Source organism: Nitrospira tepida (assembly GCF_947241125.1).
In the GTDB taxonomy this organism is placed as follows: Bacteria; Nitrospirota; Nitrospiria; order Nitrospirales; family Nitrospiraceae; genus Nitrospira_G; species Nitrospira_G tepida.
The window spans coordinates 793,243-908,585 of sequence record NZ_OX365700.1 but is presented as its reverse complement, the minus strand read 5'-3'; the positions used below and the strand labels follow the sequence as shown (position 1 = coordinate 908,585).

Below are 115,343 nucleotides of genomic sequence, written 5' to 3'. Positions count from 1 at the left end.
CAATCACCTTCGCGCGGGGCACCAACCTGTTCGCCTGCGTGTCGGACTTCAACCTGAGCGCGAGGCAGTTCTACAAGAAACATGGCTACCAGGAGGTCGGCGCCATCAAAGATTTTCTGATTCCGGGCAGCGCGGAAATCCTGGTGCGCAAGACGGTGGGACCGGCGCGGACAGCCACGTAATGCGTCAACCGTCATGCGTCAAACGTGAGGATGGGGCATCGAGGCGCGTTGATCTTCTTGCGATTGACGGCTGACGAGTGACGAATGACGGCATGGAGACAGCGCGATGAAGGTTAAGAAGCTATTACACACCCGCATGCGGGTGAGCGACATGGACGAAACCATTTCGTTTTATACCAAGGTCCTGGGCCTGGAGGTGATGGAGCGCAAGGTCTCGCCCCGCGGGTCTCACCTGGCCTTCTTGAAGGTTCCCAACAGCGAGGAATTGATCGAACTCTGCAGCTTCCCTCCGAGCGGACCGGTGACCGTGCAGGAGGACCTGGTCCATCTGGCCTTCCAGGTCGAAAACCTTGACGACACGATCGCCTCGCTCAATGCCATGGGCATTCCCATCACCGACGGGCCGACGCGCACCTCCTCCGGAAGCCGCTTCATCTTCATCAATGCGCCGGACGGCTATGAGGTCGAGTTGATCGAGCGGCCGCCGGGCGTCGCGCTGGTGTAACGCCTCGTCAAGCGTCAGCCGTCACTCGTCATTCGTGAAGCGTCATTCGCTATCAGTCAAGCGTCGGCTTAACAGCAATTCCCCAGATTGATAGGGTTGCCATCCTTACCATCAACGCGGTACCTTCTCCACTCGATTGACGATTGACCTTTGACGATTGACGCCTTCCCCCGTTACGATCTCCTCCTTTCCCAAGTACTTTCTCTCCTCCGATTGACGGGTGACGCTTGACGATTGACGCTTTTTGACAAGGAGCGGACAGATGAAGAACGGCTTTTTCCGTGGTCATGGGTTGGGCAACGACTATCTGGTGATGGATCCCAAGGAACTCGGCTTTAAGCTGACGCCGAAGGCCATCCGCGCCATCTGCGACCGGCATTGGGGACTCGGCAGCGACGGCATCCTGGTGCTGGCCCCGTCGAAGAAAGCCGATTTCGGCCTAAGGATTTTCAATCCGGACGGCAGCGAAGCTGAAAAATCCGGCAATGGCCTCCGCATTTTCGCCCGGTACCTCCACGCCACGCAGAAGACACGCAAGACTCGATTCACGGTCGAAACCATCGGCGGCCTGGTGACCTGTACCCTGCACGTGGACCGGAACGGCGATGCCGCCTCCGTCACCGTCGAGATGGGCCGGGCGACCTTCGCGCCCGGCGCCCTTCCCTGCTCGTTGGCGGTGGAGGAGCTAGTCGATCAGCCGATCGAGGCGGCCGGACAACGCCTCCACTTCACGGGAGTCAGCGTTGGGAATCCCCACTGCGTGGTCTTCAAACCGGCCGGTGAGCAATGGAGCCGCGAGGAGTTGCTGGCGCTTGGACCGGCGCTGGAGAATCACGCCTTGTTTCCACGACGAACTAACGTGCAGCTCGCCGTGCCGACCGGCCAACGCGAGATCTTCATCCTGATCTGGGAGCGCGGCGCCGGCGAGACGCAGGCCTCCGGCTCGTCCTCCTGCGCCGCGGCCAGCGCGGGCGTGAAGCTAGGACTCGTTCAGAGCCCCGTGACCGTGAATATGCCCGGCGGCACGCTGCACATCGACGTCGACAAGGAGTTTAATCTGACCATGAAGGGGCCCGTCGCGGAGGTCGCGCGAGGAACGCTCAGTCCCTCATTTGTGCGTGGGCTCAAGTAGAGCCGCCGTCAACCGTCACTCGTCACACGTCAACCGGAAGAAATGGACGCTCTGTTCCTGTTATTCTTACGGTTGACGAATGACGGTTGACGTATGACGACCGACGTCCTGCAATCCAAACTCGACCACCTGCCGGCTCAGCCCGGGGTCTACCTGTTCAAAAACGCCAGGGGGGATATCCTCTACATCGGCAAGGCCGCCGTGCTGGCCCACCGCGTCCGGTCTTATTTTCAGCGAAGCGGCGACCACAACCCGAAGACCGCCCTGCTGGTCGATCAGGTGGCGGACCTTGAAACCATCGTCACCCGATCGGAGCTGGAAGCGCTGATCCTTGAGAGCAACCTGATCAAGCGGCATCGTCCGCGCTTCAACGTCGTCCTGCGCGACGACAAACAGTACCCCTACCTGCGGTTGCCGATCAAAGAGGACTTTCCGCGCTTCTCGATCGTCCGTCGCGTCCAGAAGGACGGCGCGCTCTATTACGGCCCCTACACGCCCGCCGGGGCGCTCCGCGAAACCTTGAAAATCATCAAGCGGGCCTTTCCGCTGGCGACCTGCAAGATCGACATCGACGGAACCGCAGAGCGGGCCTGCATCGAGTTCGAGATCAAACGTTGCATGGCGCCCTGCACGGGCAACCAGACCAAAGAGGACTATCACAAGATCGTGAAGCAGGTCCGGCAGTTTCTGGAAGGCCGGGACCGCGAACTCCTGGACGACCTGCGGGCTCAGATGGAGGCGGCAGCCGAGCGGGAGGAATTCGAGGAGGCCGCCAGGCTCCGCGACCGGCTGTTGAAGATTCAACGGACGCTGGAGAAGCAACGAATCACCCAAATCGCCTCCGTGGATCAGGACGTGATCGGACTGGCGCGGCGCGGCGCGGCGGTGGACCTGCAACTGCTCTTCGTGCGGGGAGGCCTGCTGATCGGCCGCAAGGACTTTTACTGGCCGACCGGCGCCAACACGCCCGATGAAGAGCTGGTGGTCTCGACCATCGAGCAGTTCTACAACAAGGACGGCCAGCCTCCCAAGGAGCTGCTGATTCCCTGCCCCCTGCCGGAGGCCGCCCTCTTTGAGACCTGGCTCTCCGAGAAAAAAGGAGACACGGTCCGCATCGTGGCGCCGGAACGAGGGACGAAGCACCAGCTTGTTCAGTTGGCGGAAGAAAACGCGCTGGCGGCCCTGGTCGAGCATCTGCGGGATGAGGAAACCGACCGGCAGGCCACCGCCGAGCTGAAGCGATTGCTCCGGCTGGAGGAGATCCCCAACCGGATCGAAGGGTTCGACATCTCCAACATCCTCGGCGACCAGTCCGTCGGGTCGATGGTGGTCTGGGAGCAGGGCGAGATGAAAAAATCGGACTACCGCAAGTTCCGGATCAAGACAGTGCAGGGCGCCAACGACTTTGCCAGCATTCAAGAAGTCGTCATGCGCCGGTATGGCCAGGCGGAGGAGCTGCCGCAACCGGACCTGATCCTGATCGACGGCGGGCTCGGCCAATTGGCCGCCGCCATCGACGGGCTCAGGCAGGTCGGCCTGTCTCGATTACCGATCATCGGGCTCGCCAAAGCGCGCGGCGACAAGGAAGAGCGCATCTTCCTCCCTGGCCGCAAGAACCCGATCATTCTGCACCCGACCTCGCCCGCCACCCATCTGGTCCAGCGTATCAGGGACGAAGCCCATCGCTTTGCCGTCAAATACCACCGGACGCTCCGCAGCAAGGCTTTGACCTCGTCGAAGCTTGATCAGGTCATCGGTATCGGCGAGATCACGCGCAAGCGGCTGCTCGAGCAGTTCGGCAGCGCAGAAGCGGTCACGCAGGCATCGGACGAAGAATTGCGCGAAGCCGGTCTCGCATCCAAGACCGTGGAGGCGCTCAGGCAGGCGGCGAAAGAGTCCTGACCGCCGGCTCACCCGCCTTTCCTTGGTTGCACCCCGGTTCCATCGACGGCGCCCATTCTTCCGCTTCTGCTGATCCTCCCGCCAATAGTTTTGATTGACGCTGCCCTTCCTCCGGCATAACATCGCTTCTCCATCATGCCGGCGACCACCTGCCAAATCTCATGTTATCCGGTACAGAAAGATACGGTCGGTATCCAATTGGATACAGTGACCGGAGCGCGGCAAGCGCTTTGGTCATTGTCCGTCGTGATCAGACCGCCGAACCAAGCCGTCTCCTCCGCCATTTCCGATCCCGCGCCCATAGCCCCATTGGCACAGGCCTTGCTGATCTTGAAGGGAGGACTCCACCACAAAGTGGGCTGCCCTATCGGACGGCGGTCGCGCAGAGAGGACAGTCGCGCCGGTTCAATCGAAGCTATCGGCCCAAAGCCCTGGAGGTGTTTTTCTCCGGCCGCCAAGAGCAATCTATTGGGCGGCCGGTTCAACCAAAAGCTGGTATGAAAAAAGACAAAGAGAACCACTGGATGGATTTCTCCGGCGCCGTCATATTGCGATAAAGCGCAACAGAGCCGCCGGTTCTAGCAAAGCTTGGTATGGAGGGATAACCATGACATCGACTCGTCTCTTCGCGGCCGGCCTGCTCTTGGGCCTGCTTTCCGGCTGCGCAACGCCGCCCGAGGTGAAACAGGCCCTGATTGCCAAGGACCAGGCCTATCAACAGAACGCGCAACTGATGGAGCAATACCGCGAGCTGCTGGAGAGTGTGAACCACCGGTTCGCCCACTGGCAGAAACTGATCGAAACCAGGCTCAAACTCAGCCTGGCCCTGAAATGGGCCACCACCGATCCGTTTCCGTCCGACGCGGCCGAGAAGCAGCAGCTCCGCGCGGAAACAGCCGCCAATGAGTTGGGGCCTGACGTCGTCAAGCTGATCAACGAGGTGCGGTTGGCCGAGTTGCCGGCTCGGTCCGGCCCGAATAATCAGCCCATCTTCACAAAAGGGAACGGTACGATGAGCGGTCTCGTGCAGGCCTTGCCCGGGTTGGTCGCGCTGATCGACGCCTCGGTCGAGAAGAGTTACCTGGCCGAAGTTCGCCCCCTCGACACCGGTGCCTATGACGACTACCGGACCAACATCGCAGCGCTTCGCCGCATCAACGCCACGGTCAAGGAATACCTGGACATCGACGTGACCGTGAAACCAGAAGACATCAGGCAACTGGCCGAAGCCGTCAAGGCGACTCGTTGAGCAGGCCGATCATGAGAAGGGAGACTGCCATGCCGAAACGACCCGTCACCATCGTCAGCGCGCTTGCGGTCTTGGCCCTGGCCACCGGCTGTTCGGCCATTCATAGCGGAGCCGTCCGGGACCTCATTCACAAAGAAGGGGCCACGATCGATCGGGCCCAGACCAACATCGCCCTATTCGAAAAGCAGACCGACGAGCGGATTGACTACCTCAAGAAGGCCATTGAGGAGCTCAACAAAGCAGGCAAGGAGCTCCAAAAGGTCGAAGCGCTCCACCACGTGGTGTTTTCGTCCTATCAGAATATCGAAAAGAAGCGCGGCCAGGACGCCCATTCGGCCACCTATCTGCTCGGCACGCTGTACCTGGCTCAGTACGAGGGCCTCCAGAAGCGGGTGAACGACCAATTTCACGAGGACTTTTGCGCCCTCCAGGAGGTGGCAGCCGGGCTCGGCGATTCCTGGAAAGCCTTGGCCACGCTCCACCAGCAACTCCGCCGCTATGCGGACCAATCCGTGTTCGCTTCCGTGGATCCGCAGCTTATAGCCGCATTGGCGGAACAGGCGCCCGGTTCTTCCGACCATATCGCCCGGGTATTGCAAACTTCCCGCAGCGTGAACGATGCCCTGGACGAGGCGCTGAACTTTTCATTCCTGCGCGGACGGACGCTCGAATCCACGCGCTCCTTGACCATGGATCTGGTCGAGTTGCTGGAGCGCGTCAAGAAAGATTGACGGAGCCGAGCGAAGAGCCGGCGGATCAAGCGAAGGTTGGTTTGAAGCAAAGCGAAGAGAATCACTGGATGTGTTTCTCCGGCGGCGGCAACGAAGAAGGGCTTCGCCCGATGAGCCGCCGGCTCAACCGAAGGTTGGTATGTTGGTACGGGGGGATTGCCATGAGCATTACTCGTTCGCTGGAAGGCGTGGTCAACTTCATGAGGGGCAACGACAAGCTGATCAAAGAGGTCATGGAAACCGGCGAAGGCGCGCTGACCGAATTGCAGAAGCTCGCCAACCGGCTCGAAGTCTCCCGCACCGATACGGAGGACTTGATCAAGACTCTCGGGCAGGCCAAATTCGCCATCGACAAGGACCAGGACATCCGGGCGACCCAGGAGAAGATCCTGCAAGAGATCGGGGAGAACGGGAAGAAGATCATGCTGTTCAGCGATGAGCCTGAACTCGTCGGCCTCTTTCACAGTCACCGGGCCAAGCTGTATCTCGCGATGGCGAACACCTACGACACGACGGTGCAGAAGGTGATCTCGTTCAGCGAGGCGGAGGTGGAGGAGCTGAAGCGCCTCTTGGAGCGCGCGATGCTGGACACGGCTTCAAAAAAGCGCAAGGCGGCCTTGCTGGACGGCGCGATCGCGATGACGAAGATTGCGCTCAAGGTGGGCCTGAAGCTGGCCGCTGCCTGATTCGAATGCCGTCAGGCGTCAACCGTCATAGGTCAATCGTCCGGCGAGAGGAGAGCCGGTGCTCGGTGTCGAGTACCTCCCAGATTGACGGGTGACGAATCACGATTGTCGCCCCTTCGTCCCGCCGTGGATAGGTCGCTATTCCACGCGGATGACCGGCCCGACGGCCAACCAAGCAGTGGGGCCCAGGGCCGCCGGATGCGGGAGGTGGGCCACATACCAGAACAGGATATCCTGCTCCTGAACCCCCTCATGATCTTGATCGAAGGCGAGTTCTCCGCGCGCCCCGAACAGCCAGGGGAGGTCTTCGTCGGCCCTGGCCCGCCTGATCGACACATCGCGATCTGAAAACTCGTCGCGCACGCCGTCATCCTTGATCGGCTCATAGCCGTATCCGGGAATCACCCACACGCCTCGGCCGGTCGGATAGTCCCGCACGAACCAGACCCGGTTGGTGGCCGTCTGTTTGAACGTATTCACCTCGTTCGTATACTTGTGCCACCCAGGTCCCCAGCCTTCGTCCGGCGCCCCTTCGTTGCGGACGAACACCTGATCCAGACCGCGGCCGGCCACGTCGAAATCCAGCCTCCAATAGGGATGGTGCACGTGATTGGTGACGCAGGACAGGCCCCGGCTCTGCACGACCGGATGGATTTCGCCGTCCGCCGAGAGATACCAGGCCTGATAGATGTGGTATTCCCCGATCCGCGCATAGAGCCCGAGTTCGAGCCACTTCAGGCCCTCGATAGTATGTTCCCTCGTACAAACCTTCTTGCCGTTGCAAGAGGTGATGGGAATGCTGTTGGTCCAGGAGAGGCGATCTTGGAACGGTCCGCAGCGGCCGGTTTCCTCGCGGGACCCGAACCAGGAAAAGGGATTCCACCAGACCCGTTCCTTGTCATATTTGACGCGCAGGACCGGCATGCTGGCCTTGCCAAGGATGAGATCGTTCTTGTAGGTCACGTGACGGAGCGCCAACCCCGTATTGCCTTTGACTTCCCAGTCGAGGGACCAGGACTCCCAGTCGATGTGTCCGCCCGAAGGCTCCGCCCAGGCCCGAGCGCCGAGCAGCAACGAGACCCCGATCACCGCGCCGACCATGATGCCGACCGCCGTCCGTTTCATGAGCTCACCTTAGTGTGATGGTTCTTCCCTGGCCTTCAGAACCTTGCGCGCGCTCAGATCGACCAGCGCCCCATAGAGCGGGCGCCCCTCCAAGCCTTTGGAAAAGGTCACCCAGATCACCCGATGGCCTTGCCCCGCATCGTCCCACAGCCACCCGCGCGCCGGCTGAGTCAGGATGCCATGTCCGTCCAACCCCTCCAGCTTGCCTTCCAATCGCCGATCCTGGCGAGCCAAGGACACCGCCTCCGCCACCTCCTCCTGGGTCTCCGGAGGTTGATAGCCCGGACGCGGCGTGACGGCGATCACTCGATCTCCCCGCAGCCAGACCTCCACGCTGGTATCCGTCCCATAGCTGTAAAAAACAAGCCGGCTTGGATGGCTGGGAGCGGGACAGCACCCGGACCTCGGTGATGTCGTCTCGACCTGATCGGCCTCCACCAATCGGAACCGGTCGCCCAATGCCGCCTGAACCCGAGGATCGGCCAACGCCGCGGTCTGGAGTTTGCTGACGGCCTGCTCATCGGGAGCGACACCGGATGCTCCGGCGGCAAGCAGACCCGGATGACTGCTTCCGCGCGGCAACATCAGATCTCCCTGACCCGCGTCGTCGAACTGCAGGAGATGGACCGGTGGAACCACCGCAGGCAACGAAGTCTTGGTGACCGGCGTTTCCGGATCATCGGGGCCGAACGGCCCTAGTGACCGCTCGCTGGCACATCCCACTGTACAAACCACTAGCACAATGGTTATAATCCCGCCCGCATTTCTCGGCTTCATCATCGGTCTTCCCGTCCTTATCGATCGTCTCGGTGTCGGCGGCTTGGCAGAAACTGGTTCCGCAGCTTAGGGACTTACTGCGCAAGAGTCAAACCGGATTCTGAGCTTAGCCCTATCTGAATAGGACCATTTTCCTTCGTCGTCCACCACCCTCTTTCCCTACGTGATCGCCTGAACAGGTGGTACAGTTACGTTATCGTGTTGAACCTGGCTGATGGAACCATCCCCCGGTCCAGGCCGTGAAGGGGAGATCACGCTATGCCTTCCGTCTTGATCGTCGATGATCTGGAGCCGCTGCGCAGTTTGATCCGTTTTTCGCTGGAACGGGAAGGATTTCAGGTATCCGAGGCCTCGAACGGCCGGGAGGCGCTGGAGCGTTACCGGACCGCGCCGGCTGACATCGTGCTGCTCGACCTGTCTATGCCGGAATGTGACGGTCCGACCACGCTCCGCCGGTTCAAGCAGGAATTTCCGCAGACCCGGTCTCGTTTCATCCTCCTCTCGGGCGATCCCGGCCGCGCAGAGCCGGCCCACTCCCCTCACCTGAACGGCGCCAACGGGTTTCATTGCACCATTGCCAAGCCGTTCGAACTGGACACATTCGTCGATCTCGTGCGGCGGGAATATGCGGCCAAGGTGGCAGACGATGCGGGTCTCATCTCCGACCTGACCTCAAACACCGCGGCCGGCTCGTTCGGCCCCCCTCTTTCCCTCACATCCTAGTGTTGCGTCAGAAATGGCTTTGCACCCGTTCGTGCTGAGCCTGTCGAAGCACGAACCGAAGCCGTCGGAACCACACGCCCTTCGACGAGCTCAGGGCGAACGTGAAATGTCAAGAAGCGTTAGACGCACGACACTAGGGCCACATTTCCCTGGCGATCTTGACGGCTGATTCCCGTATAGTCCAAGCTCCCACCTGCCCAACCAGGCGTCGGCAAGACGCCGGGGAGGAAACCGCGCGCCTTTGCAAGGGAGAACATCATGGCCCCTTCCCAGTCAGTGGACGATCCTCTCCTAACCGAGGTCTTCCAGCTCCGCCTGCGCGTCACCGAGTTGGAACGGCAGTTGTCGCAATCGCCGGCCTGCGACGTCTTGAATCGGTACCGGGCTCTGTTCCTCCAATCGGTCGAGGCCATGGTCTTTCTCGATGATCAGGGCCGATACGCGGAACAGAATCCCGCCCATGCCGGCCTGCTCGAATATACCGATGAGGATCTGTACGGCCACACGCCCGCGCTTGCTATGGGGCAACCCGCCTATGCCGCCATCGGCCGGCAACTGGCGGCGAACGGCATGTTCCGGGGCGAGATCGTGGCCCGGACCAAGACCGGGCGCGCCCTCTCCCTCGACATCTCGATGTTCGCCATCGCCGACCGGAACGGCGCCGTGGCCGGCACGGTCGGCATATTCCGTGACCTCACCGGACAACGGACAACGCAGGACGACCAGCGCCGATTCGTCCAGCAGGTCATGGAGGTCGTCCCGGACCTTATCTCGATCGTCGGCCCGGATTACCGCTACCGGCGGGTAAATCCCATGTATCTGCGTGCGCACGGCATGCCGGAAGATCGGATTCTCGGCGCCCATGTGGCCGACATCCTCGGCCAAGACACCTTTAGGAACCTGGTCAAGCCCCAGCTCGACCGATGTTTCAAGGGGGAAGAGGTGGCCGACGACGCATGGTTCACCTTCCGAGCGATCGACCCCAAATATATGGCGGTGCGCTATTCCCCCCTCAGGGGTCCGGACGGAACCGTCGAGGCGGCGGCCGTCATCGCGCGGGATATGACGGCGGCCAGGGAGGCGGAGGAGGAACTCCGCCGGGCAAACCGCGAACTTGAAGCTCGGATGTTCGAGCGCACCAAGAGTCTGGAGACCGCCAACGCCGCCCTCCGCCTCAGCGAGGAACGGTTTCGGACCCTCTATGAAGACACGCCCTCGATGTACTTCACCGTGGACCAAACCGGGTCCGTCCTCTCGGTCAATCGCTTCGGCGCCCGCCAACTGGGATTCGAGCCGCATGAGCTGATCGGCTCTTCCGTTCTCCAGGTCTTTCCCGAGGACCAACAGGGCCCTGCCGGCAACGCGCTGGAGCGGGCGTTTCAGGCTCCGCACGAGATCCATCATTGGAAACTCCGAAAGATCCGCAAAGACGGTACGGAACTCTGGGTCGAGGAAACGGTGCGCGTCATCAAGAATGCCGACGGTTCTCCCGTCGCTTTGATCGACTGCCGGGACGTGACTGAATTCGAACAGGCGGAGGCGGAACGGCGGCGCGCCGAGGAACAATTGCGGAACACGACCGACCAACTCGAAACGCTGGTCCGGCTCTCTCCCCTGGCCATCGTGAGCCTGAATGAGCAGGGCCAGGTCATCCGATGGAATCCCGCGGCGGAACGGATATTCGGATGGTCGGAGCAGGAGGTGCTGGGACGCGAGCTTCCATATGTGCCGTCCGGCATGGAACAGGAGGCCGATGCCATGTGGGAGAGGGGCCTCGCGGGACTCGTTCAACCTGGCATCGAACTGCGCCGGCAACGCAAGGACGGCCGCCTGATCGACATCAGCCTGTGGCCCGCCATCTCCCGGGATCAGAACGGCCGGATCACGAGCATTTTCGGCATCCTCGAAGAAATTACGTCGCGCAAAGAGGCGGAAGCCTCCCTGCGCAAACAACGGGCCTTCCTCCGCCAGGTCATCGATTTGAGTCCCAATTTTGTCCTGGCCAAGGATCGGAACGGGCGGTTCACCCTGGCCAACCAGGCGGTGGCCGACGCCTATGGGACCACGGTCGAAGCCCTGGTCGGCAAGACGGATGCGGATTTCAGCATCAACCGGAAGGAGCTGGCGCACTTTCGGGATATGGATTTGCGCGTCTTCGACACCGGAGCGGAGATCTTCATTCGAGAGGAACCCCTCACCGATTCAACGGGCAAGGTCCGCTGGTTGCAGACCGTGAAACGACCCCTCACCAACGAGCAGGGGGTGGCGGATCAGGTCCTTGTGATCGCCACCGACATCACCGAGCGCAGAGCCGGCGAACAGGCGCTGCGCCGGAGCGAAGAGCATCTTCGTCTCGCCTTGGAAGAACGCGAGCGCCTGAGCCAGGATCTGCATGACGGCATCCTGCAATCCCTCTACGGCGTCGGTTTGGGGCTCGATACGGCCGGCCGGCTCATGGACGCCGCGCCGCGCAAGGCCAAGCGGGAGTTTGCCCATTCCATCTCGCAGCTCAACCGCACGATCGAAGAGGTGCGCAGTTTCATCACCGGGTTGCACTTCGATTCGTTGGAGGGTGATCGGTTCAAGGAGGCGCTCAGGTCGGTGATCGGCGTCTACGGCAGTTCCTGCCAGACCCAGTTTGTGGTACAGGTCTCTCCCAAGGCGGTGGCGCCGCTCACGCAGCAGCAACGCTTGCATCTTCTGAATCTGGCTCGCGAAGCGGTCAGCAATTCGATCCGGCACGGGCGGGCCCGCGAAGTGCGCGTCCGTCTGCGCCGGTATCGCGGCGGGGTCCGCCTTGAGATCGGGGACAACGGATCGGGGTTCGATCCGGCGACGGTCAAGCCCTCCGGCTTCGGCCTGAACAATATGACGGCGCGCGCCGCAAGGATGGGGGGCCGATTCCTCGTGCAGTCGCGCGTGGGGCGAGGGACCACGGTTGTGATCGAACTGCCCCAGGGAGGCTCGCATGAGTAAGGCCAAGCCGCGCGCCATCTCCGTGCTGGTCGTCGACGATCACGAGGTGGTCCTGGCCGGCATTCGCAGCGTGCTCCAATTGGTGCCGGATATCCGGATGGTCGGCGCCTCGGACACCGCCGGAAGGGGTCTGGCCGAAGCCGCCCGCCTGAAGCCGGACGTCGTCCTGCTCGACATCCGACTGCCGGACCGCAGCGGCATCGACATCTGCCGGGATATCCTGTCGGCCTGCCCTGAGACGCGCGTGCTGTTTCTCACGAGCTACGCGGACGAAGACACGGTGCGCGCCGCCGTCCTGGCGGGCGCGCACGGCTACGTGCTGAAGGACATCCGCACCAGCACGCTCGTCGATACGATCCGGGCCGTCGCCTCGGGAGAATCGCTGCTCGACCCCACGGTGGCCAAGAAAACCCTGTCGTGGCTGCGCAATCTCGCCGCGAAACATGCCACCTCGAAAGCCCGTCGCTTGTCCCCTCAGGAAGAGCGCATTCTCCCGCTCATCGCCCAAGGAAAGACGAACAAGGAAATCGCGCTCGCCATGCACCTGAGCGAGAAGACCGTGAAAAATTATCTCGCGAACATGTACGACAAACTCGGCATCACGCGGCGCTCCCAGGCCGCCGCCTTCTACGTCGAGCAGGGACGCAACGGGCTCGGGTCATTCACCGAGTGACGCAGCCTGGACCGGCGACCCCGAGTCGCCCGTTCAGAAATGCGCATTGACAGAGACGGGCGAGATGGCTACGATACGCCCGGTTCGTCGATTGCGCGTCTGTCTTGCGCGAAGACCAAGGCTCCCGCCGTCCCGTTGATTTCCACGTTGATCCATCCGTGAGGCGTTTGGTTGGCTGACTCGCACCACGACCACGGGCACCCGGTACAACCCCGTCTCCATGCCGCCGCCGTGCCGCGAGTCGAGCAGGCGTTTGAGACCGTCGTCTTCGCCAGCCGCTGGATTCAGGCTCCGCTGTACGGCGGCCTGATCGTCGCGGAACTGCTTTACGCCTACAAGTTCCTGGTCGAACTCTGGGAGATGGTGCATCACATCGGAGACATCTCCGAGACCGTCTTCATGCTCGGCGTGCTGTCCCTGATCGACATCACCATGGTCGCCAATTTGCTGACCATGGTCGTGATCGGCGGCTACGCCACCTTCGTCAGCAAGCTGGATCTCGATGGCCATCCGGACCGGCCGGACTGGCTCAGCCACGTCGACCCGGGCACGATCAAGGTCAAGCTCGCCGCTTCGCTGATCGGCATTTCGAGCATCCACCTGCTGAAAGCCTTCGTCAACGTGAGCAACGTGCCGCCGGAACACATTCAATGGCAGATCCTGATCCACATGACATTTCTCGGATCGGCCATTCTGTTGGCATGGACCGACAAGCTCATGCAACGGGACCGCAAGCACGGGTCCTAGCCGACGTCCGTCGCGCGGTCCCGGCGGCCATGCAAAGGCGCCAACCGTCAATGGCCAACCGTCAACCGTAGGAGATCCTCCTGCGCGTGACGAATGACGTGTCTCCAGGGATCGGGCTCGTATCCATGGCTGTCCCCGCATCCCGACCAGAATTCCTCCGGCTGCTCGGCGTGGGATGACCGACCAAGCCTCGTGGCAGCCGCCACCGATGAGGACCACCCATGACCACCCCCACACATAGCCTTCAGCCGGCAACCGCCTCTCGTCCTCCCGATCCCAGCCATCCCCGCCAGTCGCGCGACCGCCGCGAGACGATTCACGGGGAACAGATCCGGCTGTTGTTCGCCAACGCCCCCTTCGCGCTGCTGATCTCCTCGTTGAACGCCTTGATTCTCGTGCTGGTGCAGCGCCACGTCGTCGCGCCCCGCATCCTGCTGGCATGGGTCGGATATATGCTGGTGGTGATCGTCGGGCGGCTGGCCCTCGTGTACGCCTTCTTGCATCGTTCGGAATCCCGCCACGATCTCCGCCGTTGGGAGCGGTGGTTTCTTACGGGCACGCTGCTCGGGGGATTGGGATGGGGCGCGACCGGGATATGGATGATTCCGTCGAATTCCCACGCTCACCAGGTCTTTATCCCCTTCCTGCTGGCCGGCACCATCGCCGGAGCCGTGATCGCCCTCTCGCCCAGACGGGAAGCGTTTCTCTGTTTCGCCGTGCCGACGCTGGGCCCGCTGGTCTGGACGCTGTTTGCCGAGGGCGAACCGTTCTCGATCGCCATCGGCTCCATGACCGGCCTCTTCGCCGCCCTGTCCATCGCCATCGCCGAACGGATGTACCGCACCATCACCGCCTCACTCGAGCTGCGGTTCGATAACCAAACCTTGATCACGGATCTGCGGAGGCAGGTCGAGCAACGGCGCCAGGCTGAGGAGGCGCTCCATCAGGCCTACGGCGATCTGGATCGACGGGTCCAGGAACGGACCGCGGAACTGGCCCACGCCAACGAGGCGCTGCGGGCCGAGGTGTTCGAACGCCAGAAGATCGCGCTGGCGCTCCAGGAGAGCGTCGAACGGTTCAACCGGGCGGTGCTGGGATCGCGGGAAGGCATCTGGGACGTCCGCTGGACGTCGCCGGATTGGTTCCATCCGGATCAGCCCATCTATTATTCGCCGCGGTTCACCGAGCTTTTAGGCTATGCCATGGACGAATTCCCCGGCGTCATGGACAGCTGGATGTCCCGCATCCATCCCGACGATGCAGGCCGCGTGTTCAGCGCCCTCCGCCGCCACCTGGAGGAGCGGGCGCGCTTCGATATCGAGTTCCGCATGTTCACCAAGGGTGGAGACTGCCGGTGGTTTGCCGCGCGAGGCCAGGCGATCTGGGATGAATCGGGCACGCCGGTCCACATGTCCGGCTCCCTGCTCGACGTCACGGAGCACAAGACGCTCGAAGAGCAACTGTTGCAGGCCCAAAAGCTGGAGGCGGTGGGCCGGCTGGCGGCGGGAGTGGCGCACGACTTCAACAACCTGCTCACGCCTATCCTGGGCTACGCGGAGGTGTTGCTGACCAAAGCGCCGCCCGACAGCCTCGAAGCCAAGCGCCTCCTGGATATCAGGCGCGCCGCCCTGCACGGCGCCACGCTCGTCCGCCAGCTCCTGGCCTTCGGCCGCAAACAACCGGTCACCCCGACCGTGTTGGATCTCAACCGGCAGATTCGCGAGAGCGAGGACCTGCTCCGGCGGACGCTGGGAGAGGATATCGAGCTGTTGCTTGATCTCACCCCCGACCTCAAGCCGGTCAAGCTCGACCCGACTCAGTTGCAGCAGGTCATTCTTAATCTGGCGGCCAACGCGCGCGACGCCATGCCGGACGGCGGCTGCCTGACCTTCGCGACGGCCAGCCTGTTGCTGAACGAGGACCAGGCCGAACTGCCGCCGGGGCACTATGTCTGCCTCACCGTCACCGATACGGGCGCCGGGATGGGTCCCGATGTCCTGCAACGCGCCTTCGAACCGTTCTTCACCACCAAGGAAGTGGGGCAGGGATCGGGTTTGGGCTTATCCGTGGTCGAAGGGATCGTATCGCAGGCCGGCGGCAAGATCAGCATCACCAGCCAAGTGGACATCGGAACCTCGTTTCATATCCTGCTCCCCGAAGCCCATTCGCCGACCCAGGCCCCGATCGACCTTCACGCGCATCCGGATCAGGCCACCGGCACCATTCTGCTCGTGGAAGATGATCCGGTGGTGCGGGAATATGCCGGCACGCTGTTGCAGGAACTCGGCTACCAGGTGCTGATCGCCTGCCATGGACAGGAGGCATTGGCGATCGCCCAGCAGCATGACGGGGACATCCACGCGGTGATGACGGACGTGGTCATGCCCGGTATGAGCGGCCCCGAACTGGCCGGCCGGCTGGTCAAGATTCGCCCGATGCTGCGGGTCCTGTATGTCTCCGGCTATCAGGAAGACCGGTTGATCCGGCACAACGCCACGACGCCGGTCGGTTTGATTCTCGCAAAACCTTTTACTCGTCAGGAACTCACCGGTAAACTGCGCGAATTGTTGCTTGATGCCTCCTCCCCTTCCAAGGGCTCGAACCAGAGTTAGCCCACGCTGATCGAATGGATCGATCTCGGAATCACTTTCGACAAAGGACATCAGACATATGAGGACGCGCCCGATCTCGCAGGCGCGGCTGCCGGTCCTCGGCCGGATGCCGCTTGCCTTGCTCGCACTGTGGATGGTGATGGGAACGCCGCAGGCCGCCGATGCGGTCAACGGCCTGAACCTCATTGGATCGGGAGGCTGGTCTTCTGCCCTCGCCGGCGCCGACACCGCCATCGCCCTGGACTTTACGACGATGAATACCAACCCGGCGGGCATGAGTCGGATCACCGAATGGACGGCGGGCTTGTCGTTCGGCACGATCAAGCCGAACAGCCGATTTCAGAATGTCGCGAACAACGTCGAGGGCAGCGACGATGCGCTGCTGTTCACCAACTTCGGGTATATCAAGGCGCTGGCTGGCACACCGATCTCCCTAGGAATCGGATTTTTCACGACGGGTGGCATCGCCACCGATTTCAGAGGGCTCCGCACCCCCTTCGCGCTCGATGATCGAACGGGCAGCCAACTGCGCCATTACAAGGTTACGCCGTCCGTGTCCATCCAACTCACGGACAGCCTGTCGATCGGCGCGTCGATCGGGCTCTCCTATGCCGACGCGGCGTTGACGGTCTTGCCCAACACCCCGACCGGGTTTGCCATCGAAGGGTCCTGCACCCACCACAGCGGCTTGGCCCCTCCCGGCGGCACCTGCGCCTACGCGCTCGGGATTACCCCCAAGTTCGGGATCATGTACCAGGTCACCGACCGTCTCACCCTCGGCCTGGCCTACACGATGGGAACGAATCTCCCGCTTCGCAACGGGCGCGGAACCCAAAACCTAGGCCCGCTCGGAACCGCCAGCTTCGATGTCAAGGCGACGGGGCTGAAATGGGCGGACGACCTGTCCGTCGGGCTCTCGTACCGTCCCACCGACGCGCTGCTGCTGGCGTTGAAATTTCAGTGGATCAATTGGGACGGCGCCCTCAACAACATCGTCATCGACTTCACGAACGGGAGCAACCCGTTGGCCCCGACCAGCCAGGCGGTCGTGCCGTTCAATTGGCGCGACCAGTACGTGACCGCCCTCGGCGCCGCCTACGACCTCACCACGTCCCTGAATCTTCATGGCGGTTACAATTTCGGGAACAATCCCACCCGTTCGACCTCATTGGACCCGACCACCGCCAACATCACCGAGCACCATTTCGTGGGCGGCCTGTTGTATCGGATCACACCCTCCCTCTGGTTGGATTCGAACTTCACCTATGTCCTCGCCGGCACGCAAACCTACAACAGCCCCCTTTACGGGCCCAATACCACCAGCCGCGTGGGCGGGTATGAGTTGATCTTTACGCTCGGGTATTGGCCCAAGAGCTGAGCGAAGCGGCGATGATCGGCCAGCTCACCGCCGCAACACGCGGCTATTCCCAGGCAGGAGTCAGCGCCCCTTGCGCGTCCTGCCAGTCGGGCAGCCAGGCCAGCGCGACCAGTTTCACAGCAATGTTGGTCTTGGTGGGCCGGAGCGCCAGGGTCTCCAACGGCTCGGACTGAGGATCAAAAGCCGAGAGCTGGTCGGTCTCCGATTTGAACTGAGCTTCCAGGTCGGCCAGTTGCTGTTGCAGCGCCGCCACATTGTCCTGCGCCATCCCGACATCCTTCATGTCCTTCATCGTCCGGCCGGCCTTGCCGAGAGCCGTGGTCGCCTTGCCGATCGTGGTGGCGGAGATGCTCTTCCTGCCCATGAACGCGCCGAGGATTGTCGCACCGACCGACAGGGCCGTTTGAAGCCCGGTCTGCTTTGCCTGTTCCTTTTCTCGCTCCACGGCCTGTTCCGCGCGGCGGAGACGCTCTTGCAGCGCGGCAATCTTCGGCGCGTATTTCTGGCGGAGCTTGTCGGCGGCCGCATCCCGACGCTCATGCGCCACCTGCTGCAACCGGACCCGGAAGTCTCGCTCGGACTCACCGGGCTTGGAGAGCTCGGACAGCCTTGGACTCCGATAGAGATCGAGCTTGGCGGTCCGGAAGAGCCAGTTCGAATAGTCCCTTTTCCATTCGTCGTAACTCTTCGGCTGGCCTGCCGCTGTGGCGATCTCCTCGAACCGTGCCTCAGAGTTCGGCTCTCGTTCAAGGTCGTCCTGCACGATCGAGATCGCCTCACTCCGCTCCCAGTCCAGGGTTGCCGCAGCCCGGTCGGCTGGCATCACATGGGCTTCGTCATGGATGGCTTCCAGCCCCTTCTTGGCATCGGCAAACCGGATCTGCGAAAGACCGAGGACCATCGGGCGGTAGACGAGCTGACTGCCGCTCGGCCGAGTTCCGCGCATCGGGACGAAATATTGCGGAACGCCGGGAGGGAGAACGGGACGTGATGCCGTCATTCGTAATCCGTCATTCGTCATTCGTAACGAGTCGGATTCAGCCTTTCCACCCGGTTGACGCATGACGCTTGACGTTTGCCGCCTCACCGGGTCCATCAGCGATTTGATCTGGGTCCGCGTCAAGGGACCGCGCAGGTACGACAGGGCCCAGCGGGTCTCAAAGATCACCGGCTCGTCCTCGTGAACGTTGTTCATCAGAAAGATCCGATTGCCCAGCCCGGCCAATGTTTCCTCCATCCGTTTGCGATCGAACCGCTGTCCCGATCCTGCCGACGCCCCTTCAAGCCCTTCGAGCACCCGGGCCTTGTCCCGCTCCGTCTGGAGCCGCCCGATAAACCAAGTACCGGTGTTCGCCAGCCCCTTATAGTCCAGGTCCACGGGATTCTGCGTCGCCAGCACCACCCCAACGCCGAAGGCTCTCGCCTGCTTCAACAGGGTCAGCAACGGACCTTTTGACGGCGGATTGGCAACCGGCGGGAAGTAGCCGAAGATCTCGTCCATATAGATCAGGGCGCGCAGCGAGGTCGTGCCGGATTGGGCCCTGACCCAGCCGAGCGCTTGGTTCAGCAGGAGCGAGACGAAGAACATCCGTTCGGCCTCGCTCAAATGCGCGATCGACATGATCGCCATTCTCGGCTTTCCCTCCGGCGTATAGAGCAGCGACGACAGCTCCAGCGCCTCCCCTTCCATCCAGGATGCAAACCCCGGCGCCGCCAACAGATTATTCAGTTGCATCGCCAGGGCGAACCGGTCCTTCGCGGGATAGAACGATTCCAGATCCATCACTCCCACCTTGGAAACCGGCGGCGCCTGGATCTGGTGGATCAAGGCCGCGAGGTCCAGGTCCTGCCCCTTTCGCCAGGCAACATCGAGAATGGTGGACAGCAGAATATGCTCGCGGCTCTTAATGGGGTCGGCCTCGATGCCCAGCAAGCCCAGCAGGCTCGTGGCTGTGGTGTTGATGCGTTCCCGCAGCAATTCCGCTTCGCCGCGAATCCCCTCCTCCGGAGCCGCGAAGGACTTGAGGATGGACACCGGCAGGCCCGCGTGGCTTCCCGGCGTGTAGATCGCAAAATCGGCCGACGCCCGTAACCGGGCGATCCGCTCCCCATCCTGTCCCCACTTCGCCAACCCGTTCTTCCAAGTCTCCGCCTGTTTCGCGGCATAGTCGGCTGGCGAGAGTCCCTTCTTGCGGGCCTCGTCCTCGTTGATCCAGGGCTCGAAGTCCTGCGCACGCAATTCGGGAAACGTGAGGAGGAGGTTGCCGAGATCGCCCTTGGGATCGATGATGAGGGCCGGGATGCCGTCGATCGCCGCCTCTTCAAGCAAGGCCAGGCAGAGGCCGGTCTTGCCGCTTCCGGTCATGCCGACGCAGACGGCATGGGTCACCAGATCCTTGGAATCATAGAGGAGCCAGCCTGGCAACGGAGTCTTGGTGGCGAGATCGAAGGGCCTGCCCAAATAAAACAGGCCGAGCTTCTCAAAATCCTGCGCGGTCGGCGCGGACGACGGGGATGCTTCCTTGGAACCGGGCGCGCTGGTTTTTGTCGTCTCGCTCTTCTTGATCTTGGACATGGGGGCCTCCGTCATGAGGGAATAGGTCGGCTGGGCGCATCATTTTATGGGGGCCTCTCCCGACGATCAAGCAGGCGCCATTGGCCCATGGACGACACCGTCGCGCTCTCCTCCACGGTGAAGAGGGCAAGGGAGAAGGGAAATGCGATGGTTTCGCGGACGATCTATTGAGGAGGAATATGGGGCGCGAGCTTGGCAATGAGCGAGGTGTCGTACGGCAGCACGCTGAAGACCTTGGCGATGTTGATGGGAGGCTTGCCGGGCCGGAGCAGTTTTTGCGCGAGCATGGCCGTCCAGGAGAGCGGGATCAGCACGAATCTCGGCAGCCAGATCACGGTGAGGTCGGGATTGGCCTTGCGAAGGTGATCCAGCAGCTCCCGCTTGGTCGGCGAGACGGGATCGAGCAGGTTCAACGGACTCGGCACGTCATCCCAATGATCCACCGTCCAGGCCAGGAAGCGTCCCGAGAAGCCGACATCCACGACGCCGAGCCTGTCGCTCGGCGAGCCGACGGCCACGAAGATATTGCCCAGCCGCTTCCCGAGACGGCCCGGCGGGTCGAAATCACGATAGTCCACCAACGCGCCCGGCCTGACAACCTTCACTGACAAGCCGAGTTCGTTCCCCACCAGCACGGCCAGCCGCTCTGATTCCAGCTTGCCCCAGACATAGGGACCGGAGCCCTTGCTGTCCGGCTCCAAGGGATGGTTGTCGCCGATCGGGTCGCCGGTTCCCTGGGCCAGCACCGCCAGGCTGCTAATATGGATGAACCGCGTGATACCGGCCGCCGCCGCGCCGCGGACCATCTGCTCGGTTGCGTTCAGCGAGTTGCGCCGGTGCTCGTCCCAGCCGCCCGCGGTTTCGGCCGCGGCATGGATGACCGTGTCTGCTCCTTTGAACAAATGGACCGCCGCTCCGGTCGCGACATCGGCCACGACATATTCGGCTCCGGCGATGCGTTCCCACGGCGAAGGCTCCCGCCGCGCCACCACACGGACCGGACGGTTTCGCGCCAGCAACGAGCGCACGATTTCTTTTCCCAGAAATCCGGTTCCCCCGGTCACGATCACGCCGCGGCTCTCGACCGGTCTCGGCGCAGCCGCCGCCAGCGCCTTGGCTTCCCGCTCGCGAAGCGCCTGCGCCACCTTTTCGCAGATCCGCACGGTCTCCAACAGGCTCTCGGGAGAGAGGGGGGACGGGGCTCCGCTGCGGATGGACTCATAGAACGCCGAAAACAGCTCCGCCAAGCCCGGATAACTCTGCTGGCGCTTGAGGAAGCGGCGCGCCATCGCGGCGGTCGTGCCGGTCAGGAGTTGCCAGGCCTGCCGATAGGGAGCGAAGAGTTTATCGATCCCCGACGAGCCGGGGCCGATGGCCCGCTGCACCGTGCTCCGCACGTAGTCGGCGAACAGCGATCCGTTCCGGCCGACCGCCCGGAGATAACTCTCGACGGGCCGCCCTTCCAACGTCACGACCAGCGTGCCCGTCACCCCGCCCCGGCGCACCAGCGCGTGAACCGTGCCCGCCTGGCTCAGCTCCAACGAGACCAGCTCGATGGTCCCGTTGCCCGCCTGTTCAAGGACCAGCAACAACAGATAGACCGGATGCGGCAGGATATCGAGCAACTGATGGTCTGCGCGGAGCACGGTGCGGCCGCCCGGCGCATGCCGGACCGTTCGAAACGAGAAATAGCTCTCCACGTGCGCGACCTGCCCGATCGATGGCAGGTAGCGGGCCAAGACTCTGGTCGGCGGTTCATAGAGCAACTGGTGGCCGGCGCAGACCAACAGGCCCTTGGCGCGCGCCTCGTCCAGAATTCGCTGCGCATCTTCGACTCGCTCCGTAAAGGGCTTCTCCACATAGATATGGCATCCGGCCTCAAGCGCGGCCTGCGCCAGCGGCGCATGGGATGCCGGCGGCGTGATGATATGGACGACGTCGGGACGTGCGGCGGCCAGCAGCTCGTCGGGCGTCTTGAAGGAGGCGACCGCCGCCACGATCCCGCGCATGGCCGTTTGGGCAGCCTCCGACGGATCGGCCACGGCCACCAGTTCGGCTCCGGGACAGCGCAGGATCGCGCGCGCATGGTGCTGGGCATGGCGTCCGGCGCCAAACAGCGCAATCCGAAGCGGGCGGATTCCTGAAGTGGTCCGGCTCGAAGCTGTCACAAAGCCTGTCTAGTAGGAGGTTTGGTCACAGGGATACCGCATCATCGGGGAGCCGCGGCAAGCTTGCCTCGATGTCGTGGCCGCGGCTTTCGGCAGGTTGCAACTATACCATGGATCAACCATGGTCTTCAGGAGCCACTGTGAACTCTAACTCGGAACCCGATCACGATCGAGGAATTTCCGGAACACCACAAGACCAAAGGTCCTCTTGTCCGTCAACAGGGCCTCAGGTATGACCGTCCGTACCAGAGCAACCCAGTGTCTCTCACTCCCCCATACTCATGGCTGGCGCTCCTGGTGATCCTGCTGGTCCTTCCACCGGCCGGTTTCGCCGAGACACCGGCCCCCAGTCTGCACTGGGGCGCCCTGTCGTTTCCGGACCGCGATCGGGCGCTGGACCTTGGACTTACCGTCAATCGCTTCACGGAATTCAACCGCTATGGGAACCGTTACAACGGGATTCAAGAAACAGCCGGCTTCAATTTTGCCAGTCTCACCTGGACGGAACGCTGGTCCAGACTGCCCGGATGGACCACCAATCTGACCATCGGCGCAGGGCCGACGGACGACAAATTCACCCGGTTCCTTCAGAACGACGTCATTCATAAGGTGTTGGGCCTCGATCCTGTGCCGGTGAGCGCCGTGCGGGAAAAAATCGATTTCATGATTAACGGCTCCGTGACCAGATGGTTCACACTCTTCGGATCGGCCGATCGGGGGTTCATCGGCGCCGGGGCGGCAACGGGGACGCTCTATCATGAACCCTACATCAATGTCGGCATCCGGCGCCTCCCCCTCTCCGATGTCGCCAAGAGTCTGGGCGGCTCATCGCGAGGCCTGGAAGACTTCTCACATTTCGCCCGCTTTTCCTTCATGGGCCGGTATGGCCGGATCTTCCGCAGCAGCGCCTACGACCAATTGGCCCGTCAGAGCTACTTCGGGCAAGCCTCCATCAGCATCGCCGACTATCGCAATGAGCAGGCAGCGCCGCCTCGCTGGGAACTGGAGATCGGCCTGGCCATCGATTCGGGTCTCTTTGTGGACCCCTCGGGCAACGGAATTGAAGGGCGTTTCATTGCGGTTGCGATCCGAATTCCCTATCTCAAGTGGGAAACCTGGAATGATATCGGCGGGGGCGACTTCGGACCGACCTTCGGGGCTCGGCTGATGATCGACCTCTTGCAGGTCTACGACCGCTTCAAGAAACGGACCTGAACAGTTCTTCTAGAGCTGCAGCAGCCGTTTGGGCTCACCATTCCTTGAAGATAAAGAACACCGCCCCGATCATCAACGCGAACCCGACGATGTAGTTCCACTTCAGCGCTTCCTTCAGGTAGACGACAGAGAAAACGGAGAACACAACCAGGGTGATGACCTCCTGGATGGTTTTCAATTGCGCGGCGGTGAATTGGGCATGTCCGATGCGATTCGCGGGGACTTGAAAACAATATTCGACGAAGGCGATGCCCCAACTGACGAAGATGACGGTGAAGAGCGGATATTCCTTGAACTTCAGATGTCCGTACCAGGCCATCGTCATGAACACATTCGAAATCGTCAGCAGGGCGACAGTTTGCATACAACAGACTCCTTTCCCTTAGAGAATGGGGCGGAGATATTGTCTCCTGGAATTGCCGGACAGAACAGTGAATGAGGAAATCGTTGAACCGCGCCTCGGGGCGGAGCCGAATGCGCCCACGCGTCGCCACCCTTTACCCTACCTTCTTCCCCATACGCGAGACTGGGGGGAGGAACGGCGCCATAGGCTCGTATGAAGGACGTGAGTTCCGACTTACCCGGCGTAGTGAGTCATTTTGCTCGACAACGTGAGTCTGTCATGCCCCTGCATCCTCCTACTCTTGCGGACCGTCGCCCGCGGGGCGCGCGATGTCTCCATCTTCCACCAGTCCCAATTTGGCCAGCCGCGACCGGATCGCCCCTCTCGTTCGGTTGAACGATTTCGCGAGGTCTGCGACGGGCGTACCCTTCGCAAAGAGGTCCCTCAATCGGTTCTCCTGCGCCTGATCCCATGGCAAGTACGCATGAGGGTGACGTGCTCTGATGGTGTCGAAACCCGATGGAGGAGCAGTCTTCCGTTCACCCCTCGTGTCGCTGCGCTCGCGGACCACTTGCGGAGCGCGAGACGCGATCGGCGCGCTCGCGCCCCCTTCCGATTGGATCGTCCCCCCGCATAGGCGAAGGAATCGCTCGTGCTTGGCCGTGATCTCCTCTCCGGTCATCCCGCTGAATCTGCGCGCAGCCTGCTCCGACTGCGTGCGGAACTCCGTATCTTTGGCCGAGACATCCGGGTGCACCTGAAATGCGCGTTCCGTCCAGCCGAGGAGATGCAGGCCCGACAGCCGCCTGACGCGCGAGAGCGCGACATAGCCCTGGCCGTACTCAAACACGTTGCGCAAATCCACGACCGCTTCGTCCAAGCTCATGCCCTGGCTTTTATGCACAGTAATCGCCCAGGCCAGCCTCAGCGGCACCTGCGTAATGCGCGCGCGGACGGTTCCGTTCTCCTCCACGGCCCAGTCCATCGGCTCGACTTCAATCCTCCTTCCGCTTCGCGTTCTGACGATCGGGTGGCCGTACTGGCGATCGAATCCCTCCACCGCGCCCAGCGTCCCGTTCACGAACCCCTCTTGGAGATTGTTCTTCGTGAACATCACCGCCGCCCCGACTTTCAGACGCAGCGTCTCGGGCGACAGACATCCCTTCTGCAGGGCAGAGACAAGCGCGTCCGGGCCTTCCGACGTCATGGGATAGACGCGCGGCTTGCCGGGCAACTGAGCGAGAATGCCGTCATTTACCCGGTCTACATCGACATTGTGCGAAAAGAGCTTCGGCGTATCCTTCGGCGCATCCGGATGCTGGACGGTTCTGCTTGTCAGCCGGCGCACATGGTCGGGGCCGACCGCATTGCGCCGGATCGCCGAGAGTAAGGCCAGAAACTCGCCGTCGTCCTGCCGGTGCTGCTCGGTGATATAGCAGATTGTCAGGTCGGCCCCTTTCCACGCAGGAGCGTCATAGGCGAACCGGGCCGATGACTCGTCCGTGAACAGAACCGGCGTGCCCTGTCCCGCTTCCGTTTTGACGACCGGCGGCAATTGGAAAAAGTCGCCGACCAGGACGGCTTGCATCCCGCCGAACGGCTCCGACCGCTCTTTCATTTCGCGACACACGGCATCGACCATCGAAAGGGTCTCGGCAGCCAACATGGAGACTTCGTCGATGATCAGCACCTGAGCGCGACCGATGCGCTTGGCAATCGGCTTATTGGACGCGATGGCCTGAAGATCGGATCGGCCCAATGTCGTCTTAATGCCGATGCCGCTCCACGAGTGAATCGTCATCCCGCCGATGTGCGTCGCGGCGATGCCCGTTGACGCCGTGATGGCCGGCTCGATCCCTCGCGCGCGCAAGTAGGCGACATACTCGTTGACCGTGTGCGTCTTGCCGGACCCTGGCTCGCCGGTCACGAACACGTTGGCACTTGTCTTCAAGATGGCAAGCGCCTCGGATTGGGTCATCGAAGGCTGGTCCAAGTTGGACTAAGCGCTTTCATCGGTTCCTCACATCGTGCCGAGTGAGCAAAATGGGGGAATCGGGTCCATGCCGTGTCGATCGCTTTCTCAAGCTTCACTTCCCCCATCACTTCCCCCGTTTGGCCTAACCAGTCAGCATACTGACCGACATAGCATGCCCCTCCGGATCATGCACCGCGGCCGGGTTCTTACGCCTGCCCAGTCGCTTGTCAACGCGACTCGCAGCACCGCATAGGGCGCTCAAAGTTCCACTATCGCTGCGGTCGTACGGTCCATCACACCGCTTCCAAGAGGGCACGAGGGTTCTTGTGTGCGATGGCGAGGAGCATTCGAGCGGGACCTGATGGGACACGCCGTTCCTGTTCCCACTCCTGTAACGTCCGTACGGAAACCCCGAGCAGCCTCGCAAACTCGGCTTGTGAGAGACCCACCCGCGTCCGAGTCTCGGCGACGGGTGGACAATTGATGATACGTCCCACTTTCCCTCGCTTGAGCTGACGGATTCCTTCAAGAATTTCGGCTCCAATGTCTCGGGAACGTCTCTTACTCATCCTCGATCTCCTTTCGAATCTTGCGGAGGATATGACTCGGAATCGATTCGGCCACGTTCTTGGGATACAGCGTCAGCATCCAAATCACACCTTGATGGCGACGGAGATAGTAGATCACGCGCAATCCGCCTCGTTTCCCGCGGCCGGGCAGTGCCCACCGCAACTTCCGAACTCCGCCTGATCCCGGGATGATCTCTCCTGCCTCTGGATCATCGTGCAGCGTCTCTTGTAGCTTCCCATATTCTTCATCCGATAAGTACGTCGTGACGAGTCAGGTGAAGAGCGGAGTTTCGACGAAGGTGAGCACGGCGCATTATACGTCAGAGACGTATACTTGTCTAGCAAGGAAAAACGGCTGCATAGGTTGCCGACTGGAACGGAGCAGATGGGGGATTGACGAGATGGACGCTGAGGAGACGCGCCTGTTCCCAAGCAAGCACCGCCCGCTTTGACCGAACATTCAATCGGTCTTGCGCGCGCGGTGCGCGAGCACAAGGGGAGGCCGATCACCGGCTCCACTACCATTCTGCGTTCTTCAGCCTAGCCCAGCTTCCCTCAACACCTGCCCCGTATAGGACCGCTTGGATTTGGCGATGTCGCGCGGGGTGCCTTCCGCCACGATCTCGCCGCCGCGATCGCCCCCTTCGGGGCCGAGGTCGATGATCCAGTCGGCGTTCCGGATGATGTCCAGGTTGTGCTCGATCACGAGAACCGTGTTGCCGGCTTCCACGAGACGGTTCAATACATCCAGCAGCCGCTGCGTATCGGCGAAGTGCAGGCCGGTCGTCGGCTCGTCCAGGATGTAGAGCGTCCGGCCGGTGGCGCGCTTCGACAGTTCCCGGGAGAGCTTGACCCGCTGGGCTTCACCGCCCGATAGCGTGGTCGCAGATTGGCCCAACTTGATGTAGTGCAGCCCGACGTCATGGAGGGTCTGGAGCTTGGCCTTGATGAAGGGCACGGCGTCGAAGAAGGCCAGGGCCTCGTCCACGGTCATGTTCAGCACGTCCGCGATGCTGCGTCCTTTATAGAGCACGTCCAGCGTTTCCCGGTTATATCGTTGCCCCTTGCAGACTTCGCAGGTGACATAGATGTCGGGAAGGAAATGCATCTCGATCTTGATGAGGCCGTCCCCCTCGCAGGCCTCGCAGCGCCCGCCCTTCACGTTGAAACTGTAGCGGCCCGGCTTGTAGCCGCGCACGCGCGATTCCGGCAATTGCGCGAACAGGTCGCGGATGAAGGTGAAGAGTCCCGTGTAGGTGGCGGGGTTCGACCGAGGCGTCCGGCCGATCGGGGACTGATCGATGTCGATGACCTTGTCCAGCGCGTCCGCTCCCTGGATCTCTTTGCATCCGTCGATCTTCGGGTGCTTCTGATAGAGCAACTGCGACAGGGAATGAAACAATACTTCGAGCACGAGCGTGCTCTTGCCAGAGCCGGACACGCCCGTAACGCAGGTCAACAATCCCAATGGGATGTTCGCCGTGATGCCCTTGAGGTTGTGTTTCTTGGCTCCGACAATCGAAAGGACGCGCTTGGCTCGCCGCTCGCGGTGCGGCAACGTGACGCTCAGCGCCCCCTTGAGATATCGGCCGGTCAGAGAGTCGGGATGTTCCATGATCTCGGCCGGCGTTCCCTGCGCGATCAATTCGCCGCCGTGGGCGCCGGCCCCAGGCCCCAGGTCCAGAATGTGATCGGCCGCCAACATCGTCTCTGCGTCATGCTCCACCACGACCACCGTGTTGCCGAGATCCCGCAGCCGGAGCAGCGTCTGGAGCAGGCGCCGATTGTCGCGCTGATGGAGTCCGATGGAGGGTTCATCCAGGATGTACAGCACGCCCACGAGGCCGGAGCCGATCTGGGTAGCAAGCCTGATGCGCTGGCCTTCCCCGCCGGAGAGGGTCGCGGCGGCCCGGTCGAGCGTGAGGTAATCGAGCCCGACATTCACGAGGAATCCGAGCCGCTCGCGGACTTCCTTAAGGATGCGTTGCGCGATGAATTGCTCGCGCTCAGTCAAGCTGAGCTGGTTGAAGAACTCCGCCGCAGCCCGCACGGACAGGCGCGTGACCTCTGCAATGGACCGCTTGCCCACTTTAATCGCCAGACTCTCCGGCCTGAGCCTGGCTCCCTGGCAGGTCTGGCACAATTCAAGGGTCGTGAAGTCCTGCTCTTCCGGACAGCCGGGGGCGACCGCATAGCCGATCCCGTCGCAGGCAGGGCAGGCGCCGTGCGGACTGTTGAAGGAAAAGACGCGCGGCGTGATCTCCGGATAGCTGACCCCGCAGCGGATGCAGGCCAAGGTATCGCTGTAGAGGGTGACCTGGTCCTGCTGGTCGAGCACCCCGATCAATCCGTGCGCCAGCTTCAGCGCGGTCTCGACGGAGTCGGCCATCCGCCGGGCCATCGCCTGATCATGCTTGATGACGAGCCGATCGACGACGACTTCGATCGTGTGCTTCTTCTGCTTGTCGAGCGTGATCTCGTCGCCGAGATCCACGACTTTGCCGTCGATCCGCGCGCGGACATACCCGGCCCGCCGCATGTCGAGCAGTTCCTTGCGATACTCGCCCTTCCGCCCCCTGACGATGGGGGCCAGGATCTGGACCTTGGCCCCTTCGGGAAGCGATTGAATCGCATCCACCATCTGCTGGACCGTTTGGGCGGCGATTTCCTGGCCGCATTGATAACAATAGGGATGGCCGACCCGGGCGAACAGCAAGCGGAGGTAGTCGTAGATTTCCGTGACCGTCCCGACCGTGCTGCGGGGATTGTGGCTGGTGCTCTTCTGCTCGATGGAGATGGCGGGCGAGAGCCCTTCGATCGAATCCACGTCCGGCTTGCCCATCTGTTCCAGAAACTGCCGGGCATAGGCGGACAGGGACTCGACATACCGGCGCTGCCCCTCCGCGTAGATCGTATCGAAGGCCAACGAGGACTTGCCCGAGCCGCTCAAGCCCGTGATGACGACGAGCTTGTCCCGCGGAATCTCCACGTCGAGATTCTTGAGATTGTGTTCCCGCGCGCCCTTGATGATGATCGAGCCGGACATAAGCGGTCGATTATACCATGCTGCTTCAGCCAGAAATCGATAGGTGGTACCGTTGTGTGACTTCACACAAGAAGATGCGAGTGACCCAGCGGGTGAGTAGACGAGTCAGCAGGGAGTTATTGAGCCGGGGCCTTTAGTGAGCCGGAATGCGTCTCGCTCGTGTCGTCATACCCGGGCAGGCAGACGAGAAACCGTGCTCCTTTTCCAAGTTCACTCTCGCACCAGATCTCTCCATGCATGAATGTCGCCAGCTCCTTGGCCACGGGCCACGGCCAATCCATAGCCGGATGAGGGTTCCCCTCCGGTCGGAACGCGGCTCAGCTTGACTCCCCGCTGGAACAGCTTCAACTGGACCTCGCGGCTCAACCCCTGGCCCTGGTACTGCACCACGCCATCAGTCCAGCCCGCATTATTCATGACGATTCGTCGCGAAATCGCGCAGTCGCCAAGCGAGACGGGCAAGCACAGCCGCGAAGGACCAAGGCGTACTTGAAACAGTACGTCGAGGGACTGAGCGGCGAGCACGCCCGCCATACCAAGCTTCGCTTGAACCGCCGCGTTCAATCATGTCGCGGCGGAGAGGTACTTTGCCTTCGACTTTGCATGTTGGCTCTGTCGCAGCGGCGAATCCGCGATTGCAGCAGAAGCGTTCATGAATAATGCGGGCTAGGCAAAGCCATTCTTGAATGCACGGCAATCTACTTTGGACAGACGAAGGGTGCTTATAACGGCGAGAAAGTCGATAACGCCGAGGTGGCGCGGTCGAGCGTGAGCGTGGTCGTGCAGCCGGCCTTCCGGTTTTTGGCTCCGATCAGGCAATCGGCATAGTCGGCCCTGCTGGATTTGAAATCGTTCAGCGCTTGCCAGGCCGTCGGTTTGTCTTCGATTTCAAACTGCTTCCCTTGGAGAATCTTCTCCACCACCTCCCCCAATGTCGCACGGGGAAATCCATACGCACGGTCGAGCACCCATACAACCTCGCACAAGACGACGTGATTGATGAAGACGCCGCTCTCTCCGGCCAGCGCCTTCTCAATGACCGCGCTGGCCTTTTTGGATTGGGCTGGATCATCCTGCGTCAGGTACCGGACCAAGAGGTTCGTATCGATGCCGATCATGCACGCTTCCTCGCAGCCCCCTCCGCGATCGCCCGGTCCATCTCTTCAAGCGAGACCGGTTTGACTCGCTTTCGTTTGAGCATTCCCTTTAACTGGCGGACATCCAGCGTAGCCGGACGCACCACCACCCGCCCTTCTGCATCGATTAAAAAATCGAGCTTGTCTCCGGGGCTGACGTGAAGATGATCTCGGACCTCCTTGGGGATGGTTGTCTGCCCTTTGCTGGTCAGCGTTGCGGTCGCCATAGAGCGTCCTTTCGTTTTTATAGATTCCTTACCTTATCGCAATGATTATTCACGGTCAAGCAACTCTGCCGCCCCCCGCTCTCAATCGGTTAGCTTGTTCTGGTCATGACCTTGGCGCCCCCTGCCTGTCGCCAGGTCAAAGGCCACGAGCGGAAACCGACATCCGCCCGTTGGCCATCTCCCCTCATGCCTGAAGAGGGACCATCCGGCTTGACAGGCCCTCAAACCGGGTGCTACCACGCTTCCTATGCTGAAAGTTGAAGAGCAGCCCGCTTCTGCGCAAGAGACGTCTTCGCCTCCGGCACAGACCGTCTCCCGCTGGTCGGGATCGGCTCGCGAGCAGGCCGTGCAGCGGATGTTCACGGCCATCGCGCGCTGGTACGACCTGAACAACACGGTCCTCAGCTTCGGGCTTCATCATCGCTGGAAGCGGCAAGTGCTGGACGTGATAATACCGCCAGGCGGCAGCGCCTGCGGCGTCCGTAGCGGCGAGGTCTTGGCGGAGCCGCGTTATATATTGGATATCGGCGCCGGCACGGCCGATCTCGCGCTGCTGATTGAATCGCGCTTGCAGCCGGGCGGCCACGTCATCGCCGCCGATCTGAACCATGCGATGCTGGTAGAAGGCCGGAAAAAGGTCGCCCGACAAGGTCGCCGGCACCGGATCACCTGCATGGAGGTGAACGCCGAACATCTCAGCTTTCCGGACGGAAGTTTCGACGCGGTGACGACCGGTTTCTGCATGAGGAACGTCGGCGACCTTCAACGAGCCTTGCAGGAAATCCAGCGGGTGCTCAAGCCAGGCGGCCGGTTCGTCTGTCTGGAGTTTTCCCATCCCAATCGAGCTTGGCTGCGCAGCCTCTACGATTGGTATTCGTTCACCCTGCTCCCCAAGGTCGGCACGATGGTGGCGCACGACACCACCGGCGTCTACGAGTATTTGCCGGCCTCGATCCGGACCTTTCCCGATCAGGAGACCCTGTGCGAGCGATTGCGGCAGGCCGGATTCGGCGAGGTGACCTATCGGAACCTGACCGGCGGCATCGTGGCGATCCACATCGGGACGAAATAACGTCAATGGTCATTCGTCATGCGTCATTTGTCAAACGTAGGAAGGACACGCAAGGCCTCACCGGACAAGGTCTACACGATTGACCCTTGACGATTGACGCATGACGATTCTCTTTTTTTGCGATTGACCAATGACGATTGACGCTCTGTTATGAAGTCCATCCTCTACGTCTTTCTGCCCTGCAAGCAGGTGTACCCGATCGGGATCACCTACCTGGCCGACTTCGTCCATCGCCGCCGCCCCGACGTCCGCCAGCAAATTCTCGACCTGTCGCTCTACCCGCAGGCACAACGCCCGGCCGTCTTGCGCGACGCGGTCTCCGCCTTTTCGCCTGACCTGGTCGCCTTCTCCTGGCGCGACATCCAGATCTTTTCGCCCCATGAAGGCGACGCCTCGCTGGAACATGCGTTCAACTTCTATTTTGCAAGCAACCCGCTCAAGCGGGTGGCCGCCTCCTTCCAAGGGCTGAAGCAGCTCTACCGGTACTATTCGGACATCCGAGCCAACCTGTCCTATCCCTGGCTGATCTATAAGGAGTTCCCCAAGGCCAAGATCATGATCGGCGGCGGGGCCTTCACGGCCTTCGCGGATCAATTGATCGAGAAATTGCCCGAAGGCGTGCTCGGGATTCTCGGCGAAGGGGAAGACGCCTTGATCAAGGTTATCGACGGGCAGCCGCTCGACGGGGAACGGTACATCCTCCGCGAGGGAAAGCGGATCAGGAAAGGCGAGCAACGGTCCACGGTGCTGCTCGACAGCCAGACCGTCGATCTGCCCTACCTGACCTCGATCTTTCCACAGTACCGCGCCTATCTTGATGAATCGATCGGGGTCCAGAGCAAGCGGGGCTGCCCCTACGACTGCGCCTTCTGCCTCTATCCATATATAGAAGGCAAGCGGGTCCGGTACCGGCCGGCTGCCATGGTCGTCCAGGACATCGCCCAGCATTACCACCAGTGGGGCGCCCGGCGGTTCTGGTTCACCGACGCCCAGTTCATCACCGGCAAGGAAGCCTATCCCCAGTGCACGGAGATCCTGGAACGGATCTTGGCGGAAAAACTGGAAATCCAATGGTCCGGCTACATCCGGACCTCGCTGATCACGCCGGAGTTAGCCAAGCTGATGGTCCGCTCCGGCGTAGGAGATCTGGAAGTCGCGATCACCTCCGGCTCCCAGGAGGTCCTCAACAACCTCCATATGGGCTTCAAGCTCGAACGGCTCTACGACGGCTGCCGGTACCTGGCAGAGGCCGGCTTTAAGGGCAAGGTGATCCTGAACTATTCGCTGAACTCGCCGAAGGAGACGGAGGAGACGCTGCTCCAGAGCGTGGAGGCCTATAAGAAGGTGGCGTCGATCTTGGGAGAAGACCGGGTCTTTCCGCTGATGTTCTTCCTCGGCATCCAGCCGAACACGGACCTGGAGCATCGCCTGCTGGAGGAGGGTTATCTCTCGGCCGGCTACAACCCGCTGATGCTGACCCCGACCAGCATCAGGAAGCTGCTCTACAACCCTGCGCCGCTCAACAAGATTATCGCCAAGGCCTGTCTCGCCGCCTGGGAAAAGAAACATGGGAGCCGCGATCCCCGCCCCTGGACCGGCTCATTGTCGCAGACACAGGCGCCCGACGGCGCCGCCTCGCAAAAGACCTATGCGGACGGCAGCTTGATCCGCGGGGTCGAGGGGAACTCCGGGCGGGAAGCCCTGCTCACGCTCGAAGAAATCCTGCGCAGCCGCAAGGCCTCCGGGTCCTCCTCTGCCACTCAGACGAGACCGGCGGCGACCTCGGCACCGTGAACCCGGTCGACGGAAGGTCCCATCGCCGTTTCCATCTCTCCCTATCCCCTTGGCTTGCAATCCATTTTCGGCCGGTGTTATCATCCGTTTTCTTTCGGTAGGCTGACCCTCGTCTAATCGCTTGGAATTCAACGCGATTCTTTCTCGTGGGCAGGGTGTGATGCGACGCCTGTAGGAGGCTGCTGATGTACAAGACCATCTATATCCCGGTCGACAATTCGGACCATTCCAATACCGCCGTCGACCTGGGGATTGAGCTGGCCAAGTCGTTCGGTTCCAAGGTGGTGGGGAGCCACGTCTATGCCGCCAAAATGCACGATAAACGCTTCAAGCAAATGGAGGCCGGGCTTCCCGAGGAATATCACGACGAGAAGGAACTGGACCGCCAGCGGCAGATCCACGACTCGTTGATCACCCGCGGCCTCCAAATCATCACCGATTCCTATCTCGATTACGTGGATAAGAAGTGCACCGAGGCCAACCTGCCGCTGGAGCGCAAGTCGCTGGAAGGCCGCAATTGGAAGGTCCTCGTCGAGGACATCGCCACCAGCGGGTACGACCTCGTCATCATGGGGGCCTTGGGAGTCGGCGCCGTCAAAGACAGCGTGATCGGCAGCAACACCGAACGGGTCATCCGGCGCGTCCGGACCTCCGACATGTTCATCGTGAAGGACACCAAACCCCTCGGCGAAGGCAAGATCGTCGTGGCAGTGGACGGGAGCCCCTATTCCTTCGGTGGCCTGATGACGGGCCTGGCCCTGGGCAAGGCGCTGAACCGGCCGGTTGAGGCCATTTCAGCCTTCGATCCCTATTTCCACTATGCCGCCTTCCACAGCATCTCGGGCGTGCTCAACGAGGAAGCCGGCAAGGTGTTCCGGTTCAAGGAGCAGGAAAAGCTCCACGAAGAAATCATCGACAGCGGGCTCGCCAAGATCTACCAATCCCACCTGGACATCTCCCGCGAGGTGGCGCAGGCCGAGAACACGGACATCAAGACCACCCTCCTGGACGGCAAGGCCTTTGAGAAAATCATCCAATATGTCCGGAAGGAAAATCCGTGGCTGCTGATCGTCGGCCGGATCGGCGTCCATAGCGACGACGACATGGATATTGGCAGCAACACCGAAAATCTGCTGCGGAGCGCCCCCTGCAACGTATTGGTGTCGAACCGCAAATACGTGCCGCCGATCGACACGCAGGCCGAATACACGATCGCCTGGACGGAGGAGGCGCTGCGCCGGATGGAGAAGATTCCGGTGTTCGCGCGCGGCGTCGCCAAGACCGCCATCCATCGGTACGCGATCGAAAAGGGCCACACCATCATCAGCAATTCGGTGGTGGATGCGGCGGTCGGCCACATCCTGCCGAAGGGCGCGATGGACGCGATGCGGGCGCTTGGCGCAGGTTTGGACGCTTCGGGCGTGGACCGGGACAAGATGCAGGCTGATACCGCTGTCGCCCAGGACCTGATGGGTAATACGCTCAGCGGCATGATGACGCAGATCGTCGAGGAAAAACCGGCCGCGACCAAGGCCAACCAGGCTTACCTCGACCGGATGAGCCAGAACTATTTCGTGTGCGATGGGTGCGGCTACGTCGGCAAGGGCGAGACGCCGGTGAAGTGCCCCGTGTGCGGCGCCGAAGGGGCGCGGTTCAAGCAGGTCGACAAGTCGATCTTCGAGGCCGCCGCCAAGGCGGAGGGCGCCGTGGAAACCGAGCTGGCCTACGACGATGTGCCGATGCAATGGACCAAGGAGGCCAAGGAGGCCATCCGCGCCGTGCCGGCCGGATTCCAGCGCCGGCGCGCCAAGGCCAAGATCGAAAAGACCGCCCGCAAGCTCGGCATGACCACGATCACGCTCGAATATGCCGCGCCCATGATCCAAGAGGCGGCCTCGGAGGAGTACAGCCCGATTTTCGCGAACAAGGGCGCCGGCACCTCGGCAGAGGCCGAAGCCTTGCTTAGGAGTGCCTCCGGCACGAACGGGACAAATGGAACCCAGGCTCAACCGGCCGCTGCACCGGATGCCGGTCCGTCCGCGACCAGCGGACCCGCGCAGCCGGCGGCTCCGACCGACCGCTATATCTGGACGGCGGACGCCCAGGCGAGGCTTGAGCGGGCTCCCGAAGGATTCATGCGAGACTGCACGAGAGCCCTGATCCTCCGCCATGCGGAGAGGATCGGAACCACCACGATCACGCTTGAGGTCGCGAACGAAGGCATCGAGGAATCCAAGAAGTACATGGAGGAGGCCCTCAAGACGGGCAACCTCAAAACCATCATCGCGGACCTCACAGGCAAGTGAGCGTCATTCGTCAACCGGCAATCGTCAAAAGGGACGAGCGTCAGGCTCCAACCTTGATCGTCAATCGCGGAAGTGAAGTATGGTGTTCTGAGTCCATCCCCCCGGTTCCTGGCGAATGACGGATGTCGAATGACGATTGACGCTTTTTCTCAATAATCAAGACATGGGTAAATCGCTGCCGATTCTGAATATCTCCGGTTTGGCCGACCAGCTTGGGTCATTTGCCGGGCAGATCCAGAAGTTCATGTCCGGCCCCTTGCCGACCCCCGGTCCCGGCGACGGGCGCACCGTCGATGACTTCAAGCCCTACCTGATCGCGCTCAACCTCACCAAGCGTTGCAACCTCAAGTGCGCGCATTGCTACCTGGATGCCACGACGAAGGCCGGCGGCGCGTCCGACGAACTCACGACCCAGGAATCCTTCCGTTTGATCGACCAGATCGCGGAGGTCAATCGCGGCTGCCTGCTCGTCATCACCGGCGGCGAACCGTTGGTCCGCCCGGACATTCTCGATATCGCGCGGCACGCGGTCGCCAAGGGATTCATCGTCGTGTTTGGCACCAACGGCATGCTGATCGACGACCGGATGGCCAAGACGCTCGTGGAGATCGGCGTCATGGGCGTGGGCATCAGCATCGACTCCCTCGACAAGGAGAAGCACGACCGGTTCCGGGGCGTGCCGGGCGCCTGGGAAGAGGCCGTGGCCGGCATCGAAGCCTGCAAGCGCAACGGACTTCAGTTCCAGGTGCATTTCAGCGCGCAGCCGATGAACTATCAGGAACTGCCGCAGGTGATCGACTGGGCGCATGGATTGGGGGCCAGGGTCGTCAACATCTTCTTCATGGTCTGCACCGGCCGGGGCGAAGAGCTGACCGATATCACGCCGACCCAATATGAAGAGGTCCTCGCCTATCTGGTGGACTGCCAGGACAAATATAAGGACATGCTGGTGCGGGCCCGCTGCGCTCCGCATTTCAAGCGGTTGGCGTATGAGAAGGACCCGAACTCCCCGCTCACCAAGGCGACCGGCTACATGGGCGGCGGCTGCCTGGCCGCGACCAATTATGCCAGGGTGACCCCCAACGGCGAGCTGACCCCCTGCCCCTACATGCCGCTCTCCGCCGGCAACGTGCGGGAGAGCAGCTTCGTGGACCTGTGGGAGCGCTCGCCGATCTTCGACTCGTTCCGCTATCCCCATCTGAAAGGGAGATGCGGCGATTGCGAATACAGCGAGATCTGCGGCGGCTGCCGCGCGCGCCCCTATGTCGATCACGGCGATTGGCTCGACGAGGATCAATGGTGTCTCTACACCCCGAAGGGAGGCGAGAAGGTTCAGGTGGCCTTCAACACGCCGGAAGAGTCCGAAGTCGCCTGGGATGAGGCGGCGCAACTCCGTCTCAGCCGGATTCCCTACTTCCTTCGCGCCATGGTGAAGAAAGGCGTCGAACGGCACGCGCGCGAACAGGGCCTGCCCATCGTGACCGTGGAGCTGATGGAAGAGCTGCGCAAGAAGCGCTTCGGGAACGACGCGCCGGTGTTCAAATTCTAGCGTCAATCGTCACTCGTCATCCGTCAATAGGCGCCGCGTGAAGGCCATTACGTCCTTCGAGGACCTGGATGTGTGGATCGTCGGGAGAGACATCAGGAGGGAATTGTACAACCTGGCCGCCCGTCTCCCGAAGCAAGAGCAATACGTCATTGCGCAACAGATTCGTGCTGCTTCGATTTCACTCACCTCCAACATCGCAGAAGGATATGGACGATTTCATTACAAAGAGAACGTCCAGTTCTGCCGTATCGCGAGGGGATCAGCTTACGAATTGTTGGACCACCTGATCACTTGCAAAGACTTGGGCTACCTGGATGACCAAGGGCATGACACACTCCGATCGAAGCTACTGCGCTTTATTCAATTGGTGAACGGCTACATTCGCAGCATCGGCAAATCGGCTCGCACGGACGATGTCAAGCCTCCGCTGGCAAGTCTTCCACGTTTGACCAATGACGATTGACGCTTGACGAACTCCATGACCGCCCTCACGAACATCGCCACCGACCTCAACACCCTCCTGCCGATCGTCAACCATTGGCTGCACCTGGCGTCGGCGGTCATTTGGATCGGCGGGTTGGCCTTTCTCGTCATGGTCGTCACGCCGGGCCTCCAGAAATCGGTCCCCAAGGAATACGTCAAGCCGCTGGCCGATATCTTCTACCGCCAGTACAAGAAGATCATCGGCATCGTGCTGGTCGTCATCCTGTTCACCGGCGGCCTGAATCTCCATTTCATCAACAAGATGATGGTGGCCCAACTGGGAGAGACCGGCGGGGTCGCCCACAATGCGAAGTACCTGACAATCTTCTTCATCAAGCTCTCGCTGGTGCTGGTCGTCCTGACCCTCTACCTCTACACCGTGGTCTTCAAGACGGAAGCCTCGGGGGACGAGGATGCCGAGGAGCGCCAGGAGCAGTACGAAGAACCGGTCCCGTTTCAAAAACTGGGGCTGGTCCTGGGCCTCTTCATCATCCTCTGCGCCGCCGCTCTGAAATACCTGCATTTCTGACCAGTCTCGACGGGACCCGCTGCTTCTGCTCCCGCGGGAAGGCTATTCTTGAGTTTTATCGGACTGCTTGCTACCCTTTCGTTAGTTGCTCCGATGGCATAGCGAAGGGATTTCATGTCGCCTCAAACCCACCGAGTCAAGCTGACTTACGGGGATTATCTCTCCTTCCCCGAGGACGGGAAGCGCCATGAACTGATCGATGGAGATCACTACGTGACCCCCTCGCCCAACACGAAACATCAGACCGTCTCGTCGAATCTCCATCGAATTCTCGCTGGATTCGTCCATGACAAGCAGATGGGCCGGGTCTTTGCCGCGCCCTATGACGTCGTCCTGTCCGAGACGGACGTCCTTCAGCCTGATTTGGTCTTCGTGTCCTCCTCACGATCCTCGATCATCACCGAATCCAATACCCAGGGCGCCCCGGATCTCTTGATAGAAATCCTATCCGACAGCAGCCGTAAGACGGACGAAATCGTCAAGCGGAAGCGCTATGAAACCTTCGGGGTGCAGGAATATTGGGTGGCGGATCCGGTCCTCGAAACGATGAAGGTCTATCGCATGACGGATCGCGGCTACGCCCGCGTCGCGGAGCTGACTAAGGAAGAGAATCATTCGCTCGTCACACCGCTCCTGCCTTCCCTAAGCATTCCAATCGCGGAAGTCTTCGCATAGACCCGAGTCGCGCTGGAAATATATGCATTTCTGTTCGTTGCTCTAAAAATACTCCGATTACGCTTCCGCAATGCCGCAGAGGGCGGAGCGCCCTGTCATATCATAAATCCCACAGTTTCCCTCCAAGTGTATCCAAGTAGATACCGTCCGCAGAGACATTTCGATACAGTGCATCCAGACCTAGTCGGTTCTCCGATCAGATCCGTTCGACTCTCCGGAACGGCCGACACCCATCTCGCGAAAAGTTTCCGCCACGTTAGACCTTGACGGTCGAGACCTCGCCGAGTCTCTGCCAACAGGGCACGGCCATTGCTCTTTCCCGCGTCAAGCGGAGAGGTCGATGATCAAACGGCCGGCAACACCCAACCGTCAGCCTCTTGAAGGAGCAGAGCGACTCGTGTGGGAATTTGTCGGACTTGTGGCGCTGCTGCTGACGATCGCCGGCGTGGTCATCGTGCTGTGGCGCTGATCCAGGCAAAGCGCCGAGCCGGTCACACCATCCACCGTCGACGACAGACGGCGGTGGACCGAGGGGGTCTTCTGGACCGTGCCCATCCAGTCGATCTGGCCGCCTCAGGAGCTTTGCCGTTGAGCCGCGTCCCGAGGACGACTCCGGGACGCGGCTCTCCTTCTCCGCGATCGACTGTGCCGCAAGGACTGGACTGAATGAACGACGGGAAATGCGAAGCGCGAAGGGGGACGGAATGAATAGGCGCTAACCAGCGTGAGTAGGGCCGTTCGGCCCTAGCCGGACTAGGGATAGCCAAAACTCTCGAAAGGGCCTATCTACCCATCCCCCATCTCTGATTTCCCTGTCGTGTTGCTCTTGCCCGGTCTTTCCTTCCCGACCGAGCGGAGCAGAGGAGTTGGCCATGACGTTCTCCCCGGGCCAACAGGACTTCTCAGCGAATCGCGGCGACTGCAGCCCATACTGGTTATCGCCACTCACCCCGCTCACAGGAGGAACTCTCATGTTCGCACCCAACTTACTTCGTGTCGTGCTTGTCTTGGCATTCGTGATCTTGTCCGGCTCCGCTTACGCAGGCCATATCAAACCTTGCTGTGCGTGTAGTGCCACCTGTCCAACTGATGGCTCCTGCACTTGTGGATGCGGCTGCTCAGACGCAAATGGGAAAAAGGTGTGCCTGAAATCGATCGACCCGGACAAGCGCCAAGCCACCTTCACCAAATCCACCCCGGATGGTGAACCGATTATCTTCCCCCTCATAGATCTGGACGTGCTGGACGGAATGAAGCCCGGCGACTGCGGGCTCATCAGTGTTGATGAGCAGGTGGTCTGTACCGGCTTCATGAAAGAACCCCAAGCCCAACAGTCCAGCATGAATCCCATGGCACAACAGTGAGGCCTCCATTTCTTTTGCAGGGTCCGTATCAGGCTGGGTGGTAATCGACGGGGGTGGGTTACATGCGACTGGGATTACCGTTTGCCATCACACTTTTCTGTTGTTCGCCTGGCCTGCCCCAGGCGGGCCAGGCTGCGCCGGAACAGACTGTACATGCATCTCACAACACTCAGGCAGACGAGACAACGCGAAGTTCCACATCCTTAAAGACCACACGTGCTCGCAATCGTGGCGAAGACAAGTTGAATCGTGAGGCTTCTTCAGCAGTTTGGAAATTTCTAGAACAAGAAGGAGAAAAGGGAGACATCACGGACGTCCACAAAGACATCAGCATCGCTCGCATCGAAGCTGACCCGAATTTTCCGGATCGCCGTATCGTACGTGCTCAGCAAATGGTGCGTGGGGTACCGGTTTTCGGCGACCAAACAACCTTTGTGGTCAAGCCATCGAAGGGTGTCGTCAGCTCATCGAACAGTCTGCCGCTGACTCCTGATCTCGCAAGCGTTGACACGACCCCAACGATAAGCTGGCTCGATGCGGTCGGACGAGCAATCGAAACTTATCGCAAGGTAAAAAGGTCTGCTCGCCTTCGCGCATGCCAGACTCCAACTGAGTCATGCTCAATCACACCCCAATTGCTGATATTCGATCCGACAAGGGTGGGACTTAAAGCCGGCGCTAGGCGACTCGCGTGGCTGATTCGCCTGGACACGTTCGTCATGTTTATCGATGCCCACGATGGCTCGCTGATATTCAGGTACAGCGACCTTCAGTCAGCCCGTCATCGCCTGACCTATGACCTCGATGGCGGAGTAGACTTGGGCCACGGGTTGGTTCTGGTCGAGAACGTTCCGGTGCCTGGAGCAACCATTTCACACGATGCGAAAACCGCACATAGCGGCGCTGCTAAGGCTTACAGCTTCTTCAGCAAGCTTGGACGCGACAGCTATGACAATGGCGGTGCAAAGATCGAATCGAATGTGCGCGTCGACAACGATTCATATGGCCAGTGGCATGTAGGCGCACAAATGCTGGTCTATCGCCCACAAGTTCCCGACGCGTTGGATATTATTGGCCACGAGTTCACCCATGGCGTCATCCAACATTCCGCCGGATTGCAATATTTGGGAGAGGCAGGAGCCCTCAACGAGTTTTTTGCCGACTATTTCGGGGCCGAGATCGAAGGGGCATTTCAAACCCATAATTGGACGATCGGCGAGGGATTGCATCTCCCCGAAGGACCGCTGCGCAATATGGCGAATCCCCACGATGGCGGGTTTGACCCAAAGGATGGTCCATGGCCATGGAACCGCGGGCAACCCGACCATTATACGGAAAAGGTCACGCCCGCCGATAACATCTGCAAATTCAGTTCGCATGCTGAAAAGGCAAGCGGATGCATCCATCTCAACAGCGGTATTTTCAACAAGGCTGCGTATCTAGCTGCTGCCGGAGGCATTCATCATGGCGTATCCGTCAAAGGCATCGGACGGAAAAAATTAACCAGAATACTGTACGCGACACTGGAGGAGCGGCTCGATCCTTCATCCGACATGAATACGGCCGTGCAAGCGATCGTGGCTTCCTGCAAGGATCTAATAGGCCGATATCGGATCAGTGCCGCCGATTGTGCCGAGGTGAAGAACGCGTTCGCGGCCGTTGGTCTTCCGGTCCCGTAATTCCAGAATCCCGTCTGATCCAGGATAGAGCGTCTGGAGGAGGGAAGGAGTCTGATCATGATGGGCACACATGGTCTTGAACCATTCACGCCCCGCCGGCATGTCTATGCGATCTTCTTCCTGCTCGGCCTGCTGTTACCGTGGCCCCATGTGTCACGTGTCCTAGCCCAGGCACCTCCTGCAATTACCCCTACCGTAGGGCCTGGAAACCTCGGAACGATCGTGACTCCAAATGGAAACGTCCATACCATCACGGGGGGCAGCCGGCCTGGAAATGGCGCGAACCTCTTTCATAGCTTTGGGCAGTTCAATGTCCCGGCCAACAACATTGCCAACTTCTTGAATGAGACCCCTGCGCTGCCCACGACCAACATTCTCGGCCGGGTGACCGGCGGGAACGTCTCCTCGATCTTCGGGACCATTCAAACCACCGGGTTCGGCAACGCCAACTTGTTCCTGATGAACCCGGCCGGGTTTCTGTTCGGCCCCACGGCCACGCTCAACGTCGGCGGCATGGTCACGTTCACCAGCGCCGACTATCTGCGTTTCGGCGACAATGCAAAATTCTATGCCGCGCCCAGCATGGACCCCGGCTCGCTCCTGAGCATCGCGCCGGTCGCGGCCTTCGGCTTTCTCGGGTCGAACCCCGGCGCCATCACCGTGCAAGGCAGCCAACTCTCGGTCGCGCCCGGTCAAGGTCTCTCCCTCATCGGCGGGAACATGGCGATCGAAGGGGCGGTGCTGGCACCCAATCAGGTTCAACCCGCCCGTCTCACGGCCCCTGGGGGTCCCATCACGCTTGTGAGCGTGGCGTCACCCGGGGAAGTGGGCCTCAAGGGCGCAGGAGGACAACCAGCCGAACCGACATGGAACGGATTCACCAAATTTGGGACCATCTCGCTTTCTCAAGGAGCGAGTCTTGATACAAGCGCCGACGCAGCCGGGCACGTCGTGATTCGCGGCGGGCAATTCACGATGGAAGACGCGTCGATCAAGGCGATCTCAGAGAACGGCATCACTGCCGCCACCACGAATGCCTCCCCCACAATTTCAATCACGGCTGAGACTGTCACGCTGAACAATGGCGCCTACATTACGGCGGATACGCTCGGGACCGCGCCGGCAGGGGATATTGCGCTTAACGTGGGGACGATGACCACACGAGCCGGGGTCAATCGCGTACCGCTCAACCCCAATGACAACGATATCGTCGCAGGGAACCTAATCGCCAGCGATAGCTGGAGTCTGAATAGCGATGCAGGGCCGGCCGGCAACATCACGATTCAAGGGATCGACGGCCAGGGCACCGCTGCGACCAGCGTGCTCCTCAGGGATAGTTCGATCAGCTCAAGGATATTCGGAGGTTCACCTGAGGCAAGTCGTTCTCTGATCACTATCAGCGCCGATTCTCTGGTCCTGACAAACGAGGGATTGCCTGGCGGTGGAGCTGCAGCAACCATCGTGGCCAATACGATCGGCCCCGCCCCCGCAGGGAATATTGCCTTCAATGTGAACACCATGCTCGGGAATGTGAACCCGGATGAGACGAGGATTGAAGGGGCCAGAACGGTCTTTATCGTGACGAGCAATAATCCAGGCAGTACGGCCGGACCGACCGGCAACATTATTATCTCGGGGATTCGTCCCGAGTCTACCGATGCAGCCAGACTCGTGGCCCTCGACAGCACCTTTATCAGTGCGGGAGCGGATGGCGGGACCGCGAGCACCCCACCAGGGAATATTACGATCACGACGGATACCTTGAGTCTGGCCAACGACGCCGGAATCGTGACAGCGACGTTCGGAGAGGCGCCCCCGCCGGCTGGCGATATTACGCTCAACGTCAATACGCTGCGCGCCCATACAAGACCGGATGGAACCCTGATCAATGCCCTGCCCCAAAGCTTCCTGGCGAGTGTCAGCTTATCTGGACAGGCGGGCAACATCATCATATCCGGTGTCGGCTCCGAAACCACCGATGCCGCGAAGGTGCTCCTGCTCAATAATCTGGAGCTGAACACGGTCGTCTTCGGCGGAAACAGCACAACCACGCCGGCCACAATCATGGTCACGGCAGAAAGCATCCAACTGACCAACAGCAAGAACATCAAGACCAATACGAGCGGAGCTGCTCCAGCGGGGAATATCAATTTCAACGCCACTACCTTCTCTGCCGATCAGGGCACGAGAGTCAGCAGCAGCACATCGGGGCCGGGACCAGGCGGCGCCATCTCGATCACAGCCGGCCAATCCGTCGCGCTGGACCACGGCAGTTCCATCACCGCGAGCAGCACCGGCCCAGCCGATGCAGGCGACATCACGATCAATGCGGGCCGGACCTTCACCAGCACCAACAGCTCCGTGACGACGGAGGCGGCGCAGGCCAGCGGCGGGAACATCACGATCCTCGCGACGGACAGCGTACGGCTCATCAACAGCCAGCTCAACGCCTCCGTCCAGGGCTCCGCAACGACGGTGGGCGGCAACATCGTCATCGATCCACAAGCCGTCATCTTGCAAAACAGCCGGATCGTGGCCAATGCCACGCAGGGACAGGGCGGCAACATCTCGATCACGACTCAGTCGTTCCTCGCGGACGCGACCAGCGTCATTGACGCCTCGTCCCAGTTCGGCATCAGCGGCACGGTGAACATCCAATCCCCGACTTCGCAGATGGCGGGCCGGCTGGTCGCCTTGCCGAACAATCCGCTGACCGCTACGGCGCTGCTCAGCCAGCGCTGTGCCGCCTTGGCGCAGGGCGGCCAGTTCAGCAGTTTTGTGATGGCGGGGCGTTACGGAGTGCCTCCTGAACCGGGGGGCTGGTTGGCCAGCCCATTGATGCTGGACGGCACGGCCTCGGGGCCCGTGGCGCAGGACGGGCATCCATCATTCGAGAATGATCAAAGCGGTTCGTTCTCCGGTCGAGAAATCCTGTCGATCCGTCGCTGGCCGGTAGCCGGAACGACGACGCGGTTCGCATCGATAGGCTGGACGGGAGACTGCGGCTCATGATTCGTGGCGCTCACGCGCAGTGGAATGAGCCCGTCACCAGGACACAGGGTCCATTTGGCTCGGCAAGGGGACGGTTGGCGAACGGTTCGAAAACTCGTGGGTCGGAATAACCGCTGCGAAAGCTTACCGGCAGGGCATTAGCCGGATACTATCCCATATTTTCGATGAGACGACAAGAGCCGAACGGCTCTAGAAAATTAAGGCCTTGCCAAACGAACCTAAAGGGTTTACGTATAACGCCCTCATCGGTGAGGCCGGTCCTGTTCTTTCCTCCCTCCTCGGACCAGGAGGAGAAGAAAGAGAGTTAGCCGCAGATGGCTGCTCGGTTGCCGGAACATCGCTGCTCTCGCCCTCGCTCGATCATGGGCGTCGCCCGCTCTCAATGGCAGAACATTCTCGTTTTCCGATGGCTGACAAGTTGGCCACTTCAACTCGCGTCGCTCGCATTCTCTCTGACCGGTTTGTGCATAGCCATAGTGCCGGCACAAGCTGAGGACCCAGCTTCTTCTCAACAAGAAGGGGCTTCTCGACCTGGACCGAAAGCAGGCCCCGAGGCTACCGGCACCCCGGATGATATGACCAAGCTGATTGAGGAAGAGCGGAAAGTGGTCCTTCAAGAAGGAAGCGCATCAATCGCCAGGGGGATGTATCCAGGCAAACCTCAGCCCATCTCCGAAGCCCCGTCGAACGTGTATGTCATTACCGACGACGATATCCGGCATTCCGGCGCCATCGACATCCCCACCATCCTACGCCGCATCCCGGGGATTGACGTGATGCAAGTCAACGGAGCCGACTTCAACGTGGCCGCCCGCGGAAACAACCAGTTGCGAGCCAACAAGATGCTCGTGCTGGTGGATGGGCGGTCTATCTATTTAGACTCCCAGGGTGAAGTGTTGTGGAAAAACATTCCGGTCACGCTGCCGGAGATCAAGAGGATCGAAGTGTTGAAAGGTCCGGCGGCTGCCTTGTACGGCTTTAATGCCTTCGACGGGGTCATCAATATCATCACCAAATCGGCCGCCGAGATGAAAGGCGTCACCCTCCAGTTCGGCGGCGGAGAGTACGGCACGATCTCAGGCGCCGCCATTGTCGCCGGCGTGCACAACAAGTTTGGCTATCGCCTCTCGTACGGCCACAATCAAACCAATAGCTGGAATAACAGAGACTCGTTGGCCTTCCGCAACAATCTGTTCAATGGCCAACTCGAATATGCCATGCCTGGCGATGCGAAGCTCACACTCCAGGGCGGCATTGCTGATTCCAACCGCTACGATGGTCCGATTGTGGATGTCACCGCCATCACCCAACAGCCGATGCAGCGCTATGCCAGCGCCGTGTATGACCGGCCAAACTTTTTCATCCGAGCCTTCTGGACCGGCAACCACCAACCTGGGACAGTCGGGGCTAATCCATTAGTCTCGAATAACATCAGATTCGTGGATCAGAACGGAACCTCGGCTCACTTCTTGGAGGCCAACAGCTATAACATTGAAGCCCAGCATGCCATTGACCTGTGGATCGGGAACCGCCTCACCTATGGGGTCAACTATCGCCATAATACGGCAAAGGGGAATTTCACCGACGGGCATGAAGACCGCGTGGGTCTCTACCTGCAAGACGAGTGGCGCTTGACCCAGTCACTCACGGCCGTCGGAGGTCTTCGCTATGACATGGACACGTTCATCAATCCGACGATCAGCCCACGCTTTTCGCTCCAGTGGCGCCCCCTGGAGAACCACAGCTTCCGGGCAGGGGTTTCAGTCGGGTATCGGCCGCCCACCCTTTTTGAGACCCAAACAGCCAATTTTGGTTGTATCAGTCCTCGCATCCCCTTCTCACCATCGCTCGCCCCCTGCCAAGTGGGCGTCAACCCGTTCACCGGTGAAACTCGGACCACGCTGAATGGAAACCGGAATCTCGCGCCCGAGCAGATTATTTCCTACGACGCGGGCTATCAGGGCTGGTTCTGGAAGCACCGGCTGCGGGTGCGGGCTGATCTGTTCTTCAATCACATTTCGAATCTGATCAGCATCGCCTCGGTCGGCCCTGGAACCAACAGCTTTGCCAACGGTGGCACTCAGGGAGCGATCGGTCAGGGAGGAGGCGCGGCGGATATCTATGGGGGCGAGGTCGGCATCGAAGCCCAAATCACGACTTGGCTCTCCGGTTTGGCGAACTATACTTACCAGGACATCGGGCAAACCTATACCACCGGTAATACTGCTCAGGCAAACCGGGTGGCAAGAGGGGCTCCCCAGCACAAGGTCAATGCGGGCGTGCGGGCAGACTTTGACAATGGGGTGAACGGGGAGGCGCTCGTCCACTATGTCAGCTCGGCGACGTATCCCCTGGACCCGGGCTTCGTCGGATTTACGTTCTTTGGCGCGCCACTGCCACCGAGCGCCACTGTCGGCAGCTATGTCCTGTTGAATCTGCGCGGCGCCTACAAATTCTGGCGGGAGCGGCAAACGGGACGAGAAGCGGAAGTGGCCGTGACCGCGTTCAACGCGCTGAACGATAAACATAAGGAGCATCCGCTCGGCGAAACCATCGGCAGCCGGGTCATGGGGTGGCTCACAGTGAAATATTGACGATCGATAGACAGCGGGTTACTTGCACAGGTCTGCGATACTCTGGTCGTTCAGCTACACATCAAAAGGAGGGAAGACGATGGGACAGAAGCCACCAGCAGCAGGGGACAAGCTAAAGGATATTTTGCCGTTCGATCCATACCAAAACGGCGGTCGAATCCCAGGAACCAATCCTCCTCGCAACTATGTCTGGAAGGATAAATACAATGTCGTCACCCGCGGGGATCTCATGCGCCTAGTCGGCTGGATGCCCCTAGACGGTCGCGGCAATGAGAATCCGACTCTTTCCGACCCCCTTAAAGCGCTTGACGTACAAGATATGCAGGCGCTTACGGAAATGCTCGGCCATTTCAATGGCATGAAATACGCGGGGGTGTATTTCTGCTGCACCTGCACTTGAACGTACAGCGTGGCCGCACAAGTCGGCAACGATCTCGTGACTATTACACTATTCAGCACACAGGGAGGGCCCTATGGCGCGCGATCCAAATGCACCCAATCCGATGGACACGTTGGACGACATTCTGTTTGAGGACGAAAAAAAAGACGACCCAGCACGGCAAATTGTCTGGCAAACCAAGTTCGGCAAACTGACCAGGGGCGACCTGATGCGGCTCGCCGGTTGGTCGCCGGCAGACTTGCCAGTCAATTATGACGGTGGCCCTTTCACGTCACCAGGAGACCCACGTCCGACCCTGAGCGGCCAGCTTAAGACCCTGAGCGTGAACGATTTCCAGACCCTTGCGCTGGTTCTCCAAAAGCACAACAACATGTCGTACGGCACCTCTGCTTACTTCTGTTGTACCTGCGTATAGTCTTCGACGGAGGCGGGTACACCTTCGGGGAGTAGCAACATGGAACCTCCGCTGCGCTCAATGCCCACGCAAATCATTCCGATCGCCGGCGGCGTCTTGCTCAAACGCGGTTGCACCGAAGTCAAAATCAATGGAGACCGCGCCGCAGCCATCGTGCGGGATGTCTTACTCGCTGCGGCCTTTGAAGAGAAGGCCGGTGAAGAAATCTGTGAACAATTTGCGGAACCTGACCGACCTGTCGTGCGACAGCTCATCAACCAGCTCATCCAACGCCGTTTATTGTTACCCACGAACCGATCACACTTACGCAGCGACGAGCTGGAAGAAGGAGAAGATGTCTTCTATTGGCATTTCGAGTCCTCCTTGCAGGAGGTTCGAAACAGACTGGCGGCGAAGCACCTGGGAATTCTGGGCGTCAACTTTATCAGCCGGCGCCTCATCGCCGAACTTAGAGACTCGGGATTTGAGCATCTTACAATTATCGATCTTCCCATCCTCCGCAATCTCAGGATGTTCGACGTTCCGGACTCGACGCCGAACCTTGGGCAGGGCGAAGGAGACGACTTTCTCTCCTTTGTCGAGTGGGATAGACATCCGGCTCGCTATCCGCTCGACTGCTTGGTCGCAGCCTGCGATTTTGCGGCTGCAGACTGTTTTCGACAGATAAACGCTCTCTGCATAAAACAAGCACTGCCCATGATGCCGGTCATGCTACACAATATGGTGGGCACCGTCGGCCCTTTGATGATCCCTGGCGAAACCCCTTGCTACGAATGTTTTACTTTGAGGGAACACTCGAATCGAGAGGACGCCCACACGGCATCGATCTTCGACCGTATGGCATTTGAGGGTCAAGGGGTGACGGGCTTCCATCCCGTGATGGCCACCGTGTCGGCCGAGGTCGCCTGCTTCGAGTTGATCGGTGTTTTTAGCGACGTGCTCCCCAAGCGCAAGCCCGGAACATTTATCGAAATCAACGTTCTCGCCGGCCAGATGTCGAGGCGGAGAGCGTTGAAGGTGCCCCGATGTCCCGTTTGCGGTCCTGTAGTCGCACACCCCCCCATCTCCATTACGAAGGCGCTGGCAGATGAACGGGCTCTCTAGGCAAATACAGGTCCCCGTGAGACGACTCTTGGATGTTCTCGAAGACCTGCTCGATGACCGGGTAGGGATAATCCGTCATGTGGAAGAGATCAGGCGGGAGCCGGGCGCGCCGGCTTTCTTTCACTACTTGGCTCAAGCCTGCGATGCTCGGCCACTGGGAGGGTATCAGAACTATGCCTCCGGCGGGGGAGCAGCCAGTGAACGAACCTCCGCGCTGGGAAAGGCCGTCGGGGAGGCAATCGAACGGTATTGCTCCGCCTTTTATCGCCTCGACGAATTGCCCTTTTCGCCTTACGCCAGTGCCTCTTTTGATTGCATCCCACCGGAGTCGTTCGCTCTGTATGAGCAGACGCAATATCAAGACCCTGAATTTCCCTATGTGCCCTTCACGGAATCCACTCCGATCCACTGGACCCCATCCGTCGATCTTGCGACAGGCGCCCCTGTTCACGTCCCGGCGGCCATGGTGTTCATGCCGTATCATTTTGATACCGCCGCAGGAGAGCCGCCGTTTTGCCAACGCATTTCCACTGGGCTTGCCTGTCATTGCTCGTTTGAAGAGGCTGCCGTGGGGGGAATCTGCGAGGTCATCGAACGGGATGCGTTTACCATCACCTGGCAAGCGCGTCTTGCCCGGCCCATCATTCTCAGAAAGAGTCTTCCTGCTCCTCTTGCCGATCTGGCCGATCGGATCGAAGCGACTGGAACCAAGCTGACACTTCTGTTTCTCGAAATGGATCACGGCGTACCGACCGTGCTCTCGATCGCAAGCAACACGGAGCCTGATGGCCCGGCGTTGATATTCGCTGCGGCCTCGAGTCTGAATCCCGTGATTGCGGCAAGAAAAAGCATGGAGGAAATAGCTCATACGTGGAGGCTCGCCTATCATTTGAAAGGATCGCCGCCGCTCGTATCGGGCCCAGGCTGCGGCGGGATCACAAGCCAGGACGATCATGTGCATTTCTTCTGTGCACATGAAAACGCGCACTTGGCAAATTTCATCGTCTCGCGTGGCGATCCCGTTCCCTTTGATGCCCTCTCCGATCTCTCGACCGGCGATGCCCGAAGCGATCTTGAAGTGTTGAAGAGTCGTATCGCCTCCCTTGGAGCACGGATCCTGCTGGCCGATCTCACCACGGACGATGTCCGCAACCTCGGGCTTCGAGTCGTCAGAGCGATAATCCCCGGCTTTCATCCGCTCTTCATAGGACATCGGTTGCGTGCTTTAGGCGGGGAACGCCTATGGACAATCCCCCAACGGCTGGGCTACGGCGGCATCACTTGCGCAACTGGCGACAATCCCGCTCCTCATCCTTATCCCTAGGGTCGCATTCATGAAACCCTCACATTGGCAAGATATTCTCGTGCCGCCTGGTGATGACGAAAAGACTTGGGAACTCTTCCACGAAAACTCCAAAATTGGACGCCATAGTTTCGCTGCCCCCGCTGAGGAAGTTAGGAAACGAATGGCCCAATTCTATGAGTCCTTACCCTATGAGGGCTATCCGGTTATTCATTTGCCTTCGGCATCGCCTTTGTCCATTCCGCTCGACAGCGTCCTCACGGCCCGTGCTTCGCACAGGGAGATGTTTCCGGCCACTCTGAGTTTGGAGGACACATCGACTTTCCTTCACTACGCCTATGGCCCGATGAGGAAGAACTCAACCTCGTCCATTCCTCGATCGTTTCGGGCGGTTCCGTCTGGTGGAGCCCTGTACCCGCTGGAGCTGTTCTTCTACAGCAGCCGTGTAGAAGGGCTTGAAGCAGGGTGTTACCATTACAACCCCGACCAGGCCCACGTGCGAAGAGTATTATCGGGCGACCATTCGCCAAGATTGTCACGAGCCCTCGTACAGCCAGATATTATCCACTGCTCTTCGATTCTGTTTTTCATTACCAGCGTCTTCGAACGGACCGTGTTCAAGTACGGGAACCGGGGGTATCGCTTCGCGCTTCTTGAGACCGGTCACGTTGCGCAGAATCTGAATCTGGTGGCTGGCGCGCTCGGATTAGGCTGTCTCAATATCGGAGGGTTTTTCGACAGGGAGGTGGATTCGCTTCTCGGTCTAGATGGATTGAATCAATCGACGCTCTACCTCGTTGCGGTCGGCTCACCCCGGACATCTAACCCTCGATCGGACAAGAAATGGTGACGCATGGCTATCAATCTCGACAATGTCGAACCCATTGATCCGACAGCGGCTGAGTATGCTTCCTTGATGAGCGACCTACAGGGCAATATTCTCAAGGCTCACGGTCGAGACCATACCGCCCATGTATTCATTCGTTTCGGGCCGGATGTTGCCGCCGCAGCATCGTGGATCGGACACTTCGCAGAAACGCATATCACATCGGCAAAACGCCAGCATGAAGAAAGCTTGTTATACCGGGAGGCGGACATTGCGGGTACTTTATTCGGAAACCTGTATTTAACGGCCAGAGGCTATCAAGCGCTTGGCCTGCGCTCGCTTCCCAATGATCCAAAGTTCAGGGCCGGCATGAAGGCTTCTGGACGGGCCCTCCATGACCCTGATCCCAAACTGTGGGAAGAATGCTATCGGGATGACATCCACGCCATGATCCTGCTGGCCGATGATATTGAAGCTCTCATTCTTCGGGAGACGAGACGATTGAGGCATGAGATCGAACATAATCGTGCAGGAACGGTATTGGGCGTCGAATTTGGCAGGGTGCTGCGCAACAAGAATGGCTATCCCATCGAACACTTTGGCTACGTTGACAGCATCAGCCAGCCTCTGTTCTTCAAGACGAAGTCGGACAGCGCAACGGTAAGTGCAAGCTCACCGCAAGAATGGAATCCATACGGTCCATTGAGTCTAGTCCTCGTGCAAGATCCGAATGGGGAGACCCGCGACAGCTATGGGAGCTATCTGGTGTTTCGCAAGCTGGAGCAAGACGTTAGGGGCTTTGAACTGGCAACCAGACAGTTAGCTCGTGCGATCGGCATGACGGAACGGGAGAGCGATCATGCCGGGGCCTTGGTGATCGGTCGGTTCCCCGATGGGCACCCGATCACAACCACCAAGGAGCAGCCTGTGGATAACGAAGTATCTCCGAATGACTACCTCTTCAACGATTTTAACTATGCTCGAGATGATGGGACGAAATGTCCTTTCCATGCGCACATACGGAAGGTCAATCCCAGAGGGGATTCGATTTCGCCTGCGAGGCGAAGATATGGTCCTCTTCGCGAACTGGAGGCCGAGCGACGCCATAGAATTGTCAGACGCGGCATTCCTTACGGAAGGCGGGAAATCGAACCGAAGGATAAGCCCCGCTTGGAAGAGTTGCCGACCAATGGAGTGGGGCTGCTCTTCATGTGTTTCCAAAGCGATATCCAGGAGCAATACGAGTTTCTCCAAGCACGTTGCGCCAATGATGAACAGTTTCCCGTCGCTAAGACCGGAGTTGATCCTCTTATCGGGCAAGGTGGGAACGGTCAATCTCAGTTATGGCCGAAAGGATGGGGTGAACCGACGACCACGCCCTTCAACTTCATGGGTTATGTGCACTTGCTGGGAGGAGAATATTTCTTTGCGCCTAGCATCAGCTTTCTCAAGAAACTGTCTCAGTCAGCGGGGCGCCAAGGGAGACCTTCACCTTACCGTTAACCGATCATTGCATGCGTTTGCCGAAGAATCGCTCCTTGGCATGTTCCCTCCCTCTTGATGTTCCAATTGTTCCGCAATCTGTGCCTTGCGTTCGGCGAACGCCATCACCCCGTGGATGGAAAGGCCGCGAAACCCTGCTTTCGGGATAGAGCGTGCCTTCTGTTACGTAATTAGGTATACTACGCGCCGAAGATTGTGACTCCATACCGACTATCTCGCCCAGGACCAAGCGTGATCCTTCACTTGGCCTTGCTCGCCCTCCTTGTCCTCTTCGGGTTCGCTTCGCCGCTCCGCGCGTCAGCCCAATCGGACACGCCGTCCGGTTCCAGCCGGCACGATCTGCGCGCGGAAGAAGATACGCTGGGCATCGCCAAGGAGGAAGAGACGGTCGTCACGGCGAGCCGGCACGCCCAGCGGATCTCCGAGGCTCCCTCGAACGTCTATGTCATTACCGACGACGACATTCGGATGTCGGGCGCGATCGACCTGCCGACCGTGCTTCGGCGCGTGCCCGGCCTCGAAGTGATGCAGATGTCGGCCTCGGAATTCAACGTGAGCGCGCGGGGCAACAACCAGACGGTCGCGAACAAGATGCTGGTCTTGATCGACGGGCGCTCGATCTACTTGGACATCCAGGGCGCCCTGTTTTGGAAGGTGATTCCCATCACCCTGCCGGAGATCAAACGGATCGAGGTGCTCAAGGGCCCGGCCTCAGCCCTCTACGGGTTCAACGCGTTCGACGGCGTCATCAACATCATCACCAAGACGCCCCAGGAGATGAAGGGCACGACCCTGCAATTCGGCGGAGGCGAATACGGCACCATCACCGCCTCCGCCACGCAGGCCGGCTCGGTCGATAAGTTCGGCTACCGCCTGTCGGTGGGGCACGATCAGACCAACCAATGGCGCAATCGCGACGCCCTCTCCTTTCGCTCAGACCGGTTCAATGCGCTGACGGAGTACCGGCTCTCGCCCGAGTCCCGCGTGTTCCTCGAAGGGGGCCTGGTCGATGCCAACCGCAATGAAGGCCCCTTCACCAATACGGTCACCCCGTTGACGCCGGCGGTCGACGGCTTCGGCCGGGTCGGCTACGAACGAAAGAACTTCTTCGTGCGGGCCTTCTATCGCAAGTTCACGAGCGACAGCAACGTGTTGACCTTTCCCACCCTGGCCGCCTTTGGCCCAGGCGGCACCAGCAACCTCCGCGTGACGAGCCGCGACGGCAATCCGATCCGGTCGACCAAGGCGGATACGGTCGATATCGAAGCGCAGCACGCGCTGGAGTTCGGTTCCGTCGATCGGCTGACCTACGGGGTCAATTACCGCCACAATATGCTGTCCGATAATTGGATCGACCAATTCAGCCGGGAAGACCGGCTGGGCCTCTATGTCCAGAACGAATGGATGCCCACCAACCAGGTCACCCTGGTGACCGGGCTTCGCTATGATCTCCACACGGAGATTCCCGGCACGATCAGCCCCCGCGCGGCGCTCATCTATCGGCCGGCCGAAAACCACACGTTCCGCGCGGCCATCTCGCTGGCCTACCGGCAGCCGACCTTGACGGAAACGCACAACGACATCCTCCAGACCACGACCCTGTTCGGCGTGCCATGCCTTCCCTTCGCCGTGCCGCCGCCCTGCCCGCTGCCGATCAAGGGGTCGTCGAACCTCAGCCCCGAGCAAATCATTTCCTATGAGCTGGGCTACCAGGGCTGGTTCCTGCGACACCGGTTGCGCGCTCGCGCGGATGTCTTCTTCAACCACATTTCGGATTTGATCGAGCCGGAGACCAGAGGGAACACCGTTGTCTTCGTCAACAATCAGGGCGCCGCCGATATCTATGGCGGCGAACTCGGCCTTGAGTTCCGGGCCACCTCCTGGCTGTCGGGATTCGCCAACTACTCGATCCAGGAGATCGGCCAGTCAATCAACACCGAGATTCGCCGCGCCGCGCCCCGCTTCAAGTTCAACGCCGGCCTGCAGGGGGATTGGGAGAACGGGATCAACGGGGAAGTGGTCTATCACTATTACGGGTCTGCGACCTACCCGATTTCCACCGCCTTCAGCGACCTCTCCGGCCCCCCGCTGAATGTGCCCCTCTTGAATCCGATGGTGGGCAGCTACAGCCTGCTCAATATACGCGTCGGCTATCGATTCTGGAAGGACAGGGCAGAGGCGGCGGTCTCCGCGTTCAACGCCCTGAACGATCGGCATCAGGAACATCCGCTTGGGGAGACGATTGGGAGCCGCGTCATGGGCTGGCTGACACTCAGACTCTAAGTGCTGAGTGCTGAGTTTGGAGAGCCGTACTTAATCCCTCGCCTCCGTGGGGAGAGGAGGCGGTGAGAGGACGCCATATCAGAGAGACGATGAGGCGGCGCGCTTCCAACCTGACAGGTTTCGCAGCGACGGGCCTGCTGTTTCTTACTGCGATCGCCGGCGCACCGGCTTCCTGGGCGACCGGCGCGCCGCACGACCATGTCGTCCCCGCTCTCTCGCCGGCGGCACCGGTCTCGGTCGAAATCGAGCCGGATCGCATCACCATCACCTTCGGCCCGCTTGATCTGCCGACCGGCCATGACGGCGAATTGGCCGCTTCCCTGCCGCCGCATGTCTTCCAAGTGCCGCGCGATACGTTCCTGACCGGGTTCCACGCCTCCTTGTCCAAGACGGACGGCACCCCGCTGCCGCGGCACTACCTGCACCATCTGCTGCTGATCGATCCCAACAAGGAAAGCCCCGCCTGTCCCGGCGAAGTGTATTTTCTCGCCGGCGCGGGCCTGGAGATGTCGGACGCCCGGTTCCCCGAGGGCTACGGCGTCGAGATCAAGGCCGCCGATCGGTTGATGGCCGTCGTGGCCTTTTATCACGGGGCACCGGCCACGACGGGGGTCGTGGCGCGCTTCACGCTGTACCTGGCCTCGGCCGGCGCCGGCCTGACGCCGCTCCAGGTCTACCACATGGGCATCAACGTGGGCTGCTATCGCCAACTCGATCGGCGCGCGCCGGGAGAAACCGACGAAGGGTTGCCGCTCCCGCAGGGGCTGTCGGTCGTCACGGCCCCGGTAACCTTCAGGATGGACGGCTGCGTCAAATACGCCTACCCCCACGGGCACGACCATCTGGTGCTGTTCACGCTGGAGAACCGGACTTCCGGCCGGACGCTGCTCAGAACCGCCCCCCATACCACGAAGGACGGCACCTTGATCGGCTTTCCGCCAAGCCAGGTCTACAGCAGCGCACGAGGATTTTCCGTCTCCAAGGACGAGGCCTATGAGATGACGATGATCTCTCACCGTCCGCTTCATGACCGGATCCCGCGCTACGGCATGGCCAACTACATTCTGTACCTGACAGCCGGTCCCTGCGCCGAACCAGAACCGGATCAAGCCAATCGCACGGCCGCGCCCACTCACACTCCTTCGAGGCACACAGATCCATGAGCTGCCTGCCCGTCGGCAAATCGCGCCCGCACGGCTCTCTCGCCCTGAGCTTTGGCCTTGCAGTTCTCATGGCGCCGGCCGCCTTTGGGACCAACCCAAGCGCAGCCGACGATCACGCGACCCCTGACCTGCCGCAACTGTCGGCCCAGGTCCCAAGTTCCGTCGCCTGGCAGGACAGCCAGGTCACCGTGACGTTCGGCCCGCTCGATATCGGAGCGCACGCGCAAGGGCATGTCCCGGTCCCCGCCCATGTCTTCTCCGTGCCGACCGACCTCGTGATCGTCGGCTACCAGGCCTCGGTCGGCACATCGGACGGCCTGCCGTTGCCCAAACACTATCTCCACCACGTGTCGGTGCTGGATACCACGAGGCCCAGCACCTTCTGCAGGGGCGCGCCCTATTTGCTCGGGGGATCGGGCGTGGAAATGACGGAAGTTCGTTTTCCTCCCGGCCACGGCGTCGCGGTGGCGAAGGGCGCCAAACTGCTCGCGGTCGCGTCCTTCTACGACCATGTCGAGCCGAGACGGGGCGTCGTGATCCGTCTCACGCTGCACTTGGCTCCGGCCGGCGCTCCGGTGATCCCGATGGAGACGCACCACATCAGCGTCACGTCTGACTGCTACCTTCGTTTTGCCGAGGCGGGAACGGAGGAGACCGATGAAGGGTTGCGGCTCCCGCATGGCGTGACGACCCGCTCGACCGAGGTCTCGTTTCCCTTCGACGGCTGCGTGAAATTCGCCTATGCCCATGCCCACGACTACCTCGCCCTCATGTTCCTCGACAACCTCTCCTCACGGACGACGCTCTTGCGGACGGCCCCGGATCTGGATGAGGCGGGGAAGCTGCTCGGGTTTTCGGCGGAACAGGTCTTTTCCGACATCACTGGGTTCCCGATCAACCGGCGCGACCGCTACCGCCTGACCATGGTGTACCATCGGCCTCTTCACGATAGCCAGGAGCGGTACGGCATGGCCACCTACCTGCTCTATTTCACCCCTTCTCCCTGCCCGACAGCTTCCCCGAACTGACGGCCCTGCTGCTCGACAAGGGATCCACCGGCAGGCGCAAGGCCGCTCCTGTCTTCGTTTCACGGCACAGACAGCCGATCGATGTTATCCGAATGGATACAGTCGTGGATCGGTTTGGATACAGTCGGCGGTTCGCCCATCCGTCGGGATCTTCGTCCCTGACCAAGAGAGGGGGCAATCCCCTCAAACCGCGCAGGATTCCTCAAATTCCACTGGACGGGATTCGACAGGGAACCGGTTTCCCCATTGGCACAGGTGTTGCGACACCACCCGGACAAAGAATCCACCATCTGTCGACTCCCGGCGGAAGGGCATTCATTCCGTCACACCGAACGGTGGGAGAGAACAGGGGAAGGCTTATGGATTCCGAATTGGTGTTTCTCGGTCTATTGGCTGGAGTTGTCGGGTTGGTCTGGGTCCTGATGCTCTCGTTGTGGGAGGGGCGACCTCGAAAGGAACGAACCAAGACCCCGGTGGGTCTTCCATAGATCGGACGGGCTTCGACGCCGCCCGATCGACATGATCCACAACCATCATGAGGGCTTCTTTGGAGGGATCGATCGATGGAAAACACGCTCATGCAGGCCAGGGCTGACCAGTTCATGGCTTCCGGATCGACCGGAGCGGATTCAAGCGATGCGGCCTCGCCGGCCGAACCACGGCATTACCGGCGCGTGACGCTGAACCTGCCGGTTGACCTGTTGGATCAGTTGAGAAATACCGTCTATTGGACGCCCGGCGTGACCTTGACGGGATTGATCAAGACCGCGCTCTGCGAATCCCTCGCTCGGATGGAGCAACGGCATGGACGGCCCTATCCGCCGCGCCTGGGGGAACTCAAGTGCGGCAGACCTCGGAAGATGAAAGGCGGCTCCCGCCCCCTCTCGACCTTTCCCGTTCGCGAGGCGCAGTGGGAGCAGGTTGGACCTTGACCTCGACCTTGACCTGAGCCTCGATCAGCCAGCCTGATTTGGGGCGAATGGCTCCGATCCTTCCTTGGTCGAGACCCTCTGCATGAACCGGCGCGGGGTGTTTTTCCCCGCGCCGGCCTGAGCGTTCACAGGCTGACCGGTTCCCACCTTATCCAAATGTGAGAGGGCGTATCCGGCAACCGTATCCAGATGGATAAACGACTTGATGCGTGTTCTGATTTCCCCACCCGAAAGAGGTCCGGCCATTACTTCTAACCCGTTGTTATTATGACACTCTCTAGAATGACCTCTCTACCTGCCCCTTCTCGATTCGTAGCACGACTCTTGCCCTAGGAAAGCGCGCACGCGATAGCAGGATTGGACTGCTCTGGCCTCTGAGATCCGAGAGATTCCGGGCCACTGATGTAGGGCGGACGCATCCTGTACCACCTCCGCTTGATGATGGCTCGGAACGGGAATCGACAGGCCGGCGGGCGCAAGGAGACAGCCTCTCTGAGGTGGGCGTCCGCCGTGATCGCAGGAGTAGTCTCGATGGGCACTGCCGCTTCGGCTCTCGCAGGAGACGACCTGGCGCTCGTCAGCGAGGAGATGGCGCTCCTCAAAGACGATCGCGTCGTCACGCCCTTGCGGCGCATTGCCTCGATCGCCGACTCGCCCTCCAACGTGTACGTGCTGACCGACGAAGACATCCGCCATTCCGGCGCGACCGACATCCCCACGCTGTTGCGCCGCATCCCGGGCCTCGACGTCATGCAGACCACCGGCGCCGATTTCAACGTGAGCGTGCGGGGCGACAATCAAGTGTTGGCGAACAAGCTGCTCGTGTTGATCGACGGGCGATCGGTCTATGTGGACGTGCAGGGCACGATGTTTTGGAAATCCTTTCCGATCACCTTGCCCGAGATCAAGCGCATCGAAGTGGTCAAGGGGCCGATCGAAGCCCTCTACGGATTCAACGCGTTCGACGGCGTCATCCACATCATCACGAAATCGCCGGAGGAGATGCGGGGCACCACGGTACAGGTCGGCGCGGGCGAGCTGGGCACCGTGACCAGTGCCGCCGTGCATGCGGGCACGCAGGGCAAGTTCGGCTATCGCCTCTCCGTCGGAGAAGATCAAAACCAGCAATGGCGCAATCGGGACGGGCTGGCTGCGCGCACCTATCGGTTTAACCTGCACACGGCCTACGATCTCTCCTCCTCCGCGCGCCTCCTCGTCTCGGGCGGGTTGGCCGACTCGAACCGATTCGACGGCCCGCTTGCCGGCCAGGGCGCCAACATCCTCCAAACCGGCGTCTCGCTCCCCTACTCGCAGGTCGCTTACGAACAGGGCAACTTCACGATCCGCGCCTTCTGGAGCGGCTTCTACACCGACAGCCATGCCCTGTCTCATCCATCTCTCGACGGATTGACGCAGGTCCTGACCCGCGACGGGTCCACGTTGCTGGCCTTCACCGGCAATACCTACAACATCGAAGCCCAACATTCCATCAGCCTCTGGGATGCCCATGAGGTGACCTACGGCATCAACTACCGGCACAACTCCCTCTCGTGCAGTTGCACGGCGGCCTTCGGGCGGGAGGACCGGCTCGGGCTGTTCGTGCAAGACGAATGGCGCATCGCGCCGGCGCTGGTCGCGGTCGGCGGCCTGCGGTACGACCTGCACACCGAGATTCATCACACCGTGAGCCCCCGGTTGGCGCTGATCTATACGCTCGCGCCCGGCCAGACCCTGCGCGCGAACGTCTCGGTCGCCTATCGCCCCCCCACGCTGTTCGAGACGCAGGAGGACCTCCGGCGCATCTTTGCCGGCTCGACCGGTCTGCCCACCGTGACCCTGACGGGCAACCGCGGACTGAACCCGGAACAGATCGTGTCCTATGAAGTTGGCTACCAGGGCCGCTGGCGCCGAGTCACCCTGCAGAGCAGCCTGTTCTTCAACCACATCAGCGACCTTATCAACACGACGCCGCTCTCCCCCACCTTGCAACAGAATGCCAACGGGGGAGAGGCGGACATCTACGGCGCGGAAGCGGGTTTTGAGATACTCGCCGCGAGTTGGCTGAGCGCCTTCGCCAATGTCACCTATCAGGAGATCGGCCAGACGAACAGTCCGGCCTTTCAACGCGGCGCTCCTCGTCTCAAGTTCAATGCCGGGATGCGGGGCGATTGGGAGAACGGCTGGAACGGCGAAGTCGCCTGGCACCACGTGGGGGCTGCCACCTATCCAATCGGGTCCACCTTTCCGCTGTTGGTGCCGTTCGGCGGGCCGGTCGTGGATTCCAGGGTCGGCTCATACGACCTGCTGAACCTGCGCGGCGCCTACCGGTTCTGGCAACAACGGGCGGCGGCGGGCTATCGGCGGGAGGCCGAGGCGGCGGTGTCGGTCTTTAACGCCTTGAACGACAAGCACAAGGAACATCCGCTCGGCGATACGATCGGCAGCCGCGTGATGGGGTGGCTGACGGTGAGATTCTGAAAAGGAAGTTATGAATGAGGAATGTGAAATGAGGAATGGGGAATGAGAAATGATAAAGACTAAGTTAGGAGAGCCACTCTCCATGCCTCGCCGCTGCGAGGAGCGCGATCATGCGCGTCGTTATTTCGGCAGCGCCGATGCCTTAAAGATTGTCCAACTCGCGGCGAAACTGTTCCGGCGTGAGATCGATCTCTCGGAGAATCTCACGCACCAGAGGACGGGCCAAATCCTGGCTTGGGTGATGCGGCACGGTCGTCGTCCTGCCATCCGGATGACGGTAGAACACATGACTGCCTTTCTGTCTGACGCTTGCAAATCCCAATCGCAGAAGGATCTTTTCCATGGTCTTGCAGTCTACGATGGACAGTCTCGTCATCCAGCGACCTCGATCTGCTGCAAACCAACAAACCGGGGGAGTTCCTCTCCGCTTGCCCGATATTCCTCAAGACATAACTCCAGAACCTCTTTCAGATTCTTGTGGAGTTCATCCAGTGTTTTGCCCTGGGTATGTGCTCCCGAAATGCCCGGCACAAACCCCACATACATTTGTGTGTCCGGATCCCATTCCAAATACGCGGCAAACGTTCTCATAGACCACACCTCCACGTTGAAGCAAGGCCCCGCGAGCCGGACGATCACCATAGCAGAAACATGGGCATTTGTGGAGAGACCATGGGAATGCTGAGTGTGGAATGGAGAATGAGAAGTGATGAATGAGAGAGGAGCCAGGTTAGTCCCAGTAGACCAGATGGAAAGACAGATGGCGGTGGATAGCTTGAAAATCGGCCTTGTTACAGGTGATCACGGCCGCTCCGATGCTGCGAGCGGACAGCGCGATCAATACATCCATGGCCAAGTCGCGCACCTTGGAGCGGTCGTCGTGCTCGCGCTTCCTCATCACACTCAGAGTCTCAGCGGCCTGAAACCAATGACCTTCGGCGGGGGTGATGATCTGGCATCGATTCATCAAGTCCATCACGAACCGACGCTCAAGCTTCGATTGCGCTCCGCGAAGGAGTTCATGCAGCACGACCGCCGAGCATCGGACCACGAATGGAGACTGAAGAATCCGAAATGCGAAACGGCCGGTTCGGAAGTTCTCAATGTAAACGGAGGTGTCGAGAATGGCGAACTTAGGCGTGCTTGAAGGCATCCGGTTTCCCGACGCCGCTGTACCGTTGGATCACCCAATCGTGCGCCGCCTTTTCGGTGACCAGGTCCAAGGCTTTTTGAAGGGTTTCGCTCGTCGTCTTGGTGCCGAGGGCCTTCTTGGCTCGCTTCAACTGGGACGGATTCAGCCGAGCAGACACTTGAACAAGAGCCATCGTGAAACCTCCTGTCGGACAGAGTACAGAAGTTGTCGGACAGCGGTCAAGCGCTTGGAGAATGCCCCCTTCAACCTTCCCTTCTCCCCCGAGGGGAGAAGGCGGGATGAGGGGAGAATCGAAGACGAGTGCTGAGTGAGGAATGGGAAATGAGGGATGGGGAATGAGGAGTGAGGGAGAAGGCAAGAAGGATTGTCTCGCGAAAATGTCCATCGCCTTGAAAGAAGCGCGCGAGACCCATTATTGGTTGCGGCTTATCCAGGAATCCAACGCGATGGATGAACCGGACATCGACCGGCTGCCCCCGGCGTGCCAAGAACTGGTCGCACTCCTCAGCCGTATCACGTTGACGACGCGCCACAACCTCGGTTCACACAAGCGCGCTTCTTCTCCCAATGCTAAGAATTCCTCATTTCACATTTCTCATTCTGAATCGTCCGTTGAGCATTCCTCGTCTCCCATTTCGCATTCCACATTCCCCATTTCACATTCGAAGACCCGCGGAGGTTGCTCATGATTGTCGATGATCCGCTCCTGCCCCATCCGGCCGTGCTCATCGTGGACGACGACCCGGATATTGCCGCAGGCCTGATCGACCTGCTGGAACACGACGGCTACGAGGTTCAGTCGGTCCAGACAGGGCGCGAGGCCATCGCGCGCGTCTCCGAGCGGTCGTTCGCGGCGGTGTTGCTGGATCTCGGCCTGCCCGATTGCGACGGGTCTGAAGTGCTGACCGCGATCCTGTCGATGGTGCCGACCCTGCCGGTCATCGTGCTGACCGCCTATTCGACCCTTGAACGGTCGGTGGCCAGCCTGGGGCAGGGGGCCTTCGCGTTCCTGGCCAAACCCTACAATCGCGAGGAGCTGCGGTCGGTGCTGCGCCGGGCCGTCGGGGGCCGGACTCCGCCGCTTCGCGGGAGAACCCAGGATCAGGCCAGGACCGCCGAAGAAGAACGATTCCGATCGGTCGTGCAACAGGCCACCGACGCGATCATCCTGGCCAACGCGCGGGGCATCATCCTGTCGTGCAATCCGGCCGCCCAACGGCTGTTCGGCCGGACGGAACCGCAAATGACGGGACAGCCCCTCACGATGCTGATGCCGGCCCGCTATCGGGAGGCCCATCAACGGGGCCTGGATCGGTTCGCCGCCAGCGGGGAATCCCGCATCCTCGGCAAGACGGTGGAAATGCACGCGCTCAGGCAAGACGAGAGCGAATTTCCGATCGAGCTCACGCTCACCACCTGGACCAGCCAACAGGGCACGTTCTTCTGCGGGATCATCCGGGACATCACCTTGCGGAAACGGGCCGAAGAGGCGCTCCAACTCAGCGAAGAACGATACCGGGTCCTGTATGACGACAACCCCTCGATGTACTTCACGGTCGATCCCGAAGGCCTGGTGCAATCCGTCAACCGGTTCGGCGCGGACCAACTCGGGTATGCGGTCTCCGAGCTGATCGGCCAGCCGGTCTTCACGGTCGTGCATGAAGAGGACCGCGCCTCGATCCGGCGTCATCTCGCCTCCTGCCTGGCCCTGGACGGACACGTGCTGACCTGGGAATTCCGCAAGGTCCGGAAGGACGGCACCGTCATATGGGTGAAGGAACGCGCGCGCGTCGTCCGGGACCATGCGGACCGGCCGCTCATCATGATCGTCTGCGAAGACATCAGCGAGCGCAAACAGGCCCAGGATGCGCTGCACCATCGCGAACAGGGCCTGCACCTGTTGCTCGACAAGGTGCCTGGCATCCTCTGGACCACCGACCGGGACCTGCGCTTCACCTCCTCGCTGGGCACCGGCCTGACGTTGCTCCGCCATCGGCCCAACGAGGTGGTGGGGACGACCCTGTACGACTACTTCGACAGCCGGGACGACAGCTTCCCGGCGATCGCCGCGCACCGGCGCGCCATTGCCGGCGAATCCATCACCTACGAGCAGGACTGGATGGGCCTCACGTTCCACACGCATGTGGAGCCCCTCCGGAACGACGCCGGGCAGATCATCGGCACGATCGGGATCGCGATCGAACGGACGCCCTATCAGCGCAAGCCGGCGCCCGACCAGACGCGCGAAGGGCGGTTGGAATCGACATGAGATCGAAGAGATCGGCAAGGAAGCCGTCGCGGGCGAGCGGACATCCGTCAGTCGTCATTCGTCAGGCGGAGAGGACTGGCAAGTCTTCGCACCCCCTCCCCTGCATCATTCCACGATTGACGACTGACGTTTGACGCAGACGACGAGACCATGAGGTGATCACCCGTCGCATCCCAAGAGCCACGGCGGCAGGTTGGCCGACTTGTTCAACCGCCTGGGCGACGGGTGGCGGACCGGATCAGGGGAGCAGGCGTGGCGCCTCACGCCATAGAAGGTCGTATGTTCGTAACCTGGTTGCTGATCATGTGTCTCATCGGGATTCTCGTGATGGATTCACCGGCCGGCGCAGCCGAGTCTCAAGAGACCAAGGACCTGTTTGCGTTCATGGGCGAAGAGCAGAACCCGGAATTGTTTCAGATGGGCGAATTGGTGCCCTCAACCGAGCAGACGTTGGGGCCGACCTCGCAGGTCTTTGAGGTGACGGCCCAGGATATTCTCGACCAGAACGCCCGGAGCGTGGCCGACGCCTTGCGATTCGTGCCCGGGCTGTTCCTGTCGGTCGGAGGCGGCAAAAATCCCTCCTCAGCCGTCATCCGCGGCCTGACCGTGCGGCAGACCATCGTGTTCATCGACGGACGCCCGGTCTACGATCCGTTCTTCGGGGACGTCGATTTGAACAATTTGCCGATCGACAACGTCGACAAGATCAAGGTCGTGAAGGGCCCGGTGGACGCCGCCTACGGTCCCAACGCCATCGGCAGCGTCATCAACATCGTCACCAAGCGCGGCACCGCCGTGCCGACGACCAGGCTCACGGCCTCCTATGAAAGCCACAACACTCAGGACTATTGGCTGCAACATGGGGGCAGGAAGGGCGGCTTCAATTACTTTCTCGCCGGGAGCTATCGCCGGAGCAACGGCTTTCCCCTGTCCTCGGATTTTCAACCGACGCCCGTGCAGCCGAATGACTTTCGGGAAAACTCAGCCTATGAAAAGGGGAACATTTCCCTGAACCTCGGATACGATTTCTCCAAGACCAGCCGGATTGCCTTCCAAGCCGGCTATTACAGTGCGGACCTCGAAAACCCGGTGAACATCAACCTGCAAAGCGGCGGGCGATTGGGCGGGGGGTTGAACTTCACCAATTTCCCGACCTGGAAACGGCAATATCTGGATCTTTATGGAACGACCCGGCTGTTCGACCGGCTGGAATTGCGGGGCAACGTCTATTACGACCGTTTCAGCAACGACCTGGTCTTCTATCCGAACCAGTTGTTCTCCCAATACACCGACATCAGCCGAGACCGGAACGACGTCTACGGCACCAATCTTCAAGCGGCCTATGACCTGACCAAGCAGGTCCGGTTCAAGGCCGGCACGTTCCTGAAGCAGGACCGCCATCAACGGGAAGGGGTGAATCCCGCGTTTACGGAAGATCAGGAGTCATTCACGACGGACTTCTTCGCCGAGGCGGAATATGCCCCAGTCTCGAACCTGCTGTTCACCGCCGGCCTCAACTACGACATGCTGTACGTCCAGCGGCGCACGATCGATTCGGTCAACCCGCGGGGGTCCGTCGTCTACCAGCCGTTCACCAGCACAAGACTCCATGCCGCCATCGGCGACAAGAGCCGCCTGCCCCGGCTCCTGAACGTCTTCAGCGGGATCGGCAACCCGGAACTGAAACCGGAACGGAACTTTGCCGTCGAGGCGGGAGCGGACCAGTATTTCTGGGGCGACCGGGTGCAGGTCAGCGTCACGTGGTTCCGCAACGACCTTCGCGATGTCATCGGCTTCGTCCGGCTGCCCGGCAACGTGACCCAAGACCAGAACCTCACGTCCCTGCTCAGCCAGGGTATCGAGACCGGAGTGACGGCCAGGCTGGTCAAGGGCCTGTCGATGTCGGCGGACTACACCTACACGAACATTGATTTCGAGAGCCGCGGCCAGGCGCCGGGCACCACCTATTACCATCAGGTCAACTCCCGGCTGATCTATCAGGCTCCGTTCGGCCTCAGCGGCTTTCTGCAACTGTCCTATATCGACGGCTCGCCGTTCACCAATGCGGATTTTTCGCCGGGCCGCTTGCCGACCTACACCAACTTTTTCCTGCTGAACGGGAAGCTCATGTACGAGGTCCGAAAAGGCCTCAAGCCCTATCTTGCATTCGAAAACCTGTTGGATTCCGACTATGCGCGGAATCCCGGCTTCCCCGAGCCGGGACGGCGCATCTTCATCGGGCTGCATGCGAGCTTTTGAAGTAGAGGAGCATTCCATGAGGCGTTTCGCCGGCGGCGGTTCAAACGAAGAAGGGTTCGGAGAAAGGCGATAGACATCACTGGCGGCGCGTCTCGGCGGGCGTCGTTTCGATAAATCGATGAAGAGCCCGCCGTTCAACCAAAGGTTGGTATGGCCGGCGGTTCAAGCGAAGCTTGGATCAGAAGGTACGAATCGCTGGAGGTTTTTCTCCGCTGGCCGCAATTACGATACGACGATAAAGAGGCCCGCGGTTCAAGCGAAGCTTGGTATAGAGGGGCTTCGCCCGATGAGCCGCCGGGTCTAGCAAGCTTGGTATGGAGAACAGCGCGAGAAGGATCACGAGAGGTATTTCTCCGGCGGCGTCAATGAAGAGGGGCTTCGCCCGATGAGCCGCCGGGTCTAGCAAGCTTGGTATGAAGAACAGCGCGAGAAGGATCACGAGAGGTATTTCTCCGGCGGCGTCAATGAAGAGGGGCTTCGCCCGATGAGCCGCCGGGTCTAGCAAGCTTGGTATGAAGAACAGCGCGAGAAGGATCACGAGAGGTATTTCTCCGGCGGCGTCAATGAAGAGGGGCTTCGCCCGATGAGCCGCCGGGTCTAGCAAGCTTGGTATGGAGGGAAGCCATGATTACATCCACGTCCGATTGCTCCATTCTGATCGTCGACGACGATCCCGACATCGGCTTCACATTGCAGGAGCTGCTGGAACACGACGGGTACAAGGTCGAGTTCGTCGGCACCGGCACCGAAGCCCTGTCTCAGACGCAGGATCGCCACTATAACGCGGTCATTCTCGACCTCGGCCTGCCCGATCTGGACGGCCTCTCCGTGCTGGAGTCGCTTCAACGGATGGACCCGACGCTGCCGGTGATCATCCTCACCGCCTTCACCAATTCCGAGCGGACGATCGGATCCCTGATGCAGGGGGCCTTCGCCTACTTGACCAAACCCTATAACCGGGATGAGCTGCGCGCGACATTGCGCCGGGCTGTGGGCGTCCAGGCGCTGGCGGTCAAGGCGCGGCAGGTCGAGCATGCGCTCAACGAAAGCGAGGAGCGGTTCCGCGCGATCGTCCAGTCGGCGTCGGACGCGATCGTGGTCGCCGATCAGGAGGGGATGATCGTCTCCTGCAACAAGTCGGCCGCCGAGCTGTTCGGCTACGGGGAGGCAGACCTCGCGGGTCGGCCATTGACGGTGCTCATGCCGGCCCGCTACCGTGACGCCCACGCCGCCGGCCTGTTGCGGCTGCAACAGACCGGCCAGAGCCGTTTGATCGGCAGACCCATCGAGCTCCATGGCCTGAAGCGCGACGGCGCCGAGTTTCCCCTTGAGCTCTCGTTGGCGACCTGGACCAGCGCCGGCGGCCGGTTCTTCAGCGGGATCATCCGCGACATCACGGAACGCAAACGGGCCGAAGAGGCCCTGCGCATCAGCGAAGAGCGGCTGGAGCTGGCCATCAACGGATCGAACCTCGGCCTCTGGGACGGCCATCCCCGCCCGGGGCAACCTTGGTCGTCGCCCGACACGCCGGTCTGGTGGTCGCCGCGCCTGAAAGCCCTGCTCGGCTATGGAGAGCAGGAATTTCCGGACGTGCTGGAAAGCTGGACGTCGCGGCTCCATCCGGATGATAAGGAGATGGTGTTCGAAGCCCTCTCCGCCCACATCAACGGCGGGCGCCCCTATGACGTGGAATACCGGCTGCGCACGAAGCGAGGCGAATACCGCTGGTTTCGATCGCGGGGCCAGGCCATCTGGGACAGCCAGGGGCGGTTCGTGCGGATGGCCGGAACGTTGCAGTGCGTGAACGACCGCAAGCGGGCCGAGGAGGCCTTGCGCGAAAGCGAGGAAATGTTTCGCCAATTGGCGGAACACATCCGCGAGGTCTTTTGGCTGTCGGACCCCGAGAAGACGCGCATCCTCTACGTCAGCCCGGCCTATGAAACGATTTGGGGTCGGTCCTGCGGCAGCCTCTACGCCTACCCCGGCTCTTGGATGGATTCGATTCATCCGGACGATCAGTCCCGCGTGCGGGAAGCGGCGCTGACGAAGCAGGTCCCCGGGCGCTATGACGAGACCTATCGCATCATCCGTCCGGACGGATCGATCCGGGTGATCCGAGACCGGGCCTTTCCCATTCTCAATCGCGACGGTCGCGTCTATCGGGTGGCGGGATTGGCCGAAGACATCACCGAACGGACCCGCGAATGAGGAGCCTCGATTCACAAGGGCAGGCCTGTTGCCGTGACCCACTGCGGGAATCTCTACCCGCGTGGGTCCGTCCCGCTGCTCCGGAAAGGCCGGCCCTGCCGTGAACCGATGGCGTCCCGCCCCATGGCCGCTGGTCCTGGCGCTCTCCTTCGCCTGGCTGGTGTCTCTCCATTCCGTGGGCGAGAGCGAGGCCACTGAGATCGCCATCCTCAAATCCTCCGACCTGTCGGCCTATAATCAGGCCGTCGAAGGCTTCCGCTCCACCGCCACGAACGACAACCTCACTCTCCGCGAATACGATCTGGAAGGAGACCTGGAACGGGGGCGCAAGCTGGCGCGCCGCATCCGCGCCTCCGACGCCTCGCTCGTGCTGGCCGTGGGCGTGAAGGCCGCGCTCGCTGCCAAGCTCGAAGTCCTCGATGTCCCGGTCGTCTATTGTCTGGTGCTCGACCCCGACAAATACGACCTCTCCGCGCCGAACCTCTCCGGCATCTCGCTCGAAGTCCCGCCGGCCCAGCAATTCGCCACGATGAAAACGATCCTGCCGAAGCTCAAACGGGTGGGCGTTCTGTACGACCCCGGCAAGACCGCTCGGCTGCTGCAGGAGGCGACCGCTGTCGCGAAACAGCAGGGAATCGAGCTGCTGGCCCAGCCGATTTCCTCCGAGCGCGAGATTCCTCCGATGCTGCGCACCCTGCTTCCGCTGGTCGATGCCCTCTGGCTGGTCCCTGATACGACCGTGCTGAGCGAGGAGTCCCTGCCGTTCATCCTCCAGGAGAGTTTGGACGCCAACCGGTCGGTCTTCGGCTTTTCGTCGGAGTTCGTGAAGCGGGGCGCGCTCCTTGGCCTGTCCGTGAACTACCGCGACATCGGCAAACAAGCGGCGCGGCTGTCCAAGCGCATTCTGGACCGGCAGGTCGTGCCGCCCGTCAAAACGGTCCCCGATCACTTTAATCTGGCCCTCAACCTCAAGACCGCTCGCTTCCTCGGCCTCGACATTCCTCCCGAGATCGAGCGACGCGCGGACGAGCGCTATTAGAGGATGCCATGACGTCGCCCCGATCACAGATCCCTGCTGCAGGCCCCGGCCTCCCCGGACGCTTCCTCAGCCTGAGGACGCGGTTCGTGGTCTTTTTCAGCTTGATCATCATTGTCACCTGCTCGGGGTTGAGCTGGTATTTTCTCTACAACAAACAGGCCACGATGACGCAGCAACTGACCAACATCGGGAGGATTCTCGTCAAGAACCTGACCTTCAATCCCCGGGTGCGCTTCGCCATCGCCACCGAGGACCTGCTGACGCTGACCGAATTCGCGGACGTCGCGCTCGCCGTGGAAGACGTCGTCTACGTCGTGATTTCCGATTCGGAGGGCAAACCGCTCGTCGCCAAGACCAAAGGCGCGTTCACCGACGGCACGCATCGGGTCCGATCGCCCAAGACGCCGCTCTATCCCGATCCCACGCTGGCGCCCCGTCTGCTTCAAACCTCCACCACGGAGCCGATCCTTTCCTATATGGCCGCTCGGGAAGGGAGCGACCCGCAGGTTCGCGTGGCGGAACGGGGCAATCCGCTGTGGCCCTCGGCCGTCGGCGGCGAAGGCGTCTATGACTTGGCGCTCCCGGTGACCAAGCCGGCCGATCGCGACCTCTTGCTCGAGGGGCCGTCGCTCGAAAGCCAGGAGACCCTGGCGCCGCCCCGGAAGGGCGCCGAGACCTCGCCGAGGATCTATGGGCTCATCCAAGTCGGGCTGTCGGAATCGCGCCTGAGCCAGGCCCTGATGGAGGCCGTCCGCACCTCCGCCTTGCTCACGATGCTCATCATTCTCGGCGGCATCGCCGGCACCATCCTGCTGACGAATCGGATCATCACCCCGCTGCGGTCGCTGGCCGTCATCGCTCGGCGGATCAGCGGCGGGGATCTGTCGGCCACCGTCCAGCCCACCACGGACGATGAAGTCGGCGAACTCACCACGACGTTCAACAGCATGACCCAGTCGCTGAAGGACCGCGATCAAGCCATCTCCAGAAACCTGGAAACGATCTCCCGGCAGGTCCGGCAATTGACGACGTTGAACCAGGCCGGCGCCGTCATCACCTCGACGCTGGAACTGGACCGGCTGCTGAGCACGGTGCTCCAGTTGCTGACGGACAATCTGGGCTTCGCCCGCATGGCGCTCTTTTTCTACGACCAAGAAAGCGGCCACGCGCGGCTGGTCCGGGTCTCCGGTATCCCGGAGGATATTGTTCGGCTTTGGGGTCAGATCGACATTCCGGTCCGGGACCAGGATACCCTGGGCGCAGAGACCTTGATCCGAGGCAAACCGCTACTGGTCCAGGATCTCGAAGCTGTGTCTGAGCGCGTGTATCCGCCTGCGCTCGACATCATGAGGCGGATCCAGGTCCGGTCGTTCGTCATGGCGCCGCTTCGGACGCAACAGCGCATTCTCGGGTACCTGGCCGGCGACCGGGGCGACTCCCGCTGCACCCAGGAGGATCTCGACCTGTTGACCACGGTCGCGAGCCATGTGGCCGTCGCCATCGACAACGCCAGGACCTATCATCAGTTGGAAAACTTGACCGAGAGTTTGGAGCACCGCGTTCGTGAACGGACGCAAGAGCTGCTCGCCGCCAATGAACGGTTGAGGGAACTGGACAAGCTTCGATCCGCGTTCGTGTCGATCGTCTCCCACGAACTGCGCACCCCCATGACGGCGATCCGCGGCTACGTCGACAACATGCTCGACGGGTTGACCGGCCCCCTGACCGACAAGCAGAGCCATTACCTCAACCGGGTGAAGTTCAACGCCGATCGGCTCACCCATATGATCGCGGAGCTGCTTGACCTCTCCCGAATCGAGGCGGGCCGCGTCGAAGTGCATTGGAGTTCCGTCAACCTGACCGAACTGGTCGAGGAGGTCGTGGACGATCTCCGCCGCCCGGCTTCGGAGAAGGGCATCGCGATCGAAACCCGCTCGGTCGGATCGACGCTCGTCGTCAGGGCCGATCGCGACAAGTTGGGACAGATCCTGACGAACCTGGTCGGCAACGCCTCCAAGTTCACGCCGCGCGGAGGTCGGATTACGGTCGAGACCTCTTTGGTGGAACCGGAGCAGGTGCAGATCTCCGTCACCGACACCGGCTGCGGCATCCCGCCGGACGAGCTGCCGAAGGTGTTCGAGCGGTTTTTCCGAGGAGGAGCCGTCCCGCCGGAGGCGCGCGGAGCCGGCTTGGGGTTGTCGATCGTCAAATCCCTGGTCGAGTTGCACCGGGGGCGCGTCTCGGTCGAAAGTCGCGTCGGGGAGGGCACGACCTTCTTCGTGACGTTGCCGATCAATCAGCCGGATCAGCCGCGGCCCGGCGGAACGGCGTAGCAGCGACGCGGCAAGCGTCAAACGTCATTCGTCAATGGTCATTGGTCAATAGGCAGCCGTCACTGGTCATTCAAGGGAGGAGACCGGCTTGAACTCTGTTCCGCTGCGATTGACGGATGACGAGTGACGACGAGACGGGATCGACCAGCGCCCTCTCCTCTCCCACCGGGAGAGGAGAGGGTGAGGGGGATGCCGCCCTAGCCCACATTATTCATGACCGCTTCTACTGCAACCGCCGATACGCCGCTGCGACAAGCTTGCCTGCCAGGTTCCTGCAGCCAAGCGGGCAGGCTCGTCGCTCGGTCGGTCGACATACTGTTTCAAGTATGCCTTCCTCCCTCGCGGCTCCGCGTGCCCGTCTCGCCTGGCATCTTGGCGGTTTCGTCACGAACCGTCATGAATAATGTGGGCTAGCTAGGCCGCCGGCGTAGTTTCCCGCGGCTCGATACGAGGAATGTTCAAGCCGGCCGCGCGCTTGGCGGCATGGGCCAGATCGTAGTCGAGCTGAAGGCCAAGCCAGACTTCGGGACTGGCGCCGAACGCTTTGGAAAGGCGGATGGCCATTTCCGGCGAAACCCCGGCCCGCTCGTTGACAAGATTGTTAAGGGCCTGCCGCGTGACGCGCAAGTGCTTCGCGGCGGCGGTCACGGTCAGGTTCAGAGGCTCGATGCACTCCTGCCGGATGATGCGGCCAGGATGCGGGGGGTTCTTCATGCGCATGGTTTCATCCTCCATCAGCGGCGTTGAGATCCGTCTGAGAGTCGATATAAGCCTGTCAGGAGGAGGCGGGGCGTCGGGGTAGAAACGCCTTCAAGCCGAAATAGGCCACGGCGTCCTTGAGGTTGGAGTAGAGCCGCTTGACCGGATTCATGTCGGGGTTCGTGACATATTCCATGGTAAGGACGATCCGTTCTTCCCCCTCGGCCAACGGCGTGACGGCGTGCCAGAGCCGGTCGCCGTTGAAGATGACCAGATCGCCGGGGCCGGTCGCGAGTCGCATTTCGTCGCTGGTTTTTGCCGGGTCCTTCTTGTGGAGTTGGCAGACCAGCCGGCAATGTTCCGACCGGTCGACGAGCCCCATCAAAATGGTATAGCGCGCGCCCTTGTAGTAGGACGTGTCGTAGTGGTACCCGATGTGATCCCCCGCTTCCGTGTAATAGTAGAGGGCGCAGGAATGAGGATCGCTGTCCGGACACAACATCAGCTTTGCCCCGACCAGACGGTTCAGGAATTCGAGGAAGGCTGGCGATCGATAGAGTTCGAGGAAGCGCGGGGCCCGGTCGATGACCTGAAAATAGCTGACGCTGCCGCCCTTCTTATGCCCCGGAACATAGTTGCGGTTGACCAAGGGCTTGACCGTCTGCGCCTGCGGCACCAGATACTGCTCCACGATTTCACGCGGCAGAAATTCCTTGATGAAGAGGAACTCGCCCTGCCGCCAGTAGGTCTGCCGCAGTTCGTCAAAATCCAGTGAACGAATGGCCTGTTCGATCTCGGCTCCGAGATCCGCTTTCAGGGTGTCAGCTAATTTCATATTGGCTCGCTGATGGTTGAGGGCGCCGTTCACGGAGCGCGAAAACTCGGCGCCCGCACCACCTCGGTGCCGGCCGGCGCCGTGAAGTCGAAAAGCCCATCCTGCAATCCCGTGTTCGGCTTCACGGAGGAAAACTCAAAGGTCGCCACATTGCCGCTCAATTCGTGCAGGGTCAGGCTCTTGATATAGTGGGTCTTGGGGTCCGCCTCCAGCACGATCTGCTGGAAGGGTCGCGCCGCCTGCTGGTCCTTCGTCTTGGGAGTCAGCACCACCAGCGGAAGCCCGCCGGCGCCGCGCGCATGATTCGGCGCGGGCGCCACGTTGAACTCCTCGTCGATCTTGCCGATTCCTTGGAGCAACTGGAGCGGCGCCTGCGAGGCGGCCATCTGCGTCAGCTTGCCGATCAGCACCTGGCTGTGCTCCGGCACGTACATCTTGACGTCGTCCTGGTTGACGTAAATCTCCTCGCGGTTCGGCTCGACGTAGTCCCACCGCAACCGGCCGGGACGCTTCAAAAACAAGCGGCCGGATGACGTGATGGGTGTCGCAAACCCCTCGACCCTGGTCTTCTGCGCGAAGTCCGCCTGCAAGTCCTTGGTCTGCTCGTAACGGGCCTGTATTTTCTTGACGACGGCTTTGATCTCCTGAACCGCCTTGTCCTCTTGAGCCGGGCTCGGGCCGCTTAGCAGGCCTTGGCCAAGCAGGACGAGTGACAACGTGCATAGAACGATGACCATCCGCCGGCTGCGATCCTGTCGCCTCTGCTCCTTCGTTCGATTCGACCCCGACGCCATCATGACTCTCCGTGCAGCCTATTCTCCATGTGCCTGCCCGACCGGGCCGCGCCGGCCCAACACTTCCCGGCGGCCGTCGCGGCCCGCCGCCCCGACAATCCCCTCCGCCTCCATCTGCTCGACCATGCGCGCCGCCCGCGGATAGCCGACCCGCAAACGCCGTTGAATGAGCGAGGCCGAAGCCTGGCCTGTCGAGAGGACCAGTTCCTTGGCCTGTTCATACACTTCGTCCTTGGCTTCCTCTTCCGCCGCTTCCTCCTGGCGCTGGAATTGCTCCGAGCTCGTGTAACTCGGGGCTGCCTGTTTCTTGACCACGGCCACAACGCGCCGCACGTCTTCGTCCGCCACGAACGACCCATGGATGCGCATCAACCGTCCGGTCCCCGAGGCCATATATAACATGTCTCCCCGGCCGAGCAGGGCTTCGGCTCCGTTGGCATCCAGGATGGTCCGCGAATCGGTCTTGGAGGCGACCTGAAAGGCGATGCGGGCGGGGAAGTTGGCCTTGATCAACCCGGTCAGCACATCCACCGAGGGACGTTGCGTGGCCAGCACCAAATGAATCCCGGCGGCGCGGGCCATTTGCGCCAGGCGGGCGATCTTCTCCTCCACGTCCTTCGGGGCCACCATCATCAGGTCGGCCAACTCATCGATCATCACGACGATGTAGGGCAAGGGAGCGGGCGGCGTCTTGGGTTGAGGACCGAGCTCTCCGGTCGGCAGGGGAGGCTGGTCGCTCTCTCCAGCGGAAAGCCGCTCCTCTTCCGACAAGAAGATCGGCAATTCCGGCTGCTCGGGAGCGCCCTTGTCCGGTTCGCCCGCGGTTCCCCCCTGCTCCTTGTGGACCCAACGATTGTACCCTTCGATGTTGCGCACCCCCGCTTCCGCCAGCAGCTTATAACGGCGTTCCATTTCCTGGACGACCCAGCCCAGTCCTCGAGCCGCCGACTTGGGATCGGTAATGACGGGCCGCAGCAGATGGGGAATCCCGTCGTAGGTCTGCAACTCCAACATCTTCGGATCGATCAACAGCAGCTTGACCTCATCCGGCCGGGCGTTGAACAGGATGCTGAGCAGCATCGTATTCAAGCTGACGCTCTTGCCCGCGCCGGTCGCGCCCGCCACCAGCACGTGGGGCATGGTCCGCAGGTCCGCCGCCACCGGCGTGCCGAAGATATCCTTCCCCAGCGCCATCGTCAGCTTGGAGCGGGAGCGGGTGACCGCCTCGCTCATGATCACTTCCTTGAACGACACGGTTTCGCGCTGGCGGTTGGGCACCTCGATGCCGACCACCGATTTGCCCGGCAGGGGCGCCACGATCCGGAGGCTCATCGCCTTCATGGCCAAGGCCAAGTCATCGGCCAGATTCACGATCCGTGAGACTTTCACGCCCGGCGCCGGTTCGTACTCATACATCGTCACGACCGGACCGGGGTGGACTTCCGTCACTTTGCCCTCGATCCCGAAGCTCAGGAGTGCCTTGGCCAAGACCTCCGACTGGGCCTTGAGTTCCTGATCCGTCATCCGAGCTGTTTGCTGCGGCGGATCGTCGAGCAACTCACGAGGATCGGGAAGACGATAATCCGACCGCACGGCGCTCGGCGCCGGTTGCGGCGGCTCGATAGGTTCCTCGATCGGAGCGGGCTGGACGGTTCTGACCACCGGCGCCTGCAGTGACGGGTCGAATGCCTCTTCGTCCTCTTCCTGATCAAACTCCTCTTCGGTTGGAGCAGAGCTGTCGGCCGTCGAGCGATTGATCTTGGGCGGCTTCGTTCTGGCCCGCCGGTTTCGCTTGTTCCGCTGCTCAAGGCGCTCTTCCAACCAGTCGCGGAGGGCCGACTGGACCTCCTGCCCCAGCTCCATCCAACCGGACAATCGGTCCATCATATGGGCGAGCGAGGTGGAGGTGGAGAGCAGCAGCGTCACTAACAGGATGGAAAACAGGATGATGTGGGCGCCCGTGCTGGCAAAATAGGCCGTGAGGAACGAGGCAAGCCCCTGGCCGATGACCCCGCCGCTGAGCCCCCGCTGGACGACGCCGCCGACCAGCGTCGGAATGCCGGGCAGCTCCAAATGCAGAAAGCCGCTGAGGGAGACCAGCGCCACGGTGGAATAGAGCGCGGTCTTCAGCGGCACGGTCACGTTATCCTGCATGAAACAACGGATGCCGACATGGATCAGGAACAGGGGCAGCACGTAGGCGCCCGCCCCGATCAGCCAAAACAGGGCCGAGGCCGTCGCCGCGCCGACCGTGCCGATCAAATTCTTGCTGGGAGACGCCGCAGAGGGACCCGCGGAGGTGCCATTGTTCGGCGGTCTGTCACCTGGGATATACGACAGGAGACTGAGGAGCAGCAGCAGACCGAGCGTGATCAGAACAACGGCAACGATCTCGCGCCGGATATGTGAAGGAGGAGTTCCAACTCTGCGGGCGTCACCGCGTCTCGCCGTGGTGGATGCACCCATACGCGCGGATCGTAGCATAGGGGTATCGCCATTTCAAACAAACCGCGGCGCGCCACGCACGGTCCTGAGCGGCGTTGCCGATGCTTATACACTCGGTCCCGAGTCGCCGTGAACGGCATCGGACTCCATCGGTTGCCCCAACGCCTCGGCAAGTTGCACAAACTCCTCGAGCGACAATTCCTCCGCCCGGCAATCGGACGAGCGGCGGAGCCGCGCCAAGGCCGCCTGCACCGCAGCCGGCGCAAACCCCTCGTCGCGCAGCGAGTTGAGCAGCCGTTTGCGCCGGTGCGCGAACGAGGCCCGCACGACAAGCCGAAACACTTTCTCCTGCGCCGGCGGGACGAGCCCGGGCCGTGTGATGCGCAGTTTCACCACCGACGAGCCGACCTCCGGCCTGGGCCGAAAACACTGGGCGGACACATGAAAGGCCAACTCCACCTCGGCCGCAACCTGCGTAAGCACGGAGAGCACGCCATAGTCCTTGCTCCCCGGCCCCGCAATGAGGCGGCGCGCCACTTCTGTTTGCAGCATCAACACCAAGCGCGAGCAGCGATCCCGATGGTCCAGCAGGCGAAACAGCAGGGCCGTGGAAAGATAATAGGGCAGGTTGGCGACCACGACGGCCTCCTCCGGCAGACTGCTCAAGGGAAAGTTCAGCGCGTCTCCGTGATGAAGCTCCAGGTTGGCGCAATCCCTCGTGTGGTCCCGGAGGTGTTCGTACAGTTGCCGGTCGATCTCGACGGCAATGACGCGGGAGGCGACGCCGCAGAGGGCGCGGGTCAGAATCCCCCGTCCCGGCCCGATCTCGAACACTGTCTCCTGTCCGGAAAGATCGGCCAGGGCGACGATCTTTCGCACGATGTTCGTATCGATCAAAAAGTGCTGGCCGAGTTGCTTGAGCGGGCGGGGGAGCATCCTGGAGGAGTGCCGTCAACCGCCGGGCGGGGTCTGCGGGTGAACCTTCTTCGCGAGCGCTTTCAGCGCGGTTCGATATTCTTCGGCCTGGTCCGTGAACTCTTCCACCAGATCATTCGTGAAGGAGGGCCCCGGTTTCATCCGGGCGAACTTTGCCGCTTCCGCTTCGCCCACATGGGGCTTAAGGAGGGCCGCCGTTGCCGCCTGCCACTTGGCCACCCGTTCGGCTCCGGCGGCGATATTCAGATCCTGCAGGAGCCGCTTCACAATCCCGTCGAGTTCGCGTAACTGGCCGTCGATGATCTGCTGTGCCGTTTGCGAAGTGCTCATGGTCTACCCATTGTTGAAGTCATCGTGAAGTCCGGCGTGAACCGGTGCGAGCGGCCTGCCGGCGGATACGGACCAACTGTGCGGCCAGTTTGATCGCCTCAAGCAAACTGCCCGGTTCCGCCACCCCTCGGCCGGCGATGTCGTAGGCGGTCCCATGATCGACCGAGGTGCGGATGATCGGGAGCCCGACCGTCATGTTGACGCAGGTCCCGAACGCAACGAGCTTCAACGGAATGAGCCCTTGGTCGTGATAGAGGGCCACCACTCCGTCATAGGCGCCTCTGGCCGCCTTGCCGAATAACGTATCGGCCGGCAGCGGATCGCTCGCATCGATGCCGGCCAGCCGGGCTTGAGCCACCGCCGGTTGGATCGTGGTCTGTTCTTCGTCGCCAAACAAGCCGTGTTCGCCGGCGTGGGGGTTGAGCGCCGCTACCCCGATCCGTGGCTTTCGAATGCAGAACGACTCCCGCAGCGCGAGGTCGGCCAACCGGATCGCCTTGACGATCGCCGTCACGGTCAATTTCTCGGGCAACTCCCGGAGCGCAACGTGCGTGGTCGTGAACATGATCTTCAGCGGCCCGCCCAAGATCATCATGCCGACCTCGGTGCTTTTGGTCAGGTCGGCCAGCAACTCCGTGTGGCCCGGGTAGCGGTACCCGCCCATGTGCATCGCTTCCTTGTTGATCGGCGCGGTGACCATCGCGTCGATGAGGCCCGCTTCGGCCAGACGGACCGCCTCGGTGATGAAGGAAACGGAGGCGGCGCCTGTTTCCGGCGCCGCCTTGCCGATCTCGAAAGAATCCAATGGCTGGGGCAGGGGATCCCAAACCGGCACCTGCTTCGGTCCGGCCGAGACCAGCCCGACATCGGTGACCTTCACCGCCTTCAAGGGCGAGCGCAGCAGCTTGAGCGCCCGCTCCATCACGGGAAAAGACCCGATGACGAGGAGCCGGCATCCACGGCGGACCGAGGCCTTGGCCAGCGCCTTTGCCACGACTTCCGGACCGATCCCGGCCGGGTCCCCCATCGTGATACCCAGCAGGGGCGGCCGATCGCCCGCGATTCTGTCTCTGTCACGAGCCATAGAGATAGAGGGTGTAGCCAATATACAGGATCGCGCCGCCGGTCAACAGCCAGGGGCGCCAGTGTCCGCCTCCCAGCAATTGCAGCAAGGTGACCCCGCCGGCAAATACGGCCAAGACCATCGTGAGGAGCGCCGACGGACCCAGCGCCCATTCGGTTCCGATCAGGCCAAGGGACACGGGAAAGGTTCCCTGGAAGACCATTGCGCCGGTCACATTACCCACCGCGAGTTGGTCCTTCTTCCGGTAGAGCCAGAGAAAGCTGTTCGACATCTCCGGAAGCTCGGTCGCGAGCGGCGCAATCAGCAGGGCCAGGATGAGGGGCGCGACATGGAGCGATTCGGCCAGCGAATGGGCCGCCGTCACGAACATGTGGGCCCCTCCGACGAGCCCGGCCATGCCGACCGCCGCCTGAAGGCCGATCATGCCGAAGGAAGGCTTGGCCGATTGCTTCGCAAAGAGCAATGGTTCCACCGCCGACCCTTCTCCTTCCTCTCCCGGCGCCGAGAGCTTCATCTTCATATAATAGAGATAGGCGGCGATCAACAGCGTCGCGGCGGCATAATGAAGCGCCTTGTTGGGCGTCAGCGCGCAGAGCAGCGCGGCGCCGTAGCCCAGCAGAAAGAATTGCAGATCCAGCCGGACCTCCCGATAGTTCAAATGAAACTTGGCCGTCCTCTTGCCCAGCCTGGCGTAGAGCAGCAGCAAGCCCGCCAGGATCGGCAAGACCAGCGTGCTGAGCATGAAGGGCGCGCCCAGGATCGCCCCGAGTCCGACCGCGGTCTGTTCCGGTCCGGTTCCAAAGAAAATGGCGATGATCGGAATGGAGGTTTCCGGCAAGGTCGTGCCGATCGCCGCAAAGATGCTGCCGACGGCGCCTTCGGAGACATTCAGCCGCTTGCCGACCCACTCGATCCCGTTGGTGAAGAGGTGGCAGCCGGCGAGCGTGACGACAATCGACGCGAGGAACAGGAGCGTGTAGAGGACAATCGTCACGAGGACCCTTCACCGATCATCACGCTCGTTTCCTCTGCGACCGTTTCCCGGAGGGCGAGCGCGCGGGCTTGCGATGATAGGTCACGATCGCCTCTTCCATGATCTCCCGCACGGGCTTGCCTGACCGCTCGGCCAGCGCCCGGCAATCCGCATATTCCGGCACCGCCCTGATCGGCACGCCGTTGCGCGACGCCACCTTCATCCGGACCGGCCCGTACTTCGTCGACACGCGCTGAAACGTGCGCGGCAGCACCTCGCGGGCCACTTCCCGATAGCGAACGCCCAAAGCGGTGGTCTCCCGCAGCATCACGTCCGCCACTTGGCGGGTTCGATCCTTGTTGGCAAGCGCCGTCAGCACCGTGCCGGGCCGCCCCCGTTTCATCACGACCGGCGCCAAGGTCACGTCCAATGCGCCGGCCGCAAAGAGCCGTTCCATGACGGTTTCGTAGACCTGGGGATTCAGGTCGTCGAGGTTCGTCTCGATCTCAAAGACCGACTCCGTGTCGGCGCCGGCGCCGTCCCGGACTTCCCCGAGAAACAGCCGCAGCACATTCGGCCATCCGTAAGGATCGGCCTCTCCGGCTCCGTACCCGACGGCCGTGGGCGACATCGGCGGGAGGGCGCGGAACTCCTCCACGAGCGTGCGAAGCACCGCGATGCCGGTCGGGGTCGTGAATTCCCGTCTCGGGCCTTCGCTGTAGATCGGCACACCCTGCGCCAGGCGCGCGACCGCAGGACCGGGAACCGGCAGGGTCCCATGGGCCGACTGCTCGAAGCCGGTCCCGACATTGACCGGAGAGGCCGTGACGCGCGACACGCCCAACAATTGGCAGCCCAGCAACGTGCCCATCACATCGACGAGCGAGTCGACCACCCCGACCTCGTGAAAATGCACCTGTTCCACCGGCACGCCATGCACAACGCTCTCGGCTTCCGCAATGTGCGTGAAGACTTCTCGTCCCAACTCTTTGACCCGCGCCGGCAATCGGCTCCCCTCGATCAGCCGCAGGATCTGGCGAAAGGTCAAGGGGTGTTTCATCGATCGATGGATCACCACATCGACCTTGGTGGCCTGGATGACGTTGCGCATGACTTTTTTGGCCCGGATCTCATAGCCCGTGATGCCGAGCGACGCGAGCCCGCGGCGGAGATCTTTGACTGGCAAACCCCCATCGACCAGGGCCCCCAGCATCATGTCGCCGCTGATCCCGGAGAAACAATCAAAATGGAGATGCATGGTCATCGTCTTCGTGGCTCTCGTTCAGTTGCATCGACCACCGACTCATCGGCCGAGATCGGCGTGCGGCGCCGCGCGACCTGCGCGCATCTTAGCAAATGTCTCTTCGAATCGGGAATGCGGCGATCGGGACAATCGATTCGTCCGGCGGAATCCGTTGTCCGATTGACAGAGATCAGGGCCTATGTTATCCGGTGTCATCCCACGCCGCACTCGCAACTCTCCTCGCTCAGCGGACTGGACAGGATCACGATGGCCAGCATGCCGACGCCATGACCGATCTGACGACCTGGAAGACGGCCATCGGCGTCCTCTGCGTGGCGGTAGTCTGTCTGCTGGGCCCGGACGCCGCCCAGGCCGCGCGCAAATCGAAAGCCGCCCCCAAGAAGGAACCGGACCTTCGCATCGTCGATGTCCGAATCAAGCCGGTGCCCTATGTGCCGTCGCGCGGCGAGTTGCAATTCACGCTGGCGATCGACCTTCCCTCGGATGTCGAACGCGCGAGCCTGCTCGAAGTCACCTGTCTGCTGAGCTCGCCATCCAAGACCAGTCTCCGCTTTCTGACTTACCGCCAACCGGTCGCTCCCATGTTAGACGCTATCGGCTACCAGGCTCCCCGTCCCTCTCCCGCAGGAGACCATCCCAATCGAGGCCCCTCTCCCAGGGTCACCGTCACGTTGAATTGGGACGGGAAAGACCACACCAGGCAGGAGGCTCAGGCCGGCCAGTACCGCTACGAACTCCGCGCCAAGATCATCGGGGACGGAGACAGTACCCCCCGCACCCTCACCGTCTCCTGGCCCAAGCGCGGGACGATGGAAGTGAAATAGAAACGGTCATTCGTCACTGGTCATCCGTCAATCTCGTAGCCGACTGTTGCGTCCCCCTCTCCCCCTGGGGGAGAGGAGGCGGTGAGGGAGGCGTTTGACGATTGACAACCGACGTTCCTCCCCCAGCATATTGATCCGGTGCGCGAGGCAGCCCGCGCCGAACCCATTGTCGATGTTCATGACCCCGACCCCCGCCGCGCAGGCATTCAGCATGGTCAGGAGCGCCGCGAAGCCGCCGAGGCTCGCTCCGTAGCCCGTGCTCGTGGGTACCGCGATTACCGGCCGGTCCACCAGCCCGCCGACCACGCTGGGGAGCACCCCGTCCATCCCCGCCACAACCACCAGGACCCGGGCCTGTTGCAGACGCTTGTGCTGACTGAGCACGCGATGGATGCCGGCGACTCCGACGTCATAGAGGGTCTCCACACGGCTGCCCATCACCTCCGCGGTGATACGGGCCTCTTCGGCCACGGGAACGTCCGCGGTCCCAGCCGTGAGCACAAGCACATGGCCCTTCTGTTCACGCCGCCCCGGTTGCACGGTGACGATGCGCGCCTCCGGATGGTGCCGGGCCAAACGGTCCAGCTTCATCAAGGCTCGCGCCGTTTCGGGCGAGACGCGGGTCGCCAACAGCAACCGGTGCCGCTTGAGGAGCCGCGCGGCGATCGCCGTCACCTGCGCCGTGGTCTTGCCCTCGCAAAAAATAACCTCGGGAAACCCCTGCCGGAGGGACCGGTGATGATCGACCGTCGCGAAACCCAGGTGCTCGGCCGGAAGAGACCGCAGCCGATCGACGACCGCCGACTCATCGAGCCGGCCCCGTCGAAATTGCGCCAACAGCCGCGTGACCTGCTCGCGTGTCATGGCGCGGACCGTTTCCCCTTCAACAGACCACCTCTTCCTTCGCGCCCCGCTCCATCAGATCCCTCACGGCACGGTCGCAAGCCTTCCCTTCGAAGAGCACCGCGCAGACTTCTTGGACGATCGGCATATCGACCCGGTGGCGCCGGGCCAGGCCCAGCGCCGCCCGGGCGGTGCGCACCCCCTCCGCTACGGCCTGCATGCTGTTCAAGATGTCGGTCAGCCGCTCTCCTTGCCCGAGTCGCAGCCCCACCTGATGGTTGCGGCTGGCCGGTCCCGTCGACGTCAGCACGAGATCTCCCACGCCGGACAGGCCGTAGAAGGTGCGCGGGTCGGCGCCCATCGCCTGCCCGAGGCGAATGATCTCTGCCAGCCCCCGCGTGATCAGCGCCGCGCGCGTGTTGTGCCCAAGGCCCAACCCATCCACCACGCCGGCGGCGAGCGCGATCACGTTCTTGAGCGCGCCGCCGAGCTGCACCCCCACGACATCGCTGCTGCCGTAGACCCGGAATCGTGGCGTCATGAGCAGCGCTTGGAGATCGCGCACCAATTCGCGGTCCGACCCGGCCAAGGTGACGGCGGTCGGCAACTCTCTGGCCACTTCGCCGGCAAAGCTGGGACCGGACAGCACGGCCAACAGGTCCGCGTTGCCACGCAGCCACGTGTGGATCACGACTTCAGACATCAGCTCAAACGAGCCTTCTTCGATGCCCTTCGTCGCGCTGATCACGGGACCGGCCGGATGACCGGTCTCGTGGATGCGCGTCAGGACCGACCGGGCCGCATGAGAGGGCACCGCAAACAAGAGGACCTCTGCTCCCTTTAGCGCCTCCGCGAGCGAGTGGGTCGCGCCCAAGGAGGGAGGAAGGGCAATGCCAGGGAGAAACATTCGGTTCTCGCGCTCTCTGCGGATCGTCTCCACCACCTCCGGCTCATAGGCCCACAAGGCGACGGAAAGCGACTTCCTGGCGAGATGGGCCGCAAGGGCCGTTCCCCAGGCGCCGGCTCCGACGACGGCGATGCGATGGAATGTTCGAGTGGAGTCAGTCATGCATGGATGGCGATCGGTCGCGTTCTGATCGTCGGGCGGAGAGATGCGGATTATAGAAACCGCGTTTCTCCGCTGTCAATGAAGACGGCTTCATCGGAAGGAAGTCGGACGCGATCCGACATCTCCAGGCAAGATCATGTCCGGCTCGTCGCCGTCTCGTCACGAAGAATTACCAAGTCCACATGTCGGCAGAAGCGACCCCGTCGGACTTGGCGTTTCTATTAGACTTCGGAGGAAGTCCGCTGTAAGAGCATAGGAGACCGCAGATCGGCCCATGTCTCGGCATGCCCTTTGCGTTTCCCTAGTGGGAGTTTTCCATGACCAACACCCTCTCCCCGGACACAAGCAACGCAGGAGGAATATTCAAGATGGCCATTGATCAATCTTTTTCCATGCTTCGGATAACGGCCAGGGTTTGCCTGCTCGCCGGCTCTCTCATGGCCGCGGCACAAGGGACGGCGCAGGCGGAATCCTACGTGGCTGGACAATTTGGTCTCACGGTCCCTTCGATGAGCGGAGGGCTGACCAATGTCGATCTGACCGGATCCTTCCCCGAGGGCTCGACCTTTTCGGACAATGCGTTGAAGTCCTCGCTGCTGTTCGGCGCCAAGTTCGGTCATTTCTTCAACCGCGCCCCCTGGTTCGGCCTCGAGACGGAAGCGTTCATGACGAACCCCCACATCAAGCAGCAGCCGCTGACCTTGACCGTTCCTCCCGTCTCAGCCACCGCCGAGTTGCCGGGCGCCTACTTCCGCGTCGTGACCTGGGCGCCGGTGAATCTCGTCTTTCGCTACCCCGGGAAACGGTTACAGCCCTACGTCGCCATCGGTCCCGGGCTGTTCTTCGCGCGCATCAAGGACCCCAATTCCTCCGACTCCCAATCTGACACCAGGCTCGGATTGAATACTCAGGTCGGAATCCGCTACTTCGTCACCAGGCACTTCGCGCTCTTCGGCGAATGGAAGTTCAACCATGCCCGTTTCCGCTTCGACGAGAAGCCCGATTATTTCGGCTTCAACGGCACCTACAATATGCACCACTTTGTGCTCGGCCTCGGCTACCATTTTTAACCTTCACCACTTCCGCGACTTCCGCGCCTGCAGGCACATCGTGCGGCACGCCAAACTGCCGTCATATTGACGGTTCGGACCCCGCCGGCCATACTTCGGCCTGGCCATGCTCAGCACCTGCGTCAAATGCGGAGCTGTTCTCGAATTGGAGGCCCGATTCTGCCCGCAATGCGGGCACCCGCAACCTTCACGGGCCTCTGAGGGGCGGAAAGCACAGACTCCCGCGATCAAAGAAGAGATGAACATGACGATCCTCTATGCGATGGTCGGGATCTTGATCCTCGCCGTGCTGTTCCCGCCATGGGAGTCTCCTCCCGATCGGTCTCCTGAATTTCTGGGCTTCTACCCGCTTTGGTCACGACCGCCCGAGGGAGTCGTCAGCCACATGCTGCTCATCATCGAGACCAGCACGATTGCGATCGGCGGGATCTACGCTTCGTGGCTTTTTCGCAGGAGACGTTAATCGTCATTCGTCAACCGTCAATCGCGTCGGAAGGACGAAAGAAGGTGCCGCTTTCGCTTCCTGCTTCTCCTTCCGAATGACGCTTGACGATTGACGCCGTGGGCTAATCCAGGGCCAGCGTCAGACACTTGGCCGAGCCGCCCGATTTCAGAAACTCATCCAGCGGGGTGGGATGGGTGAGGTACCCCCGCTCGTGAAGTAGCCGTTCGGTCGTCTCGCACCCGGTCGGCAGAACCACGTGCTTGCCGACGCAGACCGCATTGCAGGCGAACTTGAGCGCGTCGGATTCCGGCACGACCACTTGCCTCACGGCAGGAACCCGTTCCGCGATCGCGGCCTGCGCGTAGGGATCGAACGCCGGAGGGTAGTACAACAGCTCCCCTCCGCTGAGCGGGCAGAAGCAGGTATCCAAATGGTAAAAGCGGCTATCGACGAGTTCCACTGGAATGATCTCCCGCTGAAAGATCTCGCTAAGCACCGGATAGGCCCTGATGTCCGACCGTTGCCGATAGCCTCCAAACCAGGTATCGGGAAATCCCAGGAGGTCGCCGGCCCCCTCGAAGAACAACCCCTTCTCAAGCAGCCCCACCTCATAACCCTGCGCGCGGAACCAGTTCTCGAAATGGATCTCCTCCCGTTGCCGCTCGGGATGGCGGAATCGACTGACGACCGCGCGCCGTCCCTGTACGACGCCGGCGTTGGCCGTGAATACCAGATCGGGCAGCCCCGGCACCGGATCGAGCCGTTCCAGGATGGCGCCAGCCTCCTGTTCCAGCACCCGGACCAACCCCTCCCACTGGTCCCGCGCGCGGTCCGAATGGACCTCGTTCTTGCGGCGCATCCAGGGATTGATCTCGTAATCGATTGAGAAGTAATCCGGGGCGCAGACCAGGAACCGGCTCACGGCTTCCACCCCAATTCGCGCGCCAGCTCTTTCAAAAATGAGGCGGCGTCCATGACCAGGCCGACGGCCTGAAAACTGCCGCGATCCGCCAACTTGGTCGGCACGGACGGATTGACGTCTACGCAGACGGTCGGCACCGTCGCCGGCAACAGATTTCCGGTCGCCACCGCGTGTAAGGTCGAAGCGACCAACAGAGCCAGGCCGACATCGGGAAGCGCGGCCCGCATGGCCGCCTGCGCCTGCATCGAATCCGTAATCACCCCCGGCAGCGGCCCGTCGTCCCTGATCGTTCCGGCCATGACGATCTGCACCCCTTGCTTGACGCAAGCCGCCATGATGCCGGTTGTGATCACGCCCTGCCGCACCGCTTCCTCGATGCTGCCGATGCCGCGGATGCGGTTGATCGTGCGCAGGTGATGTTCATGTCCGTGCGGCATGGTCCGTCCCGCCGCGAGCCCATAGCCGAGCGAGGTGCCGAACAGGGTCGCTTCCATGTCATGGGCGGCGAGGGCGTTGCCGCAGAACAGCACCTGGACGAATCCCGATTCAACGAGCCAGGTCAAGGCATCCCGGCCGCCCGCATGGACAATGGCCGGCCCGCCGGCCAGCAGAATCTTGCTGGCCGGATGGCCTTGCCGGAACGATGTCCGCAGGGCCTGCATCCGCTTGGCGATATCCGCAATCAACGGCGCGTGCGGACGCTCGGAGGACACCTGCGCCTCCATGAAGCCGAACACGTCCCGGCGGGCCGGCCGGCTGAGCGGCTGCACGCGCACGCCCGACCGGCCCACGACAACGAGGTCGCCTTTCCTGACTTCCGCCATCGGGACGATGCCGGCGCAGCGCTTGACCGGATCGACTCGAATCGCCGTGTCCATTTCAATCGGTTCAACCGGCACCCAATGGCCGCCCAGCCGCACCTGGGTCGGGAGGTGGCTGGTGGCATAGAACCGGTCCGGGAGGACTCCGTCGACCGGAGCCGGCTCGACTTCACAATCCCGATCGACTTCGGGGGCGGCGCCATGCGGCTGGATGGCAGTCAGAATCTCCGCCAGTAGTTCTTCCGAAGGAGCCTGGACGAGAATACGGGCTCTGGAGGGTTGCTCCCGCGTCACCCCGATCCGCACCTCCTGCAGATCGAAGCTCCCGCCCATCATGAGGATGGTATCCAGAACCTTGGCCAGGATCAGAGAATCGATGATGTGCCCGTGGAGGGAAACCAGTTCGCTGTATTGAGGCTGGGACATGGGACACCAGACGAAAGGCCTGTCCCCATGATACCATGCGGGAGGCCTGGGATCGGAAGGACGCGGAGGCTTTCGTCTCGGGCCGTTACTCGCCGTTGGATTGAGGCTATCCGGGAAGGTTCTGCTCGTTTTTCATCAGCTCCCGCAGCACATTGGTCGCGTAGCCGCCGGGAGGGAGCGCAAACGACAGGGTGAGGGTTCGATCCTGAAGCGACCAGTCCAACCCCGCCAACGGAACCCGCAGCGCCCGCCGTTCGCCGCGAAATCCGCAGGCCTTGGCGGCAGCGGTCAAGGCCTCCCTGGTCGTGCCCAGCTCAGCCACTGCCTCCTGCTCGATGGCTCCGGCCTCGCCCGTCGCCCAGGAGGCGCGCGACCCGAAGAGGGGGCCGGTCGGACTGATCTCAAAGGCATCGGCGCGAGGCTGCTCCTGGACCGGGTCCTCCACGGGAAAGCAGGCGCCGTTCGCCACCTTCATTGCCCAGTCGCCCGAGAGCAGCCGGTCGATCCGGTCAATGCGCGCGGCCACGATCCGATTGAACAGGTGCGCTTGGTAGGCATGCAGGTACCAGAGCCGCTTGCTCCTGGACAGTTTGTTGCGCCGGGCCCCATCGACCAGCAACGCTGCGCCGAGGAGATAATTTTCCCCTTTGCGCCCCTGCCGCTGCGGGCCGAAATAATGCGGTACCCCGCGACGGACCAGTTCATCGAGCACGACCGAAACCCGCTCGCCGGCATCCGGCGACACCTGTCGGATCACAAGGCGAAACTCGTTGCCGGCGTGGTGGCCGGTCCGCAGACGGTTGCGGTGGCGCCCCAGCACCTCGACGGCCAGAATCCGGTCATCCGTGCGAAGGCGAGCCAGCGTCTCCGGCTTCACCCCCTGGAGCGACAGCATCTGGGTCGTCACGGCGTTGGAATCTTTCAACCCGGCCACGCCGATGGCCCGGGCCTTGATCCCCAGAACCGAACTCAGATGCAGGACCAACTGGGGCGTCCCGAGTCCGCGCTTCGTGATCTGGAGATACAGATGCTCTCCCTCTCCGCAGGGGAGATAAAGGGGTCGCTCTTTTACTTGGAAGTCATCGGGGGTTGATCGGATCGTCCCGCCGATGCCGGGAACGGAGGCGGTCAGGTAGGGCAACGGTATCGTCACGACAGACCCCGGCTGATTCCATCGGCCATCCCTGGCGAGCCGTGGTCCTGCATCAGGAAATGAGTCATTTTCCTCGCTCCGCTTCCAGGCCATGTTATACTGAACCCACCGGTGACCCCATTTTGCCTATCCATATGGCGCTGCATGAGCCGCTCCGTTCGGAACAGGCCGCTTCGCTGGCCTGCGCCGCCGATTCCGTGGCGGGTTGCTCTGTGTCTCGCCCTGCTCGCGTTCGCCGGGACCATTCCTGATCCGACCGCCGAGGCAACGCCGATCGATCCGTTTGTCCAGATCACCGAGCACGTCCGCCGTCAAGTCGCGCAGGATAAGCGGCAGTTCGCGATCGCCGATGTCTGCACCCAGTGGTTTTATCAACAACTGCGCCCTCAAAAATCCGCCCCTCGACCGAGCGTGGAGCCGATCGCCTGGCGGCCGACCAATGAGCAGCCTCTCCTCAGCCGACCGATGGCCGGGGGCGGACCAGGCGCTCCCGATTGCGCCACCCTCTATCCAAAGGGGTTGGAGCAGGCACGGGAATCGTTCGGCTTCACCCAGACGGCGCTCTCGATCAGTCTGACGTTCTATGAGTTCGCGCTCGTTGCTGACCGGGACGACGACTGGCACTACAGCCAGCCGGAGATCCAAGATTTCCTCCGCGCTCTAGACCTACAGGAACCGGCCAACGAATCCCATGGCTCCGACGCCGCCGGTTCCGAGGCTGCTCGCGGCCAGGCCCTCACGACCAAGTTCGATCGGATCTATAAGAACCGCTCGCTCGACCTCGTCGTCACGGGCATGGGACACCTGTATGACTCCGGCTATCGCCTGACCCTCTCGGACCGCAACGTGCTCGATCAGGTCACGAGATGAGGGCTAGGTGGCAGGAATGGCAAGACCTTTCCCGCATGTTTACCGGCCACGTCCTGACCGCTCCGCTGCATCACCTGTTCAATCGGTTGCCGCATTGGGAATATGGGCTGGCTCGTCCGCAACTGACCAGGCTGCATTGCACCCATGCGCGTCTGGCCGGCCGCCGGGCCGTCCACCTCACCGATCTGCATCTCGACCGGTACCAGATCCGGCATGACAAGACCATCCGGATCGTGGCGGATCTCAAGCCGGACTGGATCTTCATCACCGGAGACCTGTTGAATGTCCGCAGCGGACTCCCGTCCCTCTTCCGCTTTTTGGCCGGTCTCCGCTGGATCGCGCCCCTCTACATGACCCTCGGGAACCACGACCATTATAGCGGGGTCCCGGTGGACGAATTTGCCTCGCTGGCCGACCGGCACAAGATCACGTTGCTGGTCAACCAAACCACGACCTTGCAGGTCAATGGCGGCGAGCTGGCCATTATCGGCGTCGATGACCCCTCGCTCCATCGCGCCCGCCTGGACCAGGTGCCGTCCCCTCATCCGGACCGGTTCACCTTGCTCCTGGCCCATGCCCCGAACATCCTGCAGATCCTCCACGACGGGCACCATCTCGATTTGATCCTCACCGGCCATAGCCACGGCGGCCAGTGGCGGCCTCCCTACCTGCGTCCCTTTTGGCTGCCGCCTGGCTGCGCGGGCAAGGTGGGCGGGCTGTATGAAGTGGGCCGGCACCGGCTGTATGTGAATCGCGGGCTCGGCTGGTCGGCCTTGCCCCTCCGGTGGAATTGCCCGCCGGAGGTCCTGTTGATCGAATGGAAAGAGCGCGTCACTGGTCAATCGTCATCCGTCAATCGGGGAATCGGCTCCCGCAGTTGACGGTTGACCATTGACGACTGACGATTTTGTAGGCCGTCCCGTTTAACCTATCCGCTCCCAGGCTTCCCGCGCGCGGCTGCGAACCGTCTGGTCCCAATCCTCCTTCATCATCACGGCCAGCTTCTCCTTCGCCTGGATCGCCCTCATTCGTCCCAATCCCAGTGCCGCGCAGCCGCGGACATAGGCATGGTCGTCGTCCAGGGCCGCCATCAAGGCCGGCACGGTGGACGGGTCTTGCAGCACCCCCAGGTGGCTGGCCGCCATGCCGCGGAGGCGATGTTGCTTGTCCCCCACCGCCTGTTTGAGCGTGGCCATAAAAATGTCCTTTAGCTCTCCGGCCACCTCTTCAAGACCGTGCCGTTGATATTCATTGATCTCGACGAGTTGGAAGGCCAGGTCGCGGCGCGCCTCCCACGTGCGGGCCTTCTTGAAGGATGCGAGCAAGCGGGCCCGTCGCGCTCGTTGCGCGCGCCGCTTGCGAAAGGGCCGGACCAACAGCCATCCGCCGGCCGCGACCACGCAAGCCAGGGCCGTAGCCGGCACGACCTGCTCCACGACGTAATCCTGGACATCCGGCGGGGTCCGTTTCCAGATCCACACCGCCGTCACCACCAGCCCGATCAGCAGGAGCACCAGCGTCAGCCGGACCTGTCCCCGTTCGTTGCGCGCGAGCATGCGGCACTATAAAAAGCGTGTCTTCGACCCGTCAACAGCCGGATCGGCACAGACCGCGCGCGTCAATCCCCACGGCGGGCTTGACTCTCCATCACGGTCCTTCTACGATCCGGCGCCGATCGCCATGTCGTCGCCGAAGTTGCCCGATCTGAAAGATGATCCGCACCTGAAAGTGATCCGCCCGCTCGTGGAGGCCTATCTGGCTTTCTCGCGCGCCGACAACCGGCACATCCGCGCGATGAAACTCACGCCCGCGCAATTCGACGTGATCGCGACATTGGGCGACACGGACGGCCTGACCTGTTCGGAGCTGTCGCAGGCCACGCTCGTGACCAAGGGCACCCTGACCGGCGTCTTGGATCGCCTGGCGGCGAAGGGGTTGATCCGGCGGGACCCGGACCCGCAGGACCGCCGCGCGGTGCGCATCAGGCTCACGGACAAGGGCGACGCCTTGTTCCGGAAGACCTACGGGGCGCACATCATGTACCTGCGCCCGTTTTTCGAGCGGGCGCTCAACAAGCACCAGGCCGGCCAGGCGGCCGAGTTGCTGGTTCGCATTCGAGACAGTTTCACCCAGCCCCGTTGACGATGCGACTCACGGTCCTTGGGTCCGGCACCAACGTGCATCCTCGGCGGGCCGCCGCCGGCTACCTCGTTGAGACCGATCAGCCCTTCGTCATCGATTTCGGCCCGCGCACCCTATCGAATCTGCTCAAGACGGGACTGGATAGACACCGGCTCACCCACCTGCTGTTTTCGCACTTCCACGCGGATCACTTTTCGGACTTCATCACGTTCTATTTCGATGCCGTGATCCATGCGAAGCTCGTGCGCCCGCGTCCCGATCTGACGTTGATCGGTCCGCGCGGCAGCCGCAGACTCTTCCAGACGATCATCCGGACCTTTCCCTCGTTCAACGACGCGCCCTTTCGCGTGCGCATTCAGGAGGTCGCGGACGAGACCTTCACCGTCGGGCAGACCAGCATCACGGCGAGGACCGTGCGCCACACGCCGCGCCTGCATTGCCTCGGCTATCGGCTGGAGCACAAGGGCCGCTCGTGGGCCTACTCGGGCGACTCCCAATACTGCCCCGCCCTCGTCTCCCTTTGCGAGGGCAGCGACCTGGCGGTCCTGGACTGTTCCTACCCGGCCAACCGCCCGGGCCCCGCGCATATGCATGCCGGCGACTGCGGCCGCGTGGCGCAGGAGTCGGGCGCGGCGCGGCTGCTGCTGTCCCACTTTTATCAAGTGGCGGAGCGGTACGACGTCAAGGCGCAGGCGGGCAAACACTACCGGGGGAGGATTACGAAGGCGCGCGATCTGTTGCAGATCGCCTGGTGACGTTAGTCCGCAGTCTTGGCGTCCGCTTCGAGAATGTTCATGAAGCGCGTGAGCCGAGCCTTCTTGAGCGGCTCTTCCATCTTGCTGTAGATCGCCACCAGATTCTTGATCGTCCGGATGAGGATCGCGCGGATGGAACTCGGCTGGAGGTAGCGGTCGTCGAAGCCGTATCCCGCTTCGGTCAGAAACCGGATGCAGTTTTTTTCCGTCAACAGGGCGCCGGAGTTGAAACAGTCGATAAAAATCTTGTACCGCTCCGAGTCGAATTTGACGAGGAAGTGTCCCGGCATGCCGATGCCGCACACGGGCAAGCCCAGCCGCCTGCCGATCAAGAGATAGATGGTCGAGAGGCTGATCGGAATGCCGGTGCGCCGGTCGAGCACCTTGTTGATATAACTGTTGTCGGCTTCATAGTAATTCTTGGTATTGCCGCAATAGCCCAACTCGGCGAACAGGTATCGCCCGAGCGCCTTGACGGTTTCCTCCCCGCTGGATCGGGGGCCGATATATCCCCGGACCTCGGCCGCCATGTGGTCCAGTTGCCGGGTGAAGTAGGCGACATCCAGATTGGGGTACGCATAGCGCGCGATCAGAAACACCCCCGCTTCCAGATCCATCCGGTGATCGGGCGCCATCGCCAGATCCTGCAGTTCCTGTTCCAACTTCCCGCCGCGAATCTCTTCCAGGATCACCGCGATCCGCTGGACCATCTCCGGTTCTTCCCGCTCCGCTTCCTGGAGCAGCGGCACGGCGCTGGTCCCCATGTCCACGAGTTTTCCGGTGATCGTTCGGACGATCCGCTCGTCCTCGTCGCTCAAGAGGCGGATCATGGCCCTGATTTGACTTTCACTCGTCGGCATCGTCCCTACTCTCCCGGATCCCGCCGAACCGACGCGCTCCATCATCCCATCGCCCGCCGAAAGGCTTTGGCGCCGCCATAGAGGCAGAGGGCGTCAAATACCGCCATCCCCGCGGCCACCACGCCGATTTTCGGCAGGGCCTCGCTCCATCCCGACAGGATCAATGGACGCACCGCATCGATCGCCCAGGTCATCGGATTAAACTGCGCCAGAAACCCCATCCAGGACGGCATCGCCGCCAGCGGCACCAGCGCCGAACTCAAAAAGATCATCGGCAAGGACAGGAAGCCCAGCACGGAAAAGAAATCGCCGTGGCTCTTGACGGAAAAGGCCATCGCCATCGAAATGGCGGTCAGGCCTACGCCGAACGCCATGCCGATCAGGAGAATCATGGCCACGCCGGCCAGCCCCGTCGCCGGGCGGACGCCGAAGAGCCAGGCGACGCCCAAAATCACCAGCACCTGCATCGACGTGATCCCCATGACGAACAGGAACCGGCTGACGATGACCGAGGTCCGATGGATCGGGGTGGACATCAGCCGCTCCAGGAAGCCATTTTCCTTGTCGAACAACAGGTCCACGCCGCCGGCCAAGCCGTTGTTCAACACGGTCATCACGACGACGCCCGCGGCCAGAAAACTGATGTAGTTGGGCGCCTGAACGACCTGCGTATCGGCCGCGCGCTGGAAGAGGTTCCCGAAGAAGATGAGCCAGAACAGCATGGGCTGGACCAACGTGAACAGCATGCTGAATTTTTCTCGGCTGAGCCGCCTGACCCACCTCAGCGTAAGGGCGCTGACTTCCTGCCAATATTCACGCATCGTTCGGCTCCGCCAATGAGAAATGCGAAATTCGACATGAGGAATGGTGATGGATCATGCTCACATTCCCATGATCCGGCAAGTTGGAAATTCCACATTCCTCATTCCTCATGATTCTCCGCCGGGATCTCTTCCCGAATCGCGCGCCCCGTGTGGGCGATGAACACGTCGTCCAGCCGGGGCCTATGATAATCGATTAATTCCAATTGGCAATAAGTCCGATTGGCTGCATCCAAAATGGCCGGAAGGGCCTTTTCGGGCGAGTCCACCCGGATATCCAAGCCCAGCGGCTTCATGGTGACCGCGCGAACGGAGGGGAGCCCGCGTACGGCCGCGGCCAGGGCGTCAAGCGCCTCGCCGTTCTTGATGGTGAGGGAGACCAGATCGCCGCCAAGCCCCAACTTCAATTCGGTGGGGGCCCCCAACGCCTTGATCGTTCCCCGGTCGATGATGGCCAGCCGGTCGCACAATTGATCGGCTTCATCCAAATAATTCGTCGTCATGACCACGGTCAGGCCCCGTTGCCGCAACATCCTCACATAGTCCCAAATCCGCAGCCGACTCGGCACGTCCAGCCCCAAAGTCGGCTCGTCGAGGAACAGAATCTTCGGGTTCGGCAACAGGCCGCAGGCGATATCCAGCTTCCGCTTCATGCCGCCCGAATAGGTCTTGGCGGGCCGGTCCGCATGGCCTTCCAGATCGACGAGCTTCAGCAGTTCGGCAATGCGCCGCCGGGCCTCGTCCTTCGGCAGATGATAGAGCGAGGCGAGCAGTTCGAGATGTTCACGGCCGGTCAGAAACCGGTCGATCGCGCGCTCTTGCGGCACGTAGCCGATGATCCGTCGGACGCGGTCCGCCTCCCGCACGACGTCATGGCCCAGGATCGACACGCCTCCGGTCGTCGGTTGGAGGAGCGTGATCATCACGCGCAGGGTCGTGCTCTTCCCGGCCCCGTTGGGCCCCAGCAATCCGAAGATCTCCCCTTCGTAGACCTGAAAGGAGAGGTCGTGAACCGCCTGAAACTGGTCGTAGGTTTTGCCGAGGTGGGCGACGTCGATCGCCACGGTCCGTTCGCTCATGCTCATCCCCAACCTTTCACGCCATGTTGCTCATGCAGTTTGAAGTGGATGAGATCCCGCAATCGAAGGGTCTGCTGGCGCAGGCTCTCCGATTCAAGCAGCAACTGCTTTTCCAGCGGGGTGCAATCCAGATAGGCGGACACCCGCTGAACCAAGCTGTCGTCGCTTACCCCCTGGCGAAGAAATTCTTTCCACACGTGGCTGTTCTCGCGCTCCCCGATATAGCGTTCCAAGTCCTGCTCCAGCTTCGTCCGAAGCGCCGGCTCGATGGAACGATCCTCGGACTGGGGACGCAGGACGATCCTGGCCCGCCGGTAGCGCCGGTCATAGAACTCTTCCTGGATCTCGTACCGTTCCACGCCTTGGAGCAGAATGTTCGACCGGCCGTCCGGCAACGGCTGCACGGTCATCAATCGGCCGACGCAGCCCATCGAAAAGACCGGAGGGTTTCCGTAGTAGTTCGATTCCCAGCCGTCTTTCAGCAGCGCCATCCCGATACAGCGGCCCTCGCGGGCCGCATCCTGAACCATCTCACGGTACCGGGGTTCGAACACATGCAACGGCAGGTAGGTCCGGGGGAAAAAGACGACGGTGGGGAGGGCAAAAATCGGAATGATGTCAGGAACTTGCAGGCCCTCCTCGGAGGCGTCCCGAGCGGGCTGCGGTGCATTATGGCCAGACTCCTTCAGCATGGCCCACGATAGCCGATGGGGTCTATGATGTCAACGCTGGAGCCCTGCCCTGTCGCGGTGAAACAGCGGGACAATTTCGCAACCAATACGTCTATTTCCCCATGGCTAGAGATGGTATATAGCCGTCATGTGCGATTGCATCGAGAGAAGCAGGATCACCGGTTCCTCGGTGTGGTGCGGCTTGCTGTCCAGGTCGTTTCCGATATGGCTTGCGGCAACCATTGTCTTCCCAGCCGGGGCGTTCTCCTCTTCCTCAAACAGCGAGCACCGGCGGGCGCCGGAGCGCGCCACAACCGCGGTCCATTCGTTTCAACAGGCGCTGCCGGGCTACCGGTACCTCTTTCCACGAGACCACGGTTCTCATCCGGCCTTTCAAACCGAATGGTGGTACTACACCGGACACCTCAAGGCAGCGGACGGACGGACGTTCGGGTACGAGTTGACGTTCTTCCGCCGAGGCGTGACCAGGACCGAGAAGGCGCGCGACGGGTCCGCCCCACCGCAGGAACGATCCCGCTGGCGCATCCATGATCTCTACTTGGCGCACTTCGCGCTGACCGACCTGGCGCAGGAACAGTTTCACTATGCGGAAAAAATCAGCCGGGAGGGTCTCGGGAAGGCCGGAGCCGATCAGGACCGGTTACGGGTCTGGATCGACCGGTGGAGCGCGGTGAGCCCCGAGGGGACGGACGGATTGGACAAGGTCCATCACCTGACGGCGGCCACGGAGGACTATGGCATCGAGTTGATCCTCTCTCCGACCAAACCACCCGTCATTCACGGATCGCAGGGAATCAGCCGGAAAGGGGCCAAGCCGGAGGAGGCCTCTCATTACTATTCGCTGACCAGGTTGTCCACCAGAGGCACCCTCACGGTGAAGGGCGAGCGCATTCCGGTGACGGGACAGAGCTGGATGGATCACGAATTCGGCTCCGGCGAGTTGAGCGCCGAACTCGTGGGATGGGATTGGTTCAGTCTCCAACTCAATACGGGCGACGAACTCATGTGGTACCGGCTCCGGCGGACAGACGGCCAAGCCGATCCCGCCTCCAGCGGCACCTGGGTCGGCGCCGACGGGCAGACGAGACCGCTCACGACGGAGTCCATCCGGCTGGACGAGCTGGAGCGGTGGACCAGCCCGCACAGCGGCGCCCGCTATCCGAGCCGCTGGCGCCTGTCCAGCAAGACCTTGGACCTCGTCCTGGACATCGACCCGCTCTTGAACGATCAGGAGTTGATCACCTGGCGCAGCACCCGCGTGACCTATTGGGAAGGCGCGGCGCGTCTCACCGGAACCCTGCGCGGCAAGCCGGTCGCCGGACAGGGCTATGTGGAGCTCACCGGCTACGCCGAACGGTACAAACCGGCCGCGACGCCATGAGCCGATCCCTCTTCTCGCCTTGACTCAGATCGGAGAGCCCCGTTAGGGTGCCGTTCGTCGCCCCGTCTCGTGCTCCAATCGCCATGCTGATCCGCTCGATTCAGATCTGCCTGTTTTTGTCTGCCCTGCTGCCGGCGCTCGGCTGCGATCGGCCGAGCGAATCCGTCGTGTCCATCGCCGTCCACCCAACCAAACCCTCGATCCTCTACGTCGCCACCAATGACGCCGTGTTCAAGAGCCGCGACAACGGAGCCACCTGGTCCAGAATGCCCAACTTCAGCGCCCGGCGCGTGACCACCGTCGCCATCGATCCGAAGTTTCCCGCCACCATCTATGCCGGCACGATGGGGGACGCGGTGTACAAGAGCCCCGACGGCGGACAACGGTGGCTGCCGCACAACGTGGGCCTGAAGGAGCATGTGTCCTACGTCAATCAGTTCGTCTTCCATCCCCAGGACAGCCAGACGATCTTTGCGGCCACCACGGTGGGGGCCTTCGTCACGCGGGACGGAGGCCGCAGTTGGATGGAGCAGATGGCGGGCATGACCGAGGTCCACATCGTCGTTACCCTCGCGATCAATCCCCGGAACACGCAGATCCTCTACGCCGGCACGACCGGCGGGGTCTACAAGAGCATCGACGGAGCCGCCACCTGGAAAAAGGTCAACAACGGCTTGATCCCCGAACGCATCCTCGAAGCGTCGCTGTCATTGGGCATCAACCTCCTGGCCGTCGATCCCGAGTCGCCCGACACGGTCTATGCCGCCACGACCAAGGGCCTGTTCAAGACCACGAACGGGGCGCAGTCCTGGAGGCGCATCGGGGAGTCGCTGCCCGATCAGTTCATGAGTTGGGTCATGGTCGATCCCCATTCGCCGCAGACGGTCTATGTCGCAGGCCGGGAAGGGGTGCACAAGAGCACCGACGGGGGCGCCACGTGGAAGGCGGTGAATCAGGGCCTCGCCACGTTGAACGTGCGTTGCCTGCTGATCAGCCCGCACGATGCGCGCACGCTTTACGCCGGCACCAACGGGAGCGGATTGTATCGCTCGACCGACGGGGGTGACAGTTGGACGGCGATTCCGTTGGTGCCCGCGGCGGCCGAGCCGGGCTCGCAGGCGGTCCAAGGATGAGCCGCGAGGCACCCATGACCAGACTCTATCTGATCCGGCATGGCGAGACCGATTGGAACCGGAGCGGCCGCATCATGGGAACGCAGCCGGTTCCGCTGAACGCCAAGGGCCGGCGGCAGGCGGCCGAATTGGCGGCCGTCCTCGCCGAGCGTCACAAGATACAGCCGCTGTCGGCGCTCTATACCAGCCCGCTTCGGCGCACGGTCCAGACGGCGGAGGTCCTGGCTTCGTCCTGCTCCCTCCCGATCACGGTGGAGGAGCGGCTCAGGGAAATCGGCGTGGGGGACTGGGAAGGACGGTACTGGCGGGACCTGGATCAGGAGCCGGTTCGCCTGCACTGGTACAGCCGTCCGCACGAGGCGCGGTTTCCGAACGGCGAATCCTTGGGCGACGTGCAGGCCCGGGCGCTGCCCGCCGTGGCCGAGGCCCTCGACCGTCATCCGGGCGGCGCCATCGCCCTCGTGTCCCATGGCGACGTGCTGCGGGCCATTCTCGCCCACTATCTTGGCGCCGGGCTTGAACCGACGCGTCGTCTCCGGTTCGACCATGCCTCGCTGACGGTTCTGCACCTCTCAGAAGGGACCTGGGTCGTTTCCTGCGTGAACTACCGTCCGACCCCAGGCGATTTGCTGTAGCCGGATGGTGAACCAGCCCGCCAGACAGGCGATTGCGGCACCCCGAACCGCCGTCATGCGTCAACCGTCAGTCGTCAATCGACCAACGATCAAGAGGACAAGATACGAAGATGTGCCGCACTTCTACGGTTGACGAATGACGTTTGACGGACGTCCACCCGCTTGTTTGCTGCGCCGATCTCCGGTCAGTAGCCGGAACTGGACCCGGAGCCCGCCCCCTGAGCGGCGCCCTTGCCGTGGTGATACTGGCCGCGATAGCCGTTCAACGCGTCGGTGAGGGCCTTCCATTCCTGCTCCGTGAGCGTGTCCTTCATCTCAAACCGGAGCTTCAAGATCCGGGCGGCGTGCTGCATCCGGTGATTATTGATGTCGTCCAGAATCTTGGTGAACTCTTCCGGCGTCGCATCGTAGCGCGCGTTCAGGGTATAGAGCTGTTGATGGCCGGCGCGGCTCTGTTCGGTGGAGGCGGTCACTTCGCTCATGATCTCCTGCGCGAGGTCCTTCACGTGCTTGGCCTTGGCCGGGTCCTGGATCGTCTTGTCGATCAGGGCTCCGACTTCCTGCTTGCCCTTCTCCAACGACGTGTGGCCGGCCGGTCCCATGGCGCTCGCTCCGTACGGCATCCCAGCGTGGGGCGGGCGTCCGTGGTGCGATCCGCAGGCCGCGGTTCCCGTCGCCGTCCCGACCGCCATCAGCCCTGCCAGCATCATCCGCGCAGACTTCGTCATTGCAGCATCCCTCCTGAGTTTGTTATGTCCTTCTTCGCACCATGAATGGTTCCGATGATGAACCGGGGTTGAAACATCGTGCCATGGCCTCTCCACCAGCCGATCAGCCGGCCGCGCCCGATCCCGTCCGGCAGCTTCGCGAGACGTTCCGCCGCCACTTGGACACGTTCTACGCCACGCTCAAGCTGGCCCCACCTTACCATAGCGTCGAGCAGGGGATTCTCCACCTGACCAGAATCCTCAACGCCTTGCCGGTCGAGGAACGGCAGCGGATCGCGAACGATCCCGCCGCTCAGTGGACCTGTTTCCGTGAGGCCTTCGTCGCATCGGGGCTGAACATGAAACATCGCGGGATTCTGGCCGGTCTGGCCCGCCGCCGCGAGACCCTGGATCTTCCGGCGGAGTATCATTGCCTGCTGGACACGTTCCTGACGTAGCCGCCCCGTCAAACGTCAACCGTCAATCGTTCACCGTACCAAGAGTCACGCCGGATCAAGGCGCGAAGGCCGGGCGATCCTTCACGCATGACCATTGACGAATGACAATTGACGACGACCGTGATCACGCCCGCGACGGTTCCGATTGCCTCACGTCGCCGCTCGACACGCTCGTCCTGTCGTCCGCATCCGCTCCCCGCAACGCCTGGCGCAGCTCCTCCCACACCTGCATCAATCTCGTATTTTCCAACCGATAGGCCAGCGACACCGTCACCAATCCAAACGCGAAGACCAGCGTGCCAAGCCCCGCCACGCCGACTCCCATGAGGATCCCGGACAACGACGTGAATCCGCCCTGAAGCAGATACGAGATGAGAAACCCGGCCGTGCCCAATCCGACCAGCGCGAACCAGAGCAGGGTGACGATGGCAGAAGACCAGGGAATCCGTTTGGTGCAGACAAGCTCGACGCCGCCTTCCCCGGACGCAATGTCGATCGAGCCCTTCATCGGCCAGGCGGTTCGAAATCGCGAAGCAAAGCGCCGGCAGTCCGGCTGCAGCACCATCCGGCGCTCGTTGGGAAACAGCCGCGCGGCGCCGTGCGGCAACGGAAGGATGCCGGATGGATGGAAGCGGGCCGCCAACTCGCTCGCCGACGGGACGGCCACTGGCTGCGCCACCGCGGCGACACGGCATCCATAGCGGGTGGCGTCGCTCCGGCCCTGCGCAAAATACCACCAGTCGAGTACGATGAACCCCAGCACCAGCACGAACATGAACAGGCCCGCCGCGATCATGCCGAGCACGATAGCATAGCCGCGCGCATCCGGAAAATGGGGCGACCGAGCATTCTTCCCACGAACGGACCGCGATTCACGAGACGCAACCGCATGAAAAGTGAGGCCAGGAGTTGACTCACGTAGGAGAGTTGGCTACAGTAGCTCCGCTTGGTTTGGCGGGCGTGCTTCAACAACCAGCTCCAGTGGGTTCCCGCCGTCAGTTGTCCCCTGATTTCCAAGTTTCAACGCGCGGTGAGAGGGTTCCTGCTCGGCGTGCGCCGGGGGCGCTCCTGTGAGCCAGGGAGGGTGTGAATGGATCTGAAGAAAGTTGAGCGCGTCTACACCAGCTACGCCGGGGTTTACGACCGGGTCTTTGGCAAAGTGTTCCATGAAGGCCGCGAATCGGCCATCAGAAACCTGGCCTTGCGGGAAAACGAGCTGGTCCTGGAAGTCGGGGTCGGCACCGGGCTGGCGTTACCGATGTATCCGCGGCATTGCCGAATCGTGGGCATCGACCTCTCGGAGGGGATGCTTGCCAAGGCCCGCGAACGGGCCCAGATCTACGGGATGGATCATGTCGAGCTGCACCGGATGGATGCCGGCGCGATGGAGTTTTCGGACAATACCTTCGATACCGTGGTCGCGGCCTATGTCGTCACGGCGGTGCCGGATTACCGCAGCGTCGTGAACGAAATGATCCGCGTCTGCCGGCCAGGCGGGCGCATCATCATGCTCAACCACTTCCGCAACGGGAACAAGATCATCGCCGCCATGGAGAAAGTCATCTCACCCTTGACGAAGCATCTCGGCTGGCGGACCGATCTCTCCCTCCACACGGTGCTCGAAGGCACGACCCTCCAGGTTTCCCGCAAGCAGGCCGTTAATCCGCTCCGTCTCTGGCACCTCGTCGAGTGCGTCAACGCCAAGCCCACCGCCGTCAACGGCAGCCACGGGCACCACCTCAACGGGTCCCTCAACGGAAACGGCCGACACAAACTGGCTGTCTCCGCCTCGGTCGCCTCCGTGTAAACGGATCACTCACCTCCCCGTTTCCGTTTTCGATCTTATTCTAACTGTTGGCCTGTCCATTCCGCTTCCCTCTTCCGGTCACGCGAGGGAACGGGGGCTCCTCGGGAAGGAGCGCCCGGCCGGCGATGCTTTCGCCGGCAAAATGGCTCGTCAGGATCTCGGCCACGGCCGAAAGCAGTCGCCCTCCTGTATCCCGCTCGGATTCCTGAGCGCGCAACATCACGCCAAAGGATCGGCCATCGAGCGGACCATAGGCCTGCACCTCCAGACAGTCGCCGGACAGGAAGGCCCGTGACGGGCTGACCTGGAGTTCACCGGCCCAGAGCAGATGAGACTCCTTCCCCTTCCCCGTTCCATTCGCATTGGTCGCATTGGTGCGCGACCGGTGTTTCCACACGCAGGGCACGCCGGCTCGATCGAGCTGCTCCAACAGCCAGGCGACGCTGGGGGCGTCGGCGTCCCTGGCCTGAAACAGCCACTGGGTGGCCCCCTGCCTCTCCGGCAACGCATCGGGATAGGCGACCTCTTCCAACTCGGCCCACTCGCAGATCACATAGATTTCGCCGTATTGATCGAACCAGAACCGCAGGCGCCCCTCCTGAATTTCCGCCTGAAGCGCGTCGATCGCGGCACTGTTGGTCCCCTCCTGCTCGAAGATCGAAAAGTCCGTCACGCCCATCATCCGAAACCGCGCAAGACGCAGCAGGCGCTGGGGGTGGCCCTCGGCGTTGACGTCGATGAAGTAGCGGATCACGACCGTCACGGTGGTCTCGGCGAGCACTTCGCAGCAATCGTTCTCGTCGAATAGGTGTCGCCGCGCGACGTGCACGTCCGTTACCTGCCCGCCGCGAAACCCGCGGGTGTGCCGGAGGAGCCAGGCCACGTCCTCGATCGTCTGGATACGATGCGCCATGCGCAAATTGTAACGCGGTGGAGAGGGAAAGACTACTGCGGGAGAGAAATAGCAATGGACGGTCGGGCGACCGCGCGTGACGATGAGCGAGCGTCGGAGCGGGTTACCGGCGCGGTTCGCTCAGATAGTTCAGGTCGTTCAATTTCGCGCGGAAATAGTCCGCGCTGTTCACCATGCGACCGTCGGGGAATTTGATGCGATAGGGCTCGCCGCTGATTGAGGAGCCGGACGCGCAACAGGCAATGAAATCTTCCGCGGTTTTCACGCGCCCACCGGCCGCCGTGAGCTTACGTCTCAGATGGTCCACCGCTTGATCGGCGGTATAGTCCGTGCCGTTGCGGACAAAGACGGCGCCGGGGATCTCCTTTAGAGAATCGAGGAGCGCCTCGATCTTCTGCTGCTCGCTCAGCTCGGAAGCCCCGGCGATCGTTCCGAGCGCAACCAGACATACAAGCACGGCTGCTGTGCAGCCTTGCAACCACTTCACCGCAACTCACTCGTCAAGCGGGACATGGTTAATCTCGGTGGAATCTTCCATCAGGCAAACCCAAATGACCTGATCGGTTCACCCATCGCAACCGTAAGTGCGATTGCAAGACCTGACCATGAAAGGTGAGTGCGAACTGCACGACGAGAAAGAGCTGTAGATACCTTCTGATTTAAGGAGAGCTTTTAATATATCGTAAAGCAATGCCAACAGCAGGCTACTTAGAACTGTGACTAGAGCTGTGCGGACTTTTTTGCTTCTTGCACCTTGCAATTCAACCACTGGGAAAGTCCAACGGAAACCGGCCATTATGCCTCTGAACACGAGCAGTGACATTTGAACCAGCAACCTCCAGGACACTGTTGTTAGGTGTTGGTTGATCCCACGGATTGTATGCATGGAACCCGGGCGGTTCTGTGAAGTCCAGGTTTAAGCGGAAACTGTTAGGCAATATGATGTTGAACCCCTTTAGAGCGGAAGCGCTGTCAAAAGTTATGGAAACAATCTTGTCTGGGAGATCGTTCTGCGCCAATGCCTCCACACGTGAGTCTACAATTTGTTCACCATTCGCGCCGATGATGATCACTGCCAGATGACCCATCCTTCGAGCCTCATTTTTGATTTTTTCAAATTGTGCCGCATCTTGCCCGGGCTGAGGAACAATTGACCCGAGATACATTTCTAGCGCTTCCGATGTTTTGCCACTTAAGCGCGAGTATAACTTACATAAATCTTCAATAGTTATTGTGCATGGACTTACCTTCGAGACACGGTATGATCCACGGTAACCATAAGACACTTGAGCCTGTGTTTGTTTTCCAACTTCTTGCATCGGCGGCTCAGTTAACATACTAATTACCTGAGATATACATCGTTCGTGTATAGAGGTTTGTCCGACTATCAATTTGGGCGGGAAGGCTAAACGTATAGCTACCTTCTGTCAACCTTAAGATCCGACCTATCTTATGCGCGCCGTTTGTCTTCAACATGTGCCCTTCGAAGGACCGGGCGCTTTTGCTGCCTCATTGAAGCGCCACGACGTTGAACTCAGGCAAGTCCTCGTCCCGCGCGAAGGCCTTCCGGACGAGCCCGGCGATCTGCTGATCGTGATGGGCGGGCCCATGTCGGTGAACGACCCCGATCCCTGGATTGCGGAAGAGACGGCCTTCATTCAACGCGCGATGCAGGCCGGAGTCCCGACGCTCGGCGTCTGCCTCGGCAGCCAGTTCATGGCCAAAGCCCTCGGCGCGACGGTGCAGCCTGGCCGCGGGGTCGAAATCGGCATGACGGCTATTCACGTGACCGATGAGGGCCGAAAGGACCCGGTGTTCGGAACGCTCCCGACCTCGTTAGAAGTCTTTCAATGGCACGGCGAGGGGTACGGCTGCCCGCCCGGCTCCGTGACGCTCGCCGCTTCGGATCTGTTCCCGGTGCAGGCCTTCCGTTACGGCGACCGGGCCTACGGATTGCTCTTTCATCTGGAAATGGACCAGCCTGGCATGGAGGCCCTCTGCCGCGAATGCGCCGGCGACGTGGCCCGCGCCAGGCAGACGATCGATGAACTCAGACACCGCGCGGTCCCGGCCCTTCCGCAGCTCCACCAATGGGCCGATCGGCTTATCGCCCATCTGATCCGCTGATCCGCTCGTCCTGAGCCGCTAGTCACGTTGATTGCCGCGCTTCTCCTGCTGTACTCTACTGACGCACATTTTCCAAATCGAACCTCTCAGTTGATTCAAGGACAGGAAAGGAACAACGCATGGCTGGGTTTCCCATTGAATTTGCCACACGTATCAAGACCTTACCCCCCTATCTCTTTGCGGCGATCGACAAGATGAAACAGGAGGCGATCGCGCGCGGGGTGGACATCATCAATCTGGGCGTCGGCGACCCCGATCTGCCGACCCCCGCGCCGATCATCGAGCGGATGAAGCTCGCGGCGGCCGAAGCACGCAACCATCAATATCCCTCCTATGAAGGCCTGTTGAGCTTTCGCCAGGCCGTCGCCGGCTGGTACAAACGGCGCTTCGGCGTCACGCTCGATCCGGCGACGGAAGTGCTGACCTTAATTGGCTCCAAGGAGGGCATCGGGCACGTGCCGTTGGCCTTCATCGATCCGGGCGACGTGGTGCTCGTGCCGAGCCCTGGCTATCCCGTCTACCCGGTCGCGACCGGCTTTGCCGGCGGCACCTCCTACATCATGCCGCTGAAGAAGGAGCACCGCTTCCTGCCCAATTTGGCGGCGATCCCGAAGGACATCGCCAAGCAGGCCAAGCTGCTGTTCCTCAACTCCCCGAACAACCCCACCTCCGTGGTGGCCGACAAGGACTATTTCAAGAAGGTCGTGGCCTTCGCGCAGGAACATCAGATCATCGTCTGTCACGACGCGGCCTATTCGGAAATCTATTACGACGGCCAGCCTCCCGCGAGCTTCCTCGAAGTCGAGGGGGCCAAAGAAGTAGGCGTCGAGTTTCACTCGCTGTCGAAGACCTTCAACATGACCGGATGGCGCATCGGGTTCGCGGTCGGGAACAAGCAGGTCTTGGCCGGCCTGGGCAAGGTCAAGAGCAACCTCGACTCCGGCGTGTTCCAGGCGGTGCAGGAGGCCGGGATCACGGCGCTCGAATCCGGCGACTACCTCGTGGACGGCCTGCGCAAGATTTATCAGGAACGGCGGGACGTGTTCGTCCCTGGCCTGCGCCAGCTCGGGCTCGACGTGGAATTGCCGCCCGCGGCCTTCTACGTCTGGATCGGCGTGCCGAACGGCTATACCTCCGCCTCCTTCACCGCCCACCTGCTGGAGAAGACCGGCATCGTCAGCACGCCGGGGAATGGGTTCGGCGAGCCGGGCGAGGGCTATATCCGCATGACGCTCACCACGAGCAAGGAGCGTCTGGCGGAAGCGCTGGAGCGGATGCGCAAGACGGGGTTCTGATAGAGACGTCATTCGTCATGAGTCATTCGTCAAGCGACAGAAAAACAGAGCCTTCTGCTCGATGGCGCTCGGCATTTGCCGGTTGACGCTTGACAGCTGACGTTTGACGTTTATGTGGTTGACGATTGACCTATGTCACGCGAAACAGTCTTCATCGGATTCGGGTCCAATGTCGGCGACCGGGTGGACTACTGTTCCCGCGCGGTGACATTGTTGAGCCTGTTGCCCCATTCAGAATTGACCGGTCTCTCGTCGTTGTACGAGACGGAACCGATTCCCGACGGCGGCGATCCGGGATCGACCTGGGTCCTCAACGGCGTCGTGCGGCTCGACACGGACATCACGCCGCGGAGCCTGTTGAATGTCTGCCGCGAGATCGAATCAGCGCTCGGGCGCGACCAGGAGAATCGCAAGGGTCCGCGCACGATAGACCTGGATATTCTGTCCTATGGGACCAGGACCATCGACGACGGGGGGCTCGTGATCCCCCATCCCCGGCTCCATCGCCGCCGATTCGTGCTGGTCCCGCTCGCCGAGGTCGAGCCAGCCTGGGTCCATCCGGTGCTCGGGCGATCGGTCACCGAGTTGCTGCAAGCGCTCGAGGATCCGGCGCAGGTCCGCAAGCTCGACCCACAGCCGTCCATCCTCAATAGGATGCGCCCTTCCTGCGCTTCATCTCCATCCGGCCGTCACTGATGCTGATCCTGCGATCCCCGGCGGCCATGACCGCATGGAGCCGTTCGGTTCAACGCGAGGGAGGCACCATCGGCTTCGTGCCGACGATGGGCGCCTTGCACGAAGGACATCGGGCGCTGATCCGCCGCGCTAGATTGACCTGCGACGCCGTGGTCGTCAGCATCTTCGTGAATCCAGCGCAATTCGGTCCGCGCGAAGACTATGCCCGCTACCCCCGCCCGTTCCGACGGGATGCCCGCCTGTGCCGGGAAGAGGGCATCGACGTCCTCTTTGCCCCGAGCGCCTCCGCCATGTATCCGGCCGGTTTTCAGACGGTCGTGGTGGTTCCGGAGATTTCGAAACGGTGGGAGGGAGAACAGAGGCCGCAGCATTTCTCGGGCGTTGCCACGGTCGTCACCAAACTGTTCGGCATCGTTCGTCCGGATCAGTCGATTTTCGGACAGAAGGATTATCAACAGGTTTGCGTGATCCGGCGGCTGGTCGCCGACCTGAACCTCGGCACCTCCATTGTAGTCCACCCGACGGTGCGCGAGCCGGACGGCCTCGCCCTCAGCTCTCGGAATGCCTACCTCACCGAGCGGCAACGCCGTCTGGCTCCGCTGTTGTACCGGGCCTTGCAGACCGGCGCGGCAACCGTCAAGCGAGGCGTCTCCTCAGGCGCGCTCGTGCGTCAGGGGATGGTCCGAGTGATCCGAAAAGAGCCGTTGATCGCGATCGACTATCTGGCCGTGTGCGATCCGGACACGCTGGAGCCGCTGCATCGGATCACTCGGAACGCGCTGCTGTTGGGAGCGGTCAGGATCGGCGCGGAAACTCCGAAGAAAACGGAGCGGACGGTCCGGACGGTCCGATTGATCGATAATCTGCTGGTGACTCGCCGAGCGGGACGTAGCGGAGCGTGAGCGCTCTCACCGTTCAGGAAGGGGATGCCTCCGCCGCCAGTCCCTGGCTCAGCAGCAGGCCATGGACGTACTGGCTCAGCTTGGTTTTTTGATCGCGCTCGATCTCCAGAAATTGAATGCCGACCGAGCGCTCACGCACCGAACGGACCATCGCGGTCGAGACGGTGATGCCGGCTCCCCGTTCGGCGGTCTGGAACTGCAACCCCAGAAACGTCCCCAGCGGGAGCGGGCTTTCCATCCGCACGCTGCACCCGCCCATCGAGATGTCCGTGACCATTTCCCGCGGACTGAGCAGGTCGGTGACGAGCGTCGCCATGCAGGAGGTGGGGAGTCGCTTGTATTGCCGGCGGTCAAAGGCCTGCGTCAGGTCGCGCGCCGCCGGGCGGAAGGCCCGAAACTGCGCCGTGCAGAGCTGACACCGGAACGAATAGACCCGAAGCAGTTGCAGGAGCGAGTCGGCCATCGTCGCCTGGTGAATGACTCGCACAAATGTGGTTCCACACTCGGGGCAATGGGGCTCTTTCATCGACCTAACCGCAAGAAACCGTTTTGCCCACTTGGTAGCCGAAAGCAGAACACCACAAGACCAGGTCTCATTTCTCAACCGCCTTCGAGGATGCAACACCTTTCTGCATCATATTGGGCTCACTCCAACCAGGGACTCGCGGATCCTCAAGAACATCCAGGGCAATCTGGGACCACGTTTCCAATTCCTCGCGAGCGTTCTTCAGTCTCGCAATGGGAACAAATCCCGCTTGGGTGATAAGACCTTCACGCTTCGTCACCTTGGGCTCAGCCAAATCCCAGATATGCATGATACCGAGATGAACTTTTCCCACGTCGGTTGAATCATCGTTGATGAGCGCCACAACGTACTCAACGTAGGGTGTGTCGATTTTCACTTCCTCACGTACTTCGCGCCGTGCAGCATCCAAGTACATCTCACGATCTGACGAGAACAGGCTTTGATCGGCCGGCTCGATATGCCCACCAACGCCAATAGATCTCATTGCTACAAGGCGAGACTCACTGGAGTTCCTGCCTCGAACATAGCTAAAGACGTAGTCTCCACATCTCAGGACAACATAAGGTATGAGTTGTTTGTATGCAGGATCTTTCTCAGCACGATCTCGTTCGACGAAGAAATTATTCATAGGGTTAAGGACCGTTACTAGCCCAACTGCAAGGTCAAGAGAATAACCCTGGAATCCACCGAACTTTCTGATGAGCGAAGTTTCACACACAAGAACCAACTGCCCCATAACTAATCTCTCCCTGCCTGCTTCTTGCCGCTATTAGCTTTAGTGCTCTGCTCCTTTAACTTTGGGGACTCTTTGGCCATTGAGCTTGTCGCTGATTCGCCTCGTGCTGTTATGCTGATATCCTTTACAGCCTCAAGGTGACCCAACGTCTTGTTAATTTCAGAAATGCTATCTTTAATATTCTGGTAATTGTCTTTCAGATTCATGTAGCCGCTAAAAAAGTTGGTTTCCAAGTTCAAGTATTTGCTTTCCAAGCTCTGGTGCAGATACAAGTCGAGCGTCACCAAACCACCTACAAGCGTAAGAGCTGTTCCAATTAGGGACCAAATACCGATATTTCTGTATCTCTGGATGGTACTTCCAAATTCCTTCACCTCGTCTCGCAGATGCTTCACTTCAGTCTGAAGTTCGAACACTGAGCTTTGGACACTTTCACCCTGCGGCAAATAATCTCTTAGTGGGCGATCTTGTTCTTTGTTGTATATCTTGCACGGGTAATTGCTAAGTCCGGTCACCGTAATTAACCCGTGTCGCATCTGACCGAAGTCTTGAGCACCCAATTTCTCAGGATTTTTGTCCGCAAAATACTTCTGGCCCAGCGGAGTAGTTTTTTCAAAATCTATGGTTACTAACTTTTCAAAAAACTCGATCGCTTTTTCTTCATTTGTGAAGTTATGTAATGGACAGCCGAGGTGCCCCCTGAAGCCCGGGTCTACCTGAGGTCCGGTTCCCAGAAGCAATCCACGATAAACTTGTTTTACTCGGAGATTGAACCTAGCAATCATGTAGTGGGGAATATTAACTTCCTCAAGAAATCTTATATAGATGAGGCCATTCGGGGGAATTATGACTTTGCCGGCTGCCCCCAAAACTCCTGAGATTCTCTTGCCACTCTCGTCATGAATTAGATACTCACCACCTGCATGAAGCGTATAAGAGGCAGGCTCTAGAAACTTCTCATCGAATGGATAGATTAGATTTACTTTTTCCCTGTAGAACTTAATGCGGTCAGAAAGTAGGAGACCAGCAGGAGAATCCTTGTCAGGATCCAGCCAGAAATCTTCTTCTTTCACTTCTGGCTTCGGTTGCTTGTAGGACTCAGGAAGCTCCATGAAAGTGATTGCCTCTATCTATCAATTCTTCGTTCGCTGGCCCCGTTCCTGTTATTGACACAGGAACGCCGGTTGCATTCTCCAGGTCTGTGATAAAGGAGCGCGTAAGATGATCTAGCTCCTCATGTGTCCTCACAGACTTGTTCAAGTACGAAAGATAATCTGCTCCGTGGAGAGCAATTTGAGTTGGCCTGTTCACCATTACAGCCCGCCGTACCAACTCAAGATCGAATAGGCCTACCCTTCTAAGTTTCTTGGTCGTCGTTGTGAATTCGCGAATATCAGTTGGATATCCACTTCTCCGGCGGACTTCCTCCCACGTAACCTCATTCAGCAGCGGCCCGGAACTACCAGCGACTCGAATGGGATAGGTACGGACCGCCATCACGATGTCGGTCACTAACCGCGGGCTCACCCCGACTTCGCTCAGAAACCCACTCGCTGTCGTATCCCGGCTCGTGGCATAGGGATAGTGTGGCGAATGGTAGACGGAGAGGCCGAATCCTTGCGTCCCTTCAATGATGACCTTCCCGCCTTTATCCAGCACCCCATTGACCTCTGCAGACACATCCGTGAGAAATGGCTTCAGTTCTGGGATATCCTTGGCAAGCTTGAAATCGGGTTTCCGTAAGACGCGATAGGCCACCGCGATCCCTGTCCCAGATAAGGTTGACCCGAGACGATCTCTTAAGAGCAGCTTCTTCTCCTCTTCAGCGTAATCGCCTGAGATGATGCCTGCATTACGGTCTACCCCCACTCGGCTGGCATCGATCCCAGCCGCCTTAATCTCCGCTAACAGGATGTCCGGAGCGATCAACGAACCAGCGGCGAGCAGGAGGCGGGTGTTAGGATTAAGGAACCCACATGGGAGCAGGCGTAGCTCGTAACGCTGGCCGTCCACATCCACCGTGTGGCCCGAATTCGGTCCCCCGCAGCGCACCACGATGTCAACGCGGTCCCGCAGGGCAAGGTAAGAAGTTACCTTGCCCTTCCCTTCCGATCCAAACTGTCCACCGACCACCACCGTGAGAGGCATTGTTCTTTAGCTGTCGGGGTTGTGAGACATGAGCTTATCCAGTTTTGGGACGATCAAGCACTCCTCGCGCTGATCACCGAGTGGTTCATACATCCCGGCAAGGTAGAAGTCGCCGACGACAGCGGACGTGATGGCGTCCAACTCATCATGGCTGCAGGGGACAGATGTAAACGGCCCCTTGATGCCGAAGGCGGCTAACCCCTGAGCCAGTTCATGCACACTCGATCTCTTTCTCGGAATACGCATGATGTCTTGGGCCGCCCCAGGGTAACTTTCGATGACGCGGAAGCCCCGTTCGCGGAACTCTTTGGCGAGACGGATGCCGCGCTCGGTCAGCTTCTGCATACTCGGGAGCAGGCAGGGAAACACCTTGACACCTCGTCTCCACAGCACTCGTTCGCACTCCCTCAAGATTCCTTTGCTTCGACATCGACATGAATCCTGAGTGCAGCAGCGTCCGTATGGAATGCCTAATGGAGAATCGATTGAGATAAGGTCCGGACGGTGGCGGATTGTTTCCTGCACGATTTCGGCATCCGATTTCACCAATCTGGTGTAGGCTTGCTCACCTTCAAGCAAGGCCCATCCCGTCGGTCTCACCTCACTTCCGCGTAGATCGATTCCAACAACCCTGGGAGCCCCTCCTGAGCACTGAATGTTCTCTAATAGATTGCTCAGCCTGATAGGCGACCGTTCGAGCGGGCGTTTACGAAGCAAGACCGCGGCACCACCAACAATCAGGGTAACCCCGTTGCCATTGACCTTGGAGACATGGACTGGGACGGCTTTGAGAGGTTTTGATGTGATCGTCGGTATCCGCTGCTTCTCTCTGAACAACAGGCCCGCCGTCAGCTCGCGGCAGGCAAACCGCATGAGAGGGCGAAGGCTCATCACATCCGCGATATTGTATTTGACGAGCTGTTCCAAGGCCGACATGTCGCCTCGTTTGTAGCGCGCCCACAATACGGTGGCCAGATAGCCATTCACGGCCCGTGCCTCAGGACCCCGCCGAATACCCAGTCTTTGCTCAATGTCTTTAAGCCCACCCGAATAGCCTAGTCGCTTGAGGAGATAACGCAGGTCGAGATGCACCGATGGCAGACGAAGAGATGGCAGTTTCGCCCTCAGGAATGGGAGGTCAAACAATGTCCCGTTAAAGGTGACGACGATGTCGTACTGGGCGAGGAGTTCCGGCAACTGCTTCAGGTTATGACCCGACAGCAAGGTCCGCACCCGATTGCCGTCATAGAGCCCCACGAGCGTGATTTCATCGTAGTAGTGAGAGAGACCCGTCGTCTCAATGTCCAAAAAAACAGTCCTTGATTCAAAGCTTGGATAGAGGCGCCACCACGCCTCGGGAGCTAGAGCCCGAGAAAAAAATGTGACGTTCTTCTTCTCGAGGGCTTCCGCCGACTGCTCGATGATCCGGAAAACTTGGGGTTGTGAACGCAGTGGCTTAAGCAGGGTTGAAGAAGAATTGAGAAACTTGCCCCAGGAAGTGATACCGCTCTCCCAGAGCGCTTTCTCGGTTTTCTGTCCTACCCGAGGCGCGTGAAGGAATGTACGAGGAAGAATTTCATTGGTCGTCGACACTATCAAGTCCTTCGCAGCACAACCCGTGAATAGCGTCTCCGCCGTTGATCGGTCGGAATGTAGACTAGTCAGATACTGAATGTAAAGTTTCTCCGCGACCTGTTCAAAGATGAACGTCGCGCAAGAAATTCCTGCTGCTGTTACCGTCTAAATGATCTTCTCCGCTTCGATCTGTGAAGATTGTCGCGGGAAAACCTCCACCGGCTCGATCAGCGGCACCTCTTTTTCCGTGGCAATACCCAGGTCCTTGAATTTGCGCGCAGCCGGCCAGACCCGGCTTTCCAGCGACCCGACCGCGCGATTGTAGGCCGCGACGCTTTTTCCCAGCGCCGCGCCGATCTCGTTGAGATACTGCGCGAGCAGGGCCATCCGCTCGTAGAGGTCCTTTCCCAAGCGACCGGCCTCCTGCGCATGCGCGGTCAACTGTTCCTGCCGCCAGCCGTAGGCCACCGCCCGCAGGAGCGCCATGAGCGTCGTCGGCGTGGCCACCACCACGCCCCGGGAAAACCCGTCCTCGATCAGGGTCGGGTCCTGTTCGAGGGCCGCGCCCAGAAATTGCTCGCCTGGCAGGAACAACACCACGAACTCCGGCGCCAGATTGAACTGGGTCCAGTAGGCCTTGAGGCTCAGCTCCTCCATTCGGGCGCGGATCTGCGCGGCGTGTCGCTTCAGCCGCTCCGCCCGCTGGTCGTCATTCGGCGCGTCATGGGCTTCGAGATAAGCGCTCAAGACGGCCTTCGCGTCGATGACGATCTGCCGGCCGCCCGGCAACCGCACCAGCATGTCCGGCCGCGCGCGGCCCTCCTCCGAGACCACGCTCTCCTGCTCGAAGAAGTCGCAATGCGGCACCATGCCGGCCAGCTCCGCCACCCGTCTGAGCGTCATCTCTCCCCAGCGCCCCCGGACGGCCGGCGTCCGCAAGGCGTTGACGAGCTGCCCGGTTTCCTGCTGCAACCGCTGCTGCGACTCGGCCAGCAGCCGCAGATGTTGGTCGAGCCCCCCATAGGCGGCCTGTCGAGACTGTTCCAGTTGCTGCAACTGGTCGGCATACCGGCCGAGCTGATCGTGGAGCGGTTTCACCAGGTCGTCGATCGCCTGATGCCGTCGAGACCATTCGCCCTTGGCCTCGGCCTGTATGGCTTGAAAGGTCGTTTTGGCGAGATTGAGAAAGGCCTCGTTGTTCCGCTGCAAGGCCGTCCCCGAGAGGGCCTGAAAGGTTTCCGCTAATTCAAGCCGGGCCTGAGCCAGGATGGCCTGCTGTTCCTCCACCCGCTTCAACGCTTCTTCGCGCCTCGTCTCCGCCGCCACGAAGGCCTGTTGGGATTCACTGAGCGAGGCCCGCAACCGGACGATCTCCGCCTGCTCCAGTTCGGCGCGTCGCCTCAGCTCGGCTACAACGGTTTCCGCCTTTTGGGCGCGCTCCGCCGCCTCCATCACCTGATCGTGGAAACGCCGGCGCAGGTGCGCCGCGACCCACCAGCCCGCGATCAGCGCCCCTGCCAGGATTCCAACACCGGCCCCCACCGTCAACGCGGTGATGTCGGTCATTTCGAGCGGTCCCTCACGGTGATGCGCTGCGACAACAGGGCAGGAATGCGTCGAGGAATGTTGGCGAGCTTACGGAAAACGCTCCGGCAGGTCAAGACAGTGCTCCTGTCCTCTAATGGTCAGGGCCGTTCGCATCTATCATCGGGATGCCGCCTTCGTCAATGGACATGCGTCAAGCGTC

106 protein-coding genes and 1 pseudogene (1 of these 107 running past the window's edge) are annotated in these 115,343 nt (G+C 61.2%); 60 read left to right on the top strand and 47 right to left on the bottom strand.

The window, feature by feature from the left end:
• From QWI75_RS04310 to QWI75_RS04280, 7 genes are all read left to right on the top strand, one after another.
• On the top strand, positions 1-182 hold the 3' end of the coding sequence (locus tag QWI75_RS04310) for a GNAT family N-acetyltransferase (protein ID WP_289267460.1). The gene continues 313 nt to the left of window position 1, outside the view; 182 of the gene's 495 nt are visible here — the last part of the coding sequence; its start codon lies off the left edge, out of view; its stop codon occupies positions 180-182.
• Positions 183-288: 106 nt separating this feature from the next.
• Entirely contained in the window at positions 289-687 is a 399-nt protein-coding gene (locus tag QWI75_RS04305; RefSeq protein WP_289267459.1) for a VOC family protein, read from the top strand.
• 262 nt (positions 688-949) lie between these two features.
• Positions 950-1,819 (top strand): diaminopimelate epimerase, encoded by an 870-nt coding sequence (gene dapF, locus QWI75_RS04300; protein ID WP_289267458.1) that lies wholly within the window; start codon positions 950-952, stop codon positions 1,817-1,819.
• A 93-nt stretch (positions 1,820-1,912) separates the two neighbouring features.
• Positions 1,913-3,721 (top strand): excinuclease ABC subunit UvrC, encoded by a 1,809-nt coding sequence (gene uvrC / locus QWI75_RS04295; protein ID WP_289267457.1) that lies wholly within the window; start codon positions 1,913-1,915, stop codon positions 3,719-3,721.
• Positions 3,722-4,328: 607 nt separating this feature from the next.
• Positions 4,329-4,970 carry a hypothetical protein gene (locus QWI75_RS04290; protein ID WP_289267456.1) on the top strand — a complete coding sequence of 214 codons (642 nt, stop codon included), beginning with the start codon at positions 4,329-4,331 and terminating at the stop codon, positions 4,968-4,970.
• A gap of 29 nt (positions 4,971-4,999) precedes the next feature.
• Positions 5,000-5,701, top strand: coding sequence for a hypothetical protein (locus QWI75_RS04285; protein ID WP_289267455.1), 702 nt, complete (start codon positions 5,000-5,002; stop codon positions 5,699-5,701).
• A 161-nt stretch (positions 5,702-5,862) separates the two neighbouring features.
• Positions 5,863-6,387: a hypothetical protein gene (locus QWI75_RS04280; protein ID WP_289267454.1), complete on the top strand. Its 525-nt coding sequence runs from the start codon at positions 5,863-5,865 to the stop codon at positions 6,385-6,387.
• A 138-nt stretch (positions 6,388-6,525) separates the two neighbouring features.
• Here QWI75_RS04280 and QWI75_RS04275 read toward each other — a convergent pair whose 3' ends face one another.
• Both QWI75_RS04275 and QWI75_RS04270 read right to left on the bottom strand, forming a co-directional pair.
• Positions 6,526-7,512: a hypothetical protein gene (locus QWI75_RS04275; protein WP_289267453.1), complete on the bottom strand. Its 987-nt coding sequence runs from the start codon at positions 7,510-7,512 to the stop codon at positions 6,526-6,528.
• A 9-nt stretch (positions 7,513-7,521) separates the two neighbouring features.
• Positions 7,522-8,292 carry a hypothetical protein gene (locus tag QWI75_RS04270; protein ID WP_289267452.1) on the bottom strand — a complete coding sequence of 257 codons (771 nt, stop codon included), beginning with the start codon at positions 8,290-8,292 and terminating at the stop codon, positions 7,522-7,524.
• A gap of 255 nt (positions 8,293-8,547) precedes the next feature.
• Between QWI75_RS04270 and QWI75_RS04265 the strand changes: the two genes are divergently transcribed.
• The 6 genes from QWI75_RS04265 (at position 8,548) to QWI75_RS04240 (ending at position 17,398) form a co-directional block, all read left to right on the top strand.
• Positions 8,548-9,012 carry a response regulator gene (locus QWI75_RS04265; protein WP_289267451.1) on the top strand — a complete coding sequence of 155 codons (465 nt, stop codon included), beginning with the start codon at positions 8,548-8,550 and terminating at the stop codon, positions 9,010-9,012.
• A 258-nt stretch (positions 9,013-9,270) separates the two neighbouring features.
• Positions 9,271-11,988 carry a sensor histidine kinase gene (locus tag QWI75_RS04260; RefSeq protein ID WP_289267450.1) on the top strand — a complete coding sequence of 906 codons (2,718 nt, stop codon included), beginning with the start codon at positions 9,271-9,273 and terminating at the stop codon, positions 11,986-11,988.
• Positions 11,981-12,661, top strand: coding sequence for a response regulator (locus QWI75_RS04255; RefSeq protein WP_289267449.1), 681 nt, complete (start codon positions 11,981-11,983; stop codon positions 12,659-12,661). Before QWI75_RS04260 ends, QWI75_RS04255 begins: the two co-directional genes overlap by 8 nt.
• Positions 12,662-12,892: 231 nt before the next feature.
• A complete protein-coding gene (locus QWI75_RS04250; RefSeq protein ID WP_370693614.1) occupies positions 12,893-13,408 on the top strand; it encodes a TIGR00645 family protein in 516 nt (171 codons plus the stop codon).
• A 221-nt stretch (positions 13,409-13,629) separates the two neighbouring features.
• Positions 13,630-16,020: a membrane-associated sensor domain-containing protein gene (locus QWI75_RS04245; RefSeq protein ID WP_289267447.1), complete on the top strand. Its 2,391-nt coding sequence runs from the start codon at positions 13,630-13,632 to the stop codon at positions 16,018-16,020.
• Between the two features lie 58 nt (positions 16,021-16,078).
• Entirely contained in the window at positions 16,079-17,398 is a 1,320-nt protein-coding gene (locus QWI75_RS04240; RefSeq protein ID WP_289267446.1) for an OmpP1/FadL family transporter, read from the top strand.
• A gap of 43 nt (positions 17,399-17,441) precedes the next feature.
• Here QWI75_RS04240 and QWI75_RS04235 read toward each other — a convergent pair whose 3' ends face one another.
• Together QWI75_RS04235 and QWI75_RS04230 are read right to left on the bottom strand one after the other, a co-directional pair.
• Positions 17,442-19,973 carry an ATP-binding protein gene (locus QWI75_RS04235; protein ID WP_289267445.1) on the bottom strand — a complete coding sequence of 844 codons (2,532 nt, stop codon included), beginning with the start codon at positions 19,971-19,973 and terminating at the stop codon, positions 17,442-17,444.
• Between the two features lie 164 nt (positions 19,974-20,137).
• Complete coding sequence (locus tag QWI75_RS04230) at positions 20,138-22,141, bottom strand: Gfo/Idh/MocA family oxidoreductase (RefSeq protein ID WP_289267444.1); 2,004 nt, start codon at positions 22,139-22,141, stop codon at positions 20,138-20,140.
• A 258-nt stretch (positions 22,142-22,399) separates the two neighbouring features.
• On the opposite strand from QWI75_RS04230, the gene QWI75_RS04225 reads away from it, so the two are divergent.
• A complete protein-coding gene (locus tag QWI75_RS04225) occupies positions 22,400-23,356 on the top strand; it encodes a hypothetical protein (RefSeq protein WP_289267443.1) in 957 nt (318 codons plus the stop codon).
• 34 nt (positions 23,357-23,390) lie between these two features.
• Here the strand turns inward: QWI75_RS04225 and QWI75_RS04220 are convergent, their stop codons facing one another.
• The 8 genes from QWI75_RS04220 to QWI75_RS04190 all read right to left on the bottom strand — a co-directional run bounded on the left by QWI75_RS04220 (position 23,391) and on the right by QWI75_RS04190 (position 30,652).
• Positions 23,391-23,720 (bottom strand): DMT family protein, encoded by a 330-nt coding sequence (locus QWI75_RS04220; RefSeq protein WP_289267442.1) that lies wholly within the window; start codon positions 23,718-23,720, stop codon positions 23,391-23,393.
• A gap of 274 nt (positions 23,721-23,994) precedes the next feature.
• Complete coding sequence (locus QWI75_RS04215) at positions 23,995-25,677, bottom strand: ATP-dependent DNA helicase (protein ID WP_289267441.1); 1,683 nt, start codon at positions 25,675-25,677, stop codon at positions 23,995-23,997.
• 290 nt (positions 25,678-25,967) lie between these two features.
• Positions 25,968-26,243, bottom strand: coding sequence for a helix-turn-helix domain-containing protein (locus QWI75_RS22655; RefSeq protein WP_370693546.1), 276 nt, complete (start codon positions 26,241-26,243; stop codon positions 25,968-25,970).
• The gene (locus QWI75_RS04210; protein WP_289267440.1) at positions 26,236-26,406 is read right to left on the bottom strand and encodes a type II toxin-antitoxin system RelE/ParE family toxin; all 171 of its coding nucleotides are present in this window, start codon (positions 26,404-26,406) and stop codon (positions 26,236-26,238) included. The genes QWI75_RS22655 and QWI75_RS04210 overlap by 8 nt, the downstream gene beginning before the upstream one ends.
• Before the next feature lie 372 nt (positions 26,407-26,778).
• A complete protein-coding gene (gene uvrA / locus QWI75_RS04205) occupies positions 26,779-29,289 on the bottom strand; it encodes an excinuclease ABC subunit UvrA (RefSeq protein WP_289267439.1) in 2,511 nt (836 codons plus the stop codon).
• 210 nt (positions 29,290-29,499) lie between these two features.
• Positions 29,500-29,706, bottom strand: a complete 207-nt coding sequence (locus QWI75_RS04200) for a hypothetical protein (RefSeq protein ID WP_289267438.1) — start codon at positions 29,704-29,706, stop codon at positions 29,500-29,502.
• Between the two features lie 305 nt (positions 29,707-30,011).
• The gene (locus QWI75_RS04195) at positions 30,012-30,407 is read right to left on the bottom strand and encodes a type II toxin-antitoxin system VapC family toxin (RefSeq protein WP_289267437.1); all 396 of its coding nucleotides are present in this window, start codon (positions 30,405-30,407) and stop codon (positions 30,012-30,014) included.
• Positions 30,404-30,652: an AbrB/MazE/SpoVT family DNA-binding domain-containing protein gene (locus tag QWI75_RS04190; protein ID WP_289267436.1), complete on the bottom strand. Its 249-nt coding sequence runs from the start codon at positions 30,650-30,652 to the stop codon at positions 30,404-30,406. Before QWI75_RS04190 ends, QWI75_RS04195 begins: the two co-directional genes overlap by 4 nt.
• A 247-nt stretch (positions 30,653-30,899) precedes the next feature.
• Between QWI75_RS04190 and mpqE the strand changes: the two genes are divergently transcribed.
• The 23 genes from mpqE to QWI75_RS04075 all read left to right on the top strand — a co-directional run bounded on the left by mpqE (position 30,900) and on the right by QWI75_RS04075 (position 61,144).
• Positions 30,900-31,724 (top strand): methyl-plastoquinone biosynthesis methyltransferase MpqE, encoded by an 825-nt coding sequence (gene mpqE / locus QWI75_RS04185; RefSeq protein ID WP_289267435.1) that lies wholly within the window; start codon positions 30,900-30,902, stop codon positions 31,722-31,724.
• Between the two features lie 150 nt (positions 31,725-31,874).
• A complete protein-coding gene (locus QWI75_RS04180) occupies positions 31,875-33,518 on the top strand; it encodes a B12-binding domain-containing radical SAM protein (protein WP_289267434.1) in 1,644 nt (547 codons plus the stop codon).
• A gap of 185 nt (positions 33,519-33,703) precedes the next feature.
• The gene (locus QWI75_RS04175) at positions 33,704-35,824 is read left to right on the top strand and encodes a universal stress protein (RefSeq protein WP_289267433.1); all 2,121 of its coding nucleotides are present in this window, start codon (positions 33,704-33,706) and stop codon (positions 35,822-35,824) included.
• A 163-nt stretch (positions 35,825-35,987) separates the two neighbouring features.
• Positions 35,988-37,373 carry a radical SAM/SPASM domain-containing protein gene (locus tag QWI75_RS04170; RefSeq protein WP_289267432.1) on the top strand — a complete coding sequence of 462 codons (1,386 nt, stop codon included), beginning with the start codon at positions 35,988-35,990 and terminating at the stop codon, positions 37,371-37,373.
• A 70-nt stretch (positions 37,374-37,443) separates the two neighbouring features.
• A complete protein-coding gene (locus QWI75_RS04165; protein ID WP_289267431.1) occupies positions 37,444-37,836 on the top strand; it encodes a four helix bundle protein in 393 nt (130 codons plus the stop codon).
• A gap of 15 nt (positions 37,837-37,851) precedes the next feature.
• The gene (locus tag QWI75_RS04160) at positions 37,852-38,385 is read left to right on the top strand and encodes a hypothetical protein (protein ID WP_289267430.1); all 534 of its coding nucleotides are present in this window, start codon (positions 37,852-37,854) and stop codon (positions 38,383-38,385) included.
• A 114-nt stretch (positions 38,386-38,499) separates the two neighbouring features.
• Positions 38,500-39,060, top strand: a complete 561-nt coding sequence (locus tag QWI75_RS04155) for a Uma2 family endonuclease (RefSeq protein WP_289267429.1) — start codon at positions 38,500-38,502, stop codon at positions 39,058-39,060.
• Between the two features lie 340 nt (positions 39,061-39,400).
• A complete protein-coding gene (locus QWI75_RS04150; protein ID WP_289267428.1) occupies positions 39,401-39,529 on the top strand; it encodes a hypothetical protein in 129 nt (42 codons plus the stop codon).
• Positions 39,530-40,199: 670 nt separating this feature from the next.
• Positions 40,200-40,424: a hypothetical protein gene (locus tag QWI75_RS04145; protein ID WP_289267427.1), complete on the top strand. Its 225-nt coding sequence runs from the start codon at positions 40,200-40,202 to the stop codon at positions 40,422-40,424.
• Between the two features lie 62 nt (positions 40,425-40,486).
• On the top strand, positions 40,487-42,103 hold the full coding sequence (locus QWI75_RS04140) for a M4 family metallopeptidase (RefSeq protein WP_289267426.1): 1,617 nt from the start codon (positions 40,487-40,489) through the stop codon (positions 42,101-42,103).
• Between the two features lie 57 nt (positions 42,104-42,160).
• The gene (locus QWI75_RS04135) at positions 42,161-45,115 is read left to right on the top strand and encodes a two-partner secretion domain-containing protein (protein ID WP_289267425.1); all 2,955 of its coding nucleotides are present in this window, start codon (positions 42,161-42,163) and stop codon (positions 45,113-45,115) included.
• Between the two features lie 314 nt (positions 45,116-45,429).
• A complete protein-coding gene (locus QWI75_RS04130) occupies positions 45,430-47,709 on the top strand; it encodes a TonB-dependent receptor plug domain-containing protein (protein ID WP_289267424.1) in 2,280 nt (759 codons plus the stop codon).
• 79 nt (positions 47,710-47,788) lie between these two features.
• The gene (locus QWI75_RS04125; protein ID WP_289267423.1) at positions 47,789-48,109 is read left to right on the top strand and encodes a hypothetical protein; all 321 of its coding nucleotides are present in this window, start codon (positions 47,789-47,791) and stop codon (positions 48,107-48,109) included.
• A 73-nt stretch (positions 48,110-48,182) separates the two neighbouring features.
• Positions 48,183-48,524 (top strand): hypothetical protein, encoded by a 342-nt coding sequence (locus QWI75_RS04120; RefSeq protein WP_289267422.1) that lies wholly within the window; start codon positions 48,183-48,185, stop codon positions 48,522-48,524.
• Positions 48,525-48,563: 39 nt separating this feature from the next.
• Complete coding sequence (locus tag QWI75_RS04115; RefSeq protein ID WP_289267421.1) at positions 48,564-49,628, top strand: TOMM precursor leader peptide-binding protein; 1,065 nt, start codon at positions 48,564-48,566, stop codon at positions 49,626-49,628.
• The gene (locus tag QWI75_RS04110; RefSeq protein ID WP_289267420.1) at positions 49,612-50,952 is read left to right on the top strand and encodes a YcaO-like family protein; all 1,341 of its coding nucleotides are present in this window, start codon (positions 49,612-49,614) and stop codon (positions 50,950-50,952) included. The genes QWI75_RS04115 and QWI75_RS04110 overlap by 17 nt, the downstream gene beginning before the upstream one ends.
• 10 nt (positions 50,953-50,962) lie before the next feature.
• Positions 50,963-51,781 carry a SagB/ThcOx family dehydrogenase gene (locus QWI75_RS04105; protein ID WP_289267419.1) on the top strand — a complete coding sequence of 273 codons (819 nt, stop codon included), beginning with the start codon at positions 50,963-50,965 and terminating at the stop codon, positions 51,779-51,781.
• Between the two features lie 3 nt (positions 51,782-51,784).
• Positions 51,785-53,260, top strand: coding sequence for a Dyp-type peroxidase (locus QWI75_RS04100; RefSeq protein ID WP_289267418.1), 1,476 nt, complete (start codon positions 51,785-51,787; stop codon positions 53,258-53,260).
• Between the two features lie 231 nt (positions 53,261-53,491).
• Positions 53,492-55,543 carry a TonB-dependent receptor plug domain-containing protein gene (locus QWI75_RS04095; protein ID WP_289267417.1) on the top strand — a complete coding sequence of 684 codons (2,052 nt, stop codon included), beginning with the start codon at positions 53,492-53,494 and terminating at the stop codon, positions 55,541-55,543.
• Positions 55,544-55,632: 89 nt separating this feature from the next.
• On the top strand, positions 55,633-56,706 hold the full coding sequence (locus QWI75_RS04090) for a hypothetical protein (RefSeq protein WP_289267416.1): 1,074 nt from the start codon (positions 55,633-55,635) through the stop codon (positions 56,704-56,706).
• A 68-nt stretch (positions 56,707-56,774) separates the two neighbouring features.
• Complete coding sequence (locus tag QWI75_RS04085) at positions 56,775-57,734, top strand: hypothetical protein (protein ID WP_289267415.1); 960 nt, start codon at positions 56,775-56,777, stop codon at positions 57,732-57,734.
• A gap of 563 nt (positions 57,735-58,297) precedes the next feature.
• On the top strand, positions 58,298-58,666 hold the full coding sequence (locus QWI75_RS04080; RefSeq protein WP_289267414.1) for a hypothetical protein: 369 nt from the start codon (positions 58,298-58,300) through the stop codon (positions 58,664-58,666).
• Positions 58,667-59,197: 531 nt separating this feature from the next.
• Positions 59,198-61,144 (top strand): TonB-dependent receptor plug domain-containing protein, encoded by a 1,947-nt coding sequence (locus QWI75_RS04075; protein ID WP_289267413.1) that lies wholly within the window; start codon positions 59,198-59,200, stop codon positions 61,142-61,144.
• 142 nt (positions 61,145-61,286) lie between these two features.
• Here QWI75_RS04075 and QWI75_RS04070 read toward each other — a convergent pair whose 3' ends face one another.
• The 4 genes from QWI75_RS04070 to QWI75_RS04055 all read right to left on the bottom strand — a co-directional run bounded on the left by QWI75_RS04070 (position 61,287) and on the right by QWI75_RS04055 (position 62,469).
• A complete protein-coding gene (locus QWI75_RS04070) occupies positions 61,287-61,520 on the bottom strand; it encodes a type II toxin-antitoxin system HicA family toxin (protein WP_289267412.1) in 234 nt (77 codons plus the stop codon).
• Positions 61,517-61,735 carry a type II toxin-antitoxin system HicB family antitoxin gene (locus tag QWI75_RS04065; protein ID WP_289267411.1) on the bottom strand — a complete coding sequence of 73 codons (219 nt, stop codon included), beginning with the start codon at positions 61,733-61,735 and terminating at the stop codon, positions 61,517-61,519. Before QWI75_RS04065 ends, QWI75_RS04070 begins: the two co-directional genes overlap by 4 nt.
• A 139-nt stretch (positions 61,736-61,874) precedes the next feature.
• The gene (locus QWI75_RS22650) at positions 61,875-62,297 is read right to left on the bottom strand and encodes a PIN domain-containing protein (RefSeq protein ID WP_370693545.1); all 423 of its coding nucleotides are present in this window, start codon (positions 62,295-62,297) and stop codon (positions 61,875-61,877) included.
• Positions 62,278-62,469, bottom strand: coding sequence for a hypothetical protein (locus QWI75_RS04055; protein ID WP_289267409.1), 192 nt, complete (start codon positions 62,467-62,469; stop codon positions 62,278-62,280). Before QWI75_RS04055 ends, QWI75_RS22650 begins: the two co-directional genes overlap by 20 nt.
• A 142-nt stretch (positions 62,470-62,611) precedes the next feature.
• Here QWI75_RS04055 and QWI75_RS22645 point away from each other — a divergent pair, with 142 nt between their 5' ends.
• The 3 genes from QWI75_RS22645 (at position 62,612) to QWI75_RS04045 (ending at position 66,825) form a co-directional block, all read left to right on the top strand.
• A complete protein-coding gene (locus tag QWI75_RS22645) occupies positions 62,612-62,986 on the top strand; it encodes a four helix bundle protein (RefSeq protein WP_370693544.1) in 375 nt (124 codons plus the stop codon).
• Positions 62,983-64,566, top strand: a complete 1,584-nt coding sequence (locus QWI75_RS04050; protein WP_289267408.1) for a PAS domain-containing response regulator — start codon at positions 62,983-62,985, stop codon at positions 64,564-64,566. The genes QWI75_RS22645 and QWI75_RS04050 overlap by 4 nt, the downstream gene beginning before the upstream one ends.
• Positions 64,567-64,845: 279 nt before the next feature.
• Entirely contained in the window at positions 64,846-66,825 is a 1,980-nt protein-coding gene (locus QWI75_RS04045) for a TonB-dependent receptor plug domain-containing protein (RefSeq protein WP_289267407.1), read from the top strand.
• Between the two features lie 178 nt (positions 66,826-67,003).
• On the opposite strand, the gene QWI75_RS04040 is transcribed toward QWI75_RS04045, so the two are convergent.
• Entirely contained in the window at positions 67,004-67,363 is a 360-nt protein-coding gene (locus QWI75_RS04040; RefSeq protein WP_289267406.1) for a hypothetical protein, read from the bottom strand.
• A gap of 86 nt (positions 67,364-67,449) precedes the next feature.
• Here QWI75_RS04040 and QWI75_RS04035 point away from each other — a divergent pair, with 86 nt between their 5' ends.
• From QWI75_RS04035 to QWI75_RS04025, 3 genes are all read left to right on the top strand, one after another.
• Positions 67,450-69,033: a PAS domain S-box protein gene (locus QWI75_RS04035; RefSeq protein ID WP_289267405.1), complete on the top strand. Its 1,584-nt coding sequence runs from the start codon at positions 67,450-67,452 to the stop codon at positions 69,031-69,033.
• 100 nt (positions 69,034-69,133) lie between these two features.
• Positions 69,134-70,072, top strand: a complete 939-nt coding sequence (locus QWI75_RS04030) for an ABC transporter substrate-binding protein (protein WP_289267404.1) — start codon at positions 69,134-69,136, stop codon at positions 70,070-70,072.
• Positions 70,073-70,158: 86 nt separating this feature from the next.
• Positions 70,159-72,405 carry a HAMP domain-containing sensor histidine kinase gene (locus QWI75_RS04025; protein WP_289267403.1) on the top strand — a complete coding sequence of 749 codons (2,247 nt, stop codon included), beginning with the start codon at positions 70,159-70,161 and terminating at the stop codon, positions 72,403-72,405.
• Between the two features lie 414 nt (positions 72,406-72,819).
• Here the strand turns inward: QWI75_RS04025 and QWI75_RS04020 are convergent, their stop codons facing one another.
• The 9 genes from QWI75_RS04020 to larC all read right to left on the bottom strand — a co-directional run bounded on the left by QWI75_RS04020 (position 72,820) and on the right by larC (position 81,765).
• Complete coding sequence (locus QWI75_RS04020; protein ID WP_289267402.1) at positions 72,820-73,125, bottom strand: HigA family addiction module antitoxin; 306 nt, start codon at positions 73,123-73,125, stop codon at positions 72,820-72,822.
• A 55-nt stretch (positions 73,126-73,180) separates the two neighbouring features.
• The gene (locus QWI75_RS04015; RefSeq protein WP_289267401.1) at positions 73,181-73,939 is read right to left on the bottom strand and encodes a 2OG-Fe(II) oxygenase family protein; all 759 of its coding nucleotides are present in this window, start codon (positions 73,937-73,939) and stop codon (positions 73,181-73,183) included.
• 29 nt (positions 73,940-73,968) lie between these two features.
• The gene (gene lolA / locus QWI75_RS04010) at positions 73,969-74,736 is read right to left on the bottom strand and encodes an outer membrane lipoprotein periplasmic chaperone LolA (protein ID WP_289267400.1); all 768 of its coding nucleotides are present in this window, start codon (positions 74,734-74,736) and stop codon (positions 73,969-73,971) included.
• A gap of 15 nt (positions 74,737-74,751) precedes the next feature.
• Positions 74,752-77,199, bottom strand: coding sequence for an FtsK/SpoIIIE family DNA translocase (locus QWI75_RS04005; protein WP_289267399.1), 2,448 nt, complete (start codon positions 77,197-77,199; stop codon positions 74,752-74,754).
• An 84-nt stretch (positions 77,200-77,283) separates the two neighbouring features.
• Entirely contained in the window at positions 77,284-78,114 is an 831-nt protein-coding gene (gene rsmA, locus QWI75_RS04000) for a 16S rRNA (adenine(1518)-N(6)/adenine(1519)-N(6))-dimethyltransferase RsmA (protein ID WP_289267398.1), read from the bottom strand.
• A 15-nt stretch (positions 78,115-78,129) separates the two neighbouring features.
• A complete protein-coding gene (locus tag QWI75_RS03995; protein WP_289267397.1) occupies positions 78,130-78,444 on the bottom strand; it encodes a hypothetical protein in 315 nt (104 codons plus the stop codon).
• Between the two features lie 19 nt (positions 78,445-78,463).
• Positions 78,464-79,528 (bottom strand): 4-hydroxythreonine-4-phosphate dehydrogenase PdxA, encoded by a 1,065-nt coding sequence (gene pdxA, locus QWI75_RS03990; protein WP_289267396.1) that lies wholly within the window; start codon positions 79,526-79,528, stop codon positions 78,464-78,466.
• A complete protein-coding gene (locus QWI75_RS03985) occupies positions 79,518-80,522 on the bottom strand; it encodes a sodium:calcium antiporter (protein ID WP_289267395.1) in 1,005 nt (334 codons plus the stop codon). Before QWI75_RS03985 ends, pdxA begins: the two co-directional genes overlap by 11 nt.
• Positions 80,523-80,541: 19 nt before the next feature.
• The gene (larC, locus tag QWI75_RS03980) at positions 80,542-81,765 is read right to left on the bottom strand and encodes a nickel pincer cofactor biosynthesis protein LarC (RefSeq protein ID WP_289267394.1); all 1,224 of its coding nucleotides are present in this window, start codon (positions 81,763-81,765) and stop codon (positions 80,542-80,544) included.
• 266 nt (positions 81,766-82,031) lie between these two features.
• On the opposite strand from larC, the gene QWI75_RS03975 reads away from it, so the two are divergent.
• The gene (locus tag QWI75_RS03975; RefSeq protein WP_289267393.1) at positions 82,032-82,589 is read left to right on the top strand and encodes a hypothetical protein; all 558 of its coding nucleotides are present in this window, start codon (positions 82,032-82,034) and stop codon (positions 82,587-82,589) included.
• Positions 82,590-82,616: 27 nt separating this feature from the next.
• Here QWI75_RS03975 and larB read toward each other — a convergent pair whose 3' ends face one another.
• Together larB and QWI75_RS03965 are read right to left on the bottom strand one after the other, a co-directional pair.
• Positions 82,617-83,453 (bottom strand): nickel pincer cofactor biosynthesis protein LarB, encoded by an 837-nt coding sequence (larB, locus tag QWI75_RS03970; protein WP_289267392.1) that lies wholly within the window; start codon positions 83,451-83,453, stop codon positions 82,617-82,619.
• A gap of 19 nt (positions 83,454-83,472) precedes the next feature.
• Entirely contained in the window at positions 83,473-84,501 is a 1,029-nt protein-coding gene (locus QWI75_RS03965) for an NAD(P)H-dependent glycerol-3-phosphate dehydrogenase (protein WP_289267391.1), read from the bottom strand.
• 368 nt (positions 84,502-84,869) lie between these two features.
• On the opposite strand from QWI75_RS03965, the gene QWI75_RS03960 reads away from it, so the two are divergent.
• The 3 genes and pseudogenes from QWI75_RS03960 (at position 84,870) to QWI75_RS03955 (ending at position 86,034) form a co-directional block, all read left to right on the top strand.
• Positions 84,870-85,571, top strand: coding sequence for a porin family protein (locus tag QWI75_RS03960; protein WP_289267390.1), 702 nt, complete (start codon positions 84,870-84,872; stop codon positions 85,569-85,571).
• Between the two features lie 106 nt (positions 85,572-85,677).
• Positions 85,678-85,749 (top strand): annotated as a pseudogene (locus QWI75_RS22640) (zinc-ribbon domain-containing protein); the annotation flags it as partial.
• 66 nt (positions 85,750-85,815) lie between these two features.
• Positions 85,816-86,034, top strand: a complete 219-nt coding sequence (locus QWI75_RS03955) for a hypothetical protein (RefSeq protein ID WP_289267389.1) — start codon at positions 85,816-85,818, stop codon at positions 86,032-86,034.
• Positions 86,035-86,137: 103 nt separating this feature from the next.
• Here QWI75_RS03955 and QWI75_RS03950 read toward each other — a convergent pair whose 3' ends face one another.
• The 3 genes from QWI75_RS03950 to truD all read right to left on the bottom strand — a co-directional run bounded on the left by QWI75_RS03950 (position 86,138) and on the right by truD (position 89,338).
• Positions 86,138-86,938 (bottom strand): dimethylarginine dimethylaminohydrolase family protein, encoded by an 801-nt coding sequence (locus tag QWI75_RS03950; protein ID WP_289267388.1) that lies wholly within the window; start codon positions 86,936-86,938, stop codon positions 86,138-86,140.
• On the bottom strand, positions 86,935-88,185 hold the full coding sequence (locus QWI75_RS03945) for an ornithine cyclodeaminase, nickel-pincer nucleotide-dependent (RefSeq protein ID WP_289267387.1): 1,251 nt from the start codon (positions 88,183-88,185) through the stop codon (positions 86,935-86,937). Before QWI75_RS03945 ends, QWI75_RS03950 begins: the two co-directional genes overlap by 4 nt.
• 106 nt (positions 88,186-88,291) lie before the next feature.
• Positions 88,292-89,338 carry a tRNA pseudouridine(13) synthase TruD gene (truD, locus tag QWI75_RS03940; protein ID WP_289267386.1) on the bottom strand — a complete coding sequence of 349 codons (1,047 nt, stop codon included), beginning with the start codon at positions 89,336-89,338 and terminating at the stop codon, positions 88,292-88,294.
• A 144-nt stretch (positions 89,339-89,482) separates the two neighbouring features.
• On the opposite strand from truD, the gene QWI75_RS03935 reads away from it, so the two are divergent.
• On the top strand, positions 89,483-90,208 hold the full coding sequence (locus QWI75_RS03935; RefSeq protein WP_289267385.1) for a hypothetical protein: 726 nt from the start codon (positions 89,483-89,485) through the stop codon (positions 90,206-90,208).
• Positions 90,205-91,089 carry a metallophosphoesterase gene (locus QWI75_RS03930; RefSeq protein WP_289267384.1) on the top strand — a complete coding sequence of 295 codons (885 nt, stop codon included), beginning with the start codon at positions 90,205-90,207 and terminating at the stop codon, positions 91,087-91,089. Before QWI75_RS03935 ends, QWI75_RS03930 begins: the two co-directional genes overlap by 4 nt.
• A 42-nt stretch (positions 91,090-91,131) precedes the next feature.
• Here the strand turns inward: QWI75_RS03930 and QWI75_RS03925 are convergent, their stop codons facing one another.
• Positions 91,132-91,764: a HEAT repeat domain-containing protein gene (locus tag QWI75_RS03925; RefSeq protein ID WP_289267383.1), complete on the bottom strand. Its 633-nt coding sequence runs from the start codon at positions 91,762-91,764 to the stop codon at positions 91,132-91,134.
• Here QWI75_RS03925 and QWI75_RS03920 point away from each other — a divergent pair.
• Both QWI75_RS03920 and QWI75_RS03915 read left to right on the top strand, forming a co-directional pair.
• Positions 91,763-92,350 carry a MarR family winged helix-turn-helix transcriptional regulator gene (locus QWI75_RS03920; protein ID WP_289267382.1) on the top strand — a complete coding sequence of 196 codons (588 nt, stop codon included), beginning with the start codon at positions 91,763-91,765 and terminating at the stop codon, positions 92,348-92,350. The two genes, QWI75_RS03925 and QWI75_RS03920, sit on opposite strands and share 2 nt — an antisense overlap.
• 2 nt (positions 92,351-92,352) lie before the next feature.
• Positions 92,353-93,105 (top strand): MBL fold metallo-hydrolase, encoded by a 753-nt coding sequence (locus QWI75_RS03915; protein WP_289267381.1) that lies wholly within the window; start codon positions 92,353-92,355, stop codon positions 93,103-93,105.
• Positions 93,106-93,107: 2 nt separating this feature from the next.
• Here QWI75_RS03915 and QWI75_RS03910 read toward each other — a convergent pair whose 3' ends face one another.
• From QWI75_RS03910 to QWI75_RS03895, 4 genes are all read right to left on the bottom strand, one after another.
• Positions 93,108-93,965 (bottom strand): SirB1 family protein, encoded by an 858-nt coding sequence (locus QWI75_RS03910; protein ID WP_289267380.1) that lies wholly within the window; start codon positions 93,963-93,965, stop codon positions 93,108-93,110.
• A gap of 41 nt (positions 93,966-94,006) precedes the next feature.
• Positions 94,007-94,786 (bottom strand): ABC transporter permease, encoded by a 780-nt coding sequence (locus QWI75_RS03905; protein ID WP_289267379.1) that lies wholly within the window; start codon positions 94,784-94,786, stop codon positions 94,007-94,009.
• A 101-nt stretch (positions 94,787-94,887) separates the two neighbouring features.
• On the bottom strand, positions 94,888-95,865 hold the full coding sequence (locus QWI75_RS03900; protein WP_289267378.1) for an ATP-binding cassette domain-containing protein: 978 nt from the start codon (positions 95,863-95,865) through the stop codon (positions 94,888-94,890).
• Between the two features lie 2 nt (positions 95,866-95,867).
• Entirely contained in the window at positions 95,868-96,557 is a 690-nt protein-coding gene (locus tag QWI75_RS03895; protein WP_289267377.1) for an LON peptidase substrate-binding domain-containing protein, read from the bottom strand.
• A 181-nt stretch (positions 96,558-96,738) separates the two neighbouring features.
• Here QWI75_RS03895 and QWI75_RS03890 point away from each other — a divergent pair, with 181 nt between their 5' ends.
• The 3 genes from QWI75_RS03890 to QWI75_RS03880 are packed head-to-tail and all read left to right on the top strand — an operon-like array spanning position 96,739 to position 99,706.
• Positions 96,739-97,938 carry a lipocalin-like domain-containing protein gene (locus tag QWI75_RS03890; protein ID WP_289267376.1) on the top strand — a complete coding sequence of 400 codons (1,200 nt, stop codon included), beginning with the start codon at positions 96,739-96,741 and terminating at the stop codon, positions 97,936-97,938.
• Between the two features lie 47 nt (positions 97,939-97,985).
• Positions 97,986-99,071, top strand: a complete 1,086-nt coding sequence (locus tag QWI75_RS03885; protein ID WP_289267375.1) for a WD40/YVTN/BNR-like repeat-containing protein — start codon at positions 97,986-97,988, stop codon at positions 99,069-99,071.
• The gene (locus QWI75_RS03880) at positions 99,068-99,706 is read left to right on the top strand and encodes a histidine phosphatase family protein (RefSeq protein ID WP_289267374.1); all 639 of its coding nucleotides are present in this window, start codon (positions 99,068-99,070) and stop codon (positions 99,704-99,706) included. Before QWI75_RS03885 ends, QWI75_RS03880 begins: the two co-directional genes overlap by 4 nt.
• Positions 99,707-99,891: 185 nt before the next feature.
• Here the strand turns inward: QWI75_RS03880 and QWI75_RS03875 are convergent, their stop codons facing one another.
• Complete coding sequence (locus QWI75_RS03875; RefSeq protein WP_289267373.1) at positions 99,892-100,434, bottom strand: hypothetical protein; 543 nt, start codon at positions 100,432-100,434, stop codon at positions 99,892-99,894.
• Between the two features lie 83 nt (positions 100,435-100,517).
• On the opposite strand from QWI75_RS03875, the gene QWI75_RS03870 reads away from it, so the two are divergent.
• Positions 100,518-100,871, top strand: coding sequence for a hypothetical protein (locus tag QWI75_RS03870; protein WP_289267372.1), 354 nt, complete (start codon positions 100,518-100,520; stop codon positions 100,869-100,871).
• A gap of 124 nt (positions 100,872-100,995) precedes the next feature.
• On the opposite strand, the gene QWI75_RS03865 is transcribed toward QWI75_RS03870, so the two are convergent.
• Complete coding sequence (locus tag QWI75_RS03865; protein WP_289267371.1) at positions 100,996-101,667, bottom strand: hypothetical protein; 672 nt, start codon at positions 101,665-101,667, stop codon at positions 100,996-100,998.
• Between the two features lie 294 nt (positions 101,668-101,961).
• Between QWI75_RS03865 and QWI75_RS03860 the strand changes: the two genes are divergently transcribed.
• A complete protein-coding gene (locus QWI75_RS03860) occupies positions 101,962-102,678 on the top strand; it encodes a class I SAM-dependent methyltransferase (RefSeq protein ID WP_289267370.1) in 717 nt (238 codons plus the stop codon).
• Between the two features lie 40 nt (positions 102,679-102,718).
• Here the strand turns inward: QWI75_RS03860 and QWI75_RS03855 are convergent, their stop codons facing one another.
• The 3 genes from QWI75_RS03855 to QWI75_RS03845 all read right to left on the bottom strand — a co-directional run bounded on the left by QWI75_RS03855 (position 102,719) and on the right by QWI75_RS03845 (position 104,928).
• The gene (locus tag QWI75_RS03855) at positions 102,719-103,591 is read right to left on the bottom strand and encodes a hypothetical protein (RefSeq protein ID WP_289267369.1); all 873 of its coding nucleotides are present in this window, start codon (positions 103,589-103,591) and stop codon (positions 102,719-102,721) included.
• 103 nt (positions 103,592-103,694) lie between these two features.
• The gene (locus QWI75_RS03850) at positions 103,695-104,078 is read right to left on the bottom strand and encodes a DUF5329 family protein (RefSeq protein WP_289267368.1); all 384 of its coding nucleotides are present in this window, start codon (positions 104,076-104,078) and stop codon (positions 103,695-103,697) included.
• A gap of 274 nt (positions 104,079-104,352) precedes the next feature.
• Positions 104,353-104,928: a hypothetical protein gene (locus tag QWI75_RS03845; protein WP_289267367.1), complete on the bottom strand. Its 576-nt coding sequence runs from the start codon at positions 104,926-104,928 to the stop codon at positions 104,353-104,355.
• A gap of 175 nt (positions 104,929-105,103) precedes the next feature.
• Between QWI75_RS03845 and QWI75_RS03840 the strand changes: the two genes are divergently transcribed.
• The 4 genes from QWI75_RS03840 (at position 105,104) to panC (ending at position 108,611) form a co-directional block, all read left to right on the top strand.
• Positions 105,104-105,718 carry a type 1 glutamine amidotransferase gene (locus QWI75_RS03840; protein ID WP_289267366.1) on the top strand — a complete coding sequence of 205 codons (615 nt, stop codon included), beginning with the start codon at positions 105,104-105,106 and terminating at the stop codon, positions 105,716-105,718.
• A 119-nt stretch (positions 105,719-105,837) separates the two neighbouring features.
• Positions 105,838-107,013, top strand: a complete 1,176-nt coding sequence (locus QWI75_RS03835) for an LL-diaminopimelate aminotransferase (protein ID WP_289267365.1) — start codon at positions 105,838-105,840, stop codon at positions 107,011-107,013.
• 132 nt (positions 107,014-107,145) lie between these two features.
• A complete protein-coding gene (gene folK / locus QWI75_RS03830; protein ID WP_289267364.1) occupies positions 107,146-107,709 on the top strand; it encodes a 2-amino-4-hydroxy-6-hydroxymethyldihydropteridine diphosphokinase in 564 nt (187 codons plus the stop codon).
• Positions 107,709-108,611: a pantoate--beta-alanine ligase gene (panC, locus tag QWI75_RS03825; RefSeq protein WP_289267363.1), complete on the top strand. Its 903-nt coding sequence runs from the start codon at positions 107,709-107,711 to the stop codon at positions 108,609-108,611. The genes folK and panC overlap by 1 nt, the downstream gene beginning before the upstream one ends.
• A 13-nt stretch (positions 108,612-108,624) precedes the next feature.
• Here the strand turns inward: panC and QWI75_RS03820 are convergent, their stop codons facing one another.
• The 6 genes from QWI75_RS03820 to QWI75_RS03795 form a co-directional block, all read right to left on the bottom strand.
• Positions 108,625-109,098 (bottom strand): PilZ domain-containing protein, encoded by a 474-nt coding sequence (locus QWI75_RS03820; RefSeq protein ID WP_289267362.1) that lies wholly within the window; start codon positions 109,096-109,098, stop codon positions 108,625-108,627.
• Positions 109,099-109,204: 106 nt separating this feature from the next.
• Positions 109,205-109,873 (bottom strand): hypothetical protein, encoded by a 669-nt coding sequence (locus tag QWI75_RS03815; RefSeq protein WP_289267361.1) that lies wholly within the window; start codon positions 109,871-109,873, stop codon positions 109,205-109,207.
• A 2-nt stretch (positions 109,874-109,875) separates the two neighbouring features.
• The gene (locus QWI75_RS03810) at positions 109,876-110,985 is read right to left on the bottom strand and encodes a dCTP deaminase domain-containing protein (protein WP_289267360.1); all 1,110 of its coding nucleotides are present in this window, start codon (positions 110,983-110,985) and stop codon (positions 109,876-109,878) included.
• Complete coding sequence (locus tag QWI75_RS03805) at positions 110,972-112,021, bottom strand: adenylosuccinate synthetase (RefSeq protein ID WP_289267359.1); 1,050 nt, start codon at positions 112,019-112,021, stop codon at positions 110,972-110,974. Before QWI75_RS03805 ends, QWI75_RS03810 begins: the two co-directional genes overlap by 14 nt.
• A gap of 6 nt (positions 112,022-112,027) precedes the next feature.
• The gene (locus QWI75_RS03800) at positions 112,028-113,614 is read right to left on the bottom strand and encodes a ribonuclease H-like domain-containing protein (protein ID WP_289267358.1); all 1,587 of its coding nucleotides are present in this window, start codon (positions 113,612-113,614) and stop codon (positions 112,028-112,030) included.
• Positions 113,615-113,761: 147 nt separating this feature from the next.
• Positions 113,762-115,162: a DNA recombination protein RmuC gene (locus tag QWI75_RS03795; protein ID WP_289267357.1), complete on the bottom strand. Its 1,401-nt coding sequence runs from the start codon at positions 115,160-115,162 to the stop codon at positions 113,762-113,764.
• Positions 115,163-115,343 lie beyond the last annotated feature (181 nt).

Excerpts from the sequence above, each read along its gene's own strand:
- QWI75_RS04235 (WP_289267445.1), bottom strand. The coding sequence starts at position 19,973 with ATGTCCAAGATCAAGAAGAGCGAGACGACAAAAACCAGCGCGCCCGGT.
- QWI75_RS03930 (WP_289267384.1), top strand. The coding sequence starts at position 90,205 with ATGAGGGCTAGGTGGCAGGAATGGCAAGACCTTTCCCGCATGTTTACC.
- QWI75_RS04075 (WP_289267413.1), top strand. The coding sequence starts at position 59,198 with ATGGGCACTGCCGCTTCGGCTCTCGCAGGAGACGACCTGGCGCTCGTC.
- QWI75_RS04125 (WP_289267423.1), top strand. The coding sequence starts at position 47,789 with ATGGGACAGAAGCCACCAGCAGCAGGGGACAAGCTAAAGGATATTTTG.
- QWI75_RS03965 (WP_289267391.1), bottom strand. The coding sequence starts at position 84,501 with ATGACTGACTCCACTCGAACATTCCATCGCATCGCCGTCGTCGGAGCC.
- QWI75_RS04130 (WP_289267424.1), top strand. The coding sequence starts at position 45,430 with ATGGCTGCTCGGTTGCCGGAACATCGCTGCTCTCGCCCTCGCTCGATC.
- QWI75_RS03955 (WP_289267389.1), top strand. The coding sequence starts at position 85,816 with ATGACGATCCTCTATGCGATGGTCGGGATCTTGATCCTCGCCGTGCTG.
- panC (WP_289267363.1), top strand. The coding sequence starts at position 107,709 with ATGCTGATCCTGCGATCCCCGGCGGCCATGACCGCATGGAGCCGTTCG.
- QWI75_RS03880 (WP_289267374.1), top strand. The coding sequence starts at position 99,068 with ATGAGCCGCGAGGCACCCATGACCAGACTCTATCTGATCCGGCATGGC.
- QWI75_RS04150 (WP_289267428.1), top strand. The coding sequence starts at position 39,401 with ATGATCAAACGGCCGGCAACACCCAACCGTCAGCCTCTTGAAGGAGCA.
- QWI75_RS04100 (WP_289267418.1), top strand. The coding sequence starts at position 51,785 with ATGGCTATCAATCTCGACAATGTCGAACCCATTGATCCGACAGCGGCT.
- QWI75_RS04090 (WP_289267416.1), top strand. The coding sequence starts at position 55,633 with ATGAGGCGGCGCGCTTCCAACCTGACAGGTTTCGCAGCGACGGGCCTG.
- QWI75_RS03815 (WP_289267361.1), bottom strand. The coding sequence starts at position 109,873 with ATGGGGCAGTTGGTTCTTGTGTGTGAAACTTCGCTCATCAGAAAGTTC.
- QWI75_RS04305 (WP_289267459.1), top strand. The coding sequence starts at position 289 with ATGAAGGTTAAGAAGCTATTACACACCCGCATGCGGGTGAGCGACATG.
- QWI75_RS22650 (WP_370693545.1), bottom strand. The coding sequence starts at position 62,297 with ATGCCTTCAAGCACGCCTAAGTTCGCCATTCTCGACACCTCCGTTTAC.
- QWI75_RS03795 (WP_289267357.1), bottom strand. The coding sequence starts at position 115,162 with ATGACCGACATCACCGCGTTGACGGTGGGGGCCGGTGTTGGAATCCTG.
- QWI75_RS04055 (WP_289267409.1), bottom strand. The coding sequence starts at position 62,469 with ATGGCTCTTGTTCAAGTGTCTGCTCGGCTGAATCCGTCCCAGTTGAAG.
- QWI75_RS04115 (WP_289267421.1), top strand. The coding sequence starts at position 48,564 with ATGGAACCTCCGCTGCGCTCAATGCCCACGCAAATCATTCCGATCGCC.
- QWI75_RS03870 (WP_289267372.1), top strand. The coding sequence starts at position 100,518 with ATGGCCTCTCCACCAGCCGATCAGCCGGCCGCGCCCGATCCCGTCCGG.
- QWI75_RS03895 (WP_289267377.1), bottom strand. The coding sequence starts at position 96,557 with ATGCTGAAGGAGTCTGGCCATAATGCACCGCAGCCCGCTCGGGACGCC.
- QWI75_RS03865 (WP_289267371.1), bottom strand. The coding sequence starts at position 101,667 with ATGATCGCGGCGGGCCTGTTCATGTTCGTGCTGGTGCTGGGGTTCATC.
- QWI75_RS04120 (WP_289267422.1), top strand. The coding sequence starts at position 48,183 with ATGGCGCGCGATCCAAATGCACCCAATCCGATGGACACGTTGGACGAC.
- QWI75_RS03925 (WP_289267383.1), bottom strand. The coding sequence starts at position 91,764 with ATGCTCGCGCGCAACGAACGGGGACAGGTCCGGCTGACGCTGGTGCTC.
- uvrC (WP_289267457.1), top strand. The coding sequence starts at position 1,913 with ATGACGACCGACGTCCTGCAATCCAAACTCGACCACCTGCCGGCTCAG.
- QWI75_RS04290 (WP_289267456.1), top strand. The coding sequence starts at position 4,329 with ATGACATCGACTCGTCTCTTCGCGGCCGGCCTGCTCTTGGGCCTGCTT.
- QWI75_RS03960 (WP_289267390.1), top strand. The coding sequence starts at position 84,870 with ATGGCCATTGATCAATCTTTTTCCATGCTTCGGATAACGGCCAGGGTT.
- pdxA (WP_289267396.1), bottom strand. The coding sequence starts at position 79,528 with ATGGCTCGTGACAGAGACAGAATCGCGGGCGATCGGCCGCCCCTGCTG.
- QWI75_RS04105 (WP_289267419.1), top strand. The coding sequence starts at position 50,963 with ATGAAACCCTCACATTGGCAAGATATTCTCGTGCCGCCTGGTGATGAC.
- QWI75_RS03995 (WP_289267397.1), bottom strand. The coding sequence starts at position 78,444 with ATGAGCACTTCGCAAACGGCACAGCAGATCATCGACGGCCAGTTACGC.
- QWI75_RS04085 (WP_289267415.1), top strand. The coding sequence starts at position 56,775 with ATGGCGCCGGCCGCCTTTGGGACCAACCCAAGCGCAGCCGACGATCAC.
- folK (WP_289267364.1), top strand. The coding sequence starts at position 107,146 with ATGTCACGCGAAACAGTCTTCATCGGATTCGGGTCCAATGTCGGCGAC.
- QWI75_RS04260 (WP_289267450.1), top strand. The coding sequence starts at position 9,271 with ATGGCCCCTTCCCAGTCAGTGGACGATCCTCTCCTAACCGAGGTCTTC.
- QWI75_RS04080 (WP_289267414.1), top strand. The coding sequence starts at position 58,298 with ATGGAAAACACGCTCATGCAGGCCAGGGCTGACCAGTTCATGGCTTCC.
- QWI75_RS04135 (WP_289267425.1), top strand. The coding sequence starts at position 42,161 with ATGATGGGCACACATGGTCTTGAACCATTCACGCCCCGCCGGCATGTC.
- QWI75_RS03810 (WP_289267360.1), bottom strand. The coding sequence starts at position 110,985 with ATGGAGCTTCCTGAGTCCTACAAGCAACCGAAGCCAGAAGTGAAAGAA.
- mpqE (WP_289267435.1), top strand. The coding sequence starts at position 30,900 with ATGCTGAAAGTTGAAGAGCAGCCCGCTTCTGCGCAAGAGACGTCTTCG.
- QWI75_RS04065 (WP_289267411.1), bottom strand. The coding sequence starts at position 61,735 with ATGAGAACGTTTGCCGCGTATTTGGAATGGGATCCGGACACACAAATG.
- QWI75_RS03945 (WP_289267387.1), bottom strand. The coding sequence starts at position 88,185 with ATGTCCCAGCCTCAATACAGCGAACTGGTTTCCCTCCACGGGCACATC.
- QWI75_RS04035 (WP_289267405.1), top strand. The coding sequence starts at position 67,450 with ATGATTACATCCACGTCCGATTGCTCCATTCTGATCGTCGACGACGAT.
- QWI75_RS04175 (WP_289267433.1), top strand. The coding sequence starts at position 33,704 with ATGTACAAGACCATCTATATCCCGGTCGACAATTCGGACCATTCCAAT.
- QWI75_RS03805 (WP_289267359.1), bottom strand. The coding sequence starts at position 112,021 with ATGCCTCTCACGGTGGTGGTCGGTGGACAGTTTGGATCGGAAGGGAAG.
- QWI75_RS04245 (WP_289267447.1), top strand. The coding sequence starts at position 13,630 with ATGACCACCCCCACACATAGCCTTCAGCCGGCAACCGCCTCTCGTCCT.
- QWI75_RS04015 (WP_289267401.1), bottom strand. The coding sequence starts at position 73,939 with ATGAAATTAGCTGACACCCTGAAAGCGGATCTCGGAGCCGAGATCGAA.
- QWI75_RS03875 (WP_289267373.1), bottom strand. The coding sequence starts at position 100,434 with ATGACGAAGTCTGCGCGGATGATGCTGGCAGGGCTGATGGCGGTCGGG.
- QWI75_RS04020 (WP_289267402.1), bottom strand. The coding sequence starts at position 73,125 with ATGCGCATGAAGAACCCCCCGCATCCTGGCCGCATCATCCGGCAGGAG.
- QWI75_RS03845 (WP_289267367.1), bottom strand. The coding sequence starts at position 104,928 with ATGTTAACTGAGCCGCCGATGCAAGAAGTTGGAAAACAAACACAGGCT.
- QWI75_RS03905 (WP_289267379.1), bottom strand. The coding sequence starts at position 94,786 with ATGCGTGAATATTGGCAGGAAGTCAGCGCCCTTACGCTGAGGTGGGTC.
- rsmA (WP_289267398.1), bottom strand. The coding sequence starts at position 78,114 with ATGCTCCCCCGCCCGCTCAAGCAACTCGGCCAGCACTTTTTGATCGAT.
- QWI75_RS04255 (WP_289267449.1), top strand. The coding sequence starts at position 11,981 with ATGAGTAAGGCCAAGCCGCGCGCCATCTCCGTGCTGGTCGTCGACGAT.
- QWI75_RS04045 (WP_289267407.1), top strand. The coding sequence starts at position 64,846 with ATGTTCGTAACCTGGTTGCTGATCATGTGTCTCATCGGGATTCTCGTG.
- QWI75_RS04190 (WP_289267436.1), bottom strand. The coding sequence starts at position 30,652 with ATGGCGACCGCAACGCTGACCAGCAAAGGGCAGACAACCATCCCCAAG.
- QWI75_RS04160 (WP_289267430.1), top strand. The coding sequence starts at position 37,852 with ATGACCGCCCTCACGAACATCGCCACCGACCTCAACACCCTCCTGCCG.
- QWI75_RS03900 (WP_289267378.1), bottom strand. The coding sequence starts at position 95,865 with ATGAGCGAACGGACCGTGGCGATCGACGTCGCCCACCTCGGCAAAACC.
- lolA (WP_289267400.1), bottom strand. The coding sequence starts at position 74,736 with ATGATGGCGTCGGGGTCGAATCGAACGAAGGAGCAGAGGCGACAGGAT.
- QWI75_RS04170 (WP_289267432.1), top strand. The coding sequence starts at position 35,988 with ATGGGTAAATCGCTGCCGATTCTGAATATCTCCGGTTTGGCCGACCAG.
- QWI75_RS04140 (WP_289267426.1), top strand. The coding sequence starts at position 40,487 with ATGCGACTGGGATTACCGTTTGCCATCACACTTTTCTGTTGTTCGCCT.
- QWI75_RS04280 (WP_289267454.1), top strand. The coding sequence starts at position 5,863 with ATGAGCATTACTCGTTCGCTGGAAGGCGTGGTCAACTTCATGAGGGGC.
- QWI75_RS04200 (WP_289267438.1), bottom strand. The coding sequence starts at position 29,706 with ATGAATAATGCGGGCTGGACTGATGGCGTGGTGCAGTACCAGGGCCAG.
- QWI75_RS03920 (WP_289267382.1), top strand. The coding sequence starts at position 91,763 with ATGCGGCACTATAAAAAGCGTGTCTTCGACCCGTCAACAGCCGGATCG.
- QWI75_RS04050 (WP_289267408.1), top strand. The coding sequence starts at position 62,983 with ATGATTGTCGATGATCCGCTCCTGCCCCATCCGGCCGTGCTCATCGTG.
- larC (WP_289267394.1), bottom strand. The coding sequence starts at position 81,765 with ATGACCATGCATCTCCATTTTGATTGTTTCTCCGGGATCAGCGGCGAC.
- uvrA (WP_289267439.1), bottom strand. The coding sequence starts at position 29,289 with ATGTCCGGCTCGATCATCATCAAGGGCGCGCGGGAACACAATCTCAAG.
- QWI75_RS03975 (WP_289267393.1), top strand. The coding sequence starts at position 82,032 with ATGACCGATCTGACGACCTGGAAGACGGCCATCGGCGTCCTCTGCGTG.
- QWI75_RS03910 (WP_289267380.1), bottom strand. The coding sequence starts at position 93,965 with ATGCCGACGAGTGAAAGTCAAATCAGGGCCATGATCCGCCTCTTGAGC.
- QWI75_RS03855 (WP_289267369.1), bottom strand. The coding sequence starts at position 103,591 with ATGGCGCATCGTATCCAGACGATCGAGGACGTGGCCTGGCTCCTCCGG.
- QWI75_RS04215 (WP_289267441.1), bottom strand. The coding sequence starts at position 25,677 with ATGACCCAATCCGAGGCGCTTGCCATCTTGAAGACAAGTGCCAACGTG.
- QWI75_RS04240 (WP_289267446.1), top strand. The coding sequence starts at position 16,079 with ATGAGGACGCGCCCGATCTCGCAGGCGCGGCTGCCGGTCCTCGGCCGG.
- QWI75_RS04005 (WP_289267399.1), bottom strand. The coding sequence starts at position 77,199 with ATGGGTGCATCCACCACGGCGAGACGCGGTGACGCCCGCAGAGTTGGA.
- QWI75_RS04270 (WP_289267452.1), bottom strand. The coding sequence starts at position 8,292 with ATGATGAAGCCGAGAAATGCGGGCGGGATTATAACCATTGTGCTAGTG.
- QWI75_RS04220 (WP_289267442.1), bottom strand. The coding sequence starts at position 23,720 with ATGCAAACTGTCGCCCTGCTGACGATTTCGAATGTGTTCATGACGATG.
- QWI75_RS04195 (WP_289267437.1), bottom strand. The coding sequence starts at position 30,407 with ATGATCGGCATCGATACGAACCTCTTGGTCCGGTACCTGACGCAGGAT.
- QWI75_RS04110 (WP_289267420.1), top strand. The coding sequence starts at position 49,612 with ATGAACGGGCTCTCTAGGCAAATACAGGTCCCCGTGAGACGACTCTTG.
- QWI75_RS04285 (WP_289267455.1), top strand. The coding sequence starts at position 5,000 with ATGCCGAAACGACCCGTCACCATCGTCAGCGCGCTTGCGGTCTTGGCC.
- larB (WP_289267392.1), bottom strand. The coding sequence starts at position 83,453 with ATGACACGCGAGCAGGTCACGCGGCTGTTGGCGCAATTTCGACGGGGC.
- QWI75_RS04180 (WP_289267434.1), top strand. The coding sequence starts at position 31,875 with ATGAAGTCCATCCTCTACGTCTTTCTGCCCTGCAAGCAGGTGTACCCG.
- dapF (WP_289267458.1), top strand. The coding sequence starts at position 950 with ATGAAGAACGGCTTTTTCCGTGGTCATGGGTTGGGCAACGACTATCTG.
- QWI75_RS03860 (WP_289267370.1), top strand. The coding sequence starts at position 101,962 with ATGGATCTGAAGAAAGTTGAGCGCGTCTACACCAGCTACGCCGGGGTT.
- QWI75_RS22645 (WP_370693544.1), top strand. The coding sequence starts at position 62,612 with ATGGGAAATGAGGGATGGGGAATGAGGAGTGAGGGAGAAGGCAAGAAG.
- QWI75_RS03935 (WP_289267385.1), top strand. The coding sequence starts at position 89,483 with ATGAGCCGCTCCGTTCGGAACAGGCCGCTTCGCTGGCCTGCGCCGCCG.
- QWI75_RS03915 (WP_289267381.1), top strand. The coding sequence starts at position 92,353 with ATGCGACTCACGGTCCTTGGGTCCGGCACCAACGTGCATCCTCGGCGG.
- QWI75_RS04070 (WP_289267412.1), bottom strand. The coding sequence starts at position 61,520 with ATGACGAGACTGTCCATCGTAGACTGCAAGACCATGGAAAAGATCCTT.
- QWI75_RS04275 (WP_289267453.1), bottom strand. The coding sequence starts at position 7,512 with ATGAAACGGACGGCGGTCGGCATCATGGTCGGCGCGGTGATCGGGGTC.
- QWI75_RS04265 (WP_289267451.1), top strand. The coding sequence starts at position 8,548 with ATGCCTTCCGTCTTGATCGTCGATGATCTGGAGCCGCTGCGCAGTTTG.
- QWI75_RS04155 (WP_289267429.1), top strand. The coding sequence starts at position 38,500 with ATGTCGCCTCAAACCCACCGAGTCAAGCTGACTTACGGGGATTATCTC.
- QWI75_RS03835 (WP_289267365.1), top strand. The coding sequence starts at position 105,838 with ATGGCTGGGTTTCCCATTGAATTTGCCACACGTATCAAGACCTTACCC.
- QWI75_RS22655 (WP_370693546.1), bottom strand. The coding sequence starts at position 26,243 with ATGAGTAAGAGACGTTCCCGAGACATTGGAGCCGAAATTCTTGAAGGA.